This window comes from Spirochaeta thermophila DSM 6192, from assembly GCF_000147075.1.
Lineage (GTDB): Bacteria > Spirochaetota > Spirochaetia > Winmispirales > Winmispiraceae > Winmispira > Winmispira thermophila_A.
The window spans coordinates 2,292,159-2,402,359 of the sequence record NC_014484.1 but is presented as its reverse complement, the minus strand read 5'-3'; the positions used below and the strand labels follow the sequence as shown (position 1 = coordinate 2,402,359).

Here is a 110,201-nt window from a genome sequence, read left to right as displayed (position 1 = left end):
GCCTCGGGGAGGAAGGATCTCGACCGCTATGGGAGGGCGGGGGAGCGGAGGGTGGAGGGGGAGTGGGTGGGAGAGGAGTGGCATGTTCCCGCGTCTCTGTTCTCCGAGGTGTATGCGATTCGTTCCGGCAGGGTGGAGGTGGATTTCTCGAGTCAGCGGGGGGCGGCCCAGTTCGTCCAGGAGCAGCTGTTCGCAGGGGGAGTGAACCTGGAACGGTTGATCTTGGAGGTGGAGAAGGCGGGGAGGGAGGTGGGGCGCGAGACGGTGCAGATGAGGGAACGGAGGGAGGTGAGGGCGCGACTCGCCGAGGTGGATGCGCAGATCCGGAGGTGGGAGGAGCGGCTTTCGGGGAGGGAGGTGGTGTGGGGGGAGCTTCGGCGTATGGAGGAGCGGCTTGGGGCGCTTGAGCGGGAGCGGCGCGGGGTGGAGGAGCGGGAACGGGAGCTGGATCGGCGGATTCAGGAGCAGGAGGAGTGGCGCCGGTTGAGGGAGCTGGAACAGGCGTGGGAGAGGGTGCGGCGGGTGAGGGAGATCGAGGAGGAGGTGGGACGGTTGAGGGTGGTGTGTGGTGAGGGTGTCCGGCAGGAGGGGGAGGCCTTGCGGCGTGAGTGGGATGCGTGCAGGGAGGAGGTGCGACGGCTGGGTGAGGAGGTGGAGCTCCGAAAGCTGGATCTCCGCAGGGCCGAGGAGGCGTTGGCGGGGGTGGAGGAGAGGGTGAGGGGGCGCGAGGAGAAGGAGAGGGTGTTGGTGATGGGGGAGGGATGGCGCCGGAGGGGGGTGTGGATGATGCTGGCGGGGGGAGTGGGGGTGTGTGTGGGGGTGGGGATGGCAGGATGGCCGGGATGGGTGGGTGCGGGGGTGGGGCTGGCGGTGGCGGGGCTCGGGGGGATGGTGGTGGGGTTGGTGTGGCGGGTGCGGGGTACGGGGATGGTGCGGCGGGTGGTGGGTGAGGGGAGGTTGAGGGAGGCCTGGGCACGGTGGAGGGCCGAGGGAGAGGGGGTGCGCCGTGAGTGGGAGGTGTGGAGGGAGGAGGTGCGACGGCTGGGTGAGGAGGTGGAGGGGGTGGAGAGGGCGTGGGTGGAGGCGCGGAGGAGGGAGGAGGAGGCCGGCCGGCGGTTGCGGGAGTGGCTGGGGCGGGTGGGGGCTCGCACCTGGGAGGAGTACGGCGCAGAGGTGGCGCGGTATCGGGAGGTGGTGCGTAGTCTGGAGGCCGAGGAGGGCTGGGTGAGGAGGGCGATGGAGCGGAGCGGAAAGACCTCCCTGGTGGACTTGGAACGGTACATCGCCATGGAGAGGGATGGCTGTAGGCTCAGGCTCCGGGGGGAGGAGCTCACGGAGGAGGAGCGGATCGTCCTCAGGAACGAACGGGAAGATCTCCGGAAGGTTCGAGAGGGGCTCGATCGTGAGTACGAGCATGTCCTCGAAGAGGTGGCGAGGCTCAAGGGGCGGATGGGGAACTACAGTGAGGCCATGGAAGAGCTCTTCCGTCTGAGGGGGGAGCGGGAACGTCTCTTCCGAGAGCTCTCCCGTCTGGAGGCCGAGAAATCCGCCTATGCCCTTCTCACGGAGGTGTTTTCCCGTCTTCGTGAGCGGATGGCGAAGGACTTCGCCGGCCTCGTTTCCAGGGTGAGACCCTACTACGAGATGATCACCGGGGGAGGGGAACGGGAGGTGATGCTCGACACGCTCTCTCTGAAGGGGATCCGGGCCATGGACGCCCAGGGAATACCGAGGGAGTTGCCTCAGCTCTCAAAGGGGACCATGGGGGCCTTCTATCTCGGTTGTCGGCTCGCCATGGCCGAACTCTCTGAGACACCGGGGGTGATCGTGCTCGACGAGGCCTTCGAGTCCCTGGACCCTTCTCGGAGACGGGGTGCGGTTCGGGCGCTCCATCGTCTGGTGGACAAGGGATGGCAGATCTGCCTCTTCACGAGCTTCCCCGATGTGGTTTCGGTGGTGAGAGAGGAATTCCCGGATGCACGGATCCACGATCTCGGGGGTGATCATGCGTAGATCCATGGGAATCGGTGACTGGGTGATCATCGTGCTCGCCCTCTTCGCACTCACAGGTGTGCTCGCTGCGGCCTATACCCGTCCGATGGGGCCTCTCGTGGTGCGGGTGGAAAGCGAGGGGGGAGTCTTCCTCTATCCTCTCGACGAGGACAGGACCCTGGAGGTGGAAGGTCCTCTCGGACCTGAGAAGGTGATCATCCGGAACGGGGCGGTGTGGATGGAAGAGGCGCCGTGTCCCGACAAGCTCTGTATTGCCATGGGGAGGATATCCTCGCCGGGGCAGTGGATCGCCTGTCTTCCCAACCGGATATTCGTCATGGTGGAGGGGAGGAAGGGCTCTTCCCCGGTGGACGGGACCACCTTTTAGGGAAGTCTCTCGAGCGAGTAGGTCTCGGCGGTGAGGGTGAAGGTCCCTTCGAGTCCTGGGGTCATCCATATGGTGTGATCCTCTCCTATGAAGAGGGCTTCGGCCTCAGGATGTCGTTCGCGCAGATAGGTATGGCCCCTTTCCATCCCGAGGACGAAGAGTGTGGTGGAAAGGGCATCGGCGTCGATGCCTCGGGGGTGGATCACGGTGACACTCAGGAGTCCCGTCCTCGCAGGGTAGCCGGTCGCAGGATCGAGGAGGTGGTGGTAGCGGATGCCGTCCTGTATGAAGAACCGTTCATAGACACCGGAGGTGACCACCGCCTTGTCCCTCACCCTGAGGATCCCCACGTAGCTTCCTTTCGGACCTTCCGGATCCTGGATCCCTATCCTCCAGGGTGTGCCGTCGGGCCGGCTCCCCAGCGCGAAAATGTTCCCTCCGAGGTCCACGATGGCCGACCGCACTCCCCTTGTCGTGAAGAGCGAGGCGAGCTCATCGCTCGCATACCCCTTCACGATGGCCCCGAGGTCGAGCCTGGTCTCGGGGTTCTCGACTACGACCGTGTCTCCCTCGAGTGAGACGAGGTGGTAGTCGATGGTGCCGAGGGCGTGCTCGATTTCCTCCGGCGAAGGGATACGTGCCCGGTCGGTACCGATGCCCCACAAGTTCACCAGGGCTCCTATCGCGGGATCGAAGGCCCCCCCAGAGGTGCGAGCATAGTCGAGGGCCCGTGAGAGTACGGCGGCGGTCTCCGGTGACACCGTGGTGGGCCTTCCTCCTCCGTGATTGACCTTCCAGATATCACTCCCCTCTATGGAGGGTGAAAAGGTGGCTTCGATGGAGGAGAGGAGGGAGAAGGCCTCATCGAGGATCTCCTCGTCCTTGTGGTCGAAGATCCTCACCGAGCAGACGGTGCCGAGGGCGAAATCGGTCCTCGTGAGAGGTTCTCCCTGCCGACACGAAAGGAGGAGGAGGACGGCGAAGGGGAGGGCAATGGCTCGTTTCATGCGGCCCACTCTAGCAAAGAGTGTCCCCTGGGGCAAGGGTCAGTTCGTATAGAGGTAGGCCCGGCCGAAGTCCCTCACGAGGTGGCTCGCGAGCCACTTCCCGTTCGAGGAGGGACTCCCTCTCATCCTCATGGGGCTGTTGACCACTACGATCCTCCCTCCCTTTTCCGTGGTGTAGGTGTCGGGATCGTAGAGGTTCATGTATTCGAGGACGATGCCCCGTCGGTAGTTGTGGTGGATGTATACCACGGTGCCGTCGGAGTGGGATTCGACCACCATCCCCACGTGGGTGAGCGGGTCGTTCATCCTGCCGTCTCCGTTCGCATCGTAGGTGTCGTCCCAGAAGATGAGGTCGCCCGGTTGCGGGGTCCGGGTGAAGTAGAGGAGGCCGTGCGACTTCATGGTGAGATAGAGACGGCGGACCCCGTTGCCTTCGTAGCGGGAGAACTCGGCGGACAGGTCGATGCCTGCCGCATAGTAGACGGCCAGGACCACGCCGGTGCAGTCCATGGTGAAACCCCTGCCCTTCACGACGAGGCGTTCCCTTCCCACGAGCCCCCGGGCCTCTTCGACGAGGCGTCGTTGCAGTTCGGAGAGTGAAGGCCCCCGCCCGTCGGGGTAGGAGGAGGAGAGAGACCGCGGCCCGTGATCGGGCCAGGCGGACCGTCCCTCAGGGAGGGTCGTGCATGCAGAGAAGAGCAGGACCTGCACGAGGATCGCTGCGGTGAGGTAGTGCAGCCGTATGCGCATCGGGCACCTCCGGATCTACTATACAGTAATTCTTCGGATTGTTCAGGGTTCACACGGAGTCCGGTTACGTGCTATATAACGCCATGCACATGGTGTGTCTCGATCTGGAGGGTGTGCTCTTTCCGGAGATCTGGATTGCCGTGGCCGAATCCACGGGGATCGACGATCTCAAGCTCACCACCAGGGATGTGAGCGATTACGACGTCCTCATGAAGCACAGGATCTCGGTCCTCAAGGAACACGGACTGAGACTTCCGGACATCCAGCGGATCATCTCGTCCATGAGACCGCTCGAGGGCGCCCCTGAGTTCCTCGAGGCCCTGCGGGAGAGGACCCAGGTGATCGTCCTCTCGGACACCTTCACCGAGTTCGCCAGGCCCGTGATGCGGATGCTGGGATGGCCTACGATCTTCTGCAACGAGCTGGTCGTGGACGAAGAGGGGTTCATCTCGGGGTACCGGCTCCGGCAGGAGGACGGCAAGCGTCGGGCGGTGGAAGCGCTCAGAGGTCTCAACTTCGATGTGTACGCCGCCGGGGATTCCTACAACGATCTCTCCATGCTGAAGGCCGCCTCAAGGGGGTTCCTCTTCCGTCCTCCCGAGAGGATCGCACAGGAACATCCGGAGCTGGAGGTGGCGGCCTCCTATGAGGAGCTCCTCAGGTTCCTCGATCCGTATCTCGGGTGAGGCCGACGTTCCCCTTCAGTTCCTCCCAGAGTCGCAGGAAGGCGAGGGACGCTGTCGTGGTACGGGAGAAGGCGGGGAGGGGTTTCCTCCTCTTCCCCATCTCCTCCACCGCCGAGGCGTGGGGGATCCATGCGGAGAGGAACTCGGGGAGACGGGAGTACTCCTCGAGCGTGGTGCGGTGGATCCTCTTTCTCCTGTCCACCATGTTGAAGAAGGGAAGGATCTTCTCAGCTGGGAGGTCGTGCTCGGAGAAGAAGGCGCTTATCTGGAGGTAGGCGCGGAGGGAGAGCGGGGTGGGTACGAGGGGGAGGAGGATGCGATCCGAGGCGGAGAAGAGGTTCTCGGAGAGGAGGGAGAGTCCGGGAGGGGCGTCCAGGAGGACGAGGTCGTAGCGATCCCCTATCTTCTCGAGCTGTTCGTGTATGCGCTCCCGTGAACGTTTCATCTCGTCCAGGAGGATGGTGACGTTCCTGAGCGAGAGGTCTGCAGGGAGGAGGAAGAGGTCGCGATAGGGGGTGGGGATCACGGCGTCGAGGAGCGCGCTCTTCTTCGAGAGGATCTTCCTGGGGCTCCGGGTGAGTTCCGTCTGTTCCGTGAGATAAAAGGTGGCCCCGCCTTGGGGATCGAGGTCCCACAGGAGGGTGGTGTACCCATCCCGAGCGGCGAGGAACGCGAGGTTGACCGCGCAGGTGGTCTTCCCCACTCCTCCCTTCACGTTATAGACGCTCACCACTTTCATGCGTTCCCCCTTTTCAATGAATCCAGAACTGGGCCCGTATCCGTTCGCAGACCTCGAGCGCCTCCCGGTATGATCCCCCATGGGAGAGGGTGAAGACGTTCCCCTCGCAGAGTCTTCCCCCCTCCTCGTACTGGACGAGGGGGTAGGAGATGAGTCCCCTGATCTCCTTTTCGTCGAATCCGTGACGGAGGAGATAGCGGGCGAACGAGATCTCTTCGAGGGGCACGGGCCTGTCCTTCTCTGCGTAGAGATACCCTTGGGCATCGAGGATCTGCTCGAAGGGGCTCTTCGAGAAGTGGATCACTCTGCTGAGCGGCATGCCCTGCTTGAGGAGACCCGCACCCTGGAGGCGCTCCTGCACCTTCTTGAAGAGGAGTGCGAGCTGGTCGTAGGTGTAGGAAGTCCTGAAGAGCATCACGGCGATGTCGGTGTTCCTGGTATTCTTGTGAAGGAGTGCGGGTATGTCGTAGTTGACGATGAAGAGGTCGTTGTACCGTTTGATGGTCTGCTCGAGGATCGTGAGGACGTCCTGTTCAGGGACCCAGAGCTGGAAGAGTTCCTCGGGGCTCATGTGGAGTTCCCTCAGGGCCTCGAAGGCCCCGACGATGTGCGCCTCATCGAAGGGAACGCCGAAGTGGGCGCTGAACCGCTGCCGCATGTAGGGGGTGAAGACCCGTTTCCCGTGGGTGGCGAAGATGAGCTTCACCCGATAGTGCTGCTCCACGATGTGGCGGGAGGAGATGAACTCTCCGGGGATGTTCGCCATGTAGACGAGGTGGAGCTTCTTCTTGTAGTCCGGTGTGGAGGTGATGACCTTGAGGGCCGTGCTCTCCACCACCACCCCGTTGGATTCCGGTCTGAGGTAGAGGAAGATGTCCTGTTCCTCCGGGTTCTCGGAGGGGCCCCGGTAGGGGACGAGGACGCTCGGGAGGGATGAGGTGAAGAGTTCCCGTGCACTCGTGGTCTCGGTCATGTGCTCCTGCTATTAAGTATATCGGAAGCCCGAGGTGATCTGCCACCCCTTTTCGTAACAACCGGTTCCGCCGTCACTCCGCTTCAAAGAGGATGTCCAGGTTGATCTCGCAGGCTGCGCAGGGCATGGTGATGCCCCAGTTCTCGAGGACTTCAGGGTGGACTTCGCCGAAGATTCCCACCTCGCGACCGCCCACCAGGAGGGCGGCCGTCCTTCCCGGGACGAATCGTGGATCCTCCTTGGGCTCGAGGGTGTACTCCTTGCCCAGGTAGTAGCACAGGGCCGCGACATGGCTGCTCGTCATGTTGAAGTCGGCCTTGGGATCCGCGCTCAGGAAGCCGAGCATGTTGTAGGTCTTGGAACCGTAGTTGTCCTCGGGGTCCTTCTTCGCCACCTTGCCGGTCTCGAAGATGTGGTGTGGGTAGACGGCGTGGGAGGAGACGCTCTCGGCGGCGAGGAGGGAGGGGAGGACGGAGGGCCGGACGTACTCGTAGTTCTCGGAGAGGGGGTTGGCCACCCGGATCGCGTCCTCGTCGCTCACACGCATCTTCTCTATGAAATCGCGCCGCGAGCCCAGGTAGTTGAAGATCATCTCCTGGAAGCCCATGCCCACCATGAGCATCTTCACCCTGCGATTGCGTTCCTCTGCCGCAGAGAGACGTCCTACGGTGAAGTCCCTGGGCATCTCCGGGTCGAACCGGTCCATTCCGTGGCCGATCATGATGTCCTCTGCGATATCCACGGGGTGGAGGAAGTCGTTCCTGTAGACGGGAGGCACTATGGTGATGGTATCCCCTTCGATGGTGTGGGAAACCCCCATACGCGTGAGGGCCTGGGAGATCTCCTCGGAGGTGAAGTTGAGCCCGAGGAGCTTCTCCACCGCACTACGGGTGGTGTGCTCCACAGTCTGGAACGCAAAGGGGGTCGTGAGTTCCCTCCCCATGGGGGTGTCGTAGGGGTACACCACTTTCACTGGAAGGATCTCGAAGCCCTCGTCCGCCATGTCGCAGGCCACGATGGTGCAGGCCAGGAGGATGGTCTTGAGATCGAGGCCGGTGAGCTCCACGAAGAGCTCCTCGTCACCGACCTCCACCGCCCCGATCCGTGCGCTGTTGATGATGGGCGGGAAGCTCAGGACTTCACCACGAGCGTCGGTGAGGAAGGGGTAGGCGGGAAGGTGTTCGACGATCCACCCGAACTCCTGCCCCTTGGGGTGTTCCCGGAGGATCTCCCGGAGGGAGAGCTCCTTCTCCATGGAGAGGGGGACGAATCGCGTGCGGTCGGGATCGGCCGCCTTGTACTGCACGGGATACCGGATGAGCGTGGACCGGTAGATGCCCATGGCCACGGCCTTCCTCTTCTGACCGAAGTTCCAGCAGAGTTTTTCCTGTGTCTGGATGAGGTCGCGGAGGAGGTCGTCGTCCACGACCCTTCCTCGAGCCACGAATCCCGCAATGTAGGGTCGTATCTCCCTGAGGCCAGGGTCCACTTCTATGGTCCGCTCCCCGCTCTCTTTCCGCTCGTTCGGGCGGGAGATGAACGGATAGGTAGGGGCGGGTTCTCCGAGGTAGGTCCTCAGCTGGCGGACGAGGCCCCGCAGGGACCAGAGGTCGGGTCGATTGGTGTCGTTGAGCTCTATCTTGAGGAGGCCTTCCTCCTCATCGACGTCGTCGAGCTCCCCTTTGGCCACGGTGAGGAGCTCTTCGAGTTCGGGATACGAGAACCGCCTTCCGAGGGCGTCGAAGAACTTGTCTCGTGAGATTTCTATCTTGGGCATGGATCAGCTCCTCCTCCTGAGTCGTGCTGCCTCGATGTCGTAGGTGAAAAGGTCGCGCAGGTCGTTGAGTCCGAGGTGCATGAGGGCCATGCGGTCTATTCCGAGACCCCAGGCGAGGACCGGTACCTCTATCCCGAGGGGTTTGGTGACCTCGGGTCTGAAGATGCCCGAACCTCCGAGCTCGAACCATCCCAGGACCGGGTGCTTTATGTGCACCTCGACCGATGGTTCGGTGAAGGGGAAGTACCCAGGCACGTATTTCACCTCGGTGGCGCCCGCGACCTCCTCGGCGAACATCTTGAGGAGACCCAGGAGGTTGCGCAGGTTCACCTCCTCGCCCAGGACGATGCCCTCGGTCTGGTAGAAGTCGGAGAGGTGGGTGGCATCCACCTGGTCGTGCCGGAAGCAGCGGACGATCCCGAAGTACTTGCCCGGGACTTTCGCCTTGGGGAGCTGTTTGGCCGAGAGCACCGTTCCCTGGCTCCTGAGGATGAGTCTTCGGGTGAAGGTGCGGTCGAAGGTGTACTCCCAGCCACGGCTTCCGGTCTCCCACCCGTGCTCATGGGTGGCGGCCACCCTCGAGAGATAGGGCTCGGGGATCTCCTTTGCGTACTGCGGTTCTTCGATGTAGTACACGTCGTGGATGTCGCGCGCGGAGTGGAATTGGGGCATGAAGAGGGCGTCGGAGTTCCAGAACTCGGTCTCCACCAGAGGACCGTCGAATTCCTCGAATCCGAGTGCCACCATCTTGTCCTTCACCCATGCGAGGTAGTCACAGTAGGCATTGGTGCGTCCGATGAGGAGCCGTTTCGGCGGGATCTGAATGTTGTAGGGCCTGAACCGCTTGGCTTTCCATGCGCCGGTCTTGAGCATCTCCGGGGTGACGGCGCCCAGTTCCTCTCCGGTGAAGCCGGCTTTTGCAAGCTCCTGCGCCACGTCTGCGGCTTCGCGGGTGAGGACGTAGGAGACCTGTTCCCGCTCCACCACCTTGAAGGGTTCGGATCCGGCACCCCGTTTGCGGCTTATGGTCTGAACGAGGGTGCGCTCCTCGTCCGAGAGCTCTTCTTCGGAGAGGCTTCCTCCTTTCTCCTTGGCCTTCCGGATGAGGTTCCGCACCCCTTCGATCCTCCCCGTGGCGGAGGGGTCCGCGATGACCACGCGTTTCTCCTCGTCCATGGCGAGGAGGCCGTCCTTCTTCATCTGGCCGAAGGCGGTGCCCACTTCCTTCTGTTCGAGGTCGAGCCTCGAGGCGATCTCGGGGAGGGGAAGCGGTCCCGCTTCCTCAAGGAGCGAGAGGATGCGTGCTTCGGGCGTCCCCCTTTCGGCGTACTCCTCTCCCAACGGGGTGAGCTCGTAATACGTGCGGGTGGCCCGTTCGTGTTCCTCCACGAGCCCCTTTGCGAGGAGCCAGCTGAAGGCCTGGTTGGACTGGCCGATATTGAATCCCAGCTTCTCCTCCAGGATGGTGTGGGTGAGGGGGGTCCCGGGGCTGAAGGACAGGAGGACCTTCACTTCGAGGGGATGGAGCTGGTGTACATCGATCGCCATTGCTGGTCTCCAGGTGTGAGAGATTGCCCTATTGTTACTCCCTATCGGGAGAGAGGTCAAGGCTTGTCAAAAGAGCGTGTAGGGTTCCACGTGTTCCAGGGTGAGAAAGGTCCGCACGTGGGCCCTGTAGCGGTCTCCGGAGAAGGTGAGACGGGGTGGTTCGGCGAGGGCCACCTTGCCGGTGAGGGTCATGGGTTTGTTGAAGATGCGGGCCCGGGCGTACTCCCTGATGGCTTGTTTCACCGCCTCTTCCACTGCCTTTTTCCGGGCTGTGTAGCCCTCGAGTGCGGAAGTGAGACCCTCGCCCTCGGATGTCTCCACTTTGGCGCTCTGCCAGGTGCGGTACCAGTGGGTGAGGTCTTCCCTGAGGGTGTAGGATATGTTGGCGTAGAAGGTGTGGTCCTCCACCCATGTCTGGAGGACCCTGAGGCCCGGATCGCCCCACGGTATCTCGGCGAGGGGTTGAAGGGTGAACTCTTCTTCCACCCGGCGGGTGCGGTCGAGGGGGGTGTAGGAGTAGGAGAACCCGAAGATCATGCCGGAGAAGATCCAGCGTGCCTCTTCGAGGAGGAGGGTGGCGATCTCCTCTTCCGAAGGGGATGCCGAGTTCGTCTCGAGCGGGACGAGGGGACTGAGGCGGATGGAAAAGACCCCTTGGAGGAACACCTCGTCCGCCCCGAGGGTGAGGGCGCAGGCGAGGGAGACTGCGACAAGGATGTCCCTACGAAAAGTACTCATTCCTGAACACCCTGAAGGGGCTTATCCCCAGTCTGAGCACCAGGTAGAGGTAGGCCCCGGCGAATCCGGCGAGGTGGGTGAGGTGCGCCACGTTGTCCTGGGCCCCGAACTGGGCGAGGAGTTCGATCGCGGTGTAGCCTATGACGAGGTAGGGCGCCGGTACGGGGAAGATCCCGAAGAGGAAGATGCGGGCGCGTGGATAGAAGGTGGCGAAGGCGAGGAGCACGCCGTAGACCACGCCGGACGCCCCTAGCAGGAAGACGCCGTAGGCCCCGCTGAGCCAGTAGACCAGGAGGGAGACCAGGCCGGCGAAGATGCCGGTGAAGAAGTAGAAGAGGAGGAACTCCCGGCTTCCCATTTCCCGTTCCACCTGGAGGCCGAAGAAGAAGAGGCCCAGCATGTTGAAGAGGATGTGGTTGAACGAGGCATGGGCGAACATGTAGGAGACGAGTTGCCATACCATGCCGCCCTTCAGGAGGTAGAGCGGGTTGAGGGCCATGTAGTAGAGGAGGCCCCGGTTGAGGTAGGTGAGGAAGAAGACGAGGAGGTTGGTCCCTATGAGGTAGAGCGTGACGTTGAGGAACTCGTACCGGAAGGGTTTCCTGAGGTGTGAGAGGAGATTCATGCCTCAAATGTACGGAGAGAGTTCCGCTTGGTCAATGATCCCCTGTTGGCAGACGGTCCCCTCCTTGAGAGAATAGGTACATGAAGTGGGACGACGACTACTATACCAGGAAGGCGAAACGGGAGGGGTATCCGGCCCGTTCGGTCTACAAGCTGATGGAGATTCAACAGAAGTACCGGATCGTGAGCCCGGGGGACAGGGTCCTGGATCTGGGAGCCGCGCCGGGGAGCTGGAGCAAGTATCTCCTCTCGTGTGTGGGGGAGAAGGGGCTCGTGGTGGCGGTGGACCTCCTTCCCCTCGTGATCGGCTCCCACGAGAGGCTCGTCTTCTATCAGGGCGATTTCACGTCCGACGAGGTGCAGGAGAGGGTCGATGTCCACGCTCCGTTCCAGGTGATCGTGAGCGATGCCGCGCCCTCGACGAGCGGTAACAGGGGGCTCGATACGGCCCGGTCCGAGGCCCTGGTGGAGGGGATACTCTCCCTGGCCGGACGCTGGCTTGTCCCGGGAGGCAATCTGGTGGCGAAGCTCTTCCAGGGGAGTGGCGCCCAGGAGATCTTCAGGGCCGTACGTGAGGGGTGGGAGAGGGCCTATTTCGTCAGGCCTCGGGCGACGAGGAGGCAGTCCTTCGAGGTGTTCGTGGTGGGGGTGGGGAGGCGTTCATGAGTCTACGTTTTCCTCAGGACGACCATGTGCGGCCGCAGGGTGGACTCCTCGACGCGGCGTCTGTGGATCACCACGAGATCCTCGCGGTCTCCGAGAAGGCGGGAGATGATGCGCCAGTGCATGGTGAGGAAGACCATGGTGCCTCCGGGCTTGAGGACGAGGGAGGCTTCTTCAAGGAAGGCACTGAAGAGATCCTCGAAGTCGAGCCGCCGGCCGAGCTTTACGCCGAAGGGTGGATCGGTGACGATGTACTGGAAGGATTCAGGCGGAAAGTAGGAGGAGAGTCGTCTCGCGTCTCCCAGGACGAGGCGGACCTTCCGCTCGAAGCCTTCCGCCTCGAGGTTTCGGGCGGTCCCTGAGAAGGCGCGCCAGGAGATGTCGAGGCCGCAGATGGGGAGTCCCTCGGGAAGCAGATCGGCGGCCTCGAGGAGGATGGTGCCGGCTCCACAGAAGGGGTCGAGGAGCGGGCCGGGGTCGTTGAAGATCCCCGAGAGGTGGAGGAGTCCATAGGCGAGAGGCGGTTTGAGGCTCACTCTGGGGTGGTAGGGTTTCTCATACCTCGTGTAGAAGCGGGGTCTGCTGAGGAGTTCTCCTACGAGTACGTGGCGATCGTAGAGGTCGACGCAGATGGTGACCTCCGGGGAGGTGAGGTTCACCGGGCAGCGATAGGTGGTGTGGAGGATTTCCCCCGCGGCGCGTTCGATGTCCATGTGGGTGAAGGGGTGGTCTCCCACCCGTTCCGAGAGGATGCGGAACGAGGAGGCCTCCTCGAGGTGGGGGAAGGAGAGGGTGGTGAGGGCCTCCTGGATGAACCCGAGGATGTCGCGTCCTTCCGGTACTTCGAGGTGGGTGTGGTAGCGTTTGATGTGGTAGATGGAGTGGAGGGAGGAGAGGACGGGGATGGCGTGGTCTTCGGGGTCGGGGTGGTGGTACAGGACGTTGCCTTTGAGGCCAAAGGGTTTTCTGATGCGTTTTCCCGCGGGGAGTCCGCGGGCCGTGAGTGTGCGGGTAAGCTCGGCTTCCACTATGTCTTCGAGGCCGGGGTGTGTGGTGAGGATGAACACGTAGGAGGGAGGATATCATAAACCGGACGGGGGGTGAAGGGTCGTGTTCCGGAGAAATCGGGTGATGAGGGAGAGGACTGCGGGGTGGGGGGCGCCTGAGTCGAGTTCGAAGTGGTCGGCGGTGGGTACCAGGGCGGTGTAGAGGACGGGGAGTCGTTCCTGAAGGAAGGTGCGGTTGTACGTGTTGTCCACCACGGTGTCCTCTCCTGCGAGGATGAGGAGGGTGGGAGGGGCGGGGATGCGGGGGATGAGACGGGTGCTCGCTTCCCATGTCTTGAGCCCTTCGAACCAGGAGAGGGGGAAGATGCGGAGGCCGAGCGGGGTGCGGGAGAGGGCTCTCACGTGTCGGACGAAGGGGCTCGTGAGGGTGTGGGCGGTGGCGAGGAGGGAGTAGGCCCTGGTATGGATGAGTGGGGCGAAGAGGACGAGGCGGATGAAGGGGGAGGGGTAGTGTGTGGTGTGGTCGATGAGGGCGAGGGCGCCGGTGCTGTGGCCTATGGCGGTGAGGGGGCGGCGGAGGTGGGGTGAAAGGGCGTTGAGGGTATGCTGGACGGTGTCTCCGTAGATCGAGAAGTCGGGCCACGCCCCACCTCGTTCGCCCGTGGAGAGGCCGTGACCTGGGAGATCGATGAGGACCACGTCCCATTCCTCTTCGATGAGCGTGCGGGCGAGGGCTCCGTAGAGCGAGGAGTCGGTGGCGTAGCCGTGGAGTACGAGCACGGTGCCGCGACTGTGGGTGTGGTGGCGGAAGAGGTGGACGCAGAGGGTGTGGTGGCCGGCGGGGATGGTGCCGAGGAGGTAGGTAGTGTCGGGATAGTCTTCGGGGATGAGGGTGGTACGGGCATAGTCCCCGAGGGGGCCTTCTCCTGGGGGGGTGGAGAGGGGACTCAGGGGTGGGAGGAGGCGGGAGAGGGTGGTCCTGAGAGGGAGGGTCTCGTCGTGGGTGGGGTTGATGGTGGCGCAGGAGGTGAGGAGGATGGTGAGGAGGAGGGGGATGGCTGGCCTCATGGGGTGGTCTCCCAGAGGGGGCGTGCGACGGTGTAGGTGATGCCGTCTTTGTGGAGGAGGGTGAGGGTGCGGTGGTTCTGGGTGAGGGTCATGGAGGGGGGGCTGTGGCGGACCCGGGAGATGAAGATGGGTGGGGTGAAGTCGTGGTAGAGGGAGCGGTGGCGCGGGTTTTCGATCCATGGGTAGGCGAAGAGGAGGGAGGGGATGTGGGCGGCGAGGAGGGTGAGGGCGGCCCGGTTCGCGCAGTAGAGGAGGTAGTCGACGAAGAAGAAGGTGCGGTCGGGGTGGTGTTCGTGGAGGGTGCGGGCCCAGAGGATGTGGGCGGGGTTGTTGAGGCCGATGAGAAATCTGGTGTCCGGGTGCCGGTCGATGAGGTCGAGGAGTTCGGGGAGTCCTTCCTGGTCGGAGAAGGTGGTGGGGGGGAGGGGGAGGACGGTGAGGGGATGGGGAAGGGAGGGGAGGGTGAGGGTGGGGAGCATGGAGGGGGTGAGGGTGGTGAGGCGTGTGGGGAAGGGGAGGGGGCCTTGGGGGGAGAGGGTGTGACGGAGGGGAGGGGTGGGGAGGGTGGGTGGATCGAGGGGGAGGGAGACGGGCTGTGTGAGGAGGTCTTCCAGTGCGGAGAAGAAGTCCCTGCGGATGGCTTTGAGCTCGGAGGCGGGGATGAAGATGTGAGAGAGGGGGAGGGTGAGGTTGGGGTCGGGGGTGAGGGTGAGGTCGGTGGTGAAGGGGGTGCGGTGGGGGGTGCGTAGGAGGCGAGGAGGGTGCGGAGGAGGGTGAGGGTGGTGTGGGGGGTGTGGGCGGGGGAGAGGGTGATGGGGTAGGTGCGGGTGAGGGTGCGGAGGGGGAGTCGGGCGGTGAGGGTGAGGGTGGTGGGGGTGAGGTGGAGGGTGAGGGGGATGTGGAGGGGGGAAGGGGGGAAGGAGGCGGGGGAGGGTTCGGGGAGGGTGGCGTCGTGGCGGCTCGCGAGGAGAAGGGGGGTGCCCGGCGGGACGGGGCGGGGGGCCGGGATGCGGGCGCGCTCGCCTGCCCGGGCCGTCGTGCGGGCACGCCCTCCCACCTCCAGGCGCTCCACCCCCCACCACACCCCTTCCTTCCTCACCCCTCTCCCCTCCAGCAGCACCCCCACCCCGTCCCGCACCCCCACCTCCCGCTCCAGCGCCACCTCCACCCACCCCTCACCCGCCCCCACCACCCGTCCCGCCTCCACCCCCACGTGCCCCGCGTACCCCTCCTCCACCAACCCCTCGTGCCCCTCCAGGTGCCCCCCGCACCACGGCCGTGCGAACGCCGCCCGCACCTCCTCCTCCATCCCCTCCGCCCCCCTCCCCTCGAGCAGGGCGCGATACCACCCGACCACCGCGCGGACGTACGCAGGGGACTTCATCCTCCCCTCTATCTTGAGCGCCCGCACCCCCACCCTTACCAGCTCCCTCACCCGCTCCCCCAGGGCGAGATCCCGCATGGAGAAGTAGTACCCCTCGCCCCTCGGCCCCTCCTGCCACGTCCTGCACACCTGGGCGCACACCCCCCTGTTCCCCGACCGTCCCAGGAGCAGCCCCGAGGCCAGGCACATCCCCGAGACGCTGTAGCACATCGCCCCGTGCACGAACACCTCGTACTCCAGCTCGGGCACCTCCTCCACGATCCGGGCGATCTCCCTAAGCTCCAGCTCCCGTGCGAGTATCACCCGCCGCGCCCCCAGATCCCGCAGGACCCGCGCCCCATCCGGGTTGTGGATCCCCATCTGGGTGGATGCGTGGAGCTCGAGCCGGGGGAACCGCTCACGCACGATCCGGATGAGCCCGAGATCCTGTACGATGAGCCCGTCTATCCCCATGAGTGAGAGCACCTCGAGGATGCGGCACACCTCGGGGAGTTCCTCGTCCATGAGCAGGGTGTTGAGGGCCACGTAGACCCGTGCCCCCCGCACCCTCGCAGCCCCGAGGAGTCGCGAGAGCCCATCCATGTCCACGTTCCTCGCGAAGGCCCGGGCCGAGAAACGCGGCAGCCCCACGTAGAGGGCATCCACCCCTGCCTCGAGCGCATGGATTCCCGCGGCGAAGCTCCCCGCGGGGGCGAGTATCTCGGGTCTCCTCTCGTGACCATGCATACATGCCCCCTTTCTCTACCATACCAGAACCCCTCCTCCCCTTTCCAGCACGAAAAGGCCCCGGCGGACCGCCGGGGCGTGGCATGGCAGCGTACGGGGTATCATTCCTGAAACGTACAGGGCATCTCGAACAGTTTGATCCCCTCGTCGGGAAAGACCTTCTTCAGATCAGCCACCGCCTGCCGTATCTTCGCCGCCTCCTCCTCGTCCGCGTAGACGACGAGCACGAAGTTCGTCTCAGGCCAGATGTGATCGCCTTTCCTCGGACCCGAGGTCCCCGAACCCTGGACCTGGGGGATGAGGGTGTAGTGCCGACCTATGCCCCGTTCCTCGAACAGGTCGAAGAGGTCCTCCTCGACCGAGTGGTTGGCGATGATCTCTATCCGTCTCACTGCTGTACCTCCCCGCCTGTGATGATCGCGGCCCGTCGTGACGCCTCGCGTTCACGCCGCCGCTTCATGCGCCTTTCCGAGAATTGGTTGAAGATCGAGTAGATCACCGGAATGAGGAAGAGCGTGAAGAGGGTGGAGACCGAGAGTCCGCCGACCACGGTCTGGGCGATGGGCTGGATGAGACTCATCCCCTCACCCCGGGTGAAGGCGAGGGGGGTGAGGCCCAGGACCGTGGTGAGGGTGGTCATGAGCACCGGCCTGAGCCTGTTCTTTCCCGCCTCCACGCACGCATCGAAGAGGGGCAGGTTCCGCTTCCTCAGGAGGTTCGTGTAGTCCACCAGGACGATCCCGTTGTTCACCACGATCCCCGCGAGGATCACGAGCCCCACCGCGGTGAAGAGGCTGAAGATCTCCCCGGTGAGGAGGTAGATCCCCACGATCCCGATGAGGGAGAGCGGGATGGTGAAGAGGATGATGAACGGATCGAGGAACGACTCGAACTGACTCGCCATGATTCCGAACACGAGGAAGACGGCCACGAGGAGGATGAGGACGAACTTGGTCCCGTACTCGATGAGCTCCTGGTAGTCTCCCGAGAACTCGATCACCACCCCCTCGCCCTGGGGGATACGCTCGGCGATGAGGGCGCGGATCTTCGGTTCCACCTTGTCGATCGTGGCCCCGGGAGCCAGCCCTGCGAGCACGTGGATGGTGCGTGTCTGGTCCTCACGCTGTATGCTCGTGGGCCCCGTGGACGTCCTGAAGTTCGCCACGCTGGAGAGCGGGATCCGGTTGCCCCTGCTGTCGGTGAGGAAGATACGCTCGAGGTCCCTGATCTTCTCCTTGTCCTCCTCCCTGAGGGAGACGAGGATGTCGTACTCGGATCCCCCTTCCCTGAACCTGGAGGCCGTGATCCCGTCGATGGCCGCCTCTATCTCCTGTCCTATCTGGTAGACGTTGAGTCCCATGGCGTAGGCCCGTTCGCGGTCGATGATCACCTCCACCTGAGGGAGCCCTTCCTGGAGGTCGACCCGTGGCTCGGTGGCCTCGGGCACCTCCTCTGCGAGGAGATCGCGTATCCGGTAGGCCATCTCCTTGCCCAAGGCATAGTCGTCTGTCTTCACCAGGATGTCGATGGGAGAGGCGGACCCACCCATGCCTCCCTGATTTCCCGAGGAGAAGCTGAACGAGACGTTCGGGAAGTCCTTGAAGTGGGCGCGCAGCTTCTGTTCGATCACCTCCGCCGAATCGATGCGCTTGCTGTATTCGGGGAGCGTGATGGTGAGACTCCCGCGGTGTGTGCTCGTGCCTCCCAGTCCGAAGAACGCAGCCTCGCCGGCCGTGAGCATGATGTCCTGGTAGCCTTTCACTTCGGATTTCACTATTTCCTGGAGCTGTTCGAGCACCTCGCGGGTCACCTCCACCGAGGTCCCGAGCGGAAGTTCCACCTGCACGGTCACGCTGTCCGCCTCCTGTTCCGGGAGGTATTCGAAGCCCACCCTCGGGATCTGGACTGCGGCGAGGACGAAGAGTGCGAGGACGGCGAGGATCGTCGTCTTCCTGTGGCGGAGGGTCCAGGAGAGTCCCCTGCCGTAGACCTCCTCGAGCCAGGAGAAGAACCGTGCGAGGATCCCGTCCAGGCCTTTGAGGATGCCCCGGAGCGGTTTCTCCTTCCTGGTGGTGAGCGGGAGGTAGTGGCTCGAGAGTACCGGCACCAAAAGGAGGGCCACGGCGAGCGAGGAGAGGAGCGAGATCACCACGGTGAAGGCGAGATCCGCGAAGAGCTCCCCTATGGTTTCGAGCTCGCTCTGGAAGATGGCAATGGGAAGGAAGACCGCCACCGTGGTGAGGGTGGAGGCCGTGATGGCGGTGATCATCTCCTGGGTGCCGAGGATCGCGGAGATGTGGGGCTTGGCCCCCTTCTCACGGTAGCGGAAGATGTTCTCCAGGATCACGATCGAGTTGTCGACGAGCATCCCTATCCCCAGGGCGAGGCCGGTGAGGGTCATGAGGTTGAGGGTGATCCCGGCGAAGTAGAGGGCCGCGAGGGCGATTACTACGGAAATGGGAATGGCGAGCCCCACGATGAGCGTGGGTTTCACACTCCGAAGGAAGAGGAAGAGTACGAGCATGGCGAGGATGGCCCCGTTGACGGCCGAGGAGGAGACCTGGCTCAGGGCCGCCCTGATGCTCTCGGTGGTGTCGCGGGTGATCGTGATCTTCACGTCACGGGGGAGGTCCCGCTGGATCTCCGCGATGCGCTCCTTCGCCCTGTCGGCCACCTGTACCGAGTTGGTTCCGCTCTGCTTGAGCACGGAGATAGAGACGCTCGGCTTTCCGTTCACGAAGACCATGGTGTCGGTGGTCCGGTAGCCCATGGACACGTCCGCCACGTCGCGGAGGAGTACCGGGACCACGCGGGGCATCCCTCCCGAGGGTTGACCGGTCTTGTACCCCACCACGGCTCGGGAGATCTCCTCGATGGTGTGGAACTCACCCGCGGTACGGATGAGGTAGTTGATCCGATTCTCCGTCATCCTTCCCCCGGCGAGCTGGACGTTCTGGGTCCTGAGCATGGTGGCGATCTGGGTGAGGGTGATCCCATAGGCCTCGAGCCTGTCGAGGTGCACGTCCACGCGCACCACGGGGATGCGCCCTCCGCTCACGCTCGCCATGGCCACCCCTTCGGTCTGTTCGAGCCGTGGGGCGATGTAATCCTCGGCGAGTTTCCGGAGCTCCTCCTGGCTCCGGTTCCCTTCCACCGTGAGTCTGAGGATGGGGATGATGGAGGGATTGAACTTGAAGATCATGGGCGTGCCCGCCTCCTCGGGGAGGGCGTCCTTCACGAACTCCAGGTTGTCCCTCACCGAGTTGGCAGCCTCGGCCATGTCGGTGCCGTAGGTGAACTCGAGGATGAGCATGCTCGAGCCCTCGCTCGAGGTGGAGGTGATGCGTTTGAGGTTCGTCACGTTGCTGAGCACGCTCTCGAGAGGACGGGTGATCACCTTCTCCACCTCCTCGGGTCCCGCTCCCGCGTACGAGGTGGAGACCACGAGCACCGGGGGGGTGATTTCGGGATACAGGTCTATGGCGATGTTGGTGATCGTATAGAGGCCGAATCCCACGAGGAGCGCGAAGACGATGGCGATGGTGGTGGGCCTTCCCACGACCGTTCGTGTGAGCGACATGTGTACCTCCCTATTCCACGCGATCTTCCACCGGAAGGGGTGGCACCTGCTTCACCACCTGTACCTTCACCCCGTCGTCGAGGAAGGACTGGCCCTCCACCACGACTTCCTCGCCGGCAGAAAGGCCCTCCAGGATCTCCGCCTTGCCCGAGATGCGGATACCGGGTACCACTTCCCTCCGTTCGACGCGCGCCTCCTCGCCGGTGCGTTGCACCACGAACACGAAGGTGCTCCCGTCCCTGGAGAGGAGGGCCTCTTCAGGTATCTTCACGGTCTTCCGCCGCTCCTCGGTGATGAGCTTGAACTGGGCGAACATGCCGGGCTTTATCCTCGGGTCTCGAGAGGTGAAAGAGAGCCGTATCTCGAGGGAGCGCGTGTTTCGGTCCACCACCGGGCTCGTCTCGGTGAGCACGGCCTCGAATGTCTCGCCTGGATAGGCGGCGAAGGTGACGATGGCCCGCGCACCCTGCTGCATCCTGCCGATGAAGCGTTCGGGTACGGATGCCACGATCTCGAGGTCCGTGAGATCGGATATCCTCGCCACGGCGAGGCTCTGCACCACGGTACTCCCTATGTGGAGAGGGAGCGAGACCACCGTCCCCGAGATGGGGGCCCGCACCGGGCTGGGAACGAACTCCACGCCGGGGCGGGATGGGTCCACCTCTGCGATGACCTGGCCCTTCTGGACCCGGTCCCCGACGTCCACGTAGAGGCGGGTGAGCTTGCCTGCGGTGTCGGCATAGGCCTCCACAGTGGAGGCCGGTTCCACGTCGCCCGAAAGATCGAGATAGTCGTAGAGCGAACCCGAGACCGCGGTGGTGGTGGCCACGGCGAAGACCGGTTCCTGTTCCTGGGATGCGGCCTGGGGGGTGGGGGTCGTCGGCATGCACGCAGCGAGAAGAAGGAGCACGCCGGTGGTGAGGAGTATGAGTCGTCTCATTCCTGTCCTCCTATGAGAGTCTCGAAAGGTACGTTCAAGGTGTAGGAAAGGTCGATGAGGTTGGTGAGGATCTGTATCCTGTCCGACAGCACAGAGAACTGCGCCTGACGGAGCTGGGTCTCGGCGTCCATCACCGCCACGAGGTCCTTGAGGCCCGATCCATACGCCTCTTCCGCGAGCTGGTACGAGGTGCGGGCGAGCTCGAGGTTGGCCTCATGGGCCTTGAGGTTCTCCTGCGCCGTCCGGATGGAGTCGAGGAGGGACCTCGCCCTGAGGTAGGTGGCGCGCAAGGCCTCTTCCAGTTGCAGCTCCATGGCCTCGAGACTCCTCTCCTGGTTCGACAGGTTCACCCATGTCTGGGAGGCCGGTATCCAGGGGTCGACCGGTATGGTGAGCGTCACCCCGAACATCCCAGAGCGCTGGGTCCACATGGTGTCCACGTCCTCGAACCAGGGATCCGCGAACGGATCGCCCTGGAAGGTGGGATCCGCGGTGACGGTGAAGGTGAGGACCGGGAGGCGGGAAGAGGTGGTGATCTCCCGTTGGATGCGTTGCATCTGGAGGGCCTTCGCGAGTTCCTGGATCTCGGGACTCCTGTCGAGGGAGAAACGGGCGAGATCGATGGATGTGGGCGAGAGTGCCGGGGTGGTGATCTCCCCTTCCAGGACCACGGGGCGTTCCAGATCCATGCCGAGGAGCATCTTGAAGTTGAGGAGGGCGTTCTCGTAGGCCATGGAGAGCTGGGCAATCTGAGGTTTCATGGACTCCCATGCCACCCTGGCCGAGAGGAGGGTCTGGCGATCCACGAGCCCGTTCTGGAAGAGCCGTTCGGTCTGCCGATAGCGGGCCTCGGAGGCCTTGAGGCTCTCCTCCATGATGGAGAGTTGCTCCCTGCTCAGTATGAGCTGGTAGAAGGCCTTGCGCACGTCGCGCTCCACCTGTTTCTGCACCTTCTCGAGGGTCACGAGCCCCCGCTCGTAGTCCTTGAAGGCGAGTTCGATGCCTCCCACGAGCTGGAAGGTGAGGGTGAGGCTCGCCTGGAGGCTGGTGGAGAGTGTCCAGGTGTGGGGGAGCTCCTGCTCGAAAGAGAGGACCCTCTCGTATATACCTGATCCCGGGGCAATCTCCGAGGTGGGATCGGGGATCAGCCCGGTCACCGTGCCGGGCGCCTCGTGGAGCCTGCTCAGCGTGACGCCCGCCGTGATGCGGGGGTAGAACTGGTTGAAGACCGTATCCCTCGTGAGCTTCCTGCTCTCAAGGTCGAGTCGGGTCCTTCGTATCGACAGGTTGTTGGCCAAGGCCTGGGAGACCGCGTCTTCGAGGGTGAGGACGAGGGTCTCCTCCGGCCAGAGGGGGACGGCGAGTACCGCATAGAGCAGTACGCAGAGGACTCTCTTGCTGTGCAGCCTCATGGTAACCTCCGTTCGTGGTCGGTGTCTTTCTCGTGTGCGGAAATCTGCTCCGCATGACGTTCGATTCCCCTGAGCCCTTCGAGGAAGTACGCCCAGACGAGGAGGGCCTCCGAGGGGCGTATGAGGGGTTCCTCCTGCATGAGGGAGCCGGTGAGGACGTGGAGGAAAGGGAGCATCTCCGCGGGCCTCAGCCCCTCCCTGAGGGGGAGGGGGGAGAAGAGGAGGGCGAAGCGTTCGAGATAGCGGCCGATCTGCTCCCACGCCCGCGCGTCCCTGAGGGGTCGGAGGGGGGAGTTGATCCTGAGCCAGTTGGTGACGGAGAAGAGCCGCTTGTGGACATGGGAATACTCGGCCGCATAGAGGATGTAGCACAGGACCTTTTCCTCGATCGAGGTGCACACCGCAAGCCTCGGAAAGAGGGGATCGAAGAACCCGGTGATCTGTCTCAGTATGGTGGACACCACGAGATCGCGCTTGTTCTTGAAGTAGGAGTAGAGGGTCGCCCTCGTCACCCCGATCTCGTGGGCGATGTCGTCCAAGGTGGTATTGGCGATCCCCTTTTCGTGTATCACCTTTTCGGCGGCGGAGAGGATCCGGTCGAAGTGGGGGACCTCGGATTCCTCCACCCGGGCGATCGTCCGCACTCGTTCGACATCGGGCAGGGCGAAGGAACCTCTCACGGTTCCATGCACGATCACCTCCGTGACGGCCCTCACCTTCTTCTCCAGGTCCAGGTTGGAGAGGAAGGTCGTGAAGGATTCCCGCGGATCTTCTTGGGGCCTCGGCATGTCCTTGAGGAGGAGGAAGAGGAAGGTGGTGCCGATGAACGAGTGCACGGCGGGGAGGAGACGCTCGGGGATATCGGGCGCACCCGGTCGGGAGAAGAGGGTTCGGGTGATGGTGAGGCCGTGCTCCTCCACCTCACGGTAGAAGGCCTTGAATCGATCCCGGAAGAGGACCTTCTGGGGGGGATAGAGGAAGAGATAAAGGTCGGCATGCCTCTTGAAATCGAGGAGGAGGCGGGAGAGGTGGAAGGAAAGCCCTTCGTGGAAGGGGAGAGAGGAGATCCTGTTCAGGTCCTCCACCAGCGTGAGGTTGACCGCCCTCGCATATTCGAGGATACCGTCCATGAGGGATTCCTTTGAAGGAAAGTATCGGTAGAGGGCCTGTTTGGTCACCCCCAGTTCCTCGGCCACGCTGATGAGCGTGAGACGCTGGAAACGGTTCTTGGCCCATCCCCTGAGGGCGGCCCGTATGATGTCCTCACAGGTCATCCCGTGTACTCTCTGTGGTTTTGTTGACGTCTAGTCGGTAATTATACTACTAAAAGTCAACCCGGCCGTCAAGGGAAGCAGGGAGGGGATCGGTACGAATTCGTCGGCCGTCGGTCGAATACTGATTGCACTCCGGCGCAGGCTGAGGTATAGTGTAGACATGATGCAGCGGGGACTTTCACGGACGACGAAGCTGGGGTACGGGGTCTGCGATCTCGGCGGCAATCTCTTCTTCACCATGGTGGGGTTCTTCCTCCTCTACTATCTCACCGATGTGGTGAAGCTTTCCCCTGCCCTCGCAGGTACGGCCCTCCTCATCGGGAAGGCCTGGGATGCGGTCTCCGATCCCATAGTGGGGTACCTCTCGGACAGGACGGTCTCTCCCATGGGACGCCGCAGACCCTACATGCTCTACGGCGCCCTCTTCCTCTTCGTCTTCATGATCATCATGTTCTTCCCCCTCCGCTTCTCGAGCGACGTCCTCACGTTCCTCTGGTACAGCGTACTCTTCTGCGTCCTCAGCACGGCGTACACCATGGTGAACATCCCCTACAGCGCCCTCGCCCCGGAACTCACGGTGGACTATCACGAACGTACCGTGCTCAATGCCTACCGGAACGTCTTCGCCATACTGGGTACCTTCTCCGGGGCCCTCCTCGTCCTTCCCCTGGTGGGGCTCTTCTCCGACTACCGGGTGGGCTGGCCGTTCATGGGTGGGGTGTTGGGACTCATCATGCTCCTCTCGGCGTTCGTGACGGTCTTCACGGTGAGGGAGTCGCCTCCCCGCCAGAGACCGCCCCAGGTGCAGATCCTGCGTGCCTATGCAGGGGTCCTCTCCTTACGGAGTTTTCGCCTCGCCCTCGCCACGTGGACGCTGCACATCATGGGGGTCACCATCATCCAGAGCGCCCTCGTGTACTACTTCACCTATCTCGTGGGGGACACCTCCGCCTTCCAGATCACGCTCTTCGTCCTCCTCCTCACGGCCCTCCTCTCCGTGCCCTTCTGGGTCTGGGTGTCGAAGCGGGCCGGCAAGCGGTTCGCCTGGAACACCGGGATGCTCGTCTTCGCAGGCGCGGTTCTCGCATTCGTGTTTCTGGGGAGGAGCCTGGGGCTTCCTGCCGCATACGTCTTCATCGTGCTCGGAGGTTTCGGGTTTTCCACCCAGTACGTGATCCCCTACGCCGTGCTCCCCGACATCGTGGAGTACGACTACGCCAAGAACGGCATCCGGCGGGAGGGGCTCTTCTACGGCATGTGGACCTTCATGAGCAAGGTGGGACAGGCGCTCGCCCTCGCCCTCTCGGGGTGGATCCTCTCGCTCTTCCACTACGTGCCGCCTTCCGCCGAGGGCGTGCCCCAGGTCCAGCCGCCCGAGGCCCTTCTCGGGATCTCGCTCCTTGTGGGCCCCCTCCCCGCGGTCCTCTTCGTGGTCGGGGTGCTCGTCTTCCTCTTCTACCCCATCACGAGGGAGTTCTACGAGAAGATCCTCAAGATGGTGGAGGAGCGCAGTCCCTCTCACATGTGAGGCCCTTCACTCCCGAACTGGAGAGGGGGTTTCGCCAGTTCGTCCAAGAGCCACCTGCTCATGCGGACATAGGGGTCGAGGCTGGGGATGCGCCCGCCCATGGTGATCACCCAGAGGCTCCGGTCACGCGCCGCTCTCCCGGTGGACGTCCTCCCCGTCTCCTGGTACTTGAGGAAGAGCCGGAGGGCGGTGAAGAAGCTCTTCCTCCCCGAGAGGTACCAACGAAGGTGCTTCATGGTGGTGATACCTGGGAGGTACTCCATCATCAAGGCCTCGAAGGTCGAGAGGAACGAGGGGTCGTAGACGCTCGCCCAGTGACGTATGGCCCTGAGGACCCGCTCGTTTCGCCCATGAAGGGCGGGGTTGTGGCGTATCCTGTAGGAGTGGAGGCCCAAGGTGAGGTACCGGTAGAGAGACAGGTAGAGCCCGAGCCGGGGGTCGATCTCGCCGGTGTAGCCGCACTCCCTCACCACCTCTTCAGGGGTGCGATCTTCGAGGAAGATCGGGCCCTTTCTGTCCGGGGCCTTGCGCCTGAGGGCCGCCTCGTAGGCCTCTTTGAGGCGGATGAATCGCTCCCCGTCTCCCCCCGTCATGTCGGGATGCGTGAACTTGGAGAGGATGCGGTAGAGGGCCTTGAGTTCCGAGAGGGTGTATCGCCCGGTCGTGAGGACCTTGCGTATGAGCCTTTCCTCCTCTTCCCGGATCATATGGAGAGTCTAACGGGTTTCCCACGAAAGCGGAAGCGTCAGCCGAGTTGGGGGAGGTGGTGTATGCCCAGGGTCTCGCATATGGCCTTCACCGCACGCGAGGTGTTGAGGGTGTAGAGGTGTATGCCGGGGACCCGGTGGTCGAGGAGGTCGCGGATCTGTTCGGCGGCCCAGTGGACCCCCACGTGGAAGAAGCCCTCGTCGTCGGTCACCCTGGAGAGGGCCCTGAGGAGTCGTGCCGGATAGTGCATGCCTGCCGCGAGTTCGGCCATGCGCTCCATGTTCTTGCGCGTGGTGATGGGCATGATCCCGGCTATCACCGGCACTCTGATCCCCGCGAGTTCGCAACGTTCGCAGAAGTCGTAGTAGTCCCTGTTGTCGAAGAACAGCTGGGTGACGAGGAAGTCCACCCCGGCGTCCACCTTGTGTTTGAGGTGTTCCATCTCTTTGAGTCTGTTGGGCGTCTCGGGATGCCCCTCGGGGAAGGCGGCCGCGCCCACGCACATGTGGGGAAAGCGGGCCTTTATGAACCGTACGAGGTCGACGGCGTGGGGAAAGACGCCGAATGGATTCGGGTGATGTGCGAGCGAAGGGGGAATGTCACCCCGCAGGGCGAGGATGTTGTGGATCCCCTCACGGTCGTAGGCCTCGAGGATGCGGACGATCTCCTCCTCCGTGCTTCCGACGCAGGTGAGGTGGGCCACCACCTCCACTCCCAGTTCTTGGCGGATGCGCACCACGAGTTCGTGCGTCTTCTCCCGGCTGGAGCCGCCCGCCCCGTAGGTCACGCTCATGAAGTCCGGTTCGAGGAGGGCGAGCTCCCTCACCGTGGCGAACAGGCTCTCCCATCCCGAGGATGTTTTTGGGGGAAAGAACTCGAAGCTGAAGAGGGTTCGTCCTTGTCGAAACAGGTCTCTTACCATAGCGGCATCCCGCTCCTCTCTCCATGGTCGGCACGATCGGGTGTCCTAGCATAACGCATCTGGCGGCCTCATGTCATGCCCTCTGGAATTGCATATTTATGCATCGTCCCCCCTGTTTTTGCATGTATATTGACTCTTTTGGATAATTTTAGTTTATTTAGTGAGGCCCTTCGGCCGAAAACCCAGGGAAGGAGTCGTCGTATATGTTAGAGCTCAAGAAAGGTCTCGATATCCTCTCCGAGGTGGGTGGGGTGAAAACCCTCTCCGAGGCGGAGGCGGTCTTCAAGAAGAACCTCGATGCCCAGAACCTCGCGAAGCTCGAGAGGATAAAGAACGAAGAAGCCCGCCTCAAGATCGCCAATGCGATCGCCATGTGCGAGCCGGACTATGTCTTCATAGACACCGGGTCCGCGGAGGACGTGGATACCATCCGGAAGTGGTCGCTCGAGTGGGGAGAGGAGGAGCCGCTGGCCCTCCCGAGGCACACGGTGCACTTCGATCTCCCCCAGGACCAGGCACGTCTGGTGAAGCAGACCTTCTACATCGTGAACGAGGGTGAGAAGACGAGCGCCCTCGCCCGTTCCATCCCCCGACAGGAGGCCCTCGAGTACGTGCAGAAGTACATGAAGGGTATCATGAAGGGGATGACCATGATGATCGGGTTCTTCGACAGGGGCCCGGTCGGGGCACAGGCCGCCATTCCGGCCATCGAAATCTCGAGCTCGTCCTACGTCTTCCACTCGGCGGAGCTCCTCTACAGGAACTGCTACGAGCAGTTCGATGCAGAGGTGGCGCGGAAGGGGATCTTCTTCACCAATGTCCACTCGCAGGGACCCAACAGGCCTGAGGACGTTCCCAATGCGCGCATCTTCATGGACAGGAGCTGGTTCACGACCTTCTCCACGTTCTGTACGTATGCGGGGAACACCCTGCTCCTCAAGAAAGGCAACCACCGGTTCGCGGTGGACTACTCCACCTACTACAAGGTCGAGGAGGAGCTCTCCGAGCACATGTTCATCACCGGGGTGAAGGGGCCTGGCGGCAGGGTGACCTACTTCGCGGGTGCCGCGCCCTCCGGATGCGGCAAGACCACCACGGCCATGGCCGGTGACGAGTTCATCGGGGACGACCTCGCCCAGATGTGGATCGAGAAGGACGGGACGCTCCGCGCAGTGAACCCCGAGAAGGGAATCTTCGGCATCGTCGAGGACGTGAACTGGGAAGGTGATCCGCACCTCATGAAGGTCCTTCGGCATGAGGGGGCTGAGGTGATCTGGTCGAACGTGCTCATCGACGAGCACAAGAAGCCCTTCTGGACGGGGTGCGGGGAGGAGCTTCCCGAGCGCGGCCGCAACTTCCAGGGCGAGTGGTGGAAGGGGAAGACCGACGAGAACGGGAAGCCCATTCCGCCTTCACACCCGAATGCCCGCGTGACCCTCCTCTGTGAGGCCATCGAGAACCACAACACGAAACTCGCCGAGGATCCCGCCGGGGTTCCCGTCAAGGTGATCACCTACTCCGGCCGTGACAGCGACACCATGCCTCCCATCTGGGTCGCCCGCACGCCCGACGAGGGAGTGGTGATCGGGGCGTCCATCGTCTCGGCCGCCACGGCCACCGAGATCGGCGTGACCGGCGTGCGGAGACAGCCGTGGGCCAACGAGCCGTTCATCCCCGGGCCCCTCGGTGACTACATGGAGGCCCAGTTCCGCTTCTTCAACTCCAAGAAGTTCTCGGAGAAGGGAAGGCCGATCATCGCGGGACTCAACTACTTCCTCACCCACGAGGCGAGGGGCGGTAAGGGTAAGGGCCTCCTCGGTGAGAAGCGTGACGTGAAGGTATGGCTCGGTTGGCTCGAGCTCTTCGCCAACGGGGACGTGGAGGCCATCGAGACGCCCATAGGGTATATCCCGAAGTACGAGGACCTCAAGAAGCTCTTCAAGGAGAAGATCGACAAGGAATACCCCTACGAGCTCTACGAGATGCACTTCTCCCTCTACATCGACAACATCCTGGCCCGGATCAACCTCCAGCGGGAGGCGTACGGCAAGGATCAGGGTATCCCCAAGAGACTCTTCCAGGTGTACGACGAACAGGAGAAGGGGCTTCTCGCCCTCAAGGAGAAGTTCGGTCCTGTCGTGAAGCCCGAGCAGCTCGCTCAGGGCTGATTCCCTTCATGTGAAGGCAGGAGGACGTCGCCGGGCGACGTCCTCTCTTTTTTTGCACTCCCGTGGTATTCGGTGTATACTTGAACGTAGGAAGAGGATGTCAGAGGAGGCGCGCGTGGCCGATGGGAGAGAACGCCGGAGATTCCCCAGGGTGTCTCTCGAGTTGAAGGTGGGATACGAACTCGCACACTGGAAGGAAGACGACCCCGCCGCTGTGCACCATCCCGTCTACGTGCGGACGCGGGACGTCAGCCTGGGCGGGGTGGGGCTCGCGGACGTGATCCACATCGACAGACACGCGTTCCATCAGCTCCTCACCGGCAAGAGGAAGGTGCGGCTCGAGATACACCTCCCGGGACGGGAGGAGCCTCTCTACTGTTTCGCCCGCCTCGTCTGGGGCCACGAGCCCGAGGGCGACGTGGTGAGACGGGCGGGTTTCGCCTTCATCGACGTCTCTCCTCTCTTCTTCCACGAGCTTTCCTCTTTCATAGAGGCGCATCTCTCGGGAAAGGCTTCCCACGGGGAACGGCAGGGCTCCGGGGAGTGAGCGAGGGCGCTTGAAGAAAGAGGCCCGCAACGCGGGCCTCTTCTCGTGTGGTCTGTGTCCTGCGGGGATCAGCCGCCAGCCATCACCGGGACGACGGCGAGGAGCACGCCGGCCGCCACGGCGGAGCCTATCACCCCTGCCACGTTCGGCCCCATGGCGTGCATGAGGAGGAAGTTGTGCGGGTTCTCCTGCTGGCCCACCCTGTTGGCCACGCGGGCCGCCATGGGTACGGCGGAGACCCCGGCAGCCCCGATGAGGGGGTTGACGGGGTGCTTCTTTGAGAAGGCGTTCATGAGCTTGCCTAGGAGCACGCCGGCCGCGGTGCCGAGCGAGAAGGCCAATGCACCCAGGACGAGCACGCCCAGGGTCTCAAGGTTGAGGAACTTGTCGGCCTCCATCTTCGACCCCACGGCGAGGCCCAGCATGATGGTGACGATGTTGATGAGGGCGTTCTGCATGGTGTCCCAGAGCCGATTCACCACTCCGCACTCACGTGCGAGGTTGCCGAACATGAGGGCCCCGAGGAGCGGGGTGGCACTGGGCAGGAGGAGGATGCACAGGCCCAGCGTGGCGAGCGGGAACACGATGCGCTCGGTCTTGGTGACGTGGCGGAGCTGCTCCATCTTGATGCGGCGCTCCTCCTTGGTGGTGAGGAGCTTCATGATGGGCGGCTGGATGATGGGCACGAGGGCCATGTAGGAGTAGGCCGCCACGGCCACGGCTCCGAGGAGTTCGGGCTTGAGCCGGGAAGCCACGTAGATGGAGGTGGGCCCGTCGGCGCCTCCGATGATGCCGATGGCGCCTGCGGCATAGAGGTCGAAGTTGATACCCGGCACGTACTTGCCGAGTACGAGGGCCCCGAAGAGGGCGCCGAAGATCCCGAACTGGGCCGCGGCACCCAAGAGCAGGGTGCGGGGATTGGCGAGGAGCGGTCCGAAGTCGGTCATGGCCCCCACTCCCATGAAGATGATGAGGGGGAAGACCCCGCTCGTGACACCCGCGTCGTAGAAGAAGCCGATGAGCCCGGTCTTCACCTCTTCGAGGCGCATGAACCCTTCACCGATCACTCCGTGGAGTTCGGTGTGGGCCGCGATCTCAGCGAATGGAATGTTCGCCAGGATGGCGCCGAACCCGATGGGCACCAGGAGGAGGGGTTCGAACTCCTTCTTTATCGCGAGGTAGAGGAGGACGAGCCCCACGAGGATCATGAGGAAGTTCCCCCAGCCGCCCGGCTGGAGGAATCCGTAGAGACCGGTGGTCATCCACAGTTCTTTGAGTCCATCCCACAATGACATGGCGGCCTCCTACTCTATCTCTACGAGGACGTCGCCGGCCTTGACGTGATCGCCCTGTTTCACCAGGATGGCGGCCACGGTGCCCGCTTTGGGGGCGTAGATGGGGTTCTCCATCTTCATGGCCTCCAGGACGATGATCTCCTGACCGTCCTCCACATGATCTCCCTCCTGCACGGGGATCCGGAGCACCAGGCCCGGGAGGGGTGCGGTGACCTGAGCGCGCTCACCCGAGGGAGCACCGGAGGAGGCCGGAGCGTCCTCCGCCTCCTTCACCTCCACGGTGTAGGTCCTGCCGTTGACCACGGCCGTGGAACCGTCGACCTTCACCTTGTAGCTCTTCCCCCCGAGTGTCACGGCGTAGACCTTGGCTCCCGAGGCGGTCTTCTCCTCTTTTCCTTCCTTGCTCCGGTCGATCTTCCTCACGTTCACCTTGGCCTCGCCCTTGAGGAACATGACCCCCTTGTCCTTACACGTGGCGGCGATGAAGATGTTCTCCTCGGTGACGGGCAGCCCCGCCTCCTGGAGCATCTTCTTGGCGGCCTCGATCCCCTTGTTGGGGTCCCGGTCGTTGATGTCGACCACCTTTTCGGTGGTGGGTTCGAGGCCGAGCTGTTCCTGGGCGATCTTCACGATCTCCGGATCGGGCGGTACCGGGGTCTTACCGAAGTAACCGAGGACCATCTTCCCGTAGCCCTCGGCGATCTTCGTCCAGGGCCCGAAGAGGGTGTTGTTGAAGGCCTGCTGGAAGTAGAACTGGGAGACCGGTGTCACCGAGGTGGCGAACCCTCCCCTCCGGACCACCTCTTCCATGTTCTTTATGATGTCGGGATACTTGTCCATGAGGCCGTTGTCGCGGAGCATCTGGGTGTTGGCCGTGAGGGCCCCCCCGGGCATGGGGGAGAAGGGAATCCGGGGTTCCACGGCGAGGGCCTCGGGCGGCTTGAAGTAGTCGGCCATGCACTCCTTGAAGACCTCTTCGACCTCCATGATCTTGTAGGGATCGATCCCCAGATCGAACTCGGTACCCCGGAGTGCGTGCCACATGGTGAGCACGTCGGGCTGACAGGTGCCGCCGGAGACCGGGGCGAGGGAGAGGTCGATCTGGTCGGCTCCCGCCTCGAGGGCCGCCATGTACTGGGCGATGCTCACTCCTGCGGTCTCGTGGGAGTGGAACACGAGGTGTACGTCGTCACCCAGGAGTTTGCGCGCGCCCTTGATGGTCTCATGGACCTTCTTCGGCACCGAGGTGCCCGATGCGTCCTTGAAACAGACGGAATCGAAGGGGATGCCTGCGTCCAGGATCTGCCTGAGGGTGTCGATGTAGAACTCGGGTGTGTGGGCGCCCTCGCATCCCGGTGGAAGTTCCATCATGGTGACTACCACCTCATGACGCAGCCCCGCTTCGACGATGGCTCTTCCGGAGTCGATGAGGTTGTTCACGTCGTTGAGGGCGTCGAAGTTCCGGATGGTGCTCACACCGTACTTCTTGAAGAGCTTGGCGTGGAGCTTGATGACATCGCGCGGCTGGGAATCGAGCCCCACCACGTTCACGCCCCTCGCGAGGGTCTGGAGGTCCACATCGGGGCCTGCGACCTCGCGGAGGGTCTTCATCATCTGGAAGGCGTCCTCGTTGCAGTAGAAGTAGAGGGACTGGAAGCGAGCGCCTCCCCCTATCTCGAAGTGGGTGAGGCCGGCCTGTACCGCGGCCTCGAAGGCGGGGAGGAAGTCTTTGGTGAGCACACGCGCGCCGTACACGGACTGGAACCCGTCACGGAACGCGGTGATCATGAAGTGGACTCGTTTCTTCATGGCATGTCCTTTCTTTGAAAAGTATTAGTGTCGCGTATGATAGGTGACGGCCGCGATGGCCGCGGCGATCTCGGCGGACGCGTCCGCCTGTTGCGGCACCGGTTCCTCCTTCTCGGGGAAGAACCTGAGGATGATCTTCGACGAGAGGTTCATGATGATCACCAGGAGTGAAAGGAAGGCGAAGACCACCCCCATACCCAGGACCATGAGGATGAGGCCCTGTTCGAGGATATGATTCATAGACACTCCTTGTTGCTGGGGTCTTGAACGAAGTATAAAGATACGGAAAAAAGAGTGCAAGGCGGGCGGACGATATTCGGCCGTTGACCGATAAAACGAAATACGGTATGGTGGATGCAAGGGAGGATGCCATGACGTATGCCTTTCTCTTCCCCGGTCAGGGGGCCCAGTACTCCGGTATGGGGAGGGATCTGTACGAGGCGAGTCAGAACGTGAGAGACCTCTTCGCCCTCGCGGAGGATGTGACGGGGCGTGACCTCACCCGGCTCATCTTCGAGGGCTCGGAGGAGGAGTTGAAGCGCACCGACAACACCCAGATCGCCGTCACGCTGGTGAATCTGGCGGCGGCCGCCTATCTTAAGGAAAAGGGGATAGAGGCCTCGGTGTGTGCGGGGTTCAGCCTTGGGGAGTATGCCGCCCTGGTGGAGGCGGGTATCCTCACCCCGGAGCAGGTGTTTCCCATTGTGGTGAAGCGGGGGGAGTGCATGGAGCGGGCCTCCCGGGCCTGGGATGAGCGGGGAGGAAAGACCGGGATGAGCGCGATCCTGGGGCTCCCTCAGGGGAAGGTGGAGGAGGTGCTCGAGGGAGCGGGGATCCCCGATGTGTACATCGCGAACTACAACAGTCCGGTACAGGTGGTGCTCTCGGGGACCGAGGAGGGGCTCACAAAGGCCGAGGAGGTCTGCAAGGCCGCAGGGGCACGTCGGGCGGTGCGGCTCAGAGTGTCGGGGCCGTTTCACTCTCCGCTTCTCAAGGAGGCCCAGGAGGAGTTTGCCGACTTCCTCGCCGGGTACTCGTTTGCAGATCCCGTGAAAAAGGTGTATTCTAACGTCACGGCGCGGCCGCTCACCTCGGGCGAGGAGGCGAAGCGGATGGCGGTCGCACAGATCACGAGCCCCGTGCGGTGGACAGAGGAAGAGCAGGCCCTTCTCGAGGAAGGGGTGCAGCGGGCCCTCGAGGTAGGACCTGGCACGGTGCTCTGCGGCCTCTGGAAGGCCCTCTCGGCGGAGGTGCCCTGCCTTCCGGCGGGTACCCGTGAACAGATAGAGAAAATCACAGGATAAAGGAGTGTGGTATGCTTTTGAAGGACAAGAAGGCTCTCGTGACCGGAGGCTCCAGGGGTATCGGGGCCCGGATCGTGCGCCTCTTTCTCCAGGAGGGGGCATCGGTGTGGTTCGTGGACCTCAATCCCAGCGAGCATATGGAGGAGTTCCAGTCCCTCGCCGCTGAACGGGGGACCACGGTGGCCTACAGACAGTGCAACGTGGCCGACGAGGAACAGGTGGACAAGGTGGTGGGGGAGATCCTGACCGAGAGCGGCGGGATCGATGTGTTGGTGAACAACGCTGGCATCACGAGGGACGGGCTCATCTTCCGCATGTCGATCGATGACTGGGAGAGCGTGCTCAGGGTGAACCTCACGAGCGCGTTCCTCTTCTCTCGCAGGATCGCCCATGCCATGGCCCGACAGCGGGAGGGGTCCATCATCAACATCTCCTCCATCGTGGGTGTGCACGGAAATGCGGGACAGTGCAACTACTCCGCCTCCAAGGCGGGGCTCCTCGGTCTCACCAAGAGTCTGGCCCAGGAGGTGGCGAGCCGCAACGTGCGGGTGAACGCCATCGCACCCGGGTTCATCGATACCCCCATGACCCAGAAGCTCCCGGACAAGGTGAAGGATGCCCTTCTCTCCCGTATCCCCATGGGACGGCTGGGACAGCCCGAGGAAGTGGCGAAGATCTGTCTCTTTCTCGCCTCAGATCTCGCCTCGTATGTGACCGGCCAGGTGATCGGCGTGGACGGCGGGATGGGGATGTGAGACCATGAAGGAGGACCGGATGAAGAAACGCGTGGTCATCACCGGGATGGGGGCGGTGACGTCCCTCGGACACTCGGTGCCCCAGTTGTGGGAGGCGGTGAAGCGTGGCGAGTGCGGGATCGACAGGATCACCCACTTCGATACGACCGAGTACGCGTGTAGGATCGCCGCTGAGGTGAAGGACTTCGATGCCCGGGCGGTGATAGGGAAAGAGGCGCGGAAGATGGATCCCTTCTCCCAGTTCGCCGTGGCTTCGGCCATCGAGGCGATGAGGGACGCAGGGCTTGCTGACGGTGGGGTGGATCCTGAACGGCTCGGGGTGGTGATCGGGAACGGGATCGGAGGGTTCGAGACACTCGAGGACTCGTTCCGTACGCTCTTCGAGAAGGGGCCTTCACGGGTGGCGCCTCTCACCATCCCCAAGATCATCGGGAACATCGCCCCGGGGAATATCGCGATGTACTTCAACGCCCAGGGGCCGTGCTACACGATCACCACGGCCTGCTCCTCCGGTACCGACGCCATAGGGGAGGGCCTCCGGCTCATCCGTGAGGACGAGGCGGACGTGGTGATCGTGGGGGGGACCGAGGCGGCCATCACGCCGCTCGGGATTGCAGGGTTCATCGTGATCCAGGCCCTCAGTACGAAGTACAATGATAGCCCGAAGAAGGCCTCGAGGCCCTTCGACAAGCATCGTGACGGGTTCGTGATGGGTGAGGGGGCCGGGGTGCTCATCCTCGAGAGCCTGGAGCACGCGAAGGCCCGCGGTGCGCGGATCCATGCCGAGCTCGCAGGGTACGGCATGACGTGCGATGCCTACCACCTCACGGCGCCGCATCCCGAGGGGAGGGGGGCGGTGAGGGCCATCCAGCGGGCGCTCAGGGATGCCGGGCTCTCACCGGAGGATATCGACTACGTGAATGCCCACGGGACCTCGACCCCGCTCAACGATCCCATCGAGACTAGGGCGATCAAGCAGGCCTTTGGCGATCATGCGTACAAGCTCAAGGTCTCGTCGACCAAGTCCATGACGGGCCACTGTATCGGCGCCGCAGGGGCGATCGAGGCCATCCTCTCCACCATGGCCATCGTGGATCAGTTCTTCCCTCCCACCATCAACCAGGAGGAGCCGGATCCGGAGTGCGACTTGGACTATGTGCCCAACGAGGGGAAGAAGGGGAGGATACGGGCCGCCATCTCGGAGACCTTCGGTTTTGGAGGGCACAACGGGGTGGTGGTGATCAAGGAGTACCGGGAGTAGTCCATAGGAGTGAAGAAGAGGTGAGGCGCTGTGGGACCCCCACAGCGCCTTTTCATGAGGGGAGGGTCCCCCTCTCCTTGAACTCGGGGAAGTGGTATTCGATACGGCCCGAGTCGGTGATCTCCATGCTCGCATAGCCCTTGGAGGCGAGCTGCTCCAGCATCTTCTCCGCCTCTTTGAGCGTGAGTTCTGTCTCCACCGCGAGGATGGTCGGGGTGAGCACCCCCCCGTGTCTCCTCGCGACGAGGAGGATCTCCTTCTCCCTGTCGCCGGATGGTCTGCGGCGCGTCTTCCGGGCGAGCCGAGTGAAGAGTTTCCGCAGTCCGTGGAGGAGGGGGATGATGCCGGCGAATACGAGCGGGAAGACGAAGAATACGATGTTGGTGGTGCTCCAGAGTACGCCGAATACCAGGATCATCGAGAGGCCCGAGATGATTCCTTCCTCGTGATACCGATCGTGTCTTTCGGGATGGTCGTCTTCGTCCCACCTGCGCCTGTGCGGCATGTGTCCTCCTCCGGGTCTCTCTACACACTATACGAAAAAAGCGCGGACTTGTCATCTCCGTGTTTTGTGCGCACAATGGTGGTATGTCCAGGGTGTATCTCGTAGAGGACAACGCGGCGATCAGGGAGGCGGTCTCGCTCTACCTTCGAGTGGAGGGGTTCGAGGTGGTGGAGTTCGATGGGGTGAGGGGGGTGGTGGAGAGCATGAGGCTTCAGCGTCCGGACGTGTGTATCATCGACGTGATGCTCCCGGACGGCGACGGGTTCTCGCTCGCGCGGAGGATACGGGAGCGGGACGGGAAGGTGGGTCTCGTCTTTCTCACTGCGCGGGAGGCTGAGAGCGACAGGATCCTCGGCTTCGAGCTGGGGGCCGACGACTACGTGGTGAAGCCGTTCTCTCCTCGGGAGCTGGTCTTGAGGGTGAAGGCCTTGATGCGGCGTATGGGTGAGGGAGGGGGGCGGGAGGAGGCGGGCGAGGTGGAGTGGGAGGGGCGGCGACTCCGGGTGGATGGCGAGCTGCCCGTGGCGGTGGTGGAGGGGCGCGAGGTGCGGCTCACCCCCGCCGAGTGGCGTATCCTGAGGCTCCTCGCCTCCTCGCCGGGACGGGTCTTCACGAGGGAGCAGATCCTGGGGGAGGCCCTGGACTATCTCTACGAAGGCTCGGCCCGCACGGTGGACACGCACATCAAGAACCTCAGGGCCAAGCTGGGGAGCTCCGATTGGATCGAGACGGTGCGGGGGATCGGGTACAGGATGATGGGGGTGCGGGTATGAGGACGCTCATGGGGAGGATCCTCCTCGCCTTCGGGGTGGGGTTCGGGGTCTTCGTGTTCCTCTTCTCCGTGGCGGTGGGGGTGTCGGCCAGGGCGTCCCTGGGCGCCCTGGAGCGAACGAGGGAGGCGCGGATTAGGGGGGAGGTGGTGGATGCCCTCGAGGAGGTGGCGGCGGAGGGGCGGTTCGGACGGGCCGAGGTGATGCGGGTCTTGAGGCCGTACGCGCCGTTCCTCCAGGTGGTGGTGGTGCTCGACAGGGAGCGGCGGCCCGTGGCGGCCTGGATGAGGGGGGAGCCGGGGATGGGGATGCGGGGGATGATGGGGTCGGGGGGCGTGGGGGATGTTCCGGGGGAGGTGTGGGAGGGGCTGCGGTGGGATTCGGTGAGGGTGGATGGCCGGGTGGAGGGGTACGTGGGGCTCCGGGTGGCAGGGTTCGGTGCGTCCGAGGAGGAGGGTGCGCTCACGAGGGGGTTTCTCGTGCCGTTCGTCACCGGGGGGGTGGTGGCGTTGATCGGTTCGGGGGGGGTGCTCCTCCTCCTCGTGCGCGACTTCGCCCGTACGGCTCGGCGTATGGCCGAGGGGTTGGTGCGGCTCGCGAGGGGGGAGCGGGGGGTGGTGTTCCCGGATGCCTCGATCGAGGAGCTTTCGGCCATAGGGAGGGCGGCGGTCTCCCTCCAGGAACAGCTCCTCAGGGAAGAGCGGCTGAGGGCCCAGTGGTCACAGGATGTGGCGCACGACCTCCGTACCCCGATCGCGGCCTTGCGGGCCCAGCTGGAGGGGATGAGGGATGGGGTGTTGCAGGTCTCCGGGGAGCGTGTTTCGCTGGTGCTGGATGAGCTGGCGCGGATCGAGGCCCTCATCGAGGACCTCGCGCTCCTTACTCGGGTGGAGGATCCTGCGCGGAGGGGGCTGCGGGAAGAGGTGGCGTTGGGGCGTGTGGCGGCGGAGGTGGTGGAGCGGCTCCGGATGCTGGGGGAAGGGAGGGAGGTGGAGGTCTCGGTGGAGGATGAGGGGGTGGTGCTCGGTGAGGGGGATCTCCTGGTACGGATGGTGGAGAACCTGGTGCGCAACGGCTTCCAGCACGCGTCGGGGGAGGGGCCGGTGCGGGTGCGGGTGGAGAGGGCTGGGGCGGAGGTGGTGCTCCAGGTCGAGAATCCCGGCCGGATCGGAGAGGAGGAGCTCCCGTTGGTGTTCGAGCGCCTCTACAGGGGGGAGCGTGGGAGACACAGCAGGGGGAGTGGGCTGGGGTTGGCGATCGTGCGGGCGGTGGTGGAGGGGCATGGGGGGCGGGTCGAGGCGGCGAGTGCGGAGGGATGGGTGCGGTTCACGGTACGACTTCCCGCCTCATCGTGATTCTTCATAGATCCCCTGTGGTTTCTTCACAGAATCTCCATACAGATCGGGTAGATTCTCATACGTACCGTACGTGGTACGGAATGAGATCAACACTGTAAGGAGTGGTGTGATGAAACGAAGAATGATGATCGTGGCGGGTGTCCTCCTCAGTGCCTCGGCCCTCCTCATGGCCGCCCCCGGCAGACCGGGTATGCCGTACGGCGTTTCTCCGCAGAATGATGAAGCGGTGGCTCGGCCCCAAAGGGGATACGGGAGAGGTCCGGGCGCATTCTCTTTCTTGCAACAGGTACCCCCCTCCTCGCTCTCGACGCAGGAGAGGGAGGATCTCCTCTCGCTCCTCGAATACGAGAAGGCGATGAGGGATCTCACGGACCTCTATGCACAGAAGTTCCCCCAGAGCCTCTTCGCCTTCCAGGCCGAACGGCAAGGTGACGGTTCCCTCTTCGACTTCTTCCTCGATCGTTACGGGATCGAGAATACCCTCGAGGGGAAACCTGCAGGCTCATACTCCTCCTCCGAGGTGACCAGGCTCTACAGGGAAGCGGAGAAGGTCGACTCTGTGGCGGAGGCGGTGCAGGCCATGAACGCGTTCACGGAGCGGATGCTCGTCCAGGTGAGGGAAGGGCGTGAGCACTCGGACAACGAGGACCTCGATCTCGCCTACCTCTGGCTCGAGCAGGCGCTCGCACGTCGACTCGCCGCAGGGGTGAGGCAGCTCTCCCTGGTGGGTATCACCTACAAGCCCAGGTATCTCTCCCAGGAGGACTACGAGGACCTCCTCCTGGGGAGAGGATGGATGGGGGGACATGGTCCCGGCATGATGGGGGGACCCGGCAGGGGAGGGGCAGGACCCCGGTGGTGAAGAGACAGACTCACGAAGCGGCGCCCAAAAGGCGCCGCTTCTTCATGAAGAAGGTGTCGCCGGGTTTCCCTCGAGTCCGATCGAAGCCGCCACAGGCTTCATGCCTTCGATGGTCTCCGCGATGAGTTCGGAGAGTTCCATCCCCAGCATCCGGGCCCCTTCCTCGATGAGTCCCCTGTCCACCCCGGCCGAGAAGCTCTTCTCCTTCCACTTCTTCTTCACCGATTTCGGGGTGAGGTCGAGGATGGAGCGGGAGGGCCTCACGAGGGCGGTGGCGGCGATGAGTCCCGTGAGTTCGTCCACCGTGAAGAGCACCTTCTCCATGGGGTGCACGGGTTCCACGTCGGTCACCCTCTTCCAGCCGTGGCTGAGGATCGCGCGGATGTAGTCTTCCGGCCACCCCGCTTCACGGAGGATGATCGGGGTCACCTCACAGTGACGATCCGGATGCCTTTCGTAATCCAGGTCATGGACGAGACCGATGATGTACCACTTGTCCGGAGGTTCACCCATCTTCTTCGCGAAGTGCTCCATCACCGCAGCGACCGCGAGGCAGTGCCGCCTGAGGTTCTCCGATTCGATGTGGGCGGTGAGGAGGCCCCACGCCTCGTCCCTCGTGGGTATGTGGCTCATAACACCTCCTTGGCGGTGAGGATGTCCATGAACATGGGGCGGGAGACGTAGTTGCTCTCGTGGAAGAGTCTGCCCCTGTGATAGTAGCGGAGGTAGGGTATGAGGTGGTTCCCCCAGGTCGTTTCCTTGAACGTGAGGAAGGGGGCGAAGAGAGGGCTTCGGTTGTACTCCACCCAGAAGACCGAAAGGTCTCCCCTCTCTTCGGCGAGGGGGAGGAGCCATTCGGCCATGTGGGTCCATTGCGGACACCAGTCCTGGGTGAACAGGGCCACCACCAGAGGGCTTCGTTCCCGTACCTCCAGGGGGAGCTCACCCTCTCTCATGGTGAGATCCAGGATGGTATCGGTGATGCGAGCGTGCATGGACCAACGATACCAGGTTACAAGGCGAAAGGGAATACCTGACAGGGGAAACGGGACATGCTAGGATGTGGTGTGTGCGTGAGGCTCTCGTTGACGATGGAGCGGGATGCGGTGGAGGAAGCCCTGGGGACGTCCCTCCCGGAGGGATTTCCCTCGGGCTTCTCTCACGTGTGTGCCTATACGCGCCCCAAGGTGGGAGTGTTGTTCCACCGGCGAAGGTCCGTGCTGCCGGGAGTCGCCCGGTGGGGGCTCGTGATCCTGCAGGGAGCCGGGCGCGAAACCGTGGTGCCGAACGCGCGGTGGGAAACCCTCTCTGAGAGACCCCTCTTCAGGCGGCTCCTGGAGAGGGGGGAACGCTGCGTCCTGGTGGTGGATGGGTTCTACGAGACCCTCCGGCGGTACGGCGTGGTCTATCCGCTCTATTGCCGTAAGCGGGCGGGTGGTCTCTTCTTCCTCGCGGGCCTGCTGGATGTGGGGGAGGGACGCGGGAAGGCGTCGAGATGTGTGGTGCTCACCCGATCCCCGCGGAGGGGGGAGCGTGGCCTTTTCCCGTGGCCGAGGGTGCCTTGCATCCTGGAGCAGGGGGAACTCGGTTCCTGGATCATGGAGGGGCGCCTCACATCCGAGGGACCCTTCCTCGATGAGTATGAAGTGTATCCCGTACGCGATCACATATTGAAGGACCCCTCCTATCGGGGAGCCGATGCGACGACTCCTTTCCGGTACAGCGGGCTTGAGTCACCCGATCTTTTTGACGAAAAAAGGAGTTGAAGGCCGGAAGGTTTTGTTCAATGATATAAAAAGAGCGGGACAGTGAAAAAGGTGGTGGTGCTTTCCGTCCATTCTCCCCTTGGAAGGACCGGGGAGGAGATCTTCGAAGAACACATGCTCTATTCACTGAGGGACTGGGGATACGAGGTGAGGGTGCTGAGGTTGGGGCAGGTGCCGGGTGCGTGGAGGAGTCTCGTTGCGGGTTTCGTGGAGGCCCTCGCAGGGAGGATCGAGCGGATCCTCTCTCTCCTTCGTCCCGAAGTAGTGATCATCCAGGAGCCCCTCCTGCCCCTCTTCTGGTCCGGTGCGTCCAGGACCCTCTGGAGACGGTACCGGGCCTGCGGGATCCTCTCGAGGCTCGACTTCTCTCCCGAGGGAAGTTTGCTCCACCAGGAAGTGCTCGCCCGGCTCAAGGTTTCCGCGGCGACCGCTTTGAGTGGGCTCGTCTGTGCCCATCCCCGCATCGTGGAGCGCGTCGAGGAGCGCTGTGGGACGAAGTGCCGGGTGGAGCTCATCCCTCCTGGGTTCGACCGTCTCCACGGGAGGATGACCGAACTCGATGTGAAGCGGAAGGCCTTTTCCGACACCTTCGAGATACTCTGGGTCGGTAACGTGGTTCCCCACAAGGGTCTCGATGTCCTCCTCGACGCCCTCTTCCATCTCTCGCAGCAGGGGGTGAGAGGGTGGCACTGTACCATCGTGGGGTCCCTCGCGGTGGATCCCTCCTATGTCCTTCGTATCCAAGAGGAGATCTCGGCCATGGGCCTTTCGAGGCGCGTGGACCTGGTGGGGAGGGTGGACGATCTCTCGCTCATGGACCATTTCGAGAGGGCGCATACAGTCGTCCTCATGAGCAACCGGCCGGAGATGGGCCTGGTATGTGGAGAGGGCCTCGGATGGGGGGTGGTGCCTGTGGGGAGCTCCCTCCTGGGGCTCCGGGAGTGGCTTCCCGATGATGTCGGAGTGTGGTTGAAACCCTCCGATGCGAGGGGACTGTACGAGGTCCTTTCTTCCTGGATCAAGAGGAGATCGGGATTCCTCGATTACTCGCTTCGGGCCTACGAAACAGCTTCCTCGCTCCCCTCGTGGCGGAAGAGTATGGATCGTCTCCGTTCCTTCCTGGGCGTCGTGGGACGCACTTCCCAATAGAGAAACCCTGCGGTATAGTATCCGCATGGCACACACGGTGGGTGAGGTCTCGAAGTATCTCGAAGAACTTCTGGAGATAGGGAAGTACTCCTCCTTCGATGCATCGCTCAACGGTCTCCAGGTGGGTGATGCCGCGAGGCCGGTTTCCCGTATCGCCTATGCCGTGGATGCCTGTCAAGAGGCGGCGAGGCGGGCCCATGAGGCGGGAGCAGACCTCCTCGTGGTCCACCACGGTCTCTTCTGGGGAGACCCCGTCCCGCTGGTGGGGCCGAGATACAGGATGCTCTCGCTTCTGGTGGAATCCTCCCTCTCTCTCTTCGCGGCGCACCTCCCCCTGGATGCCCACCCCGAGGTGGGGAACAACGCGCGTCTCGCCGCACTCCTGGGTCTTTCGGAGACACGTCCTTTCGGGTGGTATCGCGGTGTCCCTCTCGGGGTGTGGGGGACCCTGGAACATCCGGTTTCTGTACACGATCTCCTCGGGCGGTTCCCCGGGGTGAACGAGGCGGTGACCTTGCTCCCCTTCGGTCCCGAGGAGATCCGGACGGTGGGGGTGGTCTCGGGATCGGCCTCTTCCGTGGTGGAGGAAGCCGTGAGCCTCGGGCTGGATGCGTTCATCACAGGAGAGGTGCACCATTCGGCTTACTATCCGGCGCAGGAGGGGGGCGTCACTGTGGCGGGCATAGGGCACTATCGCTCGGAGACGGTGGGACCCCTCGCCCTCAAGGAGCGGGTCGAGAGGGACCTGGGAATCGAGGGGTTCTTCATAGATCTTCCCACGGGACTTTGAGTGCAGGAGGAACCATGAAGCGGACGTTCACGCGATACCTTCCCTTCACGCTCACGGTGCTGATCGCCGCACTCGACCAGTTCACGAAGTATCTGGTGGTCACACGGATACCCTATCACAGGGTGGGCTGGTCGTTCGGCGGCGATCTCGTCCGTATCATCCACACCACGAACAAGGCCGGAGCCTTCAGTCTGGGGCGGACCCTTCCCGAGCCCGTGAGGATCTTCCTCTTCCTTTTCGTCCCCGTGGTCTTGCTGGTGGGGATCCTGGTCTATTTCTTCCGGTCGGACGAGCTTTCCTCGCTCCAGCGATGGGCCCTTGCGGGTATCTTGGGGGGGGGTGTGGGCACCCTCATCGACCGCTTCTTCAGGGATGCGGGGGTCGTGGATTTCATAGACGTGAAGTTCTTCGGCATCTTCGGCCTGGAGCGGTGGCCCACGTTCAATATCGCCGACGCCTCGATCGTGGTGTGCTCCCTCATCCTCCTGGTCTCTTTCTTCATCGAGATGCGAAAAGATTCAAAGGAGCGAGATCATGAACAAGAAGCTTAACACGGTACTCTTCATCCTGGGAGCCACGGTGGTGAACCTGGCGATCATGCTCATCCTCGTGTTCGTCCTCCTCTTCCTCTACGGGAGGTTTCTCGCCCCTGTGGTGTCCCCCGAGGTCTCTGCCTACATGATCCTCTTCATCTTCCTTCTCGCCCTCGTGGGCACGTACGTGATCTACCACCGTCTCGTGGTGTGGGTGAGTAAGAAGATAGATTTCGAGGCCTATTTCTCCCCTCTCTTTCAGAGAAAGAGGTAGGTTCAGTAGCCGTCTGAGAGGGATCTGTTGATGTCCTTCTTGTAGAGCTCGGCGTACACGAAGCCGCGGGTCTTGAGTTTGTCCTTGATCTCCTGTGGGAAGGGCATATAGCGCCAGAAGATGTCCCTCACCTCCCGGGCGAGCTTCTGCGTCCCCTCGCTCTCCTTGGTGATCCAGAGGATGTAGTCCTCGATGAACTGTTCCTTCACGTCCCCCTTCATCTTGTGGTCCGTGAAGTACTGGTAGTACCACCCCGTGAGTCCTTCTTCCATCCAGTAGTGCTGTGCCTTCTCTTTCGCCACCTGCCACCTGAGATCGCCCACAGCGGCGATCACCGCGGTCCTGAGGTCCTTCGGGTACATGGGGATGGCGATCCGCCCCCTGCTCGTTCCCCTGTTGTACTTTTCGAAGGGTTCCCAGCAGATGCCCCGTTCGCCATAGGAGGGTATGAGTATCACGTGGGGCACGATCCTGTGGACCTGCTGCCGGTAGGTCCGTTCGAAGGCCCCCGGATCGAGGTATTCTATCTCGGCGAGGATCTGGAGGACTCGTTCCCTTATGCCGACCTCCTCGATTCTGGGTCGTATGTAGTGCCGCATGGCGAGCGGAAAGTGGTTTCCCTGTCTCCCTACGCAGAGCTTGGCCATCTGCCTGACGGCGCTCATCTCCTGCCGTATGACATCGGCGTCCACCTCTTCCTCTTCCATCCCCGCGTCACGGGCCTTTTCCATGTGGGCGGTGATGCGCTTGAGCTCGGCGTATTCCCGTGCGAGTTCCTTGTCGAGCTGTGAGATGCGGCGGAGCGTATTGAGGGCCTCGGTGTAGGCGCCTTTCTGCGCCTCGGTGAAGGGAAAGAGCGCGTTCTGATTGGAGGGGTCCCGCCCGTGGGCGCACATCACCCTGAGCTGCTCCTGGAGGGCCTGTTCCTGGGCCTCGAGCTCGAAGGATTTGTTCATGATGACCATCTTCTGGGCCTCGAGCTTGCCCTGGAGCTCCCCCAGGATGTTCTTCTTCCGCTCTGTCTGACGCTTCTTCGCAGTGAGGGTCTCGTCCTGGGCCGAAGGAGCGATCTCGCCGATGCCGATCTTGTAGAGCCACTCGTCCACGTAGTGGACGGGTTCCCCGGTGGTGTTGTCGAGGATGACCCGGGAGAACATCTCGCGCTGTTCCTCGCTGAGGAGGGTGGGGAGCAGGATGCCGAACCTGAGGAAGAGGCGCTTGGGGAGCGGGAGATCCCGTCTGGTGATCTTGGGGGCGATGGACGATGCCACTTCCCAGGAAGCGGTGATAATGCGGTTGCGGTAGATCGATCGCTCCTGTGGATCCTCTGTATTCAGGAAGGCGGCGAGACTCTGGTGGAGTCGTTTCGCCCCCTCCCCTTCACCGGAGAGGACCTTCTGGTAGTACTGAGGATCCTTGAAGAAGGGCTTCGGAGCCTCCACGAGCTCCTTGGGGATGGTGAACCCCCGTTTGCCGGGAGCCGGCCCTCCCCCTTGTCCGAAGAGTTCGTCGAAACCGGGAGGTTGTTGCGAATCAGGAAGGGGAACGTTCGTATCCGCCGCCATCACATCATCCTGGAGAGGTGGGGACAAAAAAATGGAGGTGACGGGAGTTGAACCCGTGACCTCTTGAATGCCATTCAAGCGCTCTAGCCAACTGAGCTACACCCCCATTTGTACGTACAGAGTACGTACAAATGGGGGGTTTGTCAAGAGCAGGAAATGATGGGCACTGTCAAGGAGGAGTGTTGAAATTGAGCTGGAGCTGATAAGGGGTGCGTCTCCCACACTGCGAGTGTATCTGCATGCCCACCACGTAGAGGCCTACCACCTCATCCGCATGGGCACGGCTCATATACCCAGGATACCGTCGAAGAAATGTCCTCATGTGCCGAAAGAGATTCTCCACAAGGGCGTTCGTCCTCACCTTCTCCTTCCACTCATAGGGCAGTTCCAGATAGGAGAACAGTCGGTCCTTCCGCCACAGGAGTGCAGCCGTCATCCGCGGCGCACGGGCTCCCCACTCCTTCCAGAACCCCTCAAGGGCCTTCTCCGCCTCCTCCTTCTCTCGTGCCGCCAAAAGCTTCCGGTAGGCGTCCCGAAATGCCCGCCGCCTCTCCTGTACGTGCCTCTTCTCCTTACCTCTCAGTTCATTGAGGAGCGTCCGCTCAAGGTGCCAGAGGCATACCTGCTTCTTCGCCTCAGGATACACCGTCTCCACGGCCTGCCAGATCCCCTCAGCCTCATCGGCCACCACCAGCTCCACCTCATAAAGCCCCCGCTCATAGAGCCTGGTAAGCAGTCGCTCGTAGCTCGCTCGGTCCTCCCGCTCCGCAACGACCCAGTCGAGGAGCTCATGAGACCCGTCCTCCTTCACCCCCACGGCACTCAAGATCACCAGCCCCTTCCTCCCTTTTCCCCTCAGCTTTCCCCACACCCCATCCAGCACGAGCGCCTTCACCCCACTAAGCGGCCGCCTCCGCCACCGCTCCTTCTCCTCACGAAGACGCTTTATGATCCGTAAGATCGTCTGCGGGTGGGCCTCGCCTATCCCTCACTCCCGTAACAGGATGGCATATCTCCGCGCGCTCATCCCTCCCACATACCCAAGGAGGAGCTGCTCGGTGAGGGCCACGAGCCTCTGCTCGGAGGTCACCAACTTCACCTCCTTCCCCCCGCCGGTGCGGATCCGGGGCACGCGTACCTCCTCGATCGGCCCCCATGGGGTCTGCACCCTCTTCCACTTCCTGTAGCCGTACCGGTAGTACGGTGCCTCCCCGGCCTCCTCTCGTGCATATCGCGGTCGCCCTACTGCCTCCTCTCTCAGTGCCTCAAGGAGGTGCTCCAGGTACGTCTTGTAGGTGTGGCGTACCTCCTCCCGGAGCTGGGCCTCTACTTGCTTCATGAGGCCAGAGAGGGTATACTGTGTCTCAGTCAGTGCGCGTGTCTTGCCGCGCTTCATGGGGTATCTCCTCCTTGAAATAAAGGATTAGTGTGGTGGGAGATACCCCTTATCTTTTTTCCCCGCGTTTTTCAACACTCGATGTTACAGGCCCATAAGATGTCACCTTTATCCCCAGGGAGGGAGACGTGGATATCATCTACGAGGATGCACACATCATCGCGGTGAACAAGACCGGAGAGGAGCTCGTCCAGCAGAACAGCGTGATGGAAGGGACGCTCCAGGAGTCCCTCCTCGAGCACCTGCGGATGAGAGACGGAGCCGAGGCCCCTCCGAGGCTCCACCTCGTGAACCGCCTGGATCGTCCCACGAGTGGAATCGTGCTCTTCGCCAGGCACAGGAAGGCGGCGGGGAAGTTCTCCCACCTGTTCCGGAGACGAGGTGTCTACAAGCTCTATTGGGCGGTCCTCGATGCCCCTCCTCCTCTTCCGAGCGACACGGTGGAGCACTACATCGTGGAGAATCGGAGGATCAACAAGTCCTTCGCCTTTGCGGAGAAGAAGGAGGGGAGCGAGTACGCACGCCTCTCCTACCAGGTGATCGGTTCAGGGGATCGCTACTTCTTCGTAGTGGTGCGTCTCCATACCGGACGGCATCACCAGATACGGGCCCAGTTCTCGGCCCTCGGGTGTCATATAAAGGGGGACATAAAGTACGGGGCGAAGCGCACCAACCGGGGAGGAGGCATCCATCTCCATGCGAGGCTCCTCGCCTTTATCCACCCCTTCACTGGGGAACGGGTGGTGATCACGGCGGATCCTCCCGCCGATTCCCTCTGGGAGGAATTCGCCCGTCAGGATGCACACTTTCGTCGCGAGTACCGCTACGCCTTCTGGGACGAGGTGGACTGGGTGAGCGACCTCCTTCACCCTCCCTCCGCGGGGGTGCTCTCAGGTTAGGGGGGTGGAGGGGAGTTCCACTTCCCTGTCGAGCCAGTTCTGGACGAAGTGGAGGAAACTCTCGCTGTCCCGGGGCCTGCTGAAGAGGAAGCCCTGGATCGTGGTACAGCCTTCTTCGAGGAGGAACTCGCACTGTGCCTCTGTCTCCACCCCTTCCGCGATCACTCCCAATGAGAGTTCTCTCGCGAGGGTGATGACGGAGCGGACGATAGCCTTGTCGTATGCGTTCTCCGGGGTGTCCTTGAAGAAGGTCCTGTCGAGCTTGAGATACGATATGGGGAACGACTTGAGGTAGTTGAGGGAGGAGTACCCTGTTCCGAAGTCGTCGAGGGCGAACTTGATCCCGTACTCCCGGATCCTCTGCATCTTCTTGATGGATTCCATGGGATCCTGCATCACCACGTTCTCGGTGAGCTCAAGCATAAGGTGGGAGGTGTCTATCTCCCTGCTCTCCAGTACCTTTGCGATGGACTCCTCAAGGTTAGTGTTGGCGAACTGGACCGGAGAGATATTGATGGAGATGAGCGGCTTCCTGGATCCGAGGATTTCCCATTCCCGCAAGGTATCCGCCGCGGTGTAGAGGACCCAGGTGCCCAGAAGCATGATGACACCGGTTTCCTCGGCCACGGGGATGAACTTGTTCGGGAGGAGCAGTCCTTTGGTCGGATGATGCCAGCGGATGAGGGCCTCTGCGTCGATCCTGGTGATCCTCCACCGCTTCTCCCCTGTGGGCTCGAGGGTGAGAATGGGTTGGAAGAAGAGGTCGAACTGTTTCTTTATCTCGAGTATGGCCTGGGCCTCGAGTGATTTGATGAGGAACTGCTGGAGGTCCATGCGTTCCACCACCCGTTCGCGGAGCTCGTCCTTGAAGATCTCGAAGGAGGTGTTCTGCTCCATGGCATATTCCATGGCGATGTCCGCATTGTGGAGGAGGGTGTGTTTGTTGAAGCCGTGATCCGGGTAGAGGGCGATCCCGATGTAGCTCCCTATCGATATGTGGTATCCGGAGAAGATGTGGGGGCGCTTCACGGTCTGCGAGATCTCCCTCGCGAGGCTGATGATCTCCTCCTCTGTGGTGAGGGTGGTGGCCACTACGATGAACTCGTCCTCACGAGTATGGTAGAGGTGGTTCTCTGTCCCCACGAGTTGGGCGATCCTCATGCCCGTCTGGTAGAGTATCCACTCCGTCATGGTGGGTTTGAGCGTCTTCGAGAGCATGTTGTACGAGCGGTCGAGCTTCACGATGAAGAGGGCCACCTGGTGCTCCTCCTGGGATTTCCGGAGGATGAAGGGGAGATCCTGGCTCATTCTGTAGTGATTAGGGAGTCCGGTGACGGGGTGGATGGAGAGTTTGTACTCCGCGATCTCCTTGGCCCGTTTGTGTTTCTCCAGGAGATCTTTGAGCTTCTTGTTCTGGGCGATGAGATAGGCGAGCTTGCTCTGGAGGATACGGTTCTGCTTGCGGAAGAGGATGAGCTCGGCCTTGATGTCCTCTGGTACGTCGTCGCGGTCGAGCAGAGGGCGGTCGTCCCTGTCGTCGTTCATGGTGCCTTCCAGCAGGAGGATGGAGAGTGGGGTGAGAGGGACCATCTATCGCATCTCCTCGAACTCGGTGTACAGGAGGCTCGGCTGGATACCGGTGTTCTTCTGGTATTTCCTGCTCCGGTACGGCTCATAGTCTCCCTCTATAGTATGGTAGTAGATCTGACAGATTTCAACACCAGGGTAGATTTTTATCGGTTGGATGCAGAACATCTCGAGGGTCCAGTACCCTTCGAACCCCACGTCTCCGAACCCTGCGGTGACATGGATGAAGAGGCCCAACCTCCCCACGGAAGAGCGGCCTTCCAGCATGGGGACCAGGTTGTAGGTCCTGGTATACTCCACGGTCCGCCCGAGGTAGAGCCGTCCCGGTTCGAGGAGGAGCCCCTCCTCGGGGATGACGAGGCGCTCGGTGGGGTTCGGCCTCCTCATGTCCAGGACGGGCGTGGTGTACACGAGCAGCTCGTTGTGGAGCCTCAGGTTGTAGCTGTTGGGGTTGAGCTGCCTCTCGGAGAACGGCTCTATGAAGATGTCCCTTCCGAGTCGTTTTTCTATCTCTTTCCCTGAAAGTATCATGGCGGAGAGATTGTACCCGTAAACCTGGGCCGGGGCAAGCGGTCAGCCGAGGATGGCACGGAGTTCCTCGAGGTTCCTGATCCGATAGGTGGGGCGGGGAATCGGGGGGCGATCGTCTCCGGGTGAGATCCAGCAGGAATCCATGCCTGCGCCGAGGGCGCCTGCGATGTCGGAGGTGGGGGAGTCGCCCACCATAAGGGCCTCCCCCGGCCGGAGGCGGTTGTCCCTGAGAGCCCGGGCAAAGAAGGCGGGATCAGGTTTCGCGGTTCCGGCGTCCTCCGAGGTGAGGACGTAGGCGAGGTGGCTGTCGATCCCTGCGGCCCTGAGCCGGGATCTCTGGATGCGGGAGAAGCCGTTGGAGAGGGCGCCGAGGCGGTACCGGGAGGAGAGGAAGAGGAGGGTCTCCTTCGCGTGGGGGAGGAGGAATCCCGCCTGCTCCAGGTGGGAGAGATAGATGCCGTTGAGACGCTCCGCCTCGCGGTCGGAGAGGGAGGGGATGGCTTCCTGGAAGCGCCGACGGGTGAGCGTGGCAGCGTCGGTTCGTCCTTGCTCGAGGGCCCTCCAGAGTTCGGCATTGGCGCGCCGGTAGCGTTCCAGCACCTCGGGGGCCCATTCGAGGCCGGTCTCCCGCACGGCCTGCTCGAGGGCCCATGCCTCGGCCCGTGCGTAGTCGAGGAGGGTGCCGTCCAGATCGAAGAAGATCATGCGGTAGCGGTTCTTCATGTCAGGTGCGCTTCCTTTCCGCAAGGAGGAGGATGGTCTTGAGTTCCTGGGGATTGCGTGCCTTGAGCCATTCCTCTGTGAAGATTCTGGTCTGCACGATCTGGGCGATGGCCATGAGGGCCCTCAGGTGGAGGTCCCTCTTGTCCTTGCTTCCGGCGAGACAGAAGGCGGTGTATACGGTCTGGTCGTTCCAGGTGATACCGTGTACGTTGCGCACGATGAAGACCGCGAAGGTGCCCTCACCCTCCACCACGATGTGGGGTATGGCGTGCGGCACGGCGATACCCGGGAATATGATGGTGGAGGCCTCCTGTTCGCGGGTGAGGAGTTTCTCGCGGGCCGTCTCCACGGGGATGTCGATCCGTTCCGAGATGGCCTGGGCGAGGATCTCGAAGACCTCCTCCTGGGTGGACGGCCGCTCCATATCGAGGATCCATGCCTCGCGGATGAGTCTGTCGAATTCGTCTTCCACGATATCGTGGCGTTCCAGGAGTATGGAGAGGAGCTCTTCCTCGAGGTCGTCGCCTGCGATCTCCTTGTTGGTGAGGCGGGCCACCATGTGGAGGAAGGCCGACCGTCGCCTCGACTGGGTGCGTGCGTAGACCAGGTACCAGAGGAGGGAGAGGAGGATGATCCCTCCTGCAATGGCGATGGTGAGGGCTCCCATGTCGACGATGAGGATGGCGTATACTACGATGCTCATGATGTGGAGTACGGGGAAGAAGGGACTCCTGAAGGTGGGGCGGTAGTTCACCAGGCCTGCATATCGCATCACGATGACCGAGAGGTTGGTGAGGATGTAGGTGAAGAGCATGAAGAGCGAGGCCACCTTCGCGAAGTTCTCGATGGAGAGCCCCGCCACCACGGCGAGGATGACGGCGGAGGTGGTGAGGATCGAGGGGATGGGGGTGCCGGTCTTCCCGGAGACGCGACCGAAGAAGGAGGGGAGAAGGCCGTCTCGCGCCATGGAGAGGGGGTTGCGGGAGGCGGTCATGATCCCCGCGTTCGCCGTGGTGATGAAGGCGAGGAGGGCCGAGAGGCCCGTGAGCCATACGCCCACCGGGCCCACCAGCTTGCCTGCAGCGGTGGAAATGGGGGTGTAGGTGGAGGTGAGTTCCTCGTGCGAGAGGAGTCCCTGGGTTACGAGTACGGCGAGTGCGTAGAAGGCGATAGTCACCCAGAAGGAGAGCATAATGCCCCGTACCAGGTTCTTTCCGGGGTCCTTCACCTCCTCGGCGATGCTTGCTACTTTGGTGATGCCGCCATAGGAGATCACCACCGTGCCTGCCGCCCCCAGGATCCTGTGGATGTCACCGGCCGGGGCCTTCACGAAGTTGGAGAAGTCCATGGCTCTGTATCCGAGGAGGATGTAGGCAGCGAGGATCGCGAGGAGTCCTCCCACCATGATTACTTGCGCCTTGCCCGAGGATTCCACGCTCACGATATTGAGGAGAGTGAAGAAGATGCAAGCTCCCATGGCGATGAGCTTGATCTCCTGTTCGGTGAGGTGGGGGAAGAGGAGGGTCATGAAGGTGCCTATCCCGATGAGGGCGAACCCCGCTTTGAGACTGATGGCGAGCCAATTGGTGATCCCTGCCACCACCCCGGCGGCCGTGCCCAGGATCCTCTCCACCGCGAGATAGTTGCCACCTGCCTTCGGCATGGCGGTGGAGAGTTCGAGCTGGGAAAAGACCGCAGGGAGGAGGAGGAAGCCTGCGAGGAGGTACGAGAGGCTGAGTCCGACTCCCGCCTCGCGGTAGATGATGGAGGGGAGCACGAAGAGCCCGGAGCTTATCATGGCTCCTGTGGCGATGCTGAAGACCTCGAGGGTGGAAAGACCTTTTTTCAGGGACATGCGTCACCTCTCAGGCAGGAGATAGGGGGAGGAGAGGTTCGTGCCGGCGGTGGGACTCGAACCCACACGGACATGCGTCCAGCAGATTTTGAGTCTGCCGCGTCTCCCGGTTCCGCCACGCCGGCGTATGTGCATGGTATCAGGCTATCGTATGAGTGTGGATCATGTCAATCTTGTTTGCAAAGACCCCATCTCCTGATTACAATTATTTTAGGAGGGAGGAAGAGCCATGGCACCTGAGAGCACGGTAGACGATCGTACAGTGGCCGAGCTCAACCTCCGGGCCGTGGAGCTCACGGAACGGAAGGAATTCGTGGAGGCGGCCCGGATACTGGAGAACCTCATTCAGCAACGGCCCAACGCAGGTGATCTCCACTACAACCTCGCCATAGCGTATGAGGGTATGGGGGACTACGGAGCAGCGGAGCGGGCCCTGCGGAACGCCCTCACGGTCTCCACGGAGGAGAAACCTGAGTATCTCTTGGAACTCGCTTACTGTCTCTTCGAGATGAGACGACTCGACGAGGCCGAGGCCCTGTGCAGGAGGGCCGTGGAGAAGGAGCCAACGTCCGCGCGGGCCTGGAATGTGCTGGGCGTCTTGTCCTTTGTGAAGGAGCGGTACGAGGAGGCGAGGACCTGTTTTGAGAAGGCGGTGGAGCTCGATCCAGGGTACGAGGACGCCTGGTTCAATCTCGCGGATACCTATGAGGAGCTGGGGGACGAGGAGAAGGAGCGAGAGGCGAGGGAGCGCTTCAGAAGTCTGAGGGGGAGCAGGAGGATGTCCTCATGAGGGAGGAAGAGTACGAGGTCCGGCAGCTCGAGGAGAAGATCGCCCATTGGGAGCGCGAGATAGAACACTACAGGGCGCTCATTCGACGATACGAGCAGTATATCAGGAATGCGAAGGCGCGTCTCCACTATCTGCTCCGGGACGTCCATCCGGGCGGGGAACGAGGTCCAGGCGCTGGAGGAGGATGAAGAGGTTCCTGTAGTGTGACCCTTTCCAATAGGTCTTTCCGCAGGAGGGACAGGTGACGGGGGCCTCGGCGGGGTGGACGGGGGAAAGCGGGGTATTGCAGAGGGGACAGCGGGAGAAAGGTTGGACGTTGCGTTCAAGGTGGAAGCGGCGTATCACCTCTTCCAGCTGGGTGCGGGGGATATCCGACCGAACACAATAGCCGTGTGTCACCTCCTTCCTCATGAGGAGGGCCCTGTCGCGAGTGAGGATGATCCTCCGCTCTTCGTGGGCCCGGCGTACGATGTCGAGATCTTCGGCATCCCGTTCATAGAGACTGTCGAATCCGCAGATTCTGAGGAGCCGGGCGAGCTTCCCTAGGTGTACGTCGAGCACGAACCGCGGGATGCGGAGGGGACGTCCTGAGAGGGGGGAGATGCCCGAGATGTCGAACGTCTCGAACACGGGAAAGACCGCCAGCCGTTGGCCGGAGCGGGGGACGGCAGAGAAGTCCACCGGTTCTCCGTCGAGGAGGACGAGGTCCACCTCCACGTGCGGGATGCCGAGCACCTCCAGGATGTGCTTCACCGATTCCCCCTCGGAGGCCGTATAGGGGATGTCCTTCTGCCGCAGGTGAGGCGGAAGGAAGTCGTTCAGTTCGGCATAGCATCGGATCGTGAGAGGATGGGCGGGCCCCATGTGACGAAAAGTATACGATGTTTCCGGAAGAGATGCATCCCTTCCCTTGATGAAGTTTCGTTTGACAGCGGCTGAGAGGAGGGTTATACTTGAAGTAAGGGAGGGTGTGATGACACCACCCAAGAGAGAAGGCCGGCGGTGAGCCGGCGGCAGAGTGCGACGAGAGATTTCAAATGTGTTTCGATTAGGAAAAAGCGAGGGCGTGGTCACGAGCGTTGAGCTCCTCTGCCACCCTGAGAAAGCCAGCTCGACAGCTGGCTTTTTTCGTTCGACGAATCAGGACAGGGAGGGAGACCTCGTGTGTGTCTACGAAGGATGTGAGCTCTGTCCCCGACGCTGCAGGGTGGACAGGCGGGTGAAGAGGGGGTTTTGTGGTGAAGGGGTGAAGATGCGCCTTGCGGCGTGCGTCTATCACAGGGGTGAGGAGCCTCCGCTCGTGGGAGGGACGGGGGCCGGTACCTTCTTTTTCACCGGTTGCACACTCGGGTGCCCGTTTTGTCAGAACCACCAGATATCCTCAGGTGGTGTAGGGTGGGAGGTTTCCGAGGACGAGTTCGCCTCGCTCTGCCTGGAGTTCCAAGAGGGAGGGGCCTCCTGTATCAATCTGGTGACCGCCACGCACTTCATCCCTTCCGTGGTGGAGGGGCTCTCGCGTGCGCGGGATCAGGGGCTCCGACTCCCGGTGGTCTGGAACTCCTCCGGGTATGAGCGAGAGGAATCCCTCGAACTCCTCTTCCCCCACGTGTCCGTGTTCCTTCCCGATCTCAAGACACTCGATCGGGGGATTGCGGTGGATGTCTTCGGAAGCCCTGACTATCCCGAGGTGGCGGAGCGGGCGGTACGGGCGATGATTCGCCGGAGACCCCTTGTGTGGGATGGTGACCGACTCCTCCAGGGGGTGATCGTGCGGCATCTCGTGCTCCCCGGGGCCCTCGAGGCCACGGAGCGAGTGCTCGCATGGTGGAAGGAGCACGCGGAAGGCCGGGCCATCCTCTCCCTCATGGTGCAGTACGATCCTGCGGGCAAGGCGACGGATACCGGTGCCTCCTTCCCCCTCCCGCTCACGAGACGTCTCACCGTGCGGGAATACGAGGAGGTGCTCAGGATGCTCGAGGAGTATGAGGTGGACGAGGGGTTCCTGCAGGAGTATCCTGAAGGTCCTTCCCTCGTCCCGGATTTCACCAGGGAGTCCCCGTTCGACCCCGATCTCGCCGTGCCGCTCGAGGGGTGGCTCAGGATTCGATCACGGTTCCCCTGAAAGGACGTCCTTCGAGGATGGCCGAGAGGTTCTCGATGTCCTTCCCTGCGGCGATGATCACCGAAAGCCCCCCTTCGTGGGCCTTGCGTGCGGCCACCGGATCGAAGGGCACGTTCTTCCCCGGCGTCCACTCGTCACCCACCATGGCCCTGAACTCCTTCCATGAGAGACGGGGAAGGGGGGTGGCGTCGGGGTTGGTGCGGGGATCGTCCGAGTAGACCATGGCGATGTTGGAAAGGTTGAGGAGCGTCCGGGCCCCGAAACGCTCCGCGAGGAGTACCGCGTCGAAATCGGTGGAGAAGCCCGGTTTCCACCCGGAAGCCACCAGGATTCGACCGGTGAACGGGATTTCGGCGGTGGGGTCCGTGACCACAGGATCGGCGCAGAGAGGATGGAACAGGGCTCGAAGGAGTTCTGCGTTGAGCCTGGTGGCGGCGATCCCTATCCAGTCGAGGAGGGCGTGGTCGTCCGAGCCGGTGATCGTTCGAAAGGCTTGTTGATAGCGTCGTGCAGGTCCTCCTCCTCCCACCACCAGGATGAGTCGGACCCCATCGTGTTCCTCGAGGAAGGAGGTGATGTGGTGCCGGAAGATCGAGAGAAACTCCGCATCCACTCCGTCAGGGGCCACGATGGAGCCCCCGAGCGACATGACGATGGTCTTGTCCATGTGTTCCCTCTGGTGTAGATGGTTCTTCCTGTTACGCTATACGAAAAGGGATCGAATGCCAAGGAACCGGAGGTGGAATCCAGTCTCCGCTGTGAGTATATTGTACATATGGACATCTCTGCCGTGCTCCTCGAGTGGCCGTATGATCCTGAGCACAATGTGCGTCTCATAGAGGGTGTCGATGGGAGACCCCTGCTCCAGGTGCGGCTGCCCCTTGGGATCGAGCAGTACGAGGTGGAGGGCCGTCCCGACGGTCTCAGGCCCGGGGGGTATCCTACGGTCCTCGATATGGTGAAGGCCAGGAAGGAGGATTGGATCCGGGAACAGGGGAGCGAAGCGGGCTTCGCTCTCGGGAAGGAGGAGTTCGATGCCCTCCATCAGGAGGCGGTGCTCTTCTACTATCGTTATCTCCACCTCTTCCAGATAGGAGAGTTCGAACGGGTGGTGGAGGATACTGCCCACAATATGGAGATCTTCTCCCTGGTGGAGTCCTTCTATCCCCATGAGGAGGCGAGGGAACTCCTCCAGTACTGGCCCTATCTTCTCAGGATGCATGCCGTGGCCCGGGCGATGGTGTCTCTCAAGGAGGAGGATCATGAGGCAGCCCGTACGGTGCTCGGCGAAGCCCTCTCCCAGCTCCAGGGAATGGAGGATCTGGATTCTCCGATCTTCTTCTTCGAGAAGTTACGCTCGATTTCCTATCTCACCACGGTATCGGCTGAGATAGAGGAGATGGAGGCGGATCCGGCAGCCCGACTCAGGGCGCAGCTCCAGAGCGCACTCGAGAAGGAGAATTACGAGAAGGCCGCCGAGATCCGGGACATGCTCCGTCGCCTTTCCCAGGATTCCTCCTGATTGACAAAGGGCTCCCTATACGCAAAGATGGTTATCTCGAAGGAGTTCTCCATGGTGAAACGGCTGACGGCAGCCTGGGTGTGTGTGTTATGGGTGACGGGGGGTCTCGTGGGTCAGGAGGTCCTCACCGCACAGCAGTTTTTCGAGCAGGTGGCCCAACGGTATGCCCAGATCAAGGACTATGTGGCGGATATCACCATAACCACGCCCCAGTCGGTGATGAGAGGCACTCTGTTCTACAAGCGACCCGGCAAGCTCAGGATCGACTTCTCGGAACCCGAGGATCAGGTCCTCGTGAGCACGGGAGAGGAACTCCTCATCTATGTGCCGTCGGAACGCGTGGTGCTCCAGCAGAGTCTCTCCGGATCCGGTCTCCAGCTCGCAACGGGAGAGGGGCTCGCCCTCTTGAGGCGGAACTATTCCATCGCCTATCTCGAGGGCCCGGGGTATGTGAGTCTCGATCCGGAGGAACTGGTGGCCGCGGGGAAGGGCTCTCCCGAACCCGTGGTGAAGCTCAACCTCACCTGGCGTTCCACACGGGTGGGGTTCCGGCAGATCATCATGAGCGTGGGGCAGGATGGGTACATGAGGCGTCTCAAGGGAGTCACCGTGGACTACCAGGAGGTTACCTTCGATTTCGTGAACATCAGGGTGAATCAGAATCTCCCTGATGCGAGGTTCGAATACGATTCTCCGCCTTCGGCGAATGTCTATTACAATTTCCTTTTCAATCCTGAATCCTGAGGATGTGAGATCGGGGGAGGCTCATGGAATCGCTCGGTGCCGTGTTGAAGAACGCGAGAGAAGAGAAGGGGATCTCCCTCTACCAGGCGGAAAAGGATACATTCATCCTGAGGCGCTACCTTGAGGCACTGGAAGCGGAGGACTTCTCCGCCTTTCCCGGTGAGACGTATCTGATGGGTTTCCTGAAGTCCTATGCGGAGTACCTGGGCCTCGATCCGCAGCGTATGGTGAGTCTCTATCGGAACATTCGACTTCAGGAACAGGAGCCCCCGATAGAGGATCTGGTGGGGCGTCCTCGTTCGTTCCCATGGTGGATCCTCCTCGTGGTCCTGCTGGTGATCGGTGTCGGCGTGGGAGGGTACTTCGTCTTTCCCCGGGGGGGGGCCGCCGAGGCGGCTCGTGTGCCTCGCCCGTCCGAGGCCCCGCAGGAGCGGGGGGTGCGCTTCCAGGAGGAGGTGATGGAGGGGGTTTTCCGTGAGGGTGATGCGGTGGTGATGCGTGTGGGGGAAGAGGACCATCGGTTCTCGTTCGAGCGTTTCGGAGCCGAGACCCTCCTCGTGAAGACGGAGGAAGGGGAGTTCCCCTTGGAGAGAGGGGCATCGGCACGACTGGACGTTTCCGGGGACGGGAAGCCCGATCTGGCGGTGCTCGTGAGGGAGATAAGGAGAGGGGAGGAGGGGGCCGAGGCCGTGGTGCGGTTGGACCGCCATGTGGAGGGGCCGCAGGTCCTGGTGGAGGGCGGGCAGACCCGGGAGGTGGCGGTGGAGGAGGTGAAGGAGGGGGTTCCTCTCCTCGCTCCCATCGGTTCCACGCTCGAGGAGGGGCGCCGGCTTTCCTCCCAGGTGGTGCTCTCCGCGGATGTGCAGGATATCGTGATGCTCGAACTCTCCTTCAGGGGTCCCGTGCTCTTCAGAAGCAAGGTGGACGACGGCGAGGTGGTGGAGCGTTTCTTCCAGCGGGGGGATGTCTTCAGGGCGAGTATGCGCCAGCAGGCCTGGTTGTGGCTCTCCAACGCCGGGGTGGTCACCGCACGGGTGGGCGGTGTGGAGATGAAGCTGGGGGAGGTGGGTGAGGTGGCTGTATGGCTTCTCACCTGGGTGAGGAACACGGAGAACGGCTCGTACCATCTGGAACTGGTGCCGGCGTACTGACGGAGAGATCCATGCCTTCTTTCTATCTCGAACCACTCGGCTGCGCGAAAAACCAGGTGGATGCCGAAGTCATCATCTCGCTCCTTCTCGATGCCGGGTGGGAGCTGGTGGAGGACCCTGCCGAGGCCGATCTCATTGTGGTGAACACCTGCGGGTTCATCAGGGATGCGAAGGAGGAGTCGCTGGAGACCGCCTTCCTCTTCAGGGAACGTTTTCCGGACAAGCGGATCCTCCTCACGGGGTGTCTCGCTCAACGGTACGGGAGAGAGCTGGGGGAGGAGATGGAGGAGGTGGATGGAGTGCTGGGGAACGCCGACCTCTCCGCAGTGGTGGATGCAGCCCGGCAGGTGATGGAGGGCAGGAGGGTGGTGTGGACGCCTCAGGCCCGGCGGCCCGCACATGTCCGGAGGAAGCGCCTGCTCTCCTTTCCAGGGAGCGCCTACGTGAAGGTGGCCGAGGGCTGCGACAACCGGTGTTCGTATTGTGCCATCCCGCTCATCCGCGGGCGGTTTTGGAGCCGGCCCGAAGAGGAGATCGTCCAGGAGGTGAAGGGCCTCCTCGGGGAAGGGATACGCGAGGTGAATCTGGTGGCCCAGGACCTGGGCTCGTACGGCAAGGAGAGGGGTGGAAGCCTCTTTGGCCTCCTCGAACGCATACTCGAGCTGCAGGGCGACTTCTGGGTGAGGCTCCTCTACATACATCCAGATCATTTCCCATGGGAGATCCTTCGCCTCATGGGGCAGGACCGACGCCTCCTTCCCTACGTGGACCTTCCCTTCCAGCACGTCTCGGCGCGCCTCCTCCGGAGAATGGGGAGAAGGGGCGATGCCGAGCGGTACGCCGAACTCGTGCACGCATTGAGGGACTCGCTGCCCGACGTGGTGGTGCGATCGACCTTCCTCCTCGGGTTCCCGGGAGAGGAAGAGGAGGACCTGGATGCCCTCGCGCGGTTCCTCGAAGAGGTGCGGCTCGATTGGGCGGGATTCTTCGTGTATTCACCCGAGGAGGGTACCCCCGCGGAAGCGTGGCACCGGGAGGAAGGTCGTAAGGCCGGGGTGAGACTGGAGCGGGCGGAGCGGAGGAAGGAGGATCTCGAGCGCCTCCAGGAGGGGATCACCGGTGAACGACTCGAGCGATGGGTGGGAAGGGAATGTGAGGTCCTGGTGGAGGAACGGATCGAGGGGGAGGATATGGCCCTCGCGCGTTCGGCCTTCCAGGCACCGGAAGTGGACGGGCTCGTGGTGGTGCACGGTGAAGGGCTCGAGCCCGGCCGCGTCGTACGGGCGAGGGTGCTTAAGCGGAACGGCATTGATCTGGAAGGGGTTTGTCTGTCACAATAGTCCCATGAAGAAGGGCCTGGGGCTCCTCTCCCTCGTCTTGTTCGTCACGGTTTCCCTCTCGTGTGCATCCGGCAGTCCCCGTGAGGTGGCGAGACGGTTCCTCACCGCCCTGGTCTCGCTCGACATCGAAGAGGCGCGGCGGTACGCCGCCCGCCAGACCTTGCCCTCGCTGGATCTCCTCCAGGCCTTCGTGGCCCTCGTCCCCGAGGGGGAAAGGAGTGCGCTTTCGGTGCGCTCCTTCAGGCTCGAGGATGTCGTGGAAGAGGGGGATCGTATCAGGGTGGACTATCTCATCGAAGGGGAAGGTCGGGAGAGTCTCTATCTCGTGAAAGAGGGCGGGGAGTGGAAGGTCCTCTGGCCCATGGAGTGGTAGCGTGGTCGATCTTTCGTATCTCGAGACGCTCAATGCCGAACAACGCGAGGCGGTCTTTCATTCCGGGAGTCCCCTCCTCATACTCGCAGGGGCCGGTTCCGGGAAAACCCGCGTCATCACCACCAAGATCGCCTACCTGGTGGACGCCTTGGGTATTCCCGCTCGGTCGATCCTTGCGGTGACCTTCACCAACAAGGCTGCCCGGGAGATGTACGAGCGTGCCCTCCAGCTCTCACCCCGAACCGAAGGGGTGATGATAAAGACCTTCCATTCGTTCGGTGCCTGGCTCCTGAGGCTCTACGGAGAACGCCTGGGCCTCGCTCGGGATTTCGCCATCTATGATGACGAGGATGCACGCGCGCTCCTCTCTTCGATTCTCGAGGGCAGCCAACGCCGACACCTCTCCCGCTATGCGTGGGCGATCTCGAGGGCGAAGGACTACGCACTCGGTCCTGAAGATGACCTCTCCTCCATACTGGAAGACGATGACTTCCCGGAGCTCTACGCGCGGTACGAGGATCGGCTCAGGGATACGGGGAACGTGGACTTCGGTGACCTCATCCTCCTCCCCCTCAGACTGCTCAAGGAACACGAGGACGTGAGGCGCAAGGTCCATGCCGCGTTCCGGGTGGTGATGGTCGACGAGTACCAGGACTCGAACGTGGCGCAGTTCTTTCTCCTCAGGGAGCTCTACGGGCCCGAGACGTACCTCTGCGTGGTGGGCGACGAAGATCAGTCGATCTACCGGTTCCGGGGGGCCGAGGTGCGGAACATCCTCGACTTCCCGGATGCCTTCGAGGGTACTCACATCGTTCGACTCGAGACGAACTACCGATCCACCGCGACCATCCTGAGAGCCGCCTCAGGGGTGATCGCCCACAACGAGGGGCGTCTCGGCAAGACGCTGAGGCCGATCCGACAGGGGGGGGATGTGATCCGGATCCTCTCGTTCCCGTCGGCGGAGGAGGAGGCGGCGTACTGGGCACGGTTCCTCCGTGAGGAGGGGTGGGAGGACGTCGCCGTCCTCTACCGGGCCCACTACCAGTCCAGGCTGCTCGAGCTCGCCCTCGCGAGGGAAGGGGTACCCTACCGGGTGGTGGGATCGCTCCGGTTCTATGAGCGGGAGGAGGTGAAGGATCTCCTGGCCTTCCTGCGGTTGGTGCTCAATCCCCGTGACGAGGTCTCCTTCCTCAGGGTGATCAACAAGCCGCCCCGGGGGATCGGCGCGAAGAGCCAGGAGGCCATCATCTCGCACGCGCGTGGCACCGGATCGACGCTGGTGGAGGTGCTCCGAGAGGGAGTGGTCCCGGGTAAGGCGGGGGCCTCGATGGTGGAGTTCGCCCGGTTCCTGGATCACATCGGGGAGCGGCTCTCCCGTATGGACCTCGCTTCCTGGATGGAGGACCTGCTCAAGGAGAGCGGGCTCTGGGACTACTATCAGGGATTCGACGACTACACCGCCCGTCAGAAGCTGGAGAACCTCCAGGAGCTCCTTGCCCTCGCCCGGTCGTATCCCGGAGGCAGGGACGGTCTCCTCGCCTTTCTCGAGTACGTGGCGCTCGAAGGGAGCCTGGACAGGGGATCGGGTGACGGGGTGGTGCTCATCACCATGCACAACACCAAGGGGCTCGAGTTCTCGAAGGTCATCATCACGGGCCTGGAGGAGGGCGTCTTTCCCTCATGGGCGGCTTCGAGTCCCGAGGATATCGAGGAAGAACGAAGACTCTTCTACGTGGCCCTCACGCGGGCGAAGGACGGGCTCTTCTTGAGCTGGGCCCAGACGAGAAACATCAGGGGCAGGAGGAGCTTCCAGCAGGCCTCACGGTTTCTCAGGGAGATCCCTCCCGAGTGTCTCTCCCCCTCGTACGAGGAGGAGGAAGAGGAGGACTTCCCTGTAGGGAGCAGGATCTACCACGACGATTACGGATACGGTATGGTGGTGGAGCGCCGGCACAACGGGAACCTCCTGGTGGTGAAGGTCCGCTTCGAGACAGGGTACACGTGCGAGTTCCTGCCTTCGTACACCCCGCTCGAGAGGATACGGCATGAGTGAACTCCGTGAGGAAATCTTGGAAGCGGAACGCCTCCTCGCCGAGGTTCCCTTCGTGAAACGGGCGAGGGGCTGGCGCCTCTACACGAAGAAGGGGGAACGCATCCTCGACCTCTACGGAGAGGGAGGAAAGGCGGTACTTGGACACCGGCCCGGACAGGTCGGCAGGGTGCTCAAGAACGAGATCTCGAAAGGGCTCTATCTCCGCGTTCCCTCGGTCTACCTCTTTCGACTCCGCAAGGCCCTCCGCGCCTTCCTCCCCACCCACCCCCATCTCCGTCTCTTCCCCTCCCACGAAGCCCTCCTCGCCCACCTCGCCTCCCGCCACGAGCGCCCCTACACCCTCCACGACCCCGCCCTCCCCGCCTCCCTCCAGCCCCACCGCAGCCCTCTCGTCGCCTGGGCGCGGCCTTTCCTTCCCCCTCCCCCCACGCCCCTTGCCATCCCCGTCTTCCCCATCCCCGGCCTCGCCCTCCCCGGCGTCCTCTGTGCACGCGAGGAGTCCCTCCTGCCTGACGTGCCGGATGCCCTCGCGAGTCCCCTCCTCCTCGCGGCCATGACCCGCAGCATCCACGACCTCCTCGGGGCGGGCCACCTCTTCCAAGGGGTGGGCCACTACCTGGACGCCCTCCCTCCTCCCTGGCGCCACACCGGCCCCTACCTCTATCTCGAGGAACCCCCCCGGGACCACCCGACCCTCTTTCGGCGCTTCCTCTCCCGCGGCATCCTCGTCTCCCCCTCACCCGGGGTTCCCGGCGTCTTCCCGGCCGAGATCTCGCCCGGGGAATGGGCCCTCTTCCGGAGGACCGCCGAGGAAGTGTCCGCAGAACTCTTCCCATGAGCGAAACGGCCCTCCACTCGAGGGCCGATCGTGCCGACATTCATGACATGGAACGCCTGGTGATTCCCCACCTCGCGGAGCTCGCCGCCCTCACCCTCGCCTGCATCGGGGCCATCCTCGTGTGGAGGAAGACCGAACGCCCCTCCTGGATCCTCGTCTCCCTCGCCACGCTCTTCCTCTACGCCGCGGCGGTGTACCGCGCACTCGCCGACCTCTCGCTCCTCCCCCTGCGCGACCCCTGGGCCCTCTTCGCCGATATCGCAGTCGCCGTCCTCCCCCCGCTCCTCCTGGGCGTGGGTTTCATCGCCTTTCTGGTCGAGCGGCATGGAAGGGGATGATCCTCGGTTCCTCCCCTTCCACGGTGAGCGCTTCCCCCGGGCAGTCTTCCAGCAGCCCCCACACCACCGCCTTCCGATCCTCGTCCTCGATGTGCGGGAGGATGACCGAAGCCCCCCTCTCCTCCACCTTGAACACCTCGGGAAGCATCTCCTCGCACAGGCCGCAGGAGATACAGCGTCCGGTATCCACCTTGACTCTCATGGGTATAACGTACTCACGGAAGGTGCGTATTGACAACGCACTCTCCCTGTGCTAGTACAGGACGAGGAGGTGAAGATGGTTGCCATACTCATAGGTCTGCTTCTCGTGGCAGGCGGGCTCTACTGTGTACTTCCCCTCGCATGGACCCTCGGGTGGTGGGAGGACTTCCTGGTACTCCTGCGGGGTGGTGTGCCCTTCCTCCTCTTTCTCGTCGGGCTCATCGCCATCCTGGTAGGCCTCGCCGACATAAAGGACAGGGCGGAGACCAGGAAACTCGAGCGGGAACGGGCCTCCAGGGAATCCTAGGGCAGCAGCGCGGCCCTTGACAAGGCAACCTCTCTGTGAAACTATAGAGGCTCACATACTGGTTGACACGAGGATGGGAGCATGAAGACCATATTCCTGAAGCCGAAAGACATACAGCCCACGTGGTATCTCATCGATGCGAAGGGCAAGACCCTCGGGAGGCTTGCGACCCAGGTGGCGGCGATCCTCCGCGGAAAACACAAGCCCTACTACGTCCCCCATCAGGCGGTGGGCGACTACGTGATCATCGTGAATGCCGACAAGATCGTCGTTTCGGGGAACAAGGAGACGAAGAAGCTCTACTACAGGCACACCGGGTATCCCGGCGGTCTCAAGGTGGCCACCTTTTCCCAGGTGATGGAGAAACATCCCACCTATCCCCTGGAGAAGGCCATCAAGGGGATGCTCCCCAAGAACCGGCTCGGGAGGGCGCTCTTCCGCAGGGTCAAGATCTACGCCGGGGAGACGCATCCCCACGCAGCTCAGAAACCAGTAGTCCTTTCATAAGGGAGTGAGGTCGTGGCAACGATTAATCTTGCAGTGGCGACAGGGAGGAGGAAGACCTCTGTCGCGCGTGTCTTCCTGCGGGAAGGCGACGGTACCATCACCATCAACGGAAAAACGCTCGAGGAGTACTTTCCCCGGGAAGACCACAGGATCATGGTCCGCCAGCCCCTTATCGTGACCGGAACCGAGGGGAAGTTCAGCCTCTACATCACCGTGAAGGGCGGGGGTATCAGCGGTCAGGCCGGGGCGATCCGGCACGGGATCGCGCGCGCCCTCTCGGCCTACGACGAAACGAACACACCGGTCCTCCGGGCGAACAAGTTCCTCACCCGTGACCCGAGGATGGTGGAACGGAAGAAGTATGGGCACAAGAAGGCGAGGAGAAGCTTCCAGTTCTCCAAGCGGTGACCTGATCGTTGGGATAGAGAAAGAGGGAGCCCCGCCCGGGTGCGCAGTGGTGCACCTCGCGGACGGCTCCTTTTTTTGTCTTCTGCGGCGGACCCTCCGGGAGGAGGGCCTGGAGGTGGGCGTCCGTGTCCGCGCCGATCGCCTTTCGAACCTGGCGGCGAGGGATGAACGAACCCGCATGGAGGAGTACCTGGAGCCCCTCCTCAGGCGCCACCTCTACACCAGGAGGCACCTGAGGACGAAGCTCCTGAGAAAGGGATTCTCCTCCTCACAGGTGGATGCGCTCCTCGACACACTGGAGGCGCGGGGAGTGGTCGACGACCGGGTCTACTCCCGGACGTGGATCGAGTTGCGGACCAGGAAGAGCCCGCTTGGGAGAGGTGCCCTCAGGCAGGGGCTCCTCCGGAAGGGGGTGGATCCGCAGGCCGTCCGGGCCTCCCTGGATGAGTGGGACGAGGCCACCCTGCGGGAAGGTGCGAGACAGTACGTGATGCGCCTCGTGAGGCAAGGCGTCTCCGGGGAGAGGATATTCGCCCGGATGGCCAGGCGCGGGTTCGGGCCCGCGGAAGTGCGGCGTCTGCTCGAGGAGGAGCCCGGAGAGGACGTGGAAGAACAGGGATAAGTAGAATAGGGATAATCTTATCGAAGAACGTGTCGATAAAAAGGTGAGGGGTGCGTATGAACCGAAATGGGAACTCCGTGCGATCTCCACATCCGGACGAGAATGCATCCGATCATGACGCCCTCCACTACAGGGAGCTCTCCCACCGGGTGCGGAACGACATCTCGCTCCTCGTGAGCTACATGCGGCTCAAGGCCGCATCCCTCCCCGAGGAGTCGGGCATGATCCTGGAGGAAGTCGCCGCCCAGCTCCGGGGTCTCGCTCATCTCTACTCCTTTCTCGAACTCCGGCCGGAAGGCGGGATGGTCCATCTCTCCCGAGCCGTCTCCCATCTCGTGCAGGAGATGGCACCCCTCTACAAGGGGAGGGGTGTGTCCTTCGTATGGCACTGCGAAGACCTCGTGGTCTCCCCTCGACAGGCGCTCCCCCTCCTCCTCCTGGTCCACGAACTGGTGGTGAACGCGCTCAAACACGCCTTCGATCACAAAGGCGGGACCATCGCGGTCTCACTCGTGAGGAGGGGGGAAGAGGGCCTCCTCTCCCTCACCGACGACGGACTCCCGTTCGAGAAGGGGGATGCCCCGAGCGAGGGGATGACCCTCGTGGAGGCCCTCACACGGCAGATGGGCGGGTCCCTGAGGCTCTCGCCCGCAGAGAAGACCTGGCTCGTCACCTTCCCCCTCGTGCGCTGATGCCTCCCTCTGCACTCCTCATCCAGCCGCCCGTCTACGATTTCGCCCTCTTCGATCTCTTCCTCAGACCGTACGGGCTCCTGCGTGTGGGGCGATGGCTCGAAGAGGCGGGATACGAGGTGCGCTTCCTCGACTGCCTGGACTACAGGGATGCCTACACCGCGAAGATGCTCGGACCCGTGAGACGACGCCCCGATGGGACGGGCAAGTTCTTCAGGATCCCCCTCCCCCCTCCCTATGCGGGGGCGCGCCGGAGGTTCGCACGCTATGGCATCCTCCCCGAACGGGTGGAGGAGATCCTCTCCTCCTGGTATCCGAAGGACCCGCCTTCGGTGGTGCTCATAGGTTCGGGCATGACGTACTGGTATCACGGGGTGAAGGAGGCGGCGGATCTGATACGGAGACGCTTTCCCGGATCCCTCCTCGCCGTGGGAGGGGTGTATGCCTCCCTTCTCCCCCGGCACTGCGAAGAGGTCGTGCGACCCGACGTGATCGTGCAGGGCGATGATCTCGAGGCCCTCCGGTCGGCCCTCGGGAAGGAGGGGCTTCCCGTTCCACAGGGAGTCGTCCCCGATCGCCCCCTCCTCCTCGAACGGGTGTGGCGCGAGGCCGGAGTGCTCAGGCTCCATCAGGGGTGTCCCTATCGGTGCACCTACTGCGCCTCGTCCCGGCTCTCCCGATTCGTCCCGGGAAGAGGGGATGCGCTCTTCGATCTCTTGATGGACTACCGTTCGCGGTGCCGCACCTCCACCTTCGCCTTCTACGACGATGCCCTGCTGGTGGGAAAGGAGGAAGGTCTCCTGCCGTTCCTCGAACGGGTCCTCTCACGCCTCGGCTCGGCAAGGAGATCGGGCCTCTCCTTCTACGTACCCAATGCCCTGCACGCACGGTTCCTCGACAGGCGGACCGCCTCCCTCATGGTGCGGGCAGGGTTCCGCGAGGTCCGTGTGGGGTTCGAGAGCGCGGAGGAGGGATTCCACACCCGCTACGATCGGAAGGTGACGAGCGGGGAGTTCTTGAGGGCCGTGGAGATCCTCAGGGATGCGGGGTTTCCCCCCTCGTCGATCGTCGTATACGTCCTGGTGGGACTTCCGGGGCAGAGAAGTGACGAGGTGGAGCGGACCCTCTCGGCGTTGGAGGACCTGCCGGTGCTCGTCTCCCTCGCCGAGTACTCCCCGATCCCCGGGACCTCCCTCTGGGAGGAGAGTGTTCGGCGATCGCGGTATCCCATCGCGCACGAGCCCCTCTTCCACAACAATTCCATCTTCCCCCTCGAATGGGAGGGGTTTACCTTCTCCGATCTCGAGTGCCTCAAGCGAAAGGTCCGGGAACGGAACGCCCGGATCCGGGCTCTCAGTCCTTCAGGAAGCGCTCCCTGAACCGCTCGATGAGACCGGTGTTCCTCGTGCGTGTGAGGAGTTTCACCAGGAGGTCCTCGATGATGTCGACCGGCTGATCCTCCTTGTTGAGGATGCGGTAGACGCTCCTTATGATCGGGAGCCTGAGGTTGTAGGTCTTTGCGAGGGTGTGGGCGTGGGTCGCCGCGAAGACCCCTTCCGGGAGGTAGTCGAGCCTGGAGATGTTGCGGATGAGATCGTCTATGTCCTTGAAAGGTCTCAGGATGTTCTTGAGGAGGATCTCCCTGCCGAACCTTCGGTTCCTCCCGTACTTGCTCCGGCATGTGACGTCGAGGTCTCCCACCCCGGCGATGGACGTGAAGGTCTCCGGGTGGGTGGAGCCCATGGCCGTGCCGAGGGCCTGGATCTCGTTGAGACCCGCGGCGAGGAGGAGCGATTCTGTGTTGTCACCCACGAACTCGGAGCCGGTTTCGATGAGTGCGTCGAGTACCCCGAAGGCGATGGCGATCACGTTCTTGATGGCCGCACTCACCTGCACGCCGATGGTATCGAGGCTGGAGAAGACGAGGAGTCTATGGCTCGTGAGGAGATTGCGCACCTTGATGCTGTGTTTGGGGTTCTTGGAGGCGCTGATGAGCCCGGTGAGTTTCCCCCTTCCCACCTCTTCCGCATGGGAGGGACCTGAGACGTAGACGAGGTTGTCCTTGTAGAAGGGCGGGAGGTGGTCCTCCATGGCCTCCAGGATGAGTCTGGGTCTGCCCCCCTCGTCCGGAATGAACCCCTTGGTGAACACCGCGATGATGGGTCTCCCTTTCGTGATGTCGGGTAGAGAGGAAATGCCGGAGGTGATCTTCAGGAGAAAGGGGGAAGGGGGGACGAGGAGGAGGTATTCCTTCTTCTGTACCGCTTCCGCGAGGTCCGTGGTGGCGCGGATCCGGGAGGAGAGCCTCACACCGGGCAGATACCTCATGTTCTCGTGGAGCCGGTTGATCTCTTCCGCCACCTCCTGTTCGTACACCCAAAGATCGACGTGGTGGCCTTTCTCTGCCACGACCTGGGCAATGGCGGTGCCCCATGCACCCGCACCTATCACTCCTATCTTGCTACGAAGGATGGGCACCTGAAAGTTGACGCGCATCGTGAAGCTCCTTTCCGATCGGGTTGTGCAGGCAAAGGGATGCGGGGGCTCGGATGGGAGTCCGCTTGTGTTTGTACGCAATCATGCGTATGGTATAGTAGAGTATCCGCCGTGGAATTGCAAAGGGGGAGTATGAGGATTCTCGCAGGGATCATGTTGTGCGTCGCGTTCGTATCCGCGGATCCCTTTCAGGGGGGTGCGGACTTCCCCGCCATGCTCTTCCCCGGAAGGGAGGTGTCCGCCAGGGTGGAGCCTCAGCCGGGGGTGAGGGTGTTCACCTTCAGTGTGCCGCCCTCCACCGTGGCCGCGCGCCTCCGGGTCCGTGCCGGGGGGTCGGTGGAGGTGGCGGTGAGAAGGGAGGGGCGGGTGGTGGCGAGGACCGTAGGGGAGGGGTGGGAGGTGTGGCTCACGCGATGGGAGGGGACGCTCAGGCCGGGGACGTACGTGGTGGAGGTGGGGTATGAGGGTGGTGTGGGTGAGGGAGTGGATGTCTCACTCCTCTTCTCGCTCGTTTCCGGTGAGGCCTCGTTCGACATCGAGACAGGACGACCGGTGAGGCTCGTGCTCTCGCCCGAGCAGGCCATGTGCACGGTGGGGAGGCTGAAGGTGCCTCAGGGAGTGCCGGCCCTGAGGGTGGATGTCCTCGATGCGGAGGGGGATGTGGATCTTTTCCTCGCTCCCGGGACTGCGGTTCCGGATCCTCGGGCGGCCTCCCATCGGGCCACCACCCCTCTGGGACGGGAGTCCCTGGTGGTGGGAGAGGGACTCGCTCCCGGCGACTACGCCCTCATGGTGGCGGACCTGCGGGTCCTGGAGGCGCCCGAGGAGGTGGTGCTCCTCGTGCGTTTCGAGGAGTCTCCTCCCCCTCTCGAAGCACGAGGACCTGTCTTGAGCCCGGTGGTACAGGTGGTGGCCGGCCGATCGATGGGATCGGGGGTGCTGATATCGAAGGATGGTGAGATCCTCACCGCCCTGCACGTGGTGGAGGGCGGTGAGGAGGTGGTGGTGGCGGTGACCCGTGAGGAGGGGATGCCGCCGGATGAGCTCTTCCGTGCAGAGGTGATCCTCGAGGACGAGGTGCGGGATCTCGCCCTCCTCCGGTTGACGGCCGATCTCTACGGCAGGCCCCTCCCCGAAGGGATCGATTTCCCCGTCGTGACCCCTGCCTTTTCCGAGGTGCGTGTGGGGAGCCGGATCACCCTCGTCGGCTATCCACCGGGGGTGGGATTGCGCTCCCGGCCCGTGGAGCTTCGCTTACCCTCTCTGGTCGCCGGACGGGAGAGGGTGTGGACGGAGGGAGGGCGTCGGGATCTCCTCAAGGTTTCTGGATGGATCGGGGAGGGGATGTCGGGTGGTGCGGTCTTCGATGAGCAAGGGAGGCTCGTGGGGATTCTCACCGGACGGATATACGATGGGTGGGGGGGGCTCGGTGTGGTGGTGGCTGCACATGAGGTGCCCTCGGACTGGTGGCACAGATGAACTCTCGCGCTCTTTTCCTGTTTCTCCTCGAAAGTAAATTGACGAAGATGTGGTATTTCATTACAATGTAGATATGTTCACGATAGAGCGGTCCGTTGCGGCAAAGATGTTCGAGGAGCTTCTCGAGCGCGCCCTCAAGGGGGAGGATGTGGTGATCACCGACGAGGAGAAGATCCCACTCGTGAGGTTCGTCCCTGTTCAGGGTGTGCGTTCCGATCGCGTCCTGGATGGGGCGAAAGGGCTCATCGTGTACATGTCGGATGATTTCAACGAACCGCTCGACGACATCTTTGCAGAGTACGTGCCATGAACATACTGATCGATACACAGGCGTTTCTCTGGGCTGTTTCGGACAGCGATAAGCTCTCCGAGCGGGCGAAGGAGGTCTTCTACAATCCCCAGAATGTGCTCTACTTCAGTGCAGCCAGTTATTGGGAGATCTGTCTCAAGATGTCCCTGGGCAAGCTCCGGCTCGAGAAGGGGTGGAAGAAGGTGATCGACCGGGAGATGAGTGTGAACTCCATCAAGTGGCTCAAGCTCAAGAAGGAACACATGGTGCGCCTCCTCTATATCCCATGGCTCCACAACGATCCCTTCGACCGGATGCTCGTCGCCCAGGCGCAGATGGAGAAGTGTGCGATCCTCACCTCCGATCCGCAGATCGCCCAGTACGACGTGCAGACCATCTGGTGAGGGATCTCCCATGTGCGGCGAGAGCGACTCCGACTCGATAGTTTCTTGCAGAAAGGAGTGGTCTATGCGGAGGATATGGGCTTCGCTACTGGTCGTCTTCCTCCTCGGTTCGGGGCTCGCGGCGCAGGAGGAGCCCGCGGTCCGGGTCACCGACTCGTATGGGAGACAGATCCTTCTCCCGGAGTATCCCGACAGAATCGTCTCCCTGGCTCCGAATATCACCGAGACGCTCTTCGCTCTCGGGAAGGGTGATCTCGTGGTGGGGCGCACCGACTACTGTGACTGGCCTGCCGAGGTGGCGGGTGTCCCGTCGGTGGGCACGATCCTCCAGCCCAATATCGAGCGCCTCGTGGCCCTGGAGCCGGATGTGGTGATCGCCTCCTCCCACCTCTCCAAGGAGGTGGACGAGAAGCTGCGGAAGCTCGGGATCCCGGTGGCGGTCTTCAATTACCCTGAGAGTTTCGAGGGGACCTACGAGACGATCCTCCAGGTGGCCCGCGTGGTGGGGGCTGTGCAGAAGGCGGAGGATCTCATTGACGGGATAGAGCAGGTGGTGCTCACGGTGATGAGCGCGGTGAGCGGGCTCCCCCGGCCAAGGGTGTACTACGTGATAAGCTATGGTCAGTTCGGCGACTATACTGCGGGAAAGGGGACGTTCATCGATACCCTCATCCAGATCGCCGGAGGGGTGAACGTGGCCTCCGACGTGGAGGGATGGCAGTACAGTGCGGAGAGGCTCCTGGAAAAGGATCCGGATATCATCATCTGTTCGAAGTACTACAACACGAAGCAGGGATTCATGAAGACCCCCCCCTATACCCAGCTCACGGCGGTGAAGGAGGGGCGGGTGTTCGAGATCGACAACAATCTCGTCGACCGGCAGGGACCGCGTATAGGGGAGGGGCTCATGGCCCTGGCGCGTATCATCCATCCGGAGGCCTTCGAGGAATGAGGAGATGGGTTCGCGTGCTTCGGTGGGGGTTGTTCATGGCCCTCACCGTTTTTTTTGTGTGGGGTGCGGTGTTGGTGGGAGCTGCGGAGGTGTCGCCTCCGCGCGTGTGGGCGGCCTTGCTTCGTCTGCTCAGGGAGGGGTTGCCCGATCCCTCCAGGCTCGGGGTGATCGACAGGATCCTGCTCTACGTGCGTCTGCCCAGGGTGCTCCTCGCCTTCCTTTCGGGGGCGGTCCTGGCGGGCGCCGGTGCGGTATATCAGGGGGTCTTCCGGAATCCCATGGCCGATCCCTATGTCCTGGGTGTCTCGGCGGGAGGTGCCCTGGGTACCGCGACGGCGGTCTTCGTCCTTCCGGGGGAATGGCTGCCTTTGTCCATGATGGTGGGGGCGTTCACGGGAGGAGCGGCGGCCCTCCTCTTGGTCTACGGGATCGCGGGTTCGGTGCGGAGCACGGCGACCGAGACCCTCCTGCTCTCGGGTATCTCGGTGAGTCTCTTCCTCTCGGCCCTTCTCTCGCTCCTTCTCACGTTCGTGCGGGACAGGGTGGGGAGCCTGGTGTTCTGGATGATGGGGAGTTTCTCCACGGCCGACTGGGACAAGGTGGGGGTCGCCCTGGGGCTGCTGTTGGGGGAAGTGCTCCTGGTGGTTCCCTGGGTGAGGGATCTCGACGTGCTCTCCATGGGAGACGAGACAGCGGTGGGTTTGGGTGTGCGGGTGGTGCGGGTGAGGCTCTACCTCCTCCTGGTGGTCTCGCTCGCGGCTTCGGGGGTGGTGGCGCTCTGCGGTCCGGTGGGGTTCGTGGGGCTCGTGGTGCCGCACATGGTGCGGCGTCTCCTGGGGGCGCGTCATGTGCGGGTCTTCACAGGAGGGCTCTGGCTGGGGGGGATGGTGATGGTGGCCGCGGATACCCTGGCGCGGGTGGTCCTTTCGCCCTCGGAGCTTCCTGTGGGGGTGGTGACCGCGCTCGTGGGGGTGCCGTTCTTCGTCTACCTCCTCAGGTGGCGGCGAGGGTGACGGGCTCTCCTGCGGGAGGCGGGTGTGTTGCGTGTCCGCGGGGGCTTTGCTAGGGTATGGGTGGAGGTGTCGATGGCTCAGGACGAGGTGGTGTTGCGGTGCGAGGGGGTGGGGGCGAGTCTGGGGGACCGGCGGGTGCTGGATGCGGTGGGGGTGTGGGTGAAGAGGGGGGAGGTGGTGGGGGTGCTCGGGCCGAATGGGGCGGGGAAGAGCACGCTGCTCAGGCTGGTGGTCCGGGTGCTCGAGCCGGAGGTGGAGTGTGTGTGGGTGTGTGGGGAGGAGGTGCGGAGGCTCTCCCAGAAGGAGATCGCCCGGAGGGTGGGGTATGTCCCCCAGCAGGTGGTGGTGCCCTTCCCCTTCACGGTGGAGGAGGTGGTGCGGATGGGCAGGTGGCCGCACCTCGGGCGGCTGCAGCCGGAGGGGGAGAGGGATGCCCGGGCGGTACGGGAGGCGATGGAGGAGGTGGGGGTGTGGGGTATCAGGGGGCGGAGGGTGGGTGAGGTGAGCGGGGGTGAGGTGCAGCGGGTGGTGCTCGCCCGGGCGTTCGCCCAGGAGCCGGCGGTACTCCTCCTGGACGAACCGACGAGTCACCTGGATCCGGGGTTCGCGTGCCGGGTGATGGGACTGGTGAGGGGTGTGTGCCGGCGGAGGGGGGTGGGGGCCCTCGCCACGTTCCACGACATCAACCTGGCTCTCCTCTATGCGGACAGGCTCGTGTGCCTCAAGGAGGGGAGGGTCCTCGCCTCGGGGACGCCGGAGGATGTCGCCGATCCCGCACTCTTCAGGGATCTCTACGGAATCGAGGTGGTGTGCATCTCGCATCCCGTGAGCGGTCGGCCCCAGGTGGTGTTCGTCCCGGAGGCGGGATTGTAGGGGTCTGGATTCCTTATGTGTTTTGTAATATTTTGTGAAAAAGAGATCTGCCATGGGAGGTCTGTATGACGCTCAGGGAACTCAAGGAGGACATGAAGCGCCGGATGGGGGAGATCGTCCCCGAGGTGGAGATCCCTCTGAAGGCCGAGCTCATCCTCGAGATACGTGCCCTCAAAGAGGAGAAGAACGCCCTCATCCTGGGGCACAACTATATGGAGCCCGCACTCTATACCTATGTACCCGACGAGCGCGGGGATTCCCTCGAGCTCAGCAGGAAGGCCGCGGGAACCGATAAGCCCATCATCGTGTTCTGCGGGGTGAAGTTCATGGCCGAGACCGCCAAGATACTCAATCCCTCCAAGAAGGTGCTCATCCCCTCGCTCGAGGCGGGATGTTCTCTTGCAGAGAGCATCACCGCAGAGGATGTGCGGGCGATCAGGGCCCTCCTTCCCGGCGTGCCCATCGTCACCTATGTGAACACCTATGCGGACGTGAAGGCGGAGAGCGATTACTGCTGCACGTCGGGGAACGCCGATCGGGTGGTGAAGGCCCTCGGCGGAGGCACGGTGGTCTTCCTTCCCGACCAGTACCTCGCCTCGAATGTGGCCGAGCAGCTCGGAAGGCGCATCCTCTTCCTCAAGAAGGAGGATGGAGGGCTTTCACCCATCCTCCAGGATCGTGAGGGAAGGGATGCGGCCGATGTGAGGGATCGATCCTCGTGGGAGGGGGCGGTGATAGGATGGCGGGGGCGGTGTGAGGTGCACGAGAAGTATACCGTGGACGACGTGCGCAGGATCCGGGCCCAGTTCCCCGATGTGTGTGTGCTCGCCCACCCCGAATGCGCGCCCGAGGTCGTGCGCGAGGCCGATTTCGCGGGAAGCACCAGGGCCATGATCGACTATGTGGAGAGCACGGAGGCCTCTCGCTACCTGCTCCTCACCGAGTGCTCCATGGGTGACAACATCATGGCGGCCCATCCGGAGAAGAAGATGCTCAGGCTCTGTTCGGTGCGATGTCCCCACATGAACCAGATCACCCTCGAGCAGACACGGGATGCGCTCCGCTATGAGCAGTACGAGGTCTTCGTGGACGAGCGGATGCGGGAGCGGGCCCTCACGGCGGTGGAGCGGATGCTCGCCCTCTAGGGTGCAGGTGCGGAGACGCCACGCCGCGTGATCCGGCGGAACTCCCTGGGAGAGATGCCCTTGTACCGTCTGAACTGGCGGGCAAAGTAGTTGCTGTCCTGGAAGCCCACCTCCTCCGCTATCTCGAGCATGGTGAGGTCCGTATGGGTGAGGAGCTCGCATGCCTTCTCCACCCTGAGATAGGCGAGGTAACGGAGGGGAGGCATGCCCACGGCCCTTATGAAGTGGCGGCGCAGGGTGGAAGGGGAGAGGTTCGCCCTGGCGCAGAGCTCCTCGAGTGTCCACCGACGGGGGTACTGGGTCTCGAGTGCGGAGAGGACCGAGCTTATCGTGAGGATCCGGTGGGCTTCCGGGGTGGAGAGGCGCTGGTATTCACGGGCGAGGACGGTGAGCAGCTGGAAGAAGAGGCCCGCAGCCATGATGGTGTGTCCCGGTGCGCGTGAGTTCTCCTCGCGGATGAGCTGGTGGATGAGTCGTTCCACCTCTTCGAGCCTCGAGCCCGAGAGCCTGAGGTGCCCCTTGCGCCTCCCCTCGAGGCGCTCCCGCGGCTCCAGGGTGAAGAGGGCCGTGAAGCCCGGGAGCTGTCGGAGCTCGTGCTCGTAGGGCTCCAGTACGTCTTCCCGGAACATCACATTCACAAGGCGCAGGTGCGAGGCCTGGAAGTGGTGGGGCACGGACGGGAGGATGATGAACACATCGCCCCGGAATACCGAGTGCGCGGTCTCGCCGATGTGGTGGAATCCTTCCCCGTCGAGGATCACCACCAGCTCGAAAAAGTCGTGATGGTGGGGGATGTAGGTGAGATCCACACCGTGATCCGGTGCGTGACGGGAGGGGAGGAAGTTGGTGGATATCCGTATCCTCTCGTTGTTTCGGAAGAGCTCTCCCTTGGAAACAGAAAACATGACCGTATTGTGCTAAAAAGAGGTAATATCGTCAAGGAAAAAGGTCATATCATCTGATATACTTCTCTCGCAGGTTGATGGATCACATCACATATGTGTATGCTGGAGGACGTATGAAGCAAGGCCTGTTTCCTGAGGACTTTGTCTGGGGAGTGGCGACCTCGAGCTATCAGGTCGAGGGATCGCTCGGCGCGGACGGGAGGGGGGAGAGCATCTGGGACACCTTCTCCCGGATGCCCGGAAAGGTCAAATACGGCCACAACGGTGAGCCCGGTGCCTATCAGTATCGGCGGTACGAAGAGGATGTGAAGCTCATGGCAGAGCTCGGGATCACCTCGTACCGGTTTTCCATCGCGTGGCCGAGGGTCTTCCCCTATTCGATGAAGGAACGAAACCCGAAGGGGTTCGATTACTACGACAGGCTGATCGACGGGTTGCTCGCTCACGGTATAGAGCCCTTCGTGACCCTCTATCACTGGGATCTCCCCCAATACCTCGAGGATGAGGGAGGATGGCCCTCCAGGGAGACGGCGTTCTATTTCGCGGACTATGCCAGGGCGTGTTTCGATGCCCTGGGTGACCGGGTGAAGATGTGGGCCACACTCAACGAGCCGCTCTGTTCGTCGGTCCTTGGATACGCCCTGGGATGGCATGCTCCCGGGAAGGAGGATTGGAACCTCGCCATGTCTGCACTCCACCACCTCTACCTCGGGCATGGCCTTGCGGTCCGGGCCTTCCGGGACGGGGGATATGAGGGGAGGATAGGGATGGTCCAGGTGGTGTCGGTGGGGCGTCCGGCCACGAGGAGGGAGGAGGACCTTCTCGCCCTGGAGAAGTACAGGGAGGAGAGTGCGAAGCTCTTCCTCGACCCGCTCTACGGCAGGGGATACCCGGAGCGACTCGTGAGGGAGGCTGGGGATTCCTTCCCCCTCCAGGAGGGGGATCTGGATATCATCGCCACTCCGATGGATTTCCTCGGGCTCAATTACTATTCGGAGCGGGCGATAAAGGCGGATCCGGAGAATCCACGTGGTTTCTCGGAAGCACCCGATCACTATCCCAAAACGGCTATGGGGTGGGCCATCGTGCCACAGGGATTGTATCGTCTCTTCAGGTGGGTGTACGATCATTACACGCCTTCCGAGATGTATGTCTCCGAGAACGGGGCTGCCTTCCAAGACGTGCTCACGCCGGATGAGGATGCATGCCACGATCCGGAGAGGATTGCCTACCTCAGAGACCACCTCGCCTCTGCTGCGAGGATCGTGAAGGAGGGGATCCCCCTCAAGGGATACTACCTCTGGTCGTTCATCGACAATTTCGAGTGGGCATACGGGTATACCAAACGCTTCGGGATCGTGTACTGCGACTACCTCGACGGGCGGCGCATCCCAAAGGACAGCTACTACTACTATCGAGAGGTGATCGCAGGGAACGAGGTCTTCGAAGTGTAAGTTGAGTAAGGAGGTCGTATCATGTCGTACGGACATTTCGAAGGAAGAGAGTACGTGATCACCAATCCACGCACTCCCGTGAAGTGGATCAACTACGTAGGGACCATAGACTTCGGTGGGTTCGTGGATCACACGGGAGGGCTCCTGATCTGCAAAGGCGATCCTGCACTCAACCGGATCACCAAGTACATCACTCAGCTCCCCTCCTCGGAGTTCAAAGGCTCCACCATCTATCTCCGCGGGAGGAGGGGGGATCGGTCTTTCCTCTACTCCCCCTACTATGTTCCCACCCTCCATGAGTACGATCGCTATGAGTGCAGGATCGGCCTGGGGTATTCCCGGTTCCTCATGGAGTACGTCGGGATCCGCACCGAGATCACGGTCTTCGTGCCCGAGGGGGAGAGCGTGGTCCTCCAGGACGTGCGTATCCGGAACACGGGGAGCGATCCGGTTGAGGTCCTCGACCTGATCCCTGTGGTGGAGTACTCCCACTTCGACGCCCTCAAGCAGCTGACCAACGCGGACTGGGTGCCCCAGACCATGACGAGCAAGGCCATCGGAAGACCGGGGGAGCTCCTCGTCCTGAGGCAGTGCGCCTTTATGCAGATAGGGAGAGCCGAGAATTTCCTCACCTCTAACTGGCCGGTCTCGTCGTTCGAGGCCGACAGACGCAGATTCCTGGGCGAGAACGAGTACGGTACGTGGAAGGTGCCGTTCTCACTCGTCGATGGGCGTGAGTTCTCCAACTACGAACCGCTTCGGGGCGACAACGTGGGTGCCCTCATGCACCACTTGGGTCCTCTCGCGCCGGGTGAGGAGCGGAGGGTGATCGTCCAGCTGGGCCAGGTGGAATCGGTGGAGAAGGCGATGCCTGTGATCGAACGGTTCAGGGAGCCGGAGGAGGTGGATGCCGCCTTTGCGAGGATGCAGGCGTTTTGGGAAGAATACCTCAACGTGTGTCAGGTGGAAACTCCTGATCCTGAGTTCGACCTGCTCGTGAATACCCACAACCCCAGGCAGTGTTACGTCACCCTCAACTGGTCCAGGTACCTCTCGTACTACCAGCTGGGCTACGGAGCCCGGGGGATCGGGGTGCGGGATTCGAGCCAGGACGTGATGGCCGTGGTGGCGGGTGCACCTGGTCGTGCGAAGAAGCTCCTCAGGAAGCTCCTCTCGGTGCAGAAGCGGAACGGCTCGTCCATGCACCAGTTCAACCCCAAGACCATGGAAGCCACCATGGGGGATGCGCGGGAGATGGAGGATCGACCGCAGTACTATGGGGACGACCACCTGTGGTTGGTCTTCGCCGTGTGTCACTACATCGCAGAGACCGGTGACTATGCCTTTCTCGAGGAAGAGATCCCCTTCTATGAGAAGGATAAAGAGGGGAGACCTCTTGAGAGTGCACGTGTGCTCGAGCATCTCGAACGGGCGGTGGCCTTCACATGGAACGATACCGGGGTCCACGGGATACCACACCTCGGGTTTGCGGACTGGAACGATACCGTGAACCTCAAGACCGGGGCAGAGTCCTTCTTCATCGCCCACCAGTTCAGCAAGGCGGCTCGTGATCTCGCCGACCTCATGGATCACCTCGGAGAGAAGGAGAAGGCGGAGACCTACCGTTCCTATGCCGAGGAGATGAAGCGCCGCGTCAACGAGGTGGGATGGGACGGCGAGTGGTACCTGCGGTACTTCGATTGGGATGGAAGTCCGATCGGCTCGCGCGGGAACGCCCATGGAAAGATCTACACCAATGCGCAGTCATGGGCAGTGATCTCGGGGAACGCCACACCGGAGCGTGCCCGCAAGGCGCTGGATGCGGTCTACACACACCTCAACACCAGGTACGGGATCAAGCTGAGCACCCCGGGCTACGACCACTATGATCCGAATCTGGGTGGGGTGACGACCTATCCTCCCGGTGCCAAGGAGAACGGAGGCATCTTCCTGCATGCGAACCCGTGGGTGATCATCGCAGAGTGCATGATGGGCAACGGGGCGCGAGCCTACCAGTATCACCGGCAGGTGAATCCCATAAAGAAGAACGAGATCATCGATATCTACGAGGTGGAGCCGTACGTGTTCTGTCAGAACATCTTGGGCGACGAGCATCCACAGTTCGGGCTCGGGAGGAACAGCTGGCTCACAGGGACCGCGAGCTGGATGTACCAGGCCGCGACGCAGTACATCCTCGGTGTACGGGTCACCCACGGCGGGATCGTGATCGACCCTTGTCTGCCGCCCGAGTGGGACGGGTTCAGGATGCGGAGGAAGGTGCGGGGTACGTGGTACGAGATCACGGTGAGGAACCCTGAGCACGTGTCTCGGGGGGTTCGGAGCTGTACCATGGATGGACAGGCGGTCGAGGTATCCGAAGGAGCGGCCCGTATACCCTTCGATACCGAGGGGAAAGACCATGTCGTGGAGGTGATCCTCGGGACATGAAGGCCCGGATACCGCATGAGCGCATTCTCGAGGAGGCCCACAGGCTCGATCCGGTGAGCCTCCACAACATCCTCATGCGGACCCCCGATGCGGAGATCGCCATCCCTCTCCTTTTCATGGGGGAGGCTGAGCAGAGATTCCTTCTCTCGGCTCTCTCGGAAGAAAAGGCCGCACGGATCCGGTCCCTGATGGGACGTCTCCAACGGGTGAAGATCCCCTACGAGGTGTACGGCGAGGTGGTGAAGAACCTCGTCATTCGACTCCAGGGTGGGCGACCTCCGGATGTGGGGACGTACTATCGGCCTGGGAGTCCTCGAGGGTGAAGGTATCGACGGTGTGGCGGAGGCCGGTCATGCGGGAGCGGGCCTCCTGGGCGAGGTCGCTTATGACGGTGACGGCCTGGAGGATCTCCTTGGTGCCGCGCTCGATCTCCTCGATGCCGCGTCTGACCTCTGAGGAGATGGAGCGGGAGCCCTCGGCGGCGTCCTGGATGGTGCCTGACTGCTGGAGCATGGTCTCGGCGCCCTCTTCGATCTTCTGGGTGATGGAGGAGATGGTCTGGGTGGCGGAGAGGATGGAGGAGCTCGCGCGTGAGAGCTCGGTCATGCTGGCGGCGATCTCGTCGAGGGCGGTGGCGAACTGGGAGACGTCGCGGCGGATGTTCTCGAAGGCGTGGTGGCTCTCATCGCTCGCACGGAGGGCCTGCTGGATGCGGTCTGTGATGCGGGAGAGGGACTGGCTGATGCGGTCGGCGTGCTCGCCGGTGGACTCTGCGAGCTTGCGGATCTCCTCGGCGACGACGGCAAAGCCGCGGCCGGCCTCGCCGGCGTGGGCGCTCTCGATGGCGGCGTTCATGGAGAGGAGGTTGGTCTGCTCGGCGACGGTGTCGATGATCTCGATGATCTCCTGGATGTCGGAGATTTCGCGGTGGATGGAGGAGATGACCTCGTTGGTGGTGCTGACCTTTTCTCCGCCGTCGTGGATGACGGAGAGGAGGTCGGCGGTGCGGGCACGGCGGTCCTCTGCGAGGGAGGCGACGTGCTGGACGGAGGCGTTCATCTGTTCGATGGCGGAGGAGCTTTCGGCGATGTTGCGGGCCTGGGTCTGGATCTGGGAGACGACGGAGTGGATGCGGTCGACGATGGAGGAGATGGCGGAGGTGGTGGCGTCGAGGTTGGCATCGAGGCGGGTGACGAGGTCGCGGATGGACTCGATGGTGCGGGTGATCTGGTTGAGGGCGCTGGCGGACTGGGCGGCGCCGCCTGCGAGGACGTCCTTGAGCTCCTCGACGTTGCGGGAGGCCTCGCGGACCGAGAGGAGGAAGTCGCGGATGGTCTGGAGGACGGTGGAGATGTGGGAGGCGAGGTGGGCGAGTTCGTCTTTGGAGGCGGTGAGGGATCTATCGGCGAGTTCGTGGAGGGAGGTGAGGTCGCGGTTGCGGATGCGGTTCATGGCGGTCTCGATGCGGAGGATGCGGGAGGCGAGGGAGCGGGTGGTGGTGGCCACGAGGAGGGCGGTGAGGCCGATGACGAGGAGGGTGAGGCCGATGAGCACCCACTGCGACACCGTGGTGATCACCTCCACCTGCCTCTCGATCCGCTCCACCAGACTTTCGACGCGCTCGTTCACGAACATCTCCACTGTGGATACGGTGATACGCAGCTGTGTGAGAGTCTGGGAGATCCTGAAGAGGGCGGTTCGGGGTGCATCCGGGTGAGTGGTGAGGTAGTTGTTGATCTGGAAAATGTCCCGTTTGAAGTTTTCGGGGATCTCCGGGCTCTCTATGATCTCGGTGAGGTATTCCTCGGTGAGCGTGAAACGCTCGGCGTTCGTCCCCCAGAGGGCGTAGATCTTGGCGATGTCCGTCTTGAGGTCCTGGGAGAGGAATCTCCCCCCGGGGTGCTCGCTGAGATCGAGGAGCACCTCGTCCACTTCCTGTATGCTCTCCTTCCATCGATCGAGGAGGTCCGAGAGGGATGCGCTCTGGAGCGTCTCGCTCCCATAGGCGATGAGGTCTTTGCTCCGGGAGAGAAAGGCATGGGCCTGGATGAGGGCCTTGAGCCCCGTGGCCTGGAGGTCCTGGAGCGAGGTGATCACGGCGTTCCGCACGACGAGTGCTCCCACTACGAAGGAGAGCAACACGCCCACCAAAATGAGGATGAGGTAGAGTCGCGTTCGCAGTTTCATTTTAACTGTTCAACTCCTTGATGAAAGTGATTGTAAAATGTTTTCGCCCATGTTGCAACATCGGGATGACGTGAGAACCGGCAGAAAGCAGTAGAACGAACGAAATTCATAAGATTTTGAATGCGGGATGGCCGAAAGCAGGATTCACTGGATCTCGGACAAATCTACTCAACGGAGGTGTCGTATGACGAGACGTATGGCCTGTTTCGTGCTCATGGTGTCGCTCGCCGGGATGTCCCTCTGGGGATCGGGGGCCCCGGAGGAGACGAAGACCTACAAACTGATGGTGGGTATGGTGGTGACCGAGAGCGATCCCATGTACAAGGGAGCGGTGGAATTCAAGAAGAACGTGGAGGCCCGAACCGAGGGAAGGGTGAAGGTGGAGGTGTATCCCAATTCCCAGCTGGGAGACACCAGGGACATGATGGAACAGGTGAAGGCCGGCGCGAATGTCGCGGTGATCACGGATCCGGCCCGGCTTGCGGAGTCGGTCCCCGCGATTGGGATCCTCGGGGCGCCCTACATCGTGGACGACTTCCAGGAGGCGAGGAAGCTCGTGACCTCGTCCCTCTTCTCGACGTGGGCCGAGGAACTCGCCGGACACGGTTACCGGATCCTCTCCTTCAACTGGTACCAGGGTGCGAGGCATTTCCTCACCAACAAGCCGGTGAAAGTCCCACAGGATCTCAAAGGGTTGAGGATCCGTACGCCCGGTGCCACGGTCTTCCAGGAGAGCATAAAGGCCATGGGGGCCAGTCCCGTGGCGCTCGCGTGGTCTGAGGTATACCCGGCCATACAGCAGAAGGTGATCGACGGGGCCGAGGCCCAGTTTCCCGCCGTGGTGGGGGCGAGGCTCCACGAGGTGATAAAGTACATCACCAAGACAGGCCACTTCCAGCTCATCACCGGGCTCGTGTGCAGCGAATCGTGGTTCAAGGGACTGCCCGAGGCGTATCGGCGGATCCTTCTCGAGGAGGCGCTCAAAGCGGGTGACTATGCCTCACAGCTCACCATGGAGGGGCTCAAGGAGAACGAATCCTTCCTGAAGTCCCAGGGGGTGGAGATACTGGAAGTGGACATCACACCCTTCAAGCAAGCCTGCGAGGCGGTCTACGACAAGATCGAAGGCTACCGGGCGCTCCGGGAAGAGGTGATGAAGGTGCTCGGCAAGCGCTGAACTTATTGATGGTGAACACCACCACGGGAGGAACCCTTCGGGGTTTCTCCCCGTTTTCGCATCTTTGTGTGTGGAGGAATGGATGAAGGGATCGATCGACAGGTATATCACGGGAGCGGAGGTGCTGATCGTGCAGATCTTCCTCGTGGTGATCGTGGTCTGCGTCTTCTTCGCTGCGGTCTTGAGGAGTGTGGGGTATCCCATCGTATGGTCGGTGGATATCGCCCAGCTCCTCTTCGCCTGGGTGAGCTTCCTGGGGGCCGATCTGGCGCTGCAGCATGGCCGTCACATAGGGATGGATATCCTCATGAGGAGGTTCCCCCCCGCGGTGCAGAAGGGGATCGTCGCAGGTTCGCGGATACTCGCGCTCGCGTTTCTCGGTCTTGCAGGGGCGTACGGCCTCTATCTCTCCATAATAAACTTCGACCGCCAGTTCAGCGGTCTCGAGATCAGTTTCTCCTGGGCCACGCTCAGTGCCCCGGTGGGGTGCGGACTCATGATCCGGACACTGGTGAAGCAATTGCTCACGGGAAGAGAGGTGGTGCAATGATAGTGGTAGGCATCGTCTTTCTGGTTCTCCTCCTCCTGGGGGTGCCCCTCGCATTCTCGATCGGGGTCGCCGGGATCCTCTTCTTCATCGGCAACCCGGATCTGCCCCTCACGGTGCCCATCACGAAGATGATGAGCAGTACCCAATCCTTCCCCTTGCTCGCCGTGCCCTTCTTCGTGCTCGCCGGGAACCTCATGAACGTGAGCGGGATCACCGACCGTCTCATGCGGTATGCCTCTGTACTCGCCGGGCACCTCAGGGGGGGACTCGCCCATGTGAGCATCGTGTTGAGTACGCTCATGGGAGGGATCTCCGGCGCCGCGGCCTCGGATGCCGCGATGGAGGCCCGTATTCTCGGCCCCACCATGCTGGATAAGGGCTATGCGAAGGGATACAGCGCAGCGGTGATCGGGCTCAGTTCGCTCATCGTGGCCACCATCCCGCCGGGGATCGGACTCATTCTCTTCGGCTACATAGGGGAGGTTTCCATCGGAAGGTTGTTCGCGGCAGGGATCGTCCCCGGTATCCTCATGGCGCTTTTCATGATGGTGACGGCCTCGATCGTGGCGAGGCGGCGGGGGTATCAGCCCGAGCGGCCCCATCCTCCCTCCTTCGGTGAGGTGGTCCGGAGCACCTGGGAGAACATCTATGCCCTCATCTTTCCCCTGCTCCTCATCGTGGGGATCCGTTTCGGGATCTTCACCCCCTCGGAGGCAGGGGCCTTTGCCGTGGTCTATGCCTTTCTCGTGGGGAGGTTCGTCTACAAGGAACTTTCCTGGACGAAATTCCTCGAGGCGCTCAGACAGACCGCGATCGATACCGGGGTCATCATGCTCATCATCATGTGTGCGGGTATCCTGGGATATGTGATCACCGTGACCCGCATACCGCAGAGCATCGCCCTCTTCCTCACCGGGGTCACCTCGAACCCCACGTTCCTGCTCCTCATCGTCCTCGGATTCCTCCTGGTGGCGGGGATGTTCATGGAGCCCACGGTGAATACCCTGCTCCTCACCCCCATCTTCCTCCCCATCATGAAGTCGGTGGGAGTGGATCCCGTGCACTTCGGTATTCTCATGATGACCATGGTTACCTTGGGGAGTATGACTCCCCCCGTGGGCGTGGTCCTCTACACGGTGTGCGCCATCCTCGACGTGCCCACCGAAGACTACATCAAGGATTCCATACCTTTCGTGGTTGCGGTGATACTGGAGCTCCTCCTTCTCACCTTCTTCCCTTCCATCGTATTGTTCCTGCCGAATCTCATCTTCGGACAGTAGGTGGGTGTCCCTCCGGCGGATCCGCCGGAGGGATTTTTTCTTGCCAGGGGGGAAGGTCTGGGATACTATGATGATGGTGAAGGATGCTGCGCTCTTCGTCTCCAATGTCGCCATCCCGGTGATGAGCTCCCTCGTGTTCACGGTGTGTCTCGTCTACTTCCTTCTTTCGAATGTCCATCACCCGGCGTCCTTGAAGTTCCTGAGGGTCTTCCTGTTCTCCTTCACCGCCTTTCTCCTGGGTAGACCGCTCCAGGTGCTCCTCGGTCCCTATCCTCTCCCCTTGATCATCGTGAACCTCCGGGTCTTCCTCCTGGGAGGGATCATCGCCCCCCTCGTGATCTTCATGTCGAACTTCTTGTGGCGGAGGAGAAGCGTCCTGATGGTGGAGCTCGCCCTCCTGTGTGTCTCCTTGAGTGTCCTCTACGTGGTGTTCAACACTCTGGGCACACGCGACAGCGTCGTGCTTTTCGAGGTCGTGGGAGTACGGGGGTATGAGAACGCGACCCCTTTTGGGGCAGCTCCCTATTACGGGAGGGAGTTCGCCCTCTATGCCCAGATCAGCATAGGGGCCCTTCTCCTCTATGTGTCGTTCCTGGGACTTCGTAATCTCTGGAGATCAGGTGAGGGTGGGGCCTACCTGAAGAAGAACTTGATGATCAACATGGGGCTCGCGGTCTTCGCCCTTTCGTTCATCATCGGTTCGTGTCTCGCCCAGTGGTGGCTCTACTACACGGCGTCCTTCCTGGTGGTGATCTTCTTCGTGGCAGCGGTGGGGTACGACGTACAGGAGACGAATTTCCTCAGAGAGAAGGTGGTTCCCCTCATCGAGAGGGAGATTACCTCCCGCATACTCGTGGGGGAATCCGAATCGAAGGATCTCCCCCAGTTCCTGAGACTGCTCTCCGCGAGCGCTGAGCTCAATACCGCGGTGGTGATGCGCGTTCATGTCTCGGATGTGTCTTCACTCCGAGGGGGAGGGGATCTGGAGAAGGGGGATCGGATCTCTTCCCGTCTCGAGCGGGAGTTGAGGAGGTATTTCCTCGAAGACGAGGTCCTCGTACTGCATGTAGGGAATCACCGGAACGCGATCCTCGTGAAGACAGGAGAGGGGAAGACGGCCCTCCTGAGGGAGGCCCTGGAGGGGTTTTACAGGACCTCATCGCGCGAGGGTGTCCATCTGGTGATCGGGGTGGGGCGGCCGAAGGAGTCGGTGTGCCGGATTGCGACATCGTTCCAGGAGGCGGTCTATGCACAGCAGTACGGCGAAGTCCACCACCTGGAGGGGGTGATCGAGTACGAGAACCTGGTCGATCCAGGAGATGGAGAGGCGTTCCCGGCGAGTGAGAAGGAGTCGCTCGTGAGCAGCATCAAGCTGGGGCACCTGGGGAGCCTCGAGGAGGCCTTTGGAAACTATTTCACCGCGGTACGGAGATGGTCGCTCGACAATCCGGAGTGGATCAGGGCCGCCCTGTACGAGCTCGTGGGGAGCGTGGCGGGGATACCCGTGCTGTCTTCCCGCATCAAGGCCCGGATCTATGGACACCTGCTCTCATGGGGTGTCGAGTTGCAACGGGCGGAGGATATCGACTCGATGTGCCGTACGGGGCTTGAGCTCGTGAGGACCATCGGATCCTGGGTGAGCGATCACTACCGGCAGAAGTCCAGTTCCCTCGTGGATCGGGCGAGGAGCTACGTGGAGGCGAGGTTCGACAGGGATATCGATTACAAGGAGGTGGCCCGGTCCCTCAATATCAGTCCCTCCTACTTCCTCCATCTCTTCAAGCGGGAGACGGGTCGCACGTTCGGCGAGTACATCACCTCCGTCCGCGTGGAAAGGGCGAAGGAGCTCCTCCGGGAGGGGAGGTTGAACGTCACCGAGGTCGCCTTCAGGGTGGGATTCAAGAGTTCCAACTATTTCAGCTATGTCTTCAAGCGCTACGAGGGAGTGTCTCCCACCGCCTACAGGAGGCGTGCCACCCCCTCCTCCACCTAGGAAGGGATGGCTGCTTCCGCGGGGTGGGCGACCTCCGGATGTGGGGACGTACTATCGGCCTGGGACTCCTCGAGGGTGAAGGTGTCGACGGTGTGGCGGAGGCCGGTCATGCGGGAGCGGGCCTCCTGGGCGAGGTCGCTTATGACGGTGACGGCCTGGAGGATCTCCTTGGTGCCGCGCTCGATCTCTTCCACCCCCTTCCTCACCTCGAGGGAGATGTTCCGCGATCCCTCCGCAGCGTCCCGGATCTCCCCTGCCCTCTGCATCATGTCCTCCGCTCCTTCCCGTACACGGGTGGTGATCTCGTTGATGGTCTGGGTGGCGGAGAGGATGGAGGAGCTCGCGCGTGAGAGCTCGGTCATGCTGGCGGCGATCTCGTCGAGGGCGGTGGCGAACTGGGAGACGTCGCGGCGGATGTTCTCGAAGGCGTGGTGGCTCTCATCGCTCGCACGGAGGGCCTGCTGGATGCGGTCTGTGATGCGGGAGAGGGACTGGCTGATGCGGTCGGCGTGCTCGCCGGTGGACTCTGCGAGCTTGCGGATCTCCTCGGCGACGACGGCGAAGCCGCGGCCGGCCTCGCCGGCGTGGGCGCTCTCGATGGCGGCGTTCATGGAGAGGAGGTTGGTCTGCTCGGCGACGGTGTCGATGATCTCGATGATCTCCTGGATGTCGGAGATTTCGCGGTGGATGGAGGAGATGACCTCGTTGGTGGTGCTGACCTTTTCTCCGCCGTCGTGGATGACGGAGAGGAGGTCGGCGGTGCGGGCACGGCGGTCCTCTGCGAGGGAGGCGACGTGCTGGACGGAGGCGTTCATCTGTTCGATGGCGGCGGAGCTTTCGGCGATGTTGCGGGCCTGGGTCTGGATCTGGGAGACGACGGAGTGGATGCGGTCGACGATGGAGGAGATGGCGGAGGAGGTGGCGTCGAGGTTGGCATCGAGGCGGGCGACGAGGTCGCGGATGGACTCGATGGTGCGGGTGATCTGGTTGAGGGCGCTGGCGGACTGGGCGGCGCCGCCTGCGAGGAGGTCCTTGAGCTCCTCGACGTTGCGGGAGGCCTCGCGGACCGAGAGGAGGAAGTCGCGGATGGTCTGGAGGACGGTGGAGATGTGGGAGGCGAGGTGGGCGAGTTCGTCTTTGGAGGCGGTGAGGGATCTATCGGCGAGTTCGTGGAGGGAGGTGAGGTCGCGGTTGCGGATGCGGTTCATGGCGGTCTCGATGCGGAGGATGCGGGAGGCGAGGGAGCGGGTGGTGGTGGCCACGAGGAGGGCGGTGAGGCCGATGACGAGGAGGGTGAGGCCGATGAGCACCCACTGCGACACCGTGGTGATCACCTCCACCTGCCTCTCGATTTCGTCCACGAGACGTCCGATCCTTTGGGCGACGAATTCCTCCGCGGTGTTGATGGTGATCTTCACCTGGTCCCAGGCCTGGGTGATGCGGAGGAGGGCGATGCCTGGTGGATCAGGGATGGTATAGAGATAGTTCTGTATCTGCAGTATCCCCCGTTTGTACGTCTCGGGGATGTCGGGGAGGTCGATGAGGTCCTGGAGGTATTGCTCGGTGAGGGTGAAACGTTCCTGATTGGTGCTCCAGAGCGTGTAGATCTTGGTGATCTCCTCTCGGAGGTCGGGAGAGAGGAAGCGTCTCGCGGGATGGGTGCTGAGGGCGAGGAGCGCCTGCTCGGTCTGCCGGATGCTTTGCTTCCAGAGATCGAGGATGGCGGGGAGATACTCGTTCTGATGGAGTTCGGTATCGTAGGCCACGAGATCCTTGCTCCGGGAGATGAATGTCTGGGCCTGGCTGAGGGTCCTGAACCCGGCCTTCTGGAGGTCCTGGAGCGAGGTGATCACGGCGTTCCGCACGACGAGTGCTCCCACTACGAAGGAGAGCAACACGCCCACCAAAATGAGGATGAGGTAGAGTCGCGTTCGCAGTTTCATATCGGTTCCTCTCTCCGTCTGAAGTTGCGGGCCACGATTGATTGTACGCCATTTCCCCGGACAGCGCAAGTTCACGGACGAACCTCGGGTGGTTCGGCTTGCGCTTCATCCTGGTTTCCCCTATACTCATGGGCCTATGAACCAGGACCAGGTGAAACAGCAGCTCCTCAGGTTGGAACCCGACGTGATCGATTTTACCGTGATCTTCTCCGGCAAACAGAGCAAGAAGGCCAACGGGGTCTACTATCCCGACAGGCGGGAGATCATCATCCACAATCGCAACTTCTCCAACGACAACGATCTCATGTACACCGCGATCCACGAGTTCGCCCACCACATCTACTACACCACCTCGCCGCTCCCGGTCACGAACAGGGCGCACACCCAGGAGTTCTGGACCCTCTTCCACGGTCTGCTCGAACGGGCGGAAGAGATGGGGATCTATCAGAACATCTTCGAACACAACGAGGAGTTCCAGCAGCTCACCGAGACGATCAAGAGGGACTATATCGGCGCCAACGGGAAGCTCATGAAGGATCTCGGTCGTCTTCTGGTTCGTGCCGAGTCCCTCTGTGAGAAGTACGGGGCTCGGTTCGAGGACTATGTGGAACGGGTCCTGGGACTCGGGAGGACCGTGGCCCATACCCTCATCAAGGCCTATTCCTACGACGTCTCTCCTGAGATAGGTTACGAGAACATGAAGACCGTGGTCTCCTTTGCGAAGCCCGAGGAGCGGAAGAGAGCCGAGGATGCCCTGCTCAAGGGGGTGCCCTCGCACGTGGTGAAGACCGAACTCCGGAAGGAGAAGGCGCCTCCCGATCCGCTCGAACGGTTGCAGCAGGAGAAGATGAGGATCGAGCGGACCATAGAGAACCTCTCCAGGCGGCTCGAGGAGATCAACGCCCTGCTCGAGCAGGCGATGGCCGAGGGAGGCTGAGGTCTGCGCTTGCGGAGGGGGCGGGGTTCTGTTATGGTGATCACATGGCCTACGAGTTCACTCGGTTCGAGGGACGGGACGTCCCCTACAAGGTGACGGTGTACGGACTTTCCACCTGCGGGTTCTGCCGGAGGGCGGTGGAGTTCCTCAAGGAGCACGAGATCCCCTTCGACTACCTGGAGGTCGACCTGCTCCCCAGGGAGGAGCGTCTGTCCCTGAAGGCCTCGCTCGCCAACGAGTTCGAGGTCCGGGTGGGGTTCCCCTTCCTGGTGGTGGAGTGGCCCGAGGGGCGGAGGGAGTTCAGGGTGGGATTCATCCGTGCCGATTGGGAGGATCTTCTCCTATGAGCGGAATTGAGGAGGCACGGCGTTTCGTGGAGCGGGCGGCCCGTAAGAGGGGGTGGGCGATCAATCCCGACGAGCGGTTCGTCTCCTTCCTGGTGGAGGGGCTCGCGAGGCAGAGGGACCGCCACGGCTACTACCTCTGCCCCTGCAGGGAGAGCTGGGAGGACAGGGAGAAGGACAGGGATGTGGTCTGTCCGTGCGTCTACGCCGAGGCGGACATCGCCGAGTACGGCCAGTGCTTCTGCGGCCTCTTCTTCTCCAGGGAGGCGGCCCGGGAGGGGAGGGAGGCGGGGAGCATCCCCGAACGCAGGCCGCCGGAGCGTTGTCCCTAGACGGCTTCGAGGATGGATCGAAGCTCTCTCACGAATGTCTCGATATCTTCCTCCCGGGTCGCGTACGAGGTCATGAGGCGGTGGATATCGTCTTCCCACTGATAGAAGGTGTAGTGAGCGAGGAGCCTCCGTGCCACCGGGGCGGGCAGCCGCGGGAAGACGGCGTTCGTCTCCACGGGGTAGGCGATGGTGATCCCGAGGGCTGCGAGTTCCCGTGCGAGGTGCTGGGCCCTGGTGTTGGCGGTACGGGCCAGGCCGAGCCACAGGTCGTCCTCGTAGAGGGCGAGGAACTGGGCGGCGATGAAGCGCATCTTCGGGGCGAGCTGCATGGTCTGTTTGAGGTGGAAGGGCATCTCCTTCGTGTCCACCCACAGGAGCACCGCCTCTCCGTACATGAGACCGCACTTCGCTCCCCCGAGTGAAAGGATGTCGACGCCGCACTCGGCGGTGAGTGCTCTAAGCGAGAGCCCCAGGGCCGCGGCGGCCTGGGGAAGCCGGGCCCCGTCGACGTGGAGGAGGAGGCCGTGCCTGTGGGTGAGGTCTGCGAGGGCCCGTATCTCATGGGGAAAGTAGAGCGTGCCGCGTTCCGTGGGTTGGGTGATGGAGACGATGGCGGGTTGGGATTCGTGTGGGTTCCCTGATGCGTGGAGGAAGGGTTCCACGTGCTCGGGGGTGAGCTTGCCGTCGGGGGTGACGACGGGGAGGATGCGGGCTCCGGTGGCCCGCTGGAGGGCTCCGCACTCGTGGGTATTGAGGTGGGCGATGTGGGATGTGATGACGGCGTGGTAGGGACGGAGGAAGGGCGCCATGCCCACCACGTTGGCCGCGGTGCCGGTGTGAAGGAAGAAGACGTGCCGCGCCCCTGTCTGTTCCCTGAGAAGGGATCGGGCTCGTGCCGAGAGGGGGTCCTCGCCGTAGGCGAGGGCGGGCCCCTCGTTTGCGGCGAGGAGTGCCTCCACGATCCTGGGATGGACGGGTGCGGTGTTGTCGCTCGCGAACAGGGAAGATTTCATACCGGGAGTATAGATCGTGATGGAGAGGCCTTCAAGGATGGAGAGGGGTTTTCTCGGACGATGCCATCGTGGTATAACCCATAGAAACGACGAGATCGACATCCGGAGTGGGCCATGGGAAAGACCGTTGCAGAGAAGATCTTCGACGCCCATCTGGTGGAGGAGCCCTATGAGGGCGTTCATGTCCTCTCCCTCGACAGGGTCTTCTGCCACGAGATCACCACACCCATCGCGATCAACGACCTCGTGGCGCGGGGCAAGGACCGGGTATTCGACCCCGCCAGGATCAAGGCAGTGATCGACCACGTCACCCCGGCGAAGGACTCGAAGACCGCGATCCAGGGAAAGATCCTGCGGGAATGGTCCCGGAGGCATGGGATCGAGTTCTTCGACATAGGGAGAAACGGGGTGTGCCACGCCCTCTTCCCGGAGCGGGGATTCGTCCGTCCCGGATTCACGGTGATCATGGGCGACTCCCACACCTGTACGCACGGCGCCTTCGGGGCCTTTGCCGCGGGTGTGGGTACCACCGACCTCGAGGTGGGGATCCTCAAAGGGGTATGCGCCTTCAAGAGACCGCGCACCATAAAGGTCGAGATCACCGGGAGGCTTAAACCCGGTGTCTTCGCGAAGGATGTGATCCTCTCCATCATCCACAGGCTCGGGGTGAACGGGGCCACTGATCGCATCATCGAGTTCGCAGGTCCGGTGGTGGAGGACTTCTCCATGGAGAGCCGGATGACGCTCTGCAACATGGCCGTGGAGGCAGGGGCCACTTCCGGGATCTGCTATCCCGACATGGTGACGGTGGAGTACCTCTGGCCGTTCATCGAGGACGAGTATCCGAACAAGGAGGCCGCCCTCGAGGACTTCGGGCGGTGGCGGCCGGACGAGGATGCCGAGTACGAGGAGGTGATCGTGCACGATGTCTCCGATCTCGAACCCCTCGTCACGTACGGGTACAAGCCCGACCTCGTGAAGCCGGTGCGCGAGATGGAAGGCACCAGGGTGGATCAGGTCTACATCGGAAGCTGCACCAACGGCCGGATAGAGGACCTCCGTATCGCAGCCCAGATCCTCAAAGGGAAGAAGATCGCCGACCATGTGCGTGGCATCGTCTCTCCTGCGAGCCCGGGGGCCTATGCCCAGGCGTTCAAGGAAGGTCTCCTCGAGATATTCATGGAGGCGGGCTTCTGTGTGACGAATCCCACGTGCGGGGCCTGTCTGGGGATGAGCAACGGGGTGCTCGCACCGGGAGAGGTGTGCGCCTCCACCACCAACCGGAACTTCAACGGGAGGATGGGGAAGGGGGGGATGGTCCACCTCATGAGTCCCGCCACCGCTGCGGCCACGGCGATCGCAGGGTACATCACCAATTCACCGCTCTTCAGGGAGGGATGAGATGGCCTACGGCTTTGGAGGAAAAGTCCTCTTTCTGGACAGGTCCGACATCAACACCGATGAGATCATCCCGGCACGGTATCTCACCGAGATCTCCAAGGAAGCCCTCGCGCCTTACCTCCTCGAGGATCTCAAACTGGAGGGGTTCGATCCGAAGCGGGATCTCGAGGGGGTGAAGGTGATCGTCACCAGGGAGAACTTCGGGTGCGGGTCCTCGAGGGAGCATGCGGTGTGGGCCCTGGAAGTGAACGGGATCACCACGGTGATCGCGGCCGGATTCGCCCGCATCTTCCGTCAGAACATGTTCAACTGCGGACTCCTCGCCATCACCCTCGCCCCTGAACTCATCGACGATCTCTTCAGGGAGTTCTCCGCCGGCGAGGCCCTCGCCACGATCGATCTCGCGAAGAGCGAGGTGACGATCAGAGGGGGGGAGAAGGAGAAGACCGTTCCGTTCGAGCTCGGGCCGTTCGAGCGGACCCTGGTCGAGGCGGGTGGTTGGGTCGAGTACGCCGATGCGCACTACTGAGGGGACTACACGTTGACCCTGAAGTAGACGACGTCTCCATCCTGTACGATGTAGTCCCGGCCCTCGAGGCGCAGCCTGCCGGCTTCCCGGATCTTCTGCTCGGAACCCAGCTCGAAGAGGTCGTCACACCGGTAGACCTCTGCGCGCACGAAGCCTTTCATGAAGTCGGTGTGGATGAGTCCGGCCGCCTCCTGGGCGGTGATGCCCTCCGGAAAGGGCCAGGCCCTCGCTTCTTTCTCCCCTGCGGTGAAGAAGGTGCGCAGCCCGAGGGTGTGGAAGGCCGCGCGGATGAGCACGTTGAGGGCCGGCTCCGACAGCCCTGCGTCTTCCAGGAAGGCCCGCCGCTCCTCCGGATCTTCCAGCATCGCGATCTCGGCCTCCAGCTTTCCGCAGAGGACCACCACGGCGGCCCCTTCGTTTTCCGCGATGTCCCTCACCGCCTTCACGTAGTCGTTCTCGGTATGGATCCCCTCTTCGTCCACATTACAGACGTAGATCTGCTTCTTGGCGGTCAGGAGGAAGAGGTCGGAGAGACGCTCCAGTTCCTCCTTCTCGATGCCCTGGGCTCTCACCGGGACGCCCTCGGAGAGCCGGGAGCCCACCCTCTGGAGGAGGGGGATCGCCTCTTCGGCCTGTTTCGCCTGGATCCTGTCGTGCGACTTCCGCTGTTTCTCGAGGCGGGCGAGACGTTTTTCCACGGTCTCGAGATCGGCGAGGCAGAGTTCCGTGGTGATCGTGGCGATGTCCTCGGCCGGATCCACCTTGCCGCTCACGTGGGCCACGTCGGGGTCCTCGAAACAACGCACCACGTGGGCGATGATACCCACCTGCCGGATATTGGCCAGGAACTGGTTGCCGAGCCCCTCCCCCTTCGATGCCCCCTTCACGAGACCTGCGATGTCGACGAACTCCATGGCGGCGGGTACCACCTTGCGGGGGTGTATGATCTCCGCGATCCTGTAGAGCCGGGGATCGGGCACTTCCACGATCCCCACATTGGGGTCGATGGTACAGAAGGGGTAGTTCGCGGCTTCGGCCGGCGCGGCGGTGAGGGCCGAAAAGATGGTCGACTTGCCCACATTGGGGAGTCCCACGATGCCACAGTTGAGTGCCATACGGGGAAGTATAACGAGAAGGTCCCCTCACGCAAAGGGGGATGGAAACTGGTTGCCTGGAGCCGGGGGATGGGATAGAATACACGGTGAGGAAGGTGGTGAATGGGAAAGACGCCGGCCGTCTCCACGGTGTACCCGCCCGCGTATGTGAGGCTCAAGGAACACGAGCGAGAGGCCTTCCTCTCCCAGCTCGGGACCTTCAGTCCGGTGGAACGGGAGCTCTTCCACTCCCTCTGCATGGGATGGCGACCCGAGATCCACTACGGACAGTTCGTGGAGCTCCAGAGCAGCCGGATGAAGCACGTGCGTCCCGAACTGGAGTCTCTGGTGGGCAAGTTGTATGCCCATGGGTACGCCCTCTTCGTGTTCACGCTGGAAGAGAATGCCCTTGTCCAGAAGTACATCGTGCTCACCGAGCAGCACGATCACCGCTTCTGCTACTATGTCGTCAGGAACACCATCTACGAGGCGGCTGCCGAGAGGAAGAGCATCCTCCCCACCGCCTCCTACTTCCAGGAGAAGGGGCTCGTTCTACCGGAGGAGGAGATCATCCCCCTCGAGCCCGATGCACTCCTCAAGGAGTATCTCGAGGAGAAGATCCCCCCTCTCCATGCCGTGAGCATCTCGCTCGACGGCAAGGCCCTCATCTATCTGGTGCCCGATGGCTTCACCGTGCTCCTCAACCACTGCCGGTCCATGGTCCAGCTCACCATGGAGAACACCAACGTGCTCGCGGAGTTCGCTCGGTTCAAGGGCACCTCGCTCGCAGCCGTTCGAAGTAGCCTCTCCTCCCGTTCCCCGCTCCTGTGGTTCGACGTGGTACGCTCCCTCGTGGAGTACGACGAGGTGATGGGGGAAAACAAGCGGGTCTACATCTCACCCGTGGTGTTCCTCGCGGCACGGATGCTCAGGACTGCCCTCGAGAATCAGATCGAAGACACGAAACGGAAGAAACAGGAGGAAGAGGAAAAGAAGAACGACTTCACCGCTATCTGCGAGCAGGTGAAGGAACAGTACCCTGAGCCGATCTCCGGGGAGACGCTTTCACGCCTTTTCTCCGTGCTCGAGAGGAAATACGGTGAACGGTTCGAGGAGGTCAAACGGGAGTTCCTGGAGGAGTATTCCACCATAAAGGACCCTGCGGACCTCCCCCCCCTCATCTTCATCGCCAAGAAGTACCTCCACCGGGACCGGTTCTACGGCTACGCCCTCGCACGCTTCGATTTCGTGGCCCGGCGTCTGGCAGAGGAGTACGTGGACCTCATGGAGGAGGTCTTGAGAACCGGCAACCGTGCGGGGCATACCGCCTTCCTCTCGCCCCAGCAGTTCGAAGACGACATACGGGAGCGGGTCTCCCACCTCGATCCGTTTCTCGCCGAGCTCCTGTCCCGCCCCCGACTCCTCGCCGAGGTGATCATCTACACCCTCAAGGATCAGGAAGGGGCCCGCGATGTCCAGCGCCTCAAGCGGGTGCTCGAGCGCTTCTTCTACCCCAATACCATGCGCTATCTCCCCCTGTCGAGGATGTTCGATCTCGACATGGAGATCATCTTCGAGAGGGCCTTCGGTCGTATGGGGATCTTCAGGCAATTGTGGTGGTACATCACCGGTCGGTATCGCACCTACAAGGAGCGCTTCGAAGGGTTCACCCCCCGCATGGTCTCCTTGGGCGCTCCCGCCCAGGAGAAGTCCCAGCTCACCATTCGTTCGCCTCGTTCGGCGACCGTTCCTCCCCCTCTTCCCGCGAGGAAAGGGAGGAGCGCCGTGCCTCCCTCCAGGGTGATCCGCCAGCGGCCGATGGGATCCCAGATCAAGGAGAAGAGGGCCTATTCGCCCAGAGAACAGGAACGGGTCTGGAACGAGTTTGCGAAGGCCTTGAGGGAGAGCGCCCGACAGAACAAATGAAGAGGGCCGCTCTGCGGCCCTCCCGGTATGGAGCCCGGTCTCATGGGTTCTCGGTGAGGAATCTCTCGAGGCGGGAGATATCGTCTTCGTCGAGGCTCACCTCGGGGGCATGGATGACCCCGTCCACCTGATCGGGCCGGCGCATCCCTACGATGGCCCCCGTGACAGCCGGGTGCCTGAGTACCCAGGCGATGGCCACCTCGCCGGGAGTGCACCCGTGTCTTTCCGCGATTTCCTTGAGGATCTCCACGAGTGCGAGGTTGCGGGAGAGTCTGGGCTCATTGAACTCGTCGGAATTCCTCCTCCAGTCGTCATCCGGAAGTCGGGCTATCCGTTCCCTGGTCATCTTCCCGGTGAGGAGCCCGGAACCCATGGGCGAGTACACGATCACCCCGATGCCATGTTCGGCGCAGTAGGGGAGGATCTCCTTTTCTATCTCTCTCCTGAGAAGTGAATAGGGGGGTTGGAGGCTCGTGATGGGTGCGATCCTCGCCGCCCGTTCCATCTGGGCGACCGAGAAGTTGGAGACCCCTATGTAACGGACCTTCCCCTTCTCCTTGAGTTCCGCGAGGGTCTCCCACGCCTCTTCTATGCGGTCGTCGGGGGTGGGCCAGTGGATCTGGTACAGATCGATGACATCCACCTTGAGACGTTGCAGACTCTCGTCGATCTCCTTGAGGATGGTCTTGCGGGAGATGTACTGGCGGGCATTGCCCGCCTCGTCCCAGATGATCCCGCACTTGGTGAAGATGTAGGGCCTGTCGGATCGCTCCTTGAGCGCCTTCCCTATCACCTCCTCCGAGACCCCGAGGCCGTAGGCCGGTGCGGTGTCGATCCAGTTGATTCCCATGTCCAGGGCCTTGTGGATGGTGGCGATGGAATCCCGCTCGTCCTGGGGGCCCCATCCCCACCTCCAACTCCCTCCTATGGCCCAGGCGCCGAGCCCTATACGGGTGATCTCCATGTCGGAGTTTCCCAAGCGTCTTTTCTCCATGCTCCCTCCTGTAGTGTCGTTTATTCAAAGATACTGATATTTCCTCTCGGTGGGACCTCCTAGGGGCTCCTCGGCGAGAGAGGGAAATAGTACCGGATCCCCAGTCCCGCGTTCGCGGCAAAGGTGGTGGCCGGAAGGAGGTCGAGTACCGGCGCCATCTCGAGGAAGAGCTCGAGCGGGATCCGGGCGAAGTAGTAGGAGAGTCCGAAGGGGAAACGGATGCCCACTCTGGGATCGTCTTTCAGTTCCACCCGGGGGCCTATGCCGTAGTGGAAGGTGAAGGAACCGTACTCCTCATCCATGGGGATGAGATGGTGTACGTGAAGGAGGTAGTCACCATGGAGGTAGAAGGAGCCCTCTCCCATGAACGACCACGAGGCCGCGAGGTCGAAGGCCATGATCTCGGAGACCCAGAGCTTCCCGCTCAGCCCTGTGGGCTCTCCCAGTATCACCCCCAGGCCAAGGCCCGATTCCTGTGCGGGAAGGAGCGAAGCGAAGAAGAGGATACCGCCTGCCAGGACGACCGATCTCTTCATGAGACCTCCCTGCTGTGCATATACCCCTATAGTGGAGAAAAAGGCCTCCCGTGACAAGGCCGTATCTTGTCCAGCCCGGTACGGTGATGGCAGAATCGTAAAGAGGAGGCCTCATGTCGCTGCCGTTTCTCGTCACCCCCTACTACCGCAGGCTCGCCGACGCCCACCCCGCCCTCGCCCGCCAAATCACCCCCTCGCCCCTCGAGGCCCGCACCCTCCCCTACGAGACGGCCGACCCCCTCGCCGATGCCGCCCACTCCCCCCTCCCCCGGCTCGTCCACCGCTACCCCGACCGCGCCCTCATCCTCGTCACCGATCGCTGCGCCGCCTACTGTCGCTTCTGCTTCAGGCGGCACTTCACCGCCTCCGGGGCGTCGTCCCTCACCCCCGGCCAGGAGCAGGCCATCCTCGCCTACCTTCGGGAACATCCCGAGGTGGAGGAGGTCCTCCTCTCGGGCGGAGACCCCCTCATGCTCCCCGACACCCGACTCGCCGCCCTCCTCTCCGGGCTCCGCGCCCTGCGTCCCGGGCTCGTCATCCGCCTGGGCACACGCATCCCGGTCGTCCTCCCCGCGCGGATCACCGCCCGGCTCGCCCGCATCCTCGCCGCCGCCCGGCCGCTCTGGGTCGTCACCCACTTCAACCACCCCGCCGAACTCACCCCAGAGGCCCACGCCGCCGTGGAGGCCCTCCTCACCTGCGGCCTCCCGGTCGTGAACCAGACCGTACTCCTCCGAGGCGTCAACGACCACGAGGAGACGCTTGCCGCCCTCTTCCGAGGCCTCCTCCGTTGGGGGGTGAAACCCTACTACCTCCTCCAGGGCGACCTCGCCGCAGGTACCTCGCACTTCCGCACCCCCCTCTCCCGCACCTTCGACCTCTACGACCGCCTCTCCTCCATGCTCTCCGGCCTCGCCCTCCCTGTCCTCGCCGTGGACCTCCCCGACGGTGGGGGCAAGGTACGCCTTCACCGCTCCTCGGTGGTACGGACCGACGAGACATGGTACTATCTCCAGGGGCCCGACGGCGGACTCTACCGCTACCCCCGCGAAGAACACCTGTACGAGCGAGAGGACGATCCTTCATGAGCGAACACACACGACCCCACCTCGTCTGGAAGGAACACAGCCGAACCCCTGTGTTCACCACCCCGGTCTTCACCGCCGTGAAATCGAGGAGGAGGGGGCCTCACGATCAGGAGGCGGACTTCTACCTCCTCGAGGTGCCCGACTGGGTGAACGTCGTGCCCCTCGTGCGCGACCCGCAGGGGAGGGAGTGCTTTCTCATGGTGTGGCAGTACCGTCACGGCATAGGAGATCTGTGCCTCGAGTTCCCCGGCGGGGTCATCGATCGCGGCGAGCAGCCGGAAGAGGCAGCTGCCCGCGAGCTCCGCGAGGAGACGGGCTATCGGGCGGGCACGCTCGTCCTCCTCGGACGAATCCGCCCCAACCCCGCATTCCTCGACAACTGGACCTACACCTTTCTCGCCACGGACCTCACCCTGGAGGGGGCCCAGCGGCTCGACGAGCACGAACACATCGATCCGGTCCTCATTCCCGTGGAAGAGGTGGAGCGGAGCATGGGAGACCCGCCGCTTCAGCATGCCCTCATGGTGGTGGCCCTCCACTGGTATCGCAGGTGGAAGGAGGAACGCCGTGGCTGACCTGCGCCTCTTCTTCTCTCTCGACCTCCCCGCCCGGCTCAAGGAGGCCCTCTCCCGGTATCAGCGCACCCTTCCCCGCTCCCTCTTCCGGCCCCTCAAGCCCGAAAACCTCCACATCACCCTCGCCTTCCTCGGGGATACCCCGGAGGAGGAGGTGCCTCACCTCTCCCGCCTCCTCATGGACCTCCCCCTCCCTTCCCGCCTTGTGCTCACCGCGGGCCGTCCCCTCGCCCTCCCCTCGCTCAGCCGCATCTCGGTCCTCACCCTCAAGGTGGGCAACCCCGGGGGTGGACTCGAGGACCTCGCCTCCTCCCTGCGCGAGGCCCTCCTGGACACGGGCCACTCCTTCGATCCCAAGCCCTTCAAGGCCCACCTCACCCTCGCCTACCTGCACAGATCCCTCTCCCCCGGGGAACGGGAGGAGGCGAGGGAGATCATCCTCTCCCTCCCTCCCTTCCGATTCGGCAGATTCTCCCCCGAGTCCATCACGCTCATGCAGAGCACCCTCACCCCGGCGGGTTCGATCTTCACCCCCCTCGCCACCCGGTCTTTTGGTGAGGAGGCCTGACACACTTCTTACCCCAGGCTCACACTCCTCTCATACGCTGCGGGCTACCCTCTGCCCAGGAGGTACGGATGAAGCTTCGCACCACCTTCGGTCTGCTTTCCTGGGGACTGGGAGGGCTCTCCTTCCTGCTGTGTCTCTCCCTGGCCCTCCTCGATCAGCGGATCTGGGAGGCCGGCGCCATGGAGACCTCGGCCTACCGGGCCTTCTCGCGCGTGGTGAGGCTCGCCTCGCTCACCGAGGCCCTCCTCTCCCCCGACCTCGTGAGCCCGCAGATGACCTTCAGGCAGTGGGGCAAGGCCCTCACCGAGGCAACCCGGGACCTCGAGGGGGTGCTCCCCGATCTGGACACGACGCTGGAGCAGGAGCTCGTGGCGCAGGTCTCCCGTTCCTGGGAGACCTATCGAACCTCCCTCCTCGAGCTCGAGAGGGTGTTCCCTCTCGGTGGCGTGGAGCCGGCCTACGTCATGACCACGAGAAGCACCCAGGCCGAGCTCCTCTACCGCTTCGACACCCTTCTCCATTCCCTCTCCTGGCGCGTGGAAGGTCTTCTCGCCGCAGGGACGAGGGTGAGACTCGCCCTCTTCGCGGTCCTCGTGGTCTTCCTGGCACTGAGCATCCTCCTCTCCCTCTCGGTGGGGGTACGGCTCGCACGACGCATCACCGCCCTCGAGCAGGTGCTCAGGGCGGTGCGCGGGCGCGACCTCACCCTGCGCCCCGCCGACCGTTCCCGCGACGAACTCGGGGAGATCTCCCGCCACCTCGCCGCCACGCTCGAAAGCCTCAGGGAGCTGGTCTACGACGCACAGGTGACCACCGGGAAGGTCGTCTCCCTCCACCACGTACTCTCAGAAGGGGAGGAGCGGACCCTCTCGATGCTCTCACAGATAGAACAGGAGCTTCCCACCCTCAGGGCCATGGCCGCGGCGCTCGAATCCCACTTCAGGGAGGTGGTGAAGCGGGTGGAGGAGATAGAGGCCCGGACCAGCGGCCTCTCGATGAACACCTCATCCCAGTACGAACACATCCGGAGGATCGAGGAGGTGGTGAGGGCCTCGCACGAGATCCTCACCCGTATGGAGGAGCGGGCCGGGGTGGAACGTCGACGGGTCGAGGAGGTGCGCAGGCTCCTGCAGGAGGGGGAGGAAACCTTTCTCTCGTCGAGATCCCTCGCTGAGGAAACCCACAGAGAACTCTCCGCGGTTCTGGAGGTGGTGGATGTCATAGACGACATCGCCCGGCAGACGGACATCCTCTCCATCAATGCGGCGATCGAGAGCGCCCATGCCGGGGCGGCGGGGAGGGGATTCGCGGTGGTTGCAGGGCAGATCAGGGCGCTCGCTGAAAAGGTGGGAGAGCACTCGTCGCAGATCAAGGACACCGTCTCCCGTCTCCTCGGTCGAATGGAAGAGACCACGTCGGCCGCACGTCGGGGGTACGACCTGTTCGAACGCATTGGAGACCGGGTGCGTGGACTCCTCGGGGCCCTCGAGTCCTTCTCTGAAGAGACCCAACGGGTGGCGTCTGAAATCGGGACGATACGCGCCGCTTCCGCTCGAGTGGAACAGGATTCACTGCAGGTGTCGGAAGGGGCCGGGATCATCGCTGCTCAGGCGCGGAGGATCCTTGAAGAGGTGAAGGACCTGGAACAGGCCTCCGTGGATCTCTCCCGGATTTCCCGGGAGACCGAACAGGCCCTCAGGGAGAGCCTCGACTCGTTCTCGCGCACCAGGGATGTGGTCGAGGAGACGAGATCCGCGGTGGAGGACCTCTCGCCCCTCCTCATGAGCTTCAGGGTGGCGGTCGACATGGACGAGGAGACGATCCCGGTGACCGCACTCTCCTGAAAAGGTTTGCTCTTTCCCTCCTTCCTCGCTATCTTATTAGGAGAGGATCCACACAAGGGAGGGCCTATGGCCAAGATAGAGATCGACTTCGACAAGGTGGCCGAGGACATCAAGAAGGCCACGAAGGTCTTCATGGAGGTGCTCGAGGAGAACCTCAAGACAGGGGCCGAGGAGGTCCAGCGTACCTTTTCCCACCTCCATGGAGAGGAGGCAGCGGACCGTCCCGATCTCAGATTTCCCAGGGTGGAGGGGCTCCTGTCCAACATCTATCTCACCGAGGAGAACACGCTGGTCCTCGAGTTCCTCGTCCCCGGGTGCGGCCAGGAGGACATCGATCTCGAGTTCAAGGGCGAATACCTCGTACTCTCGGTGGGCAAGAGGGAGGACGATCCCCGGAAGGAGAGGGCCTACTTCTATCGCAAGGGGTTTTCCCTCGGACAGCCGGTGGAAGCCCGCTACTACATCCCCTCCGACGTCTTCGATCATGACAGGGTGAAGGCCTTCTACCATCAGGGCATCCTCAGGGTCGAGGTTCCCATGGTGGCGCAGAAGGTGAAGCAGAAGAAGATCAAGATTGCCACTCCTGGTGAGGATCAAGCGTAGCGGACTCCCTGAACCCGTGGTATACTGGAACCGGTAATCTCTTTCCGAATAGAGGAGGTGAGCATGAAATCGAGCGTGAGGATGGGCCTCCTTTTCTTGGTACTCCTGCTTCTGGGCTCGTGTTCCACAGTGGGAAGCGCGCTGAGAGAGGGGATATCGGAGGGTATCGCACGCAGCATCGCAGGGTCCGAGGAAACCGGAGAGATGGAGGCCGAGGAAGAGCAGCCCGGGATGGTGATCGGCCCCCAGTGGTATGGTCTCGCTACGATGCAGGCACAGGTGGCCTTCGCCTACACCTTCAGCCTCGGAGGATACTGGCTGGGACAGCGGGAGTTCGCCCCCGGCGAGTGGGTATCGTTTCGTATTACCACCTCTGAGGGGGATGAACTTACCGCCCAGAGGGCCCTCCTCGTGCAGAGGGACGACGGGAAGGAGTGGTGGCGGGTGAGCTACGAGGTCGAGGGTGAGGAGTGGATCTTCGAAGGACTCGTGGACCCTGAGGCGGAGGAGCTCCTGAGACTCCTCGCGAGGGATCCCGAGGGAACCGAAGGCGAGGTTCCAGTGGAGAAGGGGACGTGGGTCCAGGTGGGCACTGTGGAGCTCACCGAAGAGAGTATCGAGGGCGCAGTGGTAGGAACGGAACGGATCACCGTCTCCGCAGGGACTTTCACGGCGCGGCACCTCAGGTACACGGTTCCGGGCAGGGATGTGAGCGACTGGTGGCTCGTGGAGAGCGTGCCGGGCGGAGTGGTGAAGTGGACGGGCACCACCGGTGACGGTGAGCGGGTGACCTGTGAGCTTCTCGATTACGGGACGGATGCAAGACCGCTCCTCGTGAAGGCACTGGAGTAGGCGTGCCCCGGTGGGAAGCACCCATCGAAAGCGACATCCCCGGAGAGAGCGAGGGCGCCGCGTGCTGCGGCGCCCGACCGATGGATCGGATCACTTCGTGTAGACTCTGTTGTAGGCGCTCAGGAGGGCGTGGATGCTCGCGGCGATGGTGTCGGTGTGACGACCTGCGCCCCAGTAGTCCCGTCCATCCCTCGTGATCCGGATATAGGCCACCGCCTCGGTGTCCGAACCTTTGCCCAGTGCCTGTTCGTGGTAGTCGGTGATCTCGAAATCGTTCCACCCCTGGCCCTTCATCGCGTGGACAAAGGCGTCGATGGGGCCGTTCCCGGTCCCGGTGAGGACCTTCTCCTCGCCTCGTTCCTTCACCCGGGCGGTGATCTGGACGGTCTTCCCCTCGGTCTCGATCCTGTAGGATACCAGGTCGTATGGATCGGAGAGATTGAGGAAGTGCTTTTCGAAGACCTCGTAGACCTCCTGAGGGGAGAGCTCCCGTACGAGGGCGTCGGAGACCTCGTTCACCTTTTTCCCCACCTCGGGGTGCATGCCTTTGGGGATCTCGAGGCCGAACTCCTCCTGGAGCACGTAGGAGACCCCGCCCTTCCCGCTCTGGCTGTTGATGCGGATGATGGCCTTGTAGCTCCGGCCTATGTCCATAGGATCGATGGGAAGGTAGGGGACCTCCCAGTAGTCCTTCTTCTCGGTCTTGAGGAGGTCCATGGCCTTCTTGATGGCGTCCTGGTGCGAACCGGAGAAGGCGGTGAAGACGAGATCCCCTGCATAGGGGTGCCTCGGGTGGATGGTCATGCCGGTACAGCGCTCGTACACACTCCGGATCCGAGGCAGGTCCGAGAGGTCGAGGCCCGGATCCACTCCCTCCGCGTACATGTTGAGGGCGACCGCCACGATGTCGAGGTTCCCGGTTCGCTCGCCGTTACCGAAGAGGGTGCCTTCCACCCGTTCGGCACCGGCCAGGAGGGCGAGTTCGGTGGCCGCGACACCGGTGCCACGGTCGTTGTGGGTGTGTACGCTGATGATCACCTCGTCCCGCCTCGAGAAGTTCCGGCAGAACCACTCGATCTGGTCGGCGTAGACATTGGGCGTGGAGCCCTCCACCGTGGCGGGGAGGTTGAGGATCACCTTGCCGCCCGTCTCCTTTGGATTCCATGCCTCCACCACGGCCTCGCATACCTCCAGGGCGAACTCGGGTTCGGTCATGTTGAAGGCTTCTGGAGAGAACTCGTAGACCACCTCACTACCGGCGAGGCGGGGGAGGAGGGACTTCATGTAGAGGGTGCCGTCCACTGCAATCTTCTTCACCTCTTCTTTAGAACGTTTGAAGACGATGGTCCTGTGCATCACCGAGGTCGCTACGTACATGTGGAGAATGACCTTCTTCGCCCCCTGCACGGCCTCCACGGTACGATCGATGAGGTGGGGGCGTGCCTGGGTAAGGACCTGGATGTACACATCGTCGGGGATGAGGTGTTCCTCTATGAGTTGGCGGGTGAAGTCGTACTCTATCTGGGAGGCGGAGGGGAAGCCGACTTCGATCTCCTTGAACCCCGTGTCACAGAGGAGCTTGAAGAACTCGAGCTTCTGGTCCACGTTCATGGGGACAGGGAGGGCTTGGTTGCCGTCACGCAGGTCGACGCTGCACCATGCAGGTGGAGCGGTGATGTGCTTGTCGGGCCACGTCCTGTCGGGGAGAGAGACCCGGAAGGGGAAGGGCCGGTACTTGTGTGCGTTCTTCATATCCGTCTCCTTTGAATGTGGTATGATGAAAAAAGCCCGCTGCACTGGAAGGTGCAGCGGGCTTTTCCGAACCCCGTGTCCTCACGCGGGTTCCGGGCCCCCTGCACCGCGGGTGCCGAGAAGGAGGAGAAGGCTAAGGAGGAGGCCGAGGATCCGCGAGAGTCCCGAGTTCATCATATGAGTAATGTACCCCATTCAGGAGAAATGTCAACCCCTGGCCGAATGTTCTGATTCGTATCTCGTACACATTCCATGTTATTCCACATAGAGGACCAGTCCCTTGAGGTACTCGCTCTCGGGTTGGTAGATGTTCACCGGGTGGTCGGGCGGCTGGTGGAGGGTACCGATGATGGTGACTCTGCGGCCCACGTCGATGGCTGCGGCGCGCACTGCGCCCACGAAGTGGGGGAGTTCGACCACCTGGCTGCAGGAAAAGGTGATCATGATCCCCCCGGGTCTGACGGTCCTGAGGGCGTGTTTGTTGAGGTGTTTGTAGGCGATGATGGCCTTGTGCCGGTGCTGTACGTGTTTCGCGAAGGCGGGGGGATCGAGGATGATGAGGTCGTACTCGTGGCCGTGTTCCTTGAGGTAGGGGAGCACCTCGGCGCAGATCGAGGTATGGCGTCCGGAGGGGAGGTCGTTGAGCGCGAGGTTGCGTTCGAGGAGTGTGAGGGCCTTGTCCGATCGGTCCACCGATGTGACGTGGACCGCTCCCCCGGCGAGGGCGTTGAGGGTGAAGCCTCCTGTGTAGGAGAAACCGTTGAGCACGCGTCTTCCTTCGGCGAGCCGTGCCACGAGGGCGCGGTTGTCCCTCTGGTCGAGGTAGAAGCCGGTCTTCTGCCCCTCTTCCCAGTCCACCAGGAAGCGGAGCCCGTGCTCACGGATCTCCCAGGGGAGGGAGAGATCCCCGTTCCGGTAGAGGTAGCCGTTCTCCATCTCGTAGGAGGGGGGGAGGGTGGCCCTGCTCTTGTCGTAGACGGCCTTGAGGTGGTGCCCGTAGAGGGTCCGCAGGGCTTCCACGATGGATTCCCGGTGCCGGTGCACCCCTATGGAGTGGGTCTGGAATACCACCACACCGTCGTAGTAGTCGAGGATGAGGCCGGGGAGGTCGTCGCCTCCGCCGTGTACGAGTCGGTAGGCGGTGGTCTCCGGGGAGTCGGTGAGCCCGAGGGCGCGGCGTCTGGCGAAGGCGGCCTCGAGGCGGCGGTGCCAGAACGATGCGTCGATCTCCTCCTCGTCGAAGGAGAGGATGCGTACCGCGATGTTCCCGCCTTCGTGGGTGCCGATGCCGAGGTAATGCCCTTCCTCGCTGCGGAGGGTGACGATGTCGCCGGGTGCAGGGTCTCCTTCGGTTCGTGCGACCGCGCCGGAGAAGACCCAGGGGTGGCGCCTGCGGATCGAATCGAGTCTGGAGCTTCGTATGATCACGGAAGGATGCATCATGCGGTCCAGTATAGCAGGAGGGAAGGGGTTCTTACAGAGGTTCCTTCTTGAGCCGCCGGCTCAGGGTGGACTGGGAGATGCCCAGTATCTGGGCTGCAGCCGACTGGTTGCCGTCGGTGCGTTTGAGGGCTTCCCGGATGAGGAGCTTCTCCATCTCTTCGATGGTGGGGAACCTGCCGAAGCACGAGACGATGGTTTCGTAGGTGATCTCATGCACCGGGGCGGTGGGTGTGTAGGGTTCCTTCTGCCGGTTCCGTATGTACCTGAGGATGGGTTGCATGGCCAAGAGGGGCTCGGTGGATCGGGAGACCGCGTCGAAGACGAGGGACTGAAGCTCTCGTACATTGCCGGGGAATGGGTAGGATGAGAGGGTGTCGTAGAGTTGTGGTGGGACGGCGGGGGGCGTGCGTCCGAGTTCCCGGGCAGCCTGGGTGATGAAGGCTTCTACCAAGAGGGGGATGTCACCCCGGCGTTCCCTCAAGGGGGGGAGGTGGATGTGGTGGGTCATGAGGCGGTAGTAGAGGTCCTTCCGGAACGTGCCCTCTTCCTGCTTGGCCTCCAGGTCGGCACAGGTGGCGGCGATGACGCGGGCGTTGGTCTTTCGTGGGATGTCGTCTCCGAGGGGGTAGTACTCGCCCTCCTGCAGGAGTCGAAGGAGCTTGATCTGGGAGGGGATGCTCAGCTCTCCTATCTCGTCGAGGAAGAGGGTTCCGTTCTTGGCCCGTTCTATGAGGCCCGGGCGGTCGCTCTCGGCGCCGGTGTAGGCGCCTTTCCTGTGGCCGAAGAGGGTGTCGGAGAACAGGGTGTCGTCCAGCCCCGCCACGTTCACCGTGACGAGGGGGCCTTCTCGTGTGCTCGCGGCGTGGATGGCACGGGCGAGGAGTTCCTTGCCCGTGCCGCTCTCACCGGTGATAAGGACGGGTCTGGGGCTGGGGGCGATGGCCTTGGCATAGGAGAAGATGGAGAGCATCACGGGATCGCGGGTGATGATGTTCGTGAACTCGGGGGGGATCTCGGGGCGTTGCTGGACGCGGGTGGAGAGGGTGGCGACCTCGTGGTGGAGTTCGCGCATCTCGAGGGCGTTCTTGAGCGAGGTGAAGAACCTCGAGGAGGAGATGGGCTTGGTGATGTAGTCGAGGGCGCCCAGCTTCATGGCCTTCACCACCTTGTCGGGGGAGTCCTCTCCTGTGACGATGATGACCGGGATGTGGGGGTAGTGTTCCTTGATGAAGGCGAGGATCTGGAATCCGTCCTTGTGGGGCATGACCAGGTCGAGGAGCACGACCTGTATGGCCTTGGCGGCGAGGATCTCTTCCACCTCGAGGGGATTGCTGCAGAGGATGTAGTCGGTGTAGCCTTCGTGCTCGAGCATGAGCTGGTAGCGGGTGAGGATGGTCTCATCGTCGTCCACGAGGAGGATGTATTCTTTGTTTTCGGTCGTGGTCGTTCCCATTGGTCCGCCCCTCTCTGCCATGCACGATGTATGGATGTTATGCAAAATGCATAGTTCATCATAATAATAAGGATGCAAAAAAGCAAGCTGTGGCTCCAGGGGCGGTGCGGGCGATTCGTTCTCGGGAGGCTTCCAAGGAGGACGAAGGGCTTGCCATAGCGTGGAGATTGTGCTATCATCTCGACTCAAGAGGGGCGATTAGCTCAGTTGGTTAGAGCGCTGGTCTCACATACCAGAGGTCACTGGTTCGAATCCAGTATCGCCCAGGCTGCCCGGCAGGGCAGCTTTTTTTGTGCGTGGCGGGCGGCGTGGACAGGAAGGCCGGGTTTCGGGTAAGGTTGAGCCACGCACTCGCCGTGGGTGGCGAGGCCTCATCACGTACCAAAGGAGTGTCTATGGACCTGGTCGAGAGGATGCTCGGAGGCCGGCGTGTCCGCGTGGTGGATATGAGGGGCTTGCCGGTCGAGGGGGGGCTCGAACGGATGCCCTACAGCATGCGTGTGCTCCTGGAGAATGTGGCGAGGGGTGTGGCCCTGGGACGGGTGGAGGAGGAGATGGCGGCTCGGGTAGGAGCGTGGCAGGGGTACGTGGGCACGGAGGTGGCGTACTTCCCTGCCCGGGTGCTCATGCAGGACTTCACCGGTGTGCCGGCGGTGGTGGATCTGGCGGTGATGCGGGATGCGGTGGCCGAGAAGGGGGGCGATCCGTCGCGGGTGACGCCGCAGATACCGGTGGACCTGGTGGTGGATCACTCGGTCCAGCTCGATTTCTGGGCACGAAGGGATGCCCTCGAGCGGAATGTGGAGAAGGAGTACGAGCGGAACGGGGAGCGGTACCGGCTCCTCAAGTGGGCGGGCAGGAGTATGGCGAACTTCAGGGTGGTGCCGCCCAATTCCGGGATCTGCCACCAGATCAACGTGGAGTACCTCGCGCAGGTGGTGCGGGAGGAGGTGCGGGATGGGATGGTGCTCTGGTATCCCGATTCGCTCGTGGGGACCGACTCCCACACCACCATGGTGAACGGGCTCGGGGTGATGGGGTGGGGTGTGGGGGGGATAGAGGCCGAGGCGGTGATGCTGGGCGAGGCCTACGTGATGCCGCTCCCGGAGGTGGTCGGGGTGCGGCTGGTGGGGAGGATGCCTGAGGGGGTGACGGCCACGGACGTGGTGCTCACCCTCACGCACCTCCTGCGGAAGAAGGGGGTGGTGGGGAAGTTCGTGGAGTACTTCGGTCCTGCGCTTTCCCAGCTGTCGGTCCCGGACAGGGTGACGATCGCCAACATGGCACCGGAGTACGGGGCCACGATGGGGTTCTTCCCGGTCGACGAGCGGACGGTGGCCTTTCTCCGGATGACGGGGCGTGAGGAGGCGGCGGCGAGGGCGGAGGCCTACCTGAAGGAGGTGGGGCTCTGGTACGATCCCTCGGTGGAGCCTGTGTACTCCGATGTCCTGGAGCTCGATCTCTCCACGGTGGAGCCCACGCTCGCAGGGCCGTACCGGCCGCAGGACCGGCTCAGGAGGGAGGAGGTGCCGGTACGGGTAGGGGAAGAGTGCAGGCGTCTCGGGGCAGAGGGAGAGGGGCGAGAGGTGGAGCTCGGGGGGGAGCGGGTCCTGGTGCCGCATGGCGCGGTGGCGATCGCCTCGATCACCTCGTGCACCAATACGTCCAACCCGGCGGTGATGTTGGGGGCGGGGTTGGTGGCGAGGCGTGCGGTGGAACGGGGGATGCGGGTGCCGCGATGGGTGAAGACGAGCCTCGCGCCGGGATCCCGGGTGGTGGTGGACTACCTGGCGCGTGCGGGGGTGTTGGGGGCGTTGGAGGAGCTGGGGTTCTCGGTGGCGGCCTTCGGGTGTGCCACCTGCATCGGAAACAGCGGGCCGCTTCCTGCCGCCCTGGAGCGCGCGGCCGACGAGGGCCTGCTCCTCGCCTCGGTTGCCTCGGGGAACCGCAACTTCGAGGCGCGGATCCACCAGAAGGTGCGGTTCAACATACTCGCCTCGCCGATCTACGTGGTGCTCTACGCCCTCGCAGGGTCGGTCATGAAGGACCTCTCCAGGGAGCCGGTGGGGAAGGACAGGGAGGGACGGGACGTCTTCCTGCACGAACTCCTCCCCTCCCCTGAGGAGATCGCACGTCTGGTGGAAGAGGTGGTCATAGGTGAGGACTTCGAGAGGCGCTACGCAGG

Annotated in this window: 105 protein-coding genes, 3 tRNA genes and 1 pseudogene (2 of these 109 cut by a window edge); 63 read left to right on the top strand and 46 right to left on the bottom strand. The window is 62.7% G+C overall.

The features are described from left to right. Positions 1-2,013 carry the 3' portion of an ATP-binding protein gene (locus tag STHERM_RS12700; RefSeq protein ID WP_013314950.1) on the top strand. Its footprint begins 138 nt before the window's first position, so only the last 2,013 of its 2,151 coding nucleotides appear in the window; the start codon falls outside the window, past its left edge; its stop codon occupies positions 2,011-2,013. Continuing rightward, entirely contained in the window at positions 2,006-2,380 is a 375-nt protein-coding gene (locus STHERM_RS10905; RefSeq protein ID WP_237223284.1) for a NusG domain II-containing protein, read from the top strand. Before STHERM_RS12700 ends, STHERM_RS10905 begins: the two co-directional genes overlap by 8 nt. Here the strand turns inward: STHERM_RS10905 and STHERM_RS10900 are convergent. Beyond that, positions 2,377-3,387, bottom strand: coding sequence for an FAD:protein FMN transferase (locus tag STHERM_RS10900; protein WP_013314948.1), 1,011 nt, complete (start codon positions 3,385-3,387; stop codon positions 2,377-2,379). The genes STHERM_RS10905 and STHERM_RS10900 overlap by 4 nt on opposite strands. A gap of 39 nt (positions 3,388-3,426) precedes the next feature. Further along, on the bottom strand, positions 3,427-4,137 hold the full coding sequence (locus STHERM_RS10895) for a CHAP domain-containing protein (RefSeq protein WP_013314947.1): 711 nt from the start codon (positions 4,135-4,137) through the stop codon (positions 3,427-3,429). 83 nt (positions 4,138-4,220) lie between these two features. Here STHERM_RS10895 and thrH point away from each other — a divergent pair, with 83 nt between their 5' ends. Next, positions 4,221-4,823 carry a bifunctional phosphoserine phosphatase/homoserine phosphotransferase ThrH gene (gene thrH / locus STHERM_RS10890; RefSeq protein WP_041623647.1) on the top strand — a complete coding sequence of 201 codons (603 nt, stop codon included), beginning with the start codon at positions 4,221-4,223 and terminating at the stop codon, positions 4,821-4,823. Here the strand turns inward: thrH and STHERM_RS10885 are convergent. The 6 genes from STHERM_RS10885 to STHERM_RS10860 form a co-directional block, all read right to left on the bottom strand. After that, positions 4,795-5,562, bottom strand: coding sequence for a ParA family protein (locus tag STHERM_RS10885; protein ID WP_013314945.1), 768 nt, complete (start codon positions 5,560-5,562; stop codon positions 4,795-4,797). The genes thrH and STHERM_RS10885 overlap by 29 nt on opposite strands. 13 nt (positions 5,563-5,575) lie before the next feature. Further along, the gene (locus tag STHERM_RS10880; protein WP_013314944.1) at positions 5,576-6,535 is read right to left on the bottom strand and encodes a hypothetical protein; all 960 of its coding nucleotides are present in this window, start codon (positions 6,533-6,535) and stop codon (positions 5,576-5,578) included. A 73-nt stretch (positions 6,536-6,608) separates the two neighbouring features. Then, positions 6,609-8,312, bottom strand: a complete 1,704-nt coding sequence (gene pheT / locus STHERM_RS10875) for a phenylalanine--tRNA ligase subunit beta (RefSeq protein ID WP_013314943.1) — start codon at positions 8,310-8,312, stop codon at positions 6,609-6,611. A 3-nt stretch (positions 8,313-8,315) separates the two neighbouring features. Beyond that, positions 8,316-9,860, bottom strand: coding sequence for a phenylalanine--tRNA ligase subunit alpha (locus tag STHERM_RS10870; RefSeq protein WP_013314942.1), 1,545 nt, complete (start codon positions 9,858-9,860; stop codon positions 8,316-8,318). A gap of 66 nt (positions 9,861-9,926) precedes the next feature. Next, positions 9,927-10,598, bottom strand: coding sequence for a hypothetical protein (locus STHERM_RS10865; protein WP_013314941.1), 672 nt, complete (start codon positions 10,596-10,598; stop codon positions 9,927-9,929). Further along, positions 10,582-11,223 carry a rhomboid family intramembrane serine protease gene (locus tag STHERM_RS10860; RefSeq protein ID WP_013314940.1) on the bottom strand — a complete coding sequence of 214 codons (642 nt, stop codon included), beginning with the start codon at positions 11,221-11,223 and terminating at the stop codon, positions 10,582-10,584. The genes STHERM_RS10865 and STHERM_RS10860 overlap by 17 nt, the downstream gene beginning before the upstream one ends. Positions 11,224-11,303: 80 nt before the next feature. On the opposite strand from STHERM_RS10860, the gene STHERM_RS10855 reads away from it, so the two are divergent. Then, on the top strand, positions 11,304-11,888 hold the full coding sequence (locus tag STHERM_RS10855; RefSeq protein WP_013314939.1) for an SAM-dependent methyltransferase: 585 nt from the start codon (positions 11,304-11,306) through the stop codon (positions 11,886-11,888). 2 nt (positions 11,889-11,890) lie between these two features. Here the strand turns inward: STHERM_RS10855 and STHERM_RS10850 are convergent, their stop codons facing one another. From STHERM_RS10850 to STHERM_RS10810, 8 genes are all read right to left on the bottom strand, one after another. Continuing rightward, on the bottom strand, positions 11,891-12,952 hold the full coding sequence (locus STHERM_RS10850; protein ID WP_013314938.1) for a methyltransferase domain-containing protein: 1,062 nt from the start codon (positions 12,950-12,952) through the stop codon (positions 11,891-11,893). A gap of 15 nt (positions 12,953-12,967) precedes the next feature. After that, entirely contained in the window at positions 12,968-13,960 is a 993-nt protein-coding gene (locus tag STHERM_RS10845; protein ID WP_013314937.1) for an alpha/beta hydrolase, read from the bottom strand. An 88-nt stretch (positions 13,961-14,048) separates the two neighbouring features. Continuing rightward, positions 14,049-16,070 (bottom strand): peptidase U32 family protein, encoded by a 2,022-nt coding sequence (locus tag STHERM_RS12695; protein ID WP_013314936.1) that lies wholly within the window; start codon positions 16,068-16,070, stop codon positions 14,049-14,051. Positions 16,071-16,171: 101 nt separating this feature from the next. Beyond that, positions 16,172-16,462 carry a PG0541 family transporter-associated protein gene (locus STHERM_RS10830; RefSeq protein ID WP_013314935.1) on the bottom strand — a complete coding sequence of 97 codons (291 nt, stop codon included), beginning with the start codon at positions 16,460-16,462 and terminating at the stop codon, positions 16,172-16,174. Next, positions 16,459-19,650 carry an efflux RND transporter permease subunit gene (locus STHERM_RS10825; RefSeq protein ID WP_013314934.1) on the bottom strand — a complete coding sequence of 1,064 codons (3,192 nt, stop codon included), beginning with the start codon at positions 19,648-19,650 and terminating at the stop codon, positions 16,459-16,461. The genes STHERM_RS10830 and STHERM_RS10825 overlap by 4 nt, the downstream gene beginning before the upstream one ends. A gap of 10 nt (positions 19,651-19,660) precedes the next feature. After that, positions 19,661-20,590 (bottom strand): efflux RND transporter periplasmic adaptor subunit, encoded by a 930-nt coding sequence (locus tag STHERM_RS10820; protein ID WP_013314933.1) that lies wholly within the window; start codon positions 20,588-20,590, stop codon positions 19,661-19,663. Further along, positions 20,587-22,002: a TolC family protein gene (locus STHERM_RS10815; RefSeq protein ID WP_013314932.1), complete on the bottom strand. Its 1,416-nt coding sequence runs from the start codon at positions 22,000-22,002 to the stop codon at positions 20,587-20,589. The genes STHERM_RS10820 and STHERM_RS10815 overlap by 4 nt, the downstream gene beginning before the upstream one ends. Beyond that, positions 21,999-23,276: a TetR/AcrR family transcriptional regulator gene (locus STHERM_RS10810; protein WP_013314931.1), complete on the bottom strand. Its 1,278-nt coding sequence runs from the start codon at positions 23,274-23,276 to the stop codon at positions 21,999-22,001. The genes STHERM_RS10815 and STHERM_RS10810 overlap by 4 nt, the downstream gene beginning before the upstream one ends. A gap of 160 nt (positions 23,277-23,436) precedes the next feature. On the opposite strand from STHERM_RS10810, the gene STHERM_RS10805 reads away from it, so the two are divergent. After that, a complete protein-coding gene (locus tag STHERM_RS10805; protein ID WP_013314930.1) occupies positions 23,437-24,804 on the top strand; it encodes an MFS transporter in 1,368 nt (455 codons plus the stop codon). On the opposite strand, the gene STHERM_RS10800 is transcribed toward STHERM_RS10805, so the two are convergent. Both STHERM_RS10800 and metF read right to left on the bottom strand, forming a co-directional pair. Beyond that, on the bottom strand, positions 24,795-25,511 hold the full coding sequence (locus STHERM_RS10800) for a hypothetical protein (RefSeq protein WP_041623642.1): 717 nt from the start codon (positions 25,509-25,511) through the stop codon (positions 24,795-24,797). The genes STHERM_RS10805 and STHERM_RS10800 overlap by 10 nt on opposite strands. Before the next feature lie 38 nt (positions 25,512-25,549). Continuing rightward, positions 25,550-26,434, bottom strand: coding sequence for a methylenetetrahydrofolate reductase [NAD(P)H] (gene metF / locus STHERM_RS10795; protein ID WP_013314928.1), 885 nt, complete (start codon positions 26,432-26,434; stop codon positions 25,550-25,552). A gap of 203 nt (positions 26,435-26,637) precedes the next feature. Here metF and STHERM_RS10790 point away from each other — a divergent pair, with 203 nt between their 5' ends. Continuing rightward, on the top strand, positions 26,638-28,602 hold the full coding sequence (locus STHERM_RS10790; protein WP_013314927.1) for a phosphoenolpyruvate carboxykinase (GTP): 1,965 nt from the start codon (positions 26,638-26,640) through the stop codon (positions 28,600-28,602). A gap of 115 nt (positions 28,603-28,717) precedes the next feature. Further along, positions 28,718-29,149, top strand: a complete 432-nt coding sequence (locus STHERM_RS10785; RefSeq protein ID WP_237223283.1) for a PilZ domain-containing protein — start codon at positions 28,718-28,720, stop codon at positions 29,147-29,149. A 68-nt stretch (positions 29,150-29,217) separates the two neighbouring features. Here the strand turns inward: STHERM_RS10785 and STHERM_RS10780 are convergent, their stop codons facing one another. From STHERM_RS10780 to STHERM_RS10770, 3 genes are read right to left on the bottom strand one after another with little or no spacing between them, the layout of a single operon-like run. After that, on the bottom strand, positions 29,218-30,444 hold the full coding sequence (locus tag STHERM_RS10780) for a sodium ion-translocating decarboxylase subunit beta (protein ID WP_013314925.1): 1,227 nt from the start codon (positions 30,442-30,444) through the stop codon (positions 29,218-29,220). A gap of 9 nt (positions 30,445-30,453) precedes the next feature. Further along, on the bottom strand, positions 30,454-32,253 hold the full coding sequence (locus STHERM_RS10775; RefSeq protein ID WP_013314924.1) for a biotin/lipoyl-containing protein: 1,800 nt from the start codon (positions 32,251-32,253) through the stop codon (positions 30,454-30,456). A gap of 24 nt (positions 32,254-32,277) precedes the next feature. Continuing rightward, complete coding sequence (locus STHERM_RS10770) at positions 32,278-32,493, bottom strand: OadG family protein (protein ID WP_013314923.1); 216 nt, start codon at positions 32,491-32,493, stop codon at positions 32,278-32,280. Positions 32,494-32,624: 131 nt separating this feature from the next. Between STHERM_RS10770 and fabD the strand changes: the two genes are divergently transcribed. From fabD to fabF, 3 genes are read left to right on the top strand one after another with little or no spacing between them, the layout of a single operon-like run. Continuing rightward, positions 32,625-33,557 (top strand): ACP S-malonyltransferase, encoded by a 933-nt coding sequence (gene fabD, locus STHERM_RS10765; RefSeq protein WP_013314922.1) that lies wholly within the window; start codon positions 32,625-32,627, stop codon positions 33,555-33,557. Between the two features lie 11 nt (positions 33,558-33,568). Beyond that, positions 33,569-34,312, top strand: coding sequence for a 3-oxoacyl-[acyl-carrier-protein] reductase (fabG, locus tag STHERM_RS10760; RefSeq protein WP_013314921.1), 744 nt, complete (start codon positions 33,569-33,571; stop codon positions 34,310-34,312). Positions 34,313-34,331: 19 nt separating this feature from the next. After that, positions 34,332-35,573: a beta-ketoacyl-ACP synthase II gene (gene fabF / locus STHERM_RS10755; protein ID WP_013314920.1), complete on the top strand. Its 1,242-nt coding sequence runs from the start codon at positions 34,332-34,334 to the stop codon at positions 35,571-35,573. Between the two features lie 52 nt (positions 35,574-35,625). Here fabF and STHERM_RS10750 read toward each other — a convergent pair whose 3' ends face one another. Next, entirely contained in the window at positions 35,626-36,078 is a 453-nt protein-coding gene (locus STHERM_RS10750; protein WP_013314919.1) for a hypothetical protein, read from the bottom strand. Positions 36,079-36,161: 83 nt separating this feature from the next. On the opposite strand from STHERM_RS10750, the gene STHERM_RS10745 reads away from it, so the two are divergent. From STHERM_RS10745 to STHERM_RS10735, 3 genes are all read left to right on the top strand, one after another. After that, on the top strand, positions 36,162-36,851 hold the full coding sequence (locus STHERM_RS10745; RefSeq protein WP_013314918.1) for a response regulator transcription factor: 690 nt from the start codon (positions 36,162-36,164) through the stop codon (positions 36,849-36,851). Then, the gene (locus STHERM_RS12590) at positions 36,848-38,203 is read left to right on the top strand and encodes a sensor histidine kinase (RefSeq protein ID WP_013314917.1); all 1,356 of its coding nucleotides are present in this window, start codon (positions 36,848-36,850) and stop codon (positions 38,201-38,203) included. Before STHERM_RS10745 ends, STHERM_RS12590 begins: the two co-directional genes overlap by 4 nt. Positions 38,204-38,315: 112 nt before the next feature. Continuing rightward, positions 38,316-39,068 (top strand): DUF2202 domain-containing protein, encoded by a 753-nt coding sequence (locus tag STHERM_RS10735; protein ID WP_013314916.1) that lies wholly within the window; start codon positions 38,316-38,318, stop codon positions 39,066-39,068. Between the two features lie 42 nt (positions 39,069-39,110). On the opposite strand, the gene STHERM_RS10730 is transcribed toward STHERM_RS10735, so the two are convergent. Then, a complete protein-coding gene (locus tag STHERM_RS10730) occupies positions 39,111-39,701 on the bottom strand; it encodes an HDIG domain-containing metalloprotein (RefSeq protein ID WP_013314915.1) in 591 nt (196 codons plus the stop codon). Further along, positions 39,698-40,063, bottom strand: a complete 366-nt coding sequence (locus STHERM_RS10725) for a hypothetical protein (protein ID WP_013314914.1) — start codon at positions 40,061-40,063, stop codon at positions 39,698-39,700. The genes STHERM_RS10730 and STHERM_RS10725 overlap by 4 nt, the downstream gene beginning before the upstream one ends. A gap of 57 nt (positions 40,064-40,120) precedes the next feature. Between STHERM_RS10725 and STHERM_RS10720 the strand changes: the two genes are divergently transcribed. The 5 genes from STHERM_RS10720 to STHERM_RS10700 are packed head-to-tail and all read left to right on the top strand — an operon-like array spanning position 40,121 to position 43,580. Continuing rightward, on the top strand, positions 40,121-40,834 hold the full coding sequence (locus tag STHERM_RS10720; RefSeq protein ID WP_071650349.1) for an SOS response-associated peptidase family protein: 714 nt from the start codon (positions 40,121-40,123) through the stop codon (positions 40,832-40,834). A gap of 42 nt (positions 40,835-40,876) precedes the next feature. Next, positions 40,877-41,983, top strand: a complete 1,107-nt coding sequence (locus tag STHERM_RS10715) for a glycosyltransferase family 4 protein (RefSeq protein WP_041623639.1) — start codon at positions 40,877-40,879, stop codon at positions 41,981-41,983. Positions 41,984-42,008: 25 nt separating this feature from the next. After that, positions 42,009-42,773, top strand: coding sequence for a Nif3-like dinuclear metal center hexameric protein (locus STHERM_RS10710; protein ID WP_013314911.1), 765 nt, complete (start codon positions 42,009-42,011; stop codon positions 42,771-42,773). Positions 42,774-42,787: 14 nt separating this feature from the next. Further along, a complete protein-coding gene (gene lspA / locus STHERM_RS10705; protein ID WP_013314910.1) occupies positions 42,788-43,324 on the top strand; it encodes a signal peptidase II in 537 nt (178 codons plus the stop codon). Beyond that, on the top strand, positions 43,308-43,580 hold the full coding sequence (locus tag STHERM_RS10700) for a hypothetical protein (protein WP_014625750.1): 273 nt from the start codon (positions 43,308-43,310) through the stop codon (positions 43,578-43,580). The genes lspA and STHERM_RS10700 overlap by 17 nt, the downstream gene beginning before the upstream one ends. A 2-nt stretch (positions 43,581-43,582) precedes the next feature. Here STHERM_RS10700 and STHERM_RS10695 read toward each other — a convergent pair whose 3' ends face one another. The 3 genes and pseudogenes from STHERM_RS10695 to STHERM_RS10685 all read right to left on the bottom strand — a co-directional run bounded on the left by STHERM_RS10695 (position 43,583) and on the right by STHERM_RS10685 (position 46,541). Further along, positions 43,583-45,145, bottom strand: coding sequence for a hypothetical protein (locus tag STHERM_RS10695; RefSeq protein WP_013314908.1), 1,563 nt, complete (start codon positions 45,143-45,145; stop codon positions 43,583-43,585). A gap of 32 nt (positions 45,146-45,177) precedes the next feature. Further along, a tRNA-Ala gene (locus STHERM_RS10690) sits at positions 45,178-45,251 on the bottom strand. A gap of 63 nt (positions 45,252-45,314) precedes the next feature. After that, positions 45,315-46,541 (bottom strand): annotated as a pseudogene (locus tag STHERM_RS10685) (IS256 family transposase). A gap of 128 nt (positions 46,542-46,669) precedes the next feature. Here STHERM_RS10685 and STHERM_RS10680 point away from each other — a divergent pair. Then, positions 46,670-47,440, top strand: a complete 771-nt coding sequence (locus STHERM_RS10680) for an RluA family pseudouridine synthase (protein WP_013314905.1) — start codon at positions 46,670-46,672, stop codon at positions 47,438-47,440. Here STHERM_RS10680 and STHERM_RS10675 read toward each other — a convergent pair. The 5 genes from STHERM_RS10675 to STHERM_RS10655 form a co-directional block, all read right to left on the bottom strand. Next, entirely contained in the window at positions 47,432-49,030 is a 1,599-nt protein-coding gene (locus STHERM_RS10675; RefSeq protein ID WP_013314904.1) for a putative bifunctional diguanylate cyclase/phosphodiesterase, read from the bottom strand. The genes STHERM_RS10680 and STHERM_RS10675 overlap by 9 nt on opposite strands. Then, positions 49,031-49,558: a dCTP deaminase gene (gene dcd / locus STHERM_RS10670; RefSeq protein WP_013314903.1), complete on the bottom strand. Its 528-nt coding sequence runs from the start codon at positions 49,556-49,558 to the stop codon at positions 49,031-49,033. Positions 49,559-49,600: 42 nt separating this feature from the next. Then, positions 49,601-50,281, bottom strand: a complete 681-nt coding sequence (locus STHERM_RS10665; protein ID WP_013314902.1) for a YjjG family noncanonical pyrimidine nucleotidase — start codon at positions 50,279-50,281, stop codon at positions 49,601-49,603. A gap of 1 nt (position 50,282) precedes the next feature. Beyond that, positions 50,283-52,136 carry an amino acid permease gene (locus tag STHERM_RS10660; RefSeq protein WP_013314901.1) on the bottom strand — a complete coding sequence of 618 codons (1,854 nt, stop codon included), beginning with the start codon at positions 52,134-52,136 and terminating at the stop codon, positions 50,283-50,285. A gap of 41 nt (positions 52,137-52,177) precedes the next feature. Then, positions 52,178-52,261: transfer RNA gene (locus STHERM_RS10655), tRNA-Leu, on the bottom strand. A 104-nt stretch (positions 52,262-52,365) separates the two neighbouring features. Here STHERM_RS10655 and STHERM_RS10650 point away from each other — a divergent pair. Continuing rightward, a complete protein-coding gene (locus tag STHERM_RS10650) occupies positions 52,366-52,926 on the top strand; it encodes a tetratricopeptide repeat protein (protein WP_013314900.1) in 561 nt (186 codons plus the stop codon). 102 nt (positions 52,927-53,028) lie between these two features. Here the strand turns inward: STHERM_RS10650 and STHERM_RS10645 are convergent, their stop codons facing one another. After that, entirely contained in the window at positions 53,029-53,790 is a 762-nt protein-coding gene (locus STHERM_RS10645; RefSeq protein WP_041623636.1) for a Mut7-C RNAse domain-containing protein, read from the bottom strand. A 298-nt stretch (positions 53,791-54,088) separates the two neighbouring features. On the opposite strand from STHERM_RS10645, the gene STHERM_RS10640 reads away from it, so the two are divergent. Beyond that, positions 54,089-55,048, top strand: coding sequence for a radical SAM protein (locus tag STHERM_RS10640; protein ID WP_041623634.1), 960 nt, complete (start codon positions 54,089-54,091; stop codon positions 55,046-55,048). On the opposite strand, the gene pyrH is transcribed toward STHERM_RS10640, so the two are convergent. Further along, positions 55,023-55,715: a UMP kinase gene (gene pyrH / locus STHERM_RS10635; RefSeq protein WP_013314896.1), complete on the bottom strand. Its 693-nt coding sequence runs from the start codon at positions 55,713-55,715 to the stop codon at positions 55,023-55,025. The two genes, STHERM_RS10640 and pyrH, sit on opposite strands and share 26 nt — an antisense overlap. Before the next feature lie 108 nt (positions 55,716-55,823). Here pyrH and STHERM_RS10630 point away from each other — a divergent pair, with 108 nt between their 5' ends. The 8 genes from STHERM_RS10630 to STHERM_RS10595 are packed head-to-tail and all read left to right on the top strand — an operon-like array spanning position 55,824 to position 63,407. After that, the gene (locus STHERM_RS10630; protein ID WP_237223280.1) at positions 55,824-56,570 is read left to right on the top strand and encodes a UvrB/UvrC motif-containing protein; all 747 of its coding nucleotides are present in this window, start codon (positions 55,824-55,826) and stop codon (positions 56,568-56,570) included. Between the two features lie 51 nt (positions 56,571-56,621). Continuing rightward, the gene (locus STHERM_RS10625; RefSeq protein WP_013314894.1) at positions 56,622-57,314 is read left to right on the top strand and encodes a LolA family protein; all 693 of its coding nucleotides are present in this window, start codon (positions 56,622-56,624) and stop codon (positions 57,312-57,314) included. Between the two features lie 23 nt (positions 57,315-57,337). Further along, positions 57,338-58,465 carry a helix-turn-helix domain-containing protein gene (locus STHERM_RS10620; protein ID WP_013314893.1) on the top strand — a complete coding sequence of 376 codons (1,128 nt, stop codon included), beginning with the start codon at positions 57,338-57,340 and terminating at the stop codon, positions 58,463-58,465. 11 nt (positions 58,466-58,476) lie between these two features. Next, positions 58,477-59,805: a 30S ribosomal protein S12 methylthiotransferase RimO gene (gene rimO / locus STHERM_RS10615; protein ID WP_013314892.1), complete on the top strand. Its 1,329-nt coding sequence runs from the start codon at positions 58,477-58,479 to the stop codon at positions 59,803-59,805. Positions 59,806-59,809: 4 nt separating this feature from the next. Then, positions 59,810-60,178, top strand: coding sequence for a hypothetical protein (locus tag STHERM_RS10610; RefSeq protein ID WP_013314891.1), 369 nt, complete (start codon positions 59,810-59,812; stop codon positions 60,176-60,178). A gap of 1 nt (position 60,179) precedes the next feature. Continuing rightward, positions 60,180-62,231: an ATP-dependent helicase gene (locus STHERM_RS10605; RefSeq protein WP_013314890.1), complete on the top strand. Its 2,052-nt coding sequence runs from the start codon at positions 60,180-60,182 to the stop codon at positions 62,229-62,231. Next, a complete protein-coding gene (locus STHERM_RS10600) occupies positions 62,224-63,069 on the top strand; it encodes a hypothetical protein (protein ID WP_013314889.1) in 846 nt (281 codons plus the stop codon). Before STHERM_RS10605 ends, STHERM_RS10600 begins: the two co-directional genes overlap by 8 nt. Next, entirely contained in the window at positions 63,066-63,407 is a 342-nt protein-coding gene (locus STHERM_RS10595; RefSeq protein WP_013314888.1) for a hypothetical protein, read from the top strand. Before STHERM_RS10600 ends, STHERM_RS10595 begins: the two co-directional genes overlap by 4 nt. On the opposite strand, the gene STHERM_RS10590 is transcribed toward STHERM_RS10595, so the two are convergent. Further along, positions 63,370-63,609: a ferredoxin gene (locus STHERM_RS10590; RefSeq protein ID WP_071650348.1), complete on the bottom strand. Its 240-nt coding sequence runs from the start codon at positions 63,607-63,609 to the stop codon at positions 63,370-63,372. The two genes, STHERM_RS10595 and STHERM_RS10590, sit on opposite strands and share 38 nt — an antisense overlap. A 75-nt stretch (positions 63,610-63,684) precedes the next feature. Between STHERM_RS10590 and STHERM_RS10585 the strand changes: the two genes are divergently transcribed. The 6 genes from STHERM_RS10585 to STHERM_RS10560 all read left to right on the top strand — a co-directional run bounded on the left by STHERM_RS10585 (position 63,685) and on the right by STHERM_RS10560 (position 67,523). Continuing rightward, the gene (locus STHERM_RS10585; protein ID WP_013314887.1) at positions 63,685-63,915 is read left to right on the top strand and encodes a hypothetical protein; all 231 of its coding nucleotides are present in this window, start codon (positions 63,685-63,687) and stop codon (positions 63,913-63,915) included. Between the two features lie 81 nt (positions 63,916-63,996). Next, complete coding sequence (gene rplM / locus STHERM_RS10580; protein ID WP_013314886.1) at positions 63,997-64,422, top strand: 50S ribosomal protein L13; 426 nt, start codon at positions 63,997-63,999, stop codon at positions 64,420-64,422. Positions 64,423-64,434: 12 nt separating this feature from the next. Continuing rightward, positions 64,435-64,830, top strand: a complete 396-nt coding sequence (gene rpsI, locus STHERM_RS10575; RefSeq protein WP_013314885.1) for a 30S ribosomal protein S9 — start codon at positions 64,435-64,437, stop codon at positions 64,828-64,830. Between the two features lie 115 nt (positions 64,831-64,945). Continuing rightward, on the top strand, positions 64,946-65,452 hold the full coding sequence (locus STHERM_RS10570; RefSeq protein WP_237223278.1) for a regulatory protein RecX: 507 nt from the start codon (positions 64,946-64,948) through the stop codon (positions 65,450-65,452). 56 nt (positions 65,453-65,508) lie between these two features. Next, a complete protein-coding gene (locus tag STHERM_RS10565) occupies positions 65,509-66,144 on the top strand; it encodes an ATP-binding protein (protein WP_013314883.1) in 636 nt (211 codons plus the stop codon). Next, the gene (locus tag STHERM_RS10560; RefSeq protein WP_013314882.1) at positions 66,144-67,523 is read left to right on the top strand and encodes a B12-binding domain-containing radical SAM protein; all 1,380 of its coding nucleotides are present in this window, start codon (positions 66,144-66,146) and stop codon (positions 67,521-67,523) included. The genes STHERM_RS10565 and STHERM_RS10560 overlap by 1 nt, the downstream gene beginning before the upstream one ends. On the opposite strand, the gene STHERM_RS10555 is transcribed toward STHERM_RS10560, so the two are convergent. Beyond that, positions 67,498-68,640: an NAD(P)H-dependent glycerol-3-phosphate dehydrogenase gene (locus STHERM_RS10555; RefSeq protein WP_013314881.1), complete on the bottom strand. Its 1,143-nt coding sequence runs from the start codon at positions 68,638-68,640 to the stop codon at positions 67,498-67,500. The two genes, STHERM_RS10560 and STHERM_RS10555, sit on opposite strands and share 26 nt — an antisense overlap. A gap of 132 nt (positions 68,641-68,772) precedes the next feature. On the opposite strand from STHERM_RS10555, the gene STHERM_RS10550 reads away from it, so the two are divergent. From STHERM_RS10550 to nadA, 7 genes are all read left to right on the top strand, one after another. After that, positions 68,773-70,119 carry a S1 family peptidase gene (locus tag STHERM_RS10550; protein WP_013314880.1) on the top strand — a complete coding sequence of 449 codons (1,347 nt, stop codon included), beginning with the start codon at positions 68,773-68,775 and terminating at the stop codon, positions 70,117-70,119. Positions 70,120-70,192: 73 nt separating this feature from the next. Further along, on the top strand, positions 70,193-70,429 hold the full coding sequence (locus tag STHERM_RS10545) for a type II toxin-antitoxin system Phd/YefM family antitoxin (RefSeq protein ID WP_013314879.1): 237 nt from the start codon (positions 70,193-70,195) through the stop codon (positions 70,427-70,429). Continuing rightward, positions 70,426-70,812 carry a type II toxin-antitoxin system VapC family toxin gene (locus STHERM_RS10540; RefSeq protein ID WP_013314878.1) on the top strand — a complete coding sequence of 129 codons (387 nt, stop codon included), beginning with the start codon at positions 70,426-70,428 and terminating at the stop codon, positions 70,810-70,812. Before STHERM_RS10545 ends, STHERM_RS10540 begins: the two co-directional genes overlap by 4 nt. A gap of 64 nt (positions 70,813-70,876) precedes the next feature. Further along, positions 70,877-71,764: an ABC transporter substrate-binding protein gene (locus STHERM_RS10535; protein WP_013314877.1), complete on the top strand. Its 888-nt coding sequence runs from the start codon at positions 70,877-70,879 to the stop codon at positions 71,762-71,764. Next, complete coding sequence (locus tag STHERM_RS10530; protein ID WP_013314876.1) at positions 71,761-72,777, top strand: FecCD family ABC transporter permease; 1,017 nt, start codon at positions 71,761-71,763, stop codon at positions 72,775-72,777. The genes STHERM_RS10535 and STHERM_RS10530 overlap by 4 nt, the downstream gene beginning before the upstream one ends. Positions 72,778-72,849: 72 nt before the next feature. Further along, positions 72,850-73,650: an ABC transporter ATP-binding protein gene (locus tag STHERM_RS10525; protein WP_013314875.1), complete on the top strand. Its 801-nt coding sequence runs from the start codon at positions 72,850-72,852 to the stop codon at positions 73,648-73,650. Between the two features lie 65 nt (positions 73,651-73,715). Continuing rightward, positions 73,716-74,795 (top strand): quinolinate synthase NadA, encoded by a 1,080-nt coding sequence (gene nadA, locus STHERM_RS10520; protein WP_013314874.1) that lies wholly within the window; start codon positions 73,716-73,718, stop codon positions 74,793-74,795. On the opposite strand, the gene STHERM_RS10515 is transcribed toward nadA, so the two are convergent. Continuing rightward, a complete protein-coding gene (locus tag STHERM_RS10515; RefSeq protein WP_013314873.1) occupies positions 74,792-75,700 on the bottom strand; it encodes a helix-turn-helix domain-containing protein in 909 nt (302 codons plus the stop codon). The two genes, nadA and STHERM_RS10515, sit on opposite strands and share 4 nt — an antisense overlap. Positions 75,701-75,813: 113 nt before the next feature. Here STHERM_RS10515 and STHERM_RS10510 point away from each other — a divergent pair, with 113 nt between their 5' ends. Genes STHERM_RS10510 through STHERM_RS10500 form a run of 3 tightly spaced genes read left to right on the top strand, consistent with a single transcriptional unit; the run spans position 75,814 to position 79,925 of the window. Continuing rightward, positions 75,814-77,154, top strand: a complete 1,341-nt coding sequence (locus tag STHERM_RS10510; RefSeq protein ID WP_013314872.1) for a GH1 family beta-glucosidase — start codon at positions 75,814-75,816, stop codon at positions 77,152-77,154. A 21-nt stretch (positions 77,155-77,175) separates the two neighbouring features. After that, positions 77,176-79,602: a GH36-type glycosyl hydrolase domain-containing protein gene (locus STHERM_RS10505; RefSeq protein ID WP_013314871.1), complete on the top strand. Its 2,427-nt coding sequence runs from the start codon at positions 77,176-77,178 to the stop codon at positions 79,600-79,602. Further along, entirely contained in the window at positions 79,599-79,925 is a 327-nt protein-coding gene (locus tag STHERM_RS10500; RefSeq protein WP_013314870.1) for a hypothetical protein, read from the top strand. Before STHERM_RS10505 ends, STHERM_RS10500 begins: the two co-directional genes overlap by 4 nt. On the opposite strand, the gene STHERM_RS10495 is transcribed toward STHERM_RS10500, so the two are convergent. Next, entirely contained in the window at positions 79,855-81,789 is a 1,935-nt protein-coding gene (locus STHERM_RS10495; RefSeq protein WP_013314869.1) for a methyl-accepting chemotaxis protein, read from the bottom strand. The two genes, STHERM_RS10500 and STHERM_RS10495, sit on opposite strands and share 71 nt — an antisense overlap. A 184-nt stretch (positions 81,790-81,973) precedes the next feature. Between STHERM_RS10495 and STHERM_RS10490 the strand changes: the two genes are divergently transcribed. From STHERM_RS10490 to STHERM_RS10475, 4 genes are all read left to right on the top strand, one after another. After that, entirely contained in the window at positions 81,974-82,966 is a 993-nt protein-coding gene (locus tag STHERM_RS10490) for a C4-dicarboxylate TRAP transporter substrate-binding protein (protein WP_013314868.1), read from the top strand. Positions 82,967-83,048: 82 nt separating this feature from the next. After that, the gene (locus STHERM_RS10485) at positions 83,049-83,516 is read left to right on the top strand and encodes a TRAP transporter small permease (RefSeq protein WP_013314867.1); all 468 of its coding nucleotides are present in this window, start codon (positions 83,049-83,051) and stop codon (positions 83,514-83,516) included. Beyond that, complete coding sequence (locus tag STHERM_RS10480) at positions 83,513-84,796, top strand: TRAP transporter large permease (protein ID WP_013314866.1); 1,284 nt, start codon at positions 83,513-83,515, stop codon at positions 84,794-84,796. The genes STHERM_RS10485 and STHERM_RS10480 overlap by 4 nt, the downstream gene beginning before the upstream one ends. 73 nt (positions 84,797-84,869) lie before the next feature. After that, positions 84,870-86,789: a helix-turn-helix domain-containing protein gene (locus tag STHERM_RS10475; protein ID WP_237223491.1), complete on the top strand. Its 1,920-nt coding sequence runs from the start codon at positions 84,870-84,872 to the stop codon at positions 86,787-86,789. Here STHERM_RS10475 and STHERM_RS10470 read toward each other — a convergent pair. Next, positions 86,786-88,732: a methyl-accepting chemotaxis protein gene (locus STHERM_RS10470; RefSeq protein WP_013314864.1), complete on the bottom strand. Its 1,947-nt coding sequence runs from the start codon at positions 88,730-88,732 to the stop codon at positions 86,786-86,788. The genes STHERM_RS10475 and STHERM_RS10470 overlap by 4 nt on opposite strands. 136 nt (positions 88,733-88,868) lie before the next feature. On the opposite strand from STHERM_RS10470, the gene STHERM_RS10465 reads away from it, so the two are divergent. Genes STHERM_RS10465 through STHERM_RS10455 form a run of 3 tightly spaced genes read left to right on the top strand, consistent with a single transcriptional unit; the run spans position 88,869 to position 90,345 of the window. Next, on the top strand, positions 88,869-89,669 hold the full coding sequence (locus tag STHERM_RS10465; protein ID WP_013314863.1) for a hypothetical protein: 801 nt from the start codon (positions 88,869-88,871) through the stop codon (positions 89,667-89,669). A 44-nt stretch (positions 89,670-89,713) separates the two neighbouring features. Continuing rightward, positions 89,714-90,016, top strand: a complete 303-nt coding sequence (locus tag STHERM_RS10460; RefSeq protein ID WP_013314862.1) for a glutaredoxin family protein — start codon at positions 89,714-89,716, stop codon at positions 90,014-90,016. After that, on the top strand, positions 90,013-90,345 hold the full coding sequence (locus tag STHERM_RS10455) for a ferredoxin-thioredoxin reductase catalytic domain-containing protein (protein WP_013314861.1): 333 nt from the start codon (positions 90,013-90,015) through the stop codon (positions 90,343-90,345). The genes STHERM_RS10460 and STHERM_RS10455 overlap by 4 nt, the downstream gene beginning before the upstream one ends. Here the strand turns inward: STHERM_RS10455 and STHERM_RS10450 are convergent. Further along, positions 90,342-91,358, bottom strand: a complete 1,017-nt coding sequence (locus STHERM_RS10450; protein ID WP_041623628.1) for a threonine aldolase family protein — start codon at positions 91,356-91,358, stop codon at positions 90,342-90,344. The two genes, STHERM_RS10455 and STHERM_RS10450, sit on opposite strands and share 4 nt — an antisense overlap. Before the next feature lie 114 nt (positions 91,359-91,472). On the opposite strand from STHERM_RS10450, the gene STHERM_RS10445 reads away from it, so the two are divergent. Beyond that, positions 91,473-92,759, top strand: coding sequence for a 3-isopropylmalate dehydratase large subunit (locus STHERM_RS10445; RefSeq protein ID WP_013314859.1), 1,287 nt, complete (start codon positions 91,473-91,475; stop codon positions 92,757-92,759). A 1-nt stretch (position 92,760) separates the two neighbouring features. Beyond that, a complete protein-coding gene (locus STHERM_RS10440; protein WP_013314858.1) occupies positions 92,761-93,288 on the top strand; it encodes a 3-isopropylmalate dehydratase small subunit in 528 nt (175 codons plus the stop codon). Between the two features lie 5 nt (positions 93,289-93,293). On the opposite strand, the gene ychF is transcribed toward STHERM_RS10440, so the two are convergent. Next, a complete protein-coding gene (gene ychF, locus STHERM_RS10435; protein WP_013314857.1) occupies positions 93,294-94,403 on the bottom strand; it encodes a redox-regulated ATPase YchF in 1,110 nt (369 codons plus the stop codon). A 102-nt stretch (positions 94,404-94,505) separates the two neighbouring features. Between ychF and STHERM_RS10430 the strand changes: the two genes are divergently transcribed. After that, positions 94,506-96,308, top strand: a complete 1,803-nt coding sequence (locus STHERM_RS10430; RefSeq protein WP_013314856.1) for a hypothetical protein — start codon at positions 94,506-94,508, stop codon at positions 96,306-96,308. A gap of 40 nt (positions 96,309-96,348) precedes the next feature. On the opposite strand, the gene STHERM_RS10425 is transcribed toward STHERM_RS10430, so the two are convergent. Together STHERM_RS10425 and STHERM_RS10420 are read right to left on the bottom strand one after the other, a co-directional pair. Beyond that, positions 96,349-97,302 carry an aldo/keto reductase gene (locus STHERM_RS10425; protein WP_013314855.1) on the bottom strand — a complete coding sequence of 318 codons (954 nt, stop codon included), beginning with the start codon at positions 97,300-97,302 and terminating at the stop codon, positions 96,349-96,351. A 59-nt stretch (positions 97,303-97,361) separates the two neighbouring features. After that, positions 97,362-97,838 (bottom strand): hypothetical protein, encoded by a 477-nt coding sequence (locus STHERM_RS10420; RefSeq protein ID WP_013314854.1) that lies wholly within the window; start codon positions 97,836-97,838, stop codon positions 97,362-97,364. A gap of 113 nt (positions 97,839-97,951) precedes the next feature. Here STHERM_RS10420 and STHERM_RS10415 point away from each other — a divergent pair, with 113 nt between their 5' ends. From STHERM_RS10415 to STHERM_RS10390, 6 genes are all read left to right on the top strand, one after another. Next, on the top strand, positions 97,952-98,926 hold the full coding sequence (locus STHERM_RS10415; RefSeq protein WP_013314853.1) for a KamA family radical SAM protein: 975 nt from the start codon (positions 97,952-97,954) through the stop codon (positions 98,924-98,926). After that, complete coding sequence (locus tag STHERM_RS10410) at positions 98,923-99,501, top strand: NUDIX hydrolase (RefSeq protein ID WP_013314852.1); 579 nt, start codon at positions 98,923-98,925, stop codon at positions 99,499-99,501. Before STHERM_RS10415 ends, STHERM_RS10410 begins: the two co-directional genes overlap by 4 nt. Beyond that, positions 99,494-100,069, top strand: coding sequence for an RNA 2',3'-cyclic phosphodiesterase (gene thpR, locus STHERM_RS10405; RefSeq protein WP_041623626.1), 576 nt, complete (start codon positions 99,494-99,496; stop codon positions 100,067-100,069). Before STHERM_RS10410 ends, thpR begins: the two co-directional genes overlap by 8 nt. 68 nt (positions 100,070-100,137) lie before the next feature. Beyond that, entirely contained in the window at positions 100,138-101,913 is a 1,776-nt protein-coding gene (locus STHERM_RS10400) for a methyl-accepting chemotaxis protein (protein WP_013314850.1), read from the top strand. A 66-nt stretch (positions 101,914-101,979) separates the two neighbouring features. After that, a complete protein-coding gene (locus STHERM_RS10395) occupies positions 101,980-102,516 on the top strand; it encodes an Hsp20/alpha crystallin family protein (protein WP_013314849.1) in 537 nt (178 codons plus the stop codon). 63 nt (positions 102,517-102,579) lie between these two features. Then, positions 102,580-103,368 (top strand): hypothetical protein, encoded by a 789-nt coding sequence (locus STHERM_RS10390; protein ID WP_013314848.1) that lies wholly within the window; start codon positions 102,580-102,582, stop codon positions 103,366-103,368. A 90-nt stretch (positions 103,369-103,458) separates the two neighbouring features. Here STHERM_RS10390 and leuA read toward each other — a convergent pair whose 3' ends face one another. The 3 genes from leuA to STHERM_RS10375 form a co-directional block, all read right to left on the bottom strand. Further along, positions 103,459-105,120: a 2-isopropylmalate synthase gene (gene leuA / locus STHERM_RS10385; protein WP_013314847.1), complete on the bottom strand. Its 1,662-nt coding sequence runs from the start codon at positions 105,118-105,120 to the stop codon at positions 103,459-103,461. Between the two features lie 255 nt (positions 105,121-105,375). Then, complete coding sequence (locus STHERM_RS10380; RefSeq protein ID WP_013314846.1) at positions 105,376-106,563, bottom strand: class I SAM-dependent rRNA methyltransferase; 1,188 nt, start codon at positions 106,561-106,563, stop codon at positions 105,376-105,378. A gap of 31 nt (positions 106,564-106,594) precedes the next feature. Next, the gene (locus STHERM_RS10375; RefSeq protein WP_013314845.1) at positions 106,595-108,016 is read right to left on the bottom strand and encodes a sigma-54-dependent transcriptional regulator; all 1,422 of its coding nucleotides are present in this window, start codon (positions 108,014-108,016) and stop codon (positions 106,595-106,597) included. A 192-nt stretch (positions 108,017-108,208) separates the two neighbouring features. On the opposite strand from STHERM_RS10375, the gene STHERM_RS10370 reads away from it, so the two are divergent. Beyond that, positions 108,209-108,282 (top strand) — tRNA-Val (locus STHERM_RS10370). Positions 108,283-108,411: 129 nt separating this feature from the next. Continuing rightward, positions 108,412-110,201, top strand: partial view of an aconitate hydratase AcnA gene (gene acnA, locus STHERM_RS10365; RefSeq protein ID WP_013314844.1) — the 5' portion only. 826 nt of this gene lie beyond the right edge of the window; only the first 1,790 of its 2,616 coding nucleotides appear in the window; its start codon is at positions 108,412-108,414; its stop codon lies off the right edge, out of view.

Excerpts from the sequence above, each read along its gene's own strand:
- STHERM_RS10730 (WP_013314915.1), bottom strand. The coding sequence starts at position 39,701 with ATGAGCCACATACCCACGAGGGACGAGGCGTGGGGCCTCCTCACCGCC.
- STHERM_RS10885 (WP_013314945.1), bottom strand. The coding sequence starts at position 5,562 with ATGAAAGTGGTGAGCGTCTATAACGTGAAGGGAGGAGTGGGGAAGACC.
- STHERM_RS10505 (WP_013314871.1), top strand. The coding sequence starts at position 77,176 with ATGTCGTACGGACATTTCGAAGGAAGAGAGTACGTGATCACCAATCCA.
- STHERM_RS10860 (WP_013314940.1), bottom strand. The coding sequence starts at position 11,223 with ATGAATCTCCTCTCACACCTCAGGAAACCCTTCCGGTACGAGTTCCTC.
- STHERM_RS10420 (WP_013314854.1), bottom strand. The coding sequence starts at position 97,838 with ATGAAGAGATCGGTCGTCCTGGCAGGCGGTATCCTCTTCTTCGCTTCG.
- STHERM_RS10380 (WP_013314846.1), bottom strand. The coding sequence starts at position 106,563 with ATGATGCATCCTTCCGTGATCATACGAAGCTCCAGACTCGATTCGATC.
- metF (WP_013314928.1), bottom strand. The coding sequence starts at position 26,434 with ATGGTAAGAGACCTGTTTCGACAAGGACGAACCCTCTTCAGCTTCGAG.
- STHERM_RS10460 (WP_013314862.1), top strand. The coding sequence starts at position 89,714 with ATGGCCTACGAGTTCACTCGGTTCGAGGGACGGGACGTCCCCTACAAG.
- STHERM_RS10865 (WP_013314941.1), bottom strand. The coding sequence starts at position 10,598 with ATGAGTACTTTTCGTAGGGACATCCTTGTCGCAGTCTCCCTCGCCTGC.
- STHERM_RS10675 (WP_013314904.1), bottom strand. The coding sequence starts at position 49,030 with ATGGTCCCTCTCACCCCACTCTCCATCCTCCTGCTGGAAGGCACCATG.
- STHERM_RS10815 (WP_013314932.1), bottom strand. The coding sequence starts at position 22,002 with ATGAGGCTGCACAGCAAGAGAGTCCTCTGCGTACTGCTCTATGCGGTA.
- ychF (WP_013314857.1), bottom strand. The coding sequence starts at position 94,403 with ATGGCACTCAACTGTGGCATCGTGGGACTCCCCAATGTGGGCAAGTCG.
- STHERM_RS10485 (WP_013314867.1), top strand. The coding sequence starts at position 83,049 with ATGAAGGGATCGATCGACAGGTATATCACGGGAGCGGAGGTGCTGATC.
- fabD (WP_013314922.1), top strand. The coding sequence starts at position 32,625 with ATGACGTATGCCTTTCTCTTCCCCGGTCAGGGGGCCCAGTACTCCGGT.
- STHERM_RS10905 (WP_237223284.1), top strand. The coding sequence starts at position 2,006 with ATGCGTAGATCCATGGGAATCGGTGACTGGGTGATCATCGTGCTCGCC.
- STHERM_RS10560 (WP_013314882.1), top strand. The coding sequence starts at position 66,144 with ATGCCTCCCTCTGCACTCCTCATCCAGCCGCCCGTCTACGATTTCGCC.
- fabF (WP_013314920.1), top strand. The coding sequence starts at position 34,332 with ATGAAGAAACGCGTGGTCATCACCGGGATGGGGGCGGTGACGTCCCTC.
- STHERM_RS10595 (WP_013314888.1), top strand. The coding sequence starts at position 63,066 with ATGAGCGAAACGGCCCTCCACTCGAGGGCCGATCGTGCCGACATTCAT.
- STHERM_RS10845 (WP_013314937.1), bottom strand. The coding sequence starts at position 13,960 with ATGAGGCCAGCCATCCCCCTCCTCCTCACCATCCTCCTCACCTCCTGC.
- leuA (WP_013314847.1), bottom strand. The coding sequence starts at position 105,120 with ATGAAGAACGCACACAAGTACCGGCCCTTCCCCTTCCGGGTCTCTCTC.
- STHERM_RS10455 (WP_013314861.1), top strand. The coding sequence starts at position 90,013 with ATGAGCGGAATTGAGGAGGCACGGCGTTTCGTGGAGCGGGCGGCCCGT.
- STHERM_RS10900 (WP_013314948.1), bottom strand. The coding sequence starts at position 3,387 with ATGAAACGAGCCATTGCCCTCCCCTTCGCCGTCCTCCTCCTCCTTTCG.
- STHERM_RS10665 (WP_013314902.1), bottom strand. The coding sequence starts at position 50,281 with ATGAAGAACCGCTACCGCATGATCTTCTTCGATCTGGACGGCACCCTC.
- STHERM_RS10725 (WP_013314914.1), bottom strand. The coding sequence starts at position 40,063 with ATGCACGCTCGCATCACCGATACCATCCTGGATCTCACCATGAGAGAG.
- STHERM_RS10590 (WP_071650348.1), bottom strand. The coding sequence starts at position 63,609 with ATGAGAGTCAAGGTGGATACCGGACGCTGTATCTCCTGCGGCCTGTGC.
- STHERM_RS10430 (WP_013314856.1), top strand. The coding sequence starts at position 94,506 with ATGGGAAAGACGCCGGCCGTCTCCACGGTGTACCCGCCCGCGTATGTG.
- STHERM_RS10770 (WP_013314923.1), bottom strand. The coding sequence starts at position 32,493 with ATGAATCATATCCTCGAACAGGGCCTCATCCTCATGGTCCTGGGTATG.
- STHERM_RS10585 (WP_013314887.1), top strand. The coding sequence starts at position 63,685 with ATGGTTGCCATACTCATAGGTCTGCTTCTCGTGGCAGGCGGGCTCTAC.
- STHERM_RS10465 (WP_013314863.1), top strand. The coding sequence starts at position 88,869 with ATGAACCAGGACCAGGTGAAACAGCAGCTCCTCAGGTTGGAACCCGAC.
- pyrH (WP_013314896.1), bottom strand. The coding sequence starts at position 55,715 with ATGGACAAGACCATCGTCATGTCGCTCGGGGGCTCCATCGTGGCCCCT.
- STHERM_RS10410 (WP_013314852.1), top strand. The coding sequence starts at position 98,923 with ATGAGCGAACACACACGACCCCACCTCGTCTGGAAGGAACACAGCCGA.
- STHERM_RS10895 (WP_013314947.1), bottom strand. The coding sequence starts at position 4,137 with ATGCGCATACGGCTGCACTACCTCACCGCAGCGATCCTCGTGCAGGTC.
- STHERM_RS10390 (WP_013314848.1), top strand. The coding sequence starts at position 102,580 with ATGAAATCGAGCGTGAGGATGGGCCTCCTTTTCTTGGTACTCCTGCTT.
- STHERM_RS10660 (WP_013314901.1), bottom strand. The coding sequence starts at position 52,136 with ATGTCCCTGAAAAAAGGTCTTTCCACCCTCGAGGTCTTCAGCATCGCC.
- STHERM_RS10805 (WP_013314930.1), top strand. The coding sequence starts at position 23,437 with ATGATGCAGCGGGGACTTTCACGGACGACGAAGCTGGGGTACGGGGTC.
- nadA (WP_013314874.1), top strand. The coding sequence starts at position 73,716 with ATGACGCTCAGGGAACTCAAGGAGGACATGAAGCGCCGGATGGGGGAG.
- STHERM_RS10790 (WP_013314927.1), top strand. The coding sequence starts at position 26,638 with ATGTTAGAGCTCAAGAAAGGTCTCGATATCCTCTCCGAGGTGGGTGGG.
- STHERM_RS10645 (WP_041623636.1), bottom strand. The coding sequence starts at position 53,790 with ATGGGGCCCGCCCATCCTCTCACGATCCGATGCTATGCCGAACTGAAC.
- STHERM_RS10475 (WP_237223491.1), top strand. The coding sequence starts at position 84,870 with ATGGTGAAGGATGCTGCGCTCTTCGTCTCCAATGTCGCCATCCCGGTG.
- STHERM_RS10550 (WP_013314880.1), top strand. The coding sequence starts at position 68,773 with ATGAGGATTCTCGCAGGGATCATGTTGTGCGTCGCGTTCGTATCCGCG.
- STHERM_RS10500 (WP_013314870.1), top strand. The coding sequence starts at position 79,599 with ATGAAGGCCCGGATACCGCATGAGCGCATTCTCGAGGAGGCCCACAGG.
- STHERM_RS10555 (WP_013314881.1), bottom strand. The coding sequence starts at position 68,640 with ATGCGCGTCAACTTTCAGGTGCCCATCCTTCGTAGCAAGATAGGAGTG.
- pheT (WP_013314943.1), bottom strand. The coding sequence starts at position 8,312 with ATGCCCAAGATAGAAATCTCACGAGACAAGTTCTTCGACGCCCTCGGA.
- fabG (WP_013314921.1), top strand. The coding sequence starts at position 33,569 with ATGCTTTTGAAGGACAAGAAGGCTCTCGTGACCGGAGGCTCCAGGGGT.
- STHERM_RS10855 (WP_013314939.1), top strand. The coding sequence starts at position 11,304 with ATGAAGTGGGACGACGACTACTATACCAGGAAGGCGAAACGGGAGGGG.
- STHERM_RS10480 (WP_013314866.1), top strand. The coding sequence starts at position 83,513 with ATGATAGTGGTAGGCATCGTCTTTCTGGTTCTCCTCCTCCTGGGGGTG.
- lspA (WP_013314910.1), top strand. The coding sequence starts at position 42,788 with ATGAAGCGGACGTTCACGCGATACCTTCCCTTCACGCTCACGGTGCTG.
- STHERM_RS12695 (WP_013314936.1), bottom strand. The coding sequence starts at position 16,070 with ATGCATGGTCACGAGAGGAGACCCGAGATACTCGCCCCCGCGGGGAGC.
- STHERM_RS10870 (WP_013314942.1), bottom strand. The coding sequence starts at position 9,860 with ATGGCGATCGATGTACACCAGCTCCATCCCCTCGAAGTGAAGGTCCTC.
- STHERM_RS10525 (WP_013314875.1), top strand. The coding sequence starts at position 72,850 with ATGGCTCAGGACGAGGTGGTGTTGCGGTGCGAGGGGGTGGGGGCGAGT.
- STHERM_RS10510 (WP_013314872.1), top strand. The coding sequence starts at position 75,814 with ATGAAGCAAGGCCTGTTTCCTGAGGACTTTGTCTGGGGAGTGGCGACC.
- STHERM_RS10630 (WP_237223280.1), top strand. The coding sequence starts at position 55,824 with ATGGACATCTCTGCCGTGCTCCTCGAGTGGCCGTATGATCCTGAGCAC.
- dcd (WP_013314903.1), bottom strand. The coding sequence starts at position 49,558 with ATGATACTTTCAGGGAAAGAGATAGAAAAACGACTCGGAAGGGACATC.
- STHERM_RS10780 (WP_013314925.1), bottom strand. The coding sequence starts at position 30,444 with ATGTCATTGTGGGATGGACTCAAAGAACTGTGGATGACCACCGGTCTC.
- rplM (WP_013314886.1), top strand. The coding sequence starts at position 63,997 with ATGAAGACCATATTCCTGAAGCCGAAAGACATACAGCCCACGTGGTAT.
- STHERM_RS10425 (WP_013314855.1), bottom strand. The coding sequence starts at position 97,302 with ATGGAGAAAAGACGCTTGGGAAACTCCGACATGGAGATCACCCGTATA.
- STHERM_RS10375 (WP_013314845.1), bottom strand. The coding sequence starts at position 108,016 with ATGGGAACGACCACGACCGAAAACAAAGAATACATCCTCCTCGTGGAC.
- STHERM_RS12590 (WP_013314917.1), top strand. The coding sequence starts at position 36,848 with ATGAGGACGCTCATGGGGAGGATCCTCCTCGCCTTCGGGGTGGGGTTC.
- STHERM_RS10800 (WP_041623642.1), bottom strand. The coding sequence starts at position 25,511 with ATGATCCGGGAAGAGGAGGAAAGGCTCATACGCAAGGTCCTCACGACC.
- STHERM_RS10880 (WP_013314944.1), bottom strand. The coding sequence starts at position 6,535 with ATGACCGAGACCACGAGTGCACGGGAACTCTTCACCTCATCCCTCCCG.
- STHERM_RS10495 (WP_013314869.1), bottom strand. The coding sequence starts at position 81,789 with ATGAAACTGCGAACGCGACTCTACCTCATCCTCATTTTGGTGGGCGTG.
- STHERM_RS10565 (WP_013314883.1), top strand. The coding sequence starts at position 65,509 with ATGAACCGAAATGGGAACTCCGTGCGATCTCCACATCCGGACGAGAAT.
- STHERM_RS10720 (WP_071650349.1), top strand. The coding sequence starts at position 40,121 with ATGCTAGGATGTGGTGTGTGCGTGAGGCTCTCGTTGACGATGGAGCGG.
- STHERM_RS10625 (WP_013314894.1), top strand. The coding sequence starts at position 56,622 with ATGGTGAAACGGCTGACGGCAGCCTGGGTGTGTGTGTTATGGGTGACG.
- STHERM_RS10820 (WP_013314933.1), bottom strand. The coding sequence starts at position 20,590 with ATGAGACGACTCATACTCCTCACCACCGGCGTGCTCCTTCTTCTCGCT.
- rimO (WP_013314892.1), top strand. The coding sequence starts at position 58,477 with ATGCCTTCTTTCTATCTCGAACCACTCGGCTGCGCGAAAAACCAGGTG.
- STHERM_RS10445 (WP_013314859.1), top strand. The coding sequence starts at position 91,473 with ATGGGAAAGACCGTTGCAGAGAAGATCTTCGACGCCCATCTGGTGGAG.
- STHERM_RS10540 (WP_013314878.1), top strand. The coding sequence starts at position 70,426 with ATGAACATACTGATCGATACACAGGCGTTTCTCTGGGCTGTTTCGGAC.
- STHERM_RS10400 (WP_013314850.1), top strand. The coding sequence starts at position 100,138 with ATGAAGCTTCGCACCACCTTCGGTCTGCTTTCCTGGGGACTGGGAGGG.
- STHERM_RS10600 (WP_013314889.1), top strand. The coding sequence starts at position 62,224 with ATGAGTGAACTCCGTGAGGAAATCTTGGAAGCGGAACGCCTCCTCGCC.
- STHERM_RS10530 (WP_013314876.1), top strand. The coding sequence starts at position 71,761 with ATGAGGAGATGGGTTCGCGTGCTTCGGTGGGGGTTGTTCATGGCCCTC.
- STHERM_RS10710 (WP_013314911.1), top strand. The coding sequence starts at position 42,009 with ATGGCACACACGGTGGGTGAGGTCTCGAAGTATCTCGAAGAACTTCTG.
- STHERM_RS10750 (WP_013314919.1), bottom strand. The coding sequence starts at position 36,078 with ATGCCGCACAGGCGCAGGTGGGACGAAGACGACCATCCCGAAAGACAC.
- STHERM_RS10735 (WP_013314916.1), top strand. The coding sequence starts at position 38,316 with ATGAAACGAAGAATGATGATCGTGGCGGGTGTCCTCCTCAGTGCCTCG.
- STHERM_RS10490 (WP_013314868.1), top strand. The coding sequence starts at position 81,974 with ATGACGAGACGTATGGCCTGTTTCGTGCTCATGGTGTCGCTCGCCGGG.
- STHERM_RS10810 (WP_013314931.1), bottom strand. The coding sequence starts at position 23,276 with ATGACCTGTGAGGACATCATACGGGCCGCCCTCAGGGGATGGGCCAAG.
- STHERM_RS10450 (WP_041623628.1), bottom strand. The coding sequence starts at position 91,358 with ATGAAATCTTCCCTGTTCGCGAGCGACAACACCGCACCCGTCCATCCC.
- STHERM_RS10545 (WP_013314879.1), top strand. The coding sequence starts at position 70,193 with ATGTTCACGATAGAGCGGTCCGTTGCGGCAAAGATGTTCGAGGAGCTT.
- STHERM_RS10825 (WP_013314934.1), bottom strand. The coding sequence starts at position 19,650 with ATGTCGCTCACACGAACGGTCGTGGGAAGGCCCACCACCATCGCCATC.
- STHERM_RS10395 (WP_013314849.1), top strand. The coding sequence starts at position 101,980 with ATGGCCAAGATAGAGATCGACTTCGACAAGGTGGCCGAGGACATCAAG.
- STHERM_RS10695 (WP_013314908.1), bottom strand. The coding sequence starts at position 45,145 with ATGGCGGCGGATACGAACGTTCCCCTTCCTGATTCGCAACAACCTCCC.
- STHERM_RS10775 (WP_013314924.1), bottom strand. The coding sequence starts at position 32,253 with ATGAAGAAACGAGTCCACTTCATGATCACCGCGTTCCGTGACGGGTTC.
- STHERM_RS10440 (WP_013314858.1), top strand. The coding sequence starts at position 92,761 with ATGGCCTACGGCTTTGGAGGAAAAGTCCTCTTTCTGGACAGGTCCGAC.
- STHERM_RS10515 (WP_013314873.1), bottom strand. The coding sequence starts at position 75,700 with ATGTTTTCTGTTTCCAAGGGAGAGCTCTTCCGAAACAACGAGAGGATA.
- STHERM_RS10415 (WP_013314853.1), top strand. The coding sequence starts at position 97,952 with ATGTCGCTGCCGTTTCTCGTCACCCCCTACTACCGCAGGCTCGCCGAC.
- STHERM_RS10470 (WP_013314864.1), bottom strand. The coding sequence starts at position 88,732 with ATGAAACTGCGAACGCGACTCTACCTCATCCTCATTTTGGTGGGCGTG.
- STHERM_RS10745 (WP_013314918.1), top strand. The coding sequence starts at position 36,162 with ATGTCCAGGGTGTATCTCGTAGAGGACAACGCGGCGATCAGGGAGGCG.
- STHERM_RS10700 (WP_014625750.1), top strand. The coding sequence starts at position 43,308 with ATGAACAAGAAGCTTAACACGGTACTCTTCATCCTGGGAGCCACGGTG.
- thrH (WP_041623647.1), top strand. The coding sequence starts at position 4,221 with ATGCACATGGTGTGTCTCGATCTGGAGGGTGTGCTCTTTCCGGAGATC.
- STHERM_RS10650 (WP_013314900.1), top strand. The coding sequence starts at position 52,366 with ATGGCACCTGAGAGCACGGTAGACGATCGTACAGTGGCCGAGCTCAAC.
- STHERM_RS10620 (WP_013314893.1), top strand. The coding sequence starts at position 57,338 with ATGGAATCGCTCGGTGCCGTGTTGAAGAACGCGAGAGAAGAGAAGGGG.
- STHERM_RS10535 (WP_013314877.1), top strand. The coding sequence starts at position 70,877 with ATGCGGAGGATATGGGCTTCGCTACTGGTCGTCTTCCTCCTCGGTTCG.
- STHERM_RS10610 (WP_013314891.1), top strand. The coding sequence starts at position 59,810 with ATGAAGAAGGGCCTGGGGCTCCTCTCCCTCGTCTTGTTCGTCACGGTT.